Here is a 96,861-nt window from a genome sequence, read left to right as displayed (position 1 = left end):
GCGCCGGAAGTGGGGCGAATTATAGGCTTCCAGAATCTGCCGTCAAGCATTGATTTGGTTTTTCTATCGAGAACACAAAAACAGCGCTTATATATAGACGCGCCTGCACCGATTGCGCAGTATATTGCCCAATACCAAGTACAACACTCAAGTTCCATACCTCGGACGGTGCCTTCCAATGAACGATCAGCCGCGCAGCCTTGCCTCGACCCTGTTTTCGGTCGGCCTGCTAATAATAGCCATGGCATCGATTCAGTCCGGAGCCTCGCTGGCCAAAAGCATGTTCCCCATTATCGGCGCCCAGGGCACCACCACCTTGCGATTGACCTTTGCCAGCGTGATCATGGTGTTGCTGCTGCGCCCATGGCGAGCGAAGCTCACCGCAAAATCACTGCGCACCGTTATTGTCTACGGCATGGCCCTGGGCGGCATGAACTTCCTCTTCTACATGTCCCTGCGCTCTGTACCCCTGGGTATCGCGGTCGCGCTGGAGTTCACCGGGCCATTGGCCGTTGCCATCTATGCTTCGCGGCGCGCCATCGACTTTTTGTGGATTGCCCTGGCCGCTGTCGGCCTGCTGCTATTGATACCGACGGGGGCCACGGCACAAGGGATTGATCTACTGGGGGCCGGTTACGCGTTGGGTGCAGGTGTCTGCTGGGCGCTGTACATTCTTTTCGGGCAGAAGGCTGGTGCCGACAACGGTGTACAGACCGCCGCCCTGGGCGTAGTGATTGCCGCCCTGTTCGTCGCCCCCATCGGCATCGTTCATGCGGGTGCAGCGCTGTTGACCCCGTCATTGATTCCGATCGCCATCGGTGTTGCCATCCTGTCCACGGCCCTTCCCTATACGCTGGAGATGGTTGCTCTCACACGCATGCCGGCCAAGACTTTCGGCACGTTAATGAGCATCGAACCGGCGGTGGGTGCCTTGTCCGGTTTGCTGTTCCTGCATGAATTCCTGTCTTTGTCACAGTGGATGGCCATCCTGTGCATCATCCTGGCTTCCGTCGGTGCCACCATGACCATGGGCAGTGCCGCAAAGCCCGCCGTCGCAGCCGATTGACGACCGGTTTTACACAGACTCTGGTATTTACCGCTCAATTAGGCCATGTTTAGGCCCGCAACCCAGTGCCAGAAATGGACTTTTTCAGGACAGGGACCTCAAAACGCTTCATGCGCAAGCGAATACTGCCAGACCGGGCGATAGATCCGGGAACGCTACAAGGATAGCAATGAAACGAATTTTGATACTGATCGCCGTTCTTGCAGTTGCGGGCTGCGCGGCGACCGCCAAACCCCAGATCAAACACGGAAAGAAAGGGATTCATATCAACTGTTCGGGACTGTCGTCCTCGTGGGAACAGTGCTACACCAGCGCCGCCAACTCGTGCGCCCCCAAGAACTACAAGGTGATCGCCAAATCCGGCGATGCCGTGGAAGAGCCGGGTGATTATCCGTTCGGACTCAACCCCGCGGGCTATACCAGCCGCAGCATGATCGTCATCTGTAAATGATCTGAGCCGTTGTCAGGTCCTCGAGCCTGCCAACTGGCGACCGATCTCCTCATGGCTAGACTTCAGCACCCTGCGCTGCAGATCTGGCGTGATAAGCATTCGCGCCACCACCAGCGCACCGATGCATTGCGACAGAATCGCCCAAGCCAGGCTGTCGCTCTCCAGCACCCGCGCCCAACTTTCCTGAAGCTGGCAGATCCAGTGCTCAGCCTGCTGTCGAATCAGCGGATCGGAGCGGGCAATCTCGGCCCCCAACGCCGGTAATGCACAACCGGTTTCAGGGTGTTCGACGTGGGACATGCTCAGGTAAAGCTTGAGGCAACGCTCGAATTTGTCGCGCCCCTGATCAGCCCCCAGCCGCTCCAGGCTTTGACGCAACTCACGCTCGACTATGGAAGCGAACAACGCGTCCTTCGACGCGAAGTGGCTGTAGAACGCGCCACCACTCAAGCCGATGGCTTTCATCAAACCGTCGACCCCCACCGTGGAAAACCCGGATTGCTTAGCCGACAGCGCGCTGCTTTGCAGCAGTTTCTCTCGGGTTTCCAGCTTGTGACTGGCTGAATAACGCATGGCCCTTCCCTCAGGTTCCGTAATCTTGACGCCTGTCGAATCGTAGCATAACGTTCGTTTAGTTAACGATCGTTTACTAAAGGGGTCCAGGCAATGAATAATAAGAAGGTCGTGCTGGTTGTCGGTGCGGGAGATGCCACGGGTGGCGCCATTGCCAAGCGGTTTGCACAGGAGGGATTCGTTGCCTGCGTGACCCGTCGCAGCGCGGACAAACTCCAGCCACTGGTCGATGCCATCAGGGCTGGCGGCGGCGAAGCCCACGGTTTCGCCTGCGATGCCCGCAAAGAAGACGATGTGATTGCGTTGGTCGAGCAAATCGAAAGCGACATCGGCCCGATCGAAGCGTTCGTGTTTAACATCGGCGCCAACGTGCCTTGCAGCATTCTTGAAGAAACCGCCCGCAAGTATTTCAAGATCTGGGAAATGGCCTGTTTCTCAGGTTTTCTCAATGGCCGGGAAGTGGCCAAGCGCATGGCCAAGCGGCAACGGGGCACCATCCTGTTCACAGGAGCCACCGCCGGCTTGCGCGGCGCAGCAGGCTTTGCCGCGTTTGCCGGAGCCAAGCACGGGATTCGTGCGCTGGCACAAAGCATGGCTCGCGAACTGGGCCCGATGAATATTCATGTCGCCCACGTCGTGGTCGACGGCGCGATCGATACTGATTTTATCCGTGAGAGCTTCCCCGAGAAGTACGCCACCAAGGACCAGGATGGCATTCTCGACCCAGAGCACATCGCCGAGAACTATTGGTACCTGCACAGCCAGCCCCGCGACGCCTGGACCTTCGAGCTGGACCTGCGCCCCTGGAGCGAACGCTGGTGATCCGCCCCACCCTACGACAACAAGAAGAGTGCATCGACCATGAGCAAAACCGTGGAGTTTTATTTCGACCTGGGCAGCCCCGCCACCTACCTGGCCTATACCCAGCTACCGAAAATCTGTGAACAGACCGACAGCCAGCTGGTCTATGTGCCAATCCTGCTCGGCGGAGTGTTCAAAGCCACCGGCAACGCCTCCCCAGCCACCGTCCCTGCCAAGGGCCGCTACATGTTCATAGACCTGGATCGGTACGCTAAACGCTACGATGTGCCGTTGAAAATCAACCCGCACTTCCCGATCAACACACTGGTGCTCATGCGTGCCGTGACAGGTATGCAGTTGCGTCACCCTGGGCGCTTTGCCGCGTTCGTCGATTGCCTGTTCAAGGCACTGTGGATCGAAGGTCGCAACCTCAATGATCCGGCCACCGTCGGGGCAGTACTGAGCGAAAACGGTTTCGACCCGCAAGAGGTCCTGGCCCTGAGCGCCGACGAGGATGTCAAACGCGCCCTCAAGGACACCACCGAAAAAGCCGTGCAACGCGGCGTATTCGGTGCACCGAGCATGTTCGTCGGCGAGCAACTGTTCTTCGGCCAGGATCGACTGGACTTTGTCATCGAAGCCCTCCGTTAAGAACCCAGGGCCCAGTCGCCTATATGAGCCCGGGCGCTGGCGACAGCGCCCGGGCCAAAGTCGGTCAAACGGCCGCAGTACGCGTGTTCAACCACTCCAGCGCAGCACCGTCGAGCAATGGGCTCAAGCGTTCGCGCACTTCGGCGTGGTAGGCGTTGAACCACTGCTTTTCCTCTTCGCTCAGCAGCGAGGTTTCCAGGCAGCGCGTATCGATCGGGCACAGGGTCAGGGTTTCGAACTTGAGGAATTCACCGAATTCACTGCTGCCTGCCTCGCGGTTCATGGCCAGGTTCTCGATTCGCACACCCCAGCGTCCTGGACGGTAGGTGCCCGGTTCGATCGACGTGATCATGCCTGGCAGCATGGCCGTTTGCGGCGCTGGGGCGGCCTGGTAGGCAATCACCTGCGGACCTTCGTGGACGTTGAGGAAATAACCGACGCCGTGACCGGTGCCGTGACCATAGTCGACGCTTTCGGCCCAGATCGGCGCCCGGGCAATGGCGTCCAGCAGTGGCGACAGGATGCCCTTGGGGAATTGCGCCCGGGACAAGGCAATCACGCCCTTCAGCACGCGGGTGCAATCGCGTTTCTGTTCTGCCGTTGGTGTGCCGACCGCGACCATCCGCGTGATGTCGGTAGTACCGCCCAGGTACTGGCCGCCGGAATCGATCAGCAACAAGCCGTCACCTTCGATCACCGCGTGCTCTTCTTCGGTAGCGTGGTAGTGGGGCATGGCGCCGTTGGCGTTGAATGCGGCAATGGTGTTGAAGCTCAGCGAAACATAGCCCGGACGGCGTTCACGCGCCGCGGTCAGTTTTTCGTCGATGGTCAATTCGGTAATGCGCTCACGGCCCCAGGCCGATTCGAGCCAGGTGAAGAATTCGCACAGTGCTGCGCCGTCCTGCTCCATGGCCTGGCGGATGTGTTCGGCGTCTGCCAGGCTCTTCTGGGACTTGGCCAGGGTGGTCGGGTTCAGGCCTTCGATCAGCTTGACAGCGCTATCGAGGTTACCCAGCAGGCCCGCCGTTACCCGCGCCGGATCGACCAGCAGGCTTGCACCCGCCGGTATGGCGCGCAGGGCGTCGGCCACTTCGCTGTAATCGCGCAAGGTCACGCCGTCCTGTTCCAGGACCGCACCCAGCTGCGCATCGACTTTGCCCAGCGCGACGAACAGCGTTGCCTGCTGCTGGCTGATCAAGGCGAAAGAGACGAACACCGGATTGAACGACACATCGCCGCCACGCAGGTTGAACAGCCAGGCGATGTCATCCAGGGTGGCAATGAAATGCCAGTCGGCACCACGTGCCTGCAAAGTCTCGCGCAGCTTGGCGAGTTTTTCGCCGCGGCTGACGGTCGCTTGCGGCGGCAAGTGCTGATAGATCGGTTCGTTCGGCAGGCTCGGGCGGTCACTCCAGACTTGGCTCAACAGGTCGATGTCGGTGCGCAGGCGTGCGCCCCGCTCCTCGAGCTTGCTGCCCAACGTGCGTGCGGAAGCCACCGCCATCACCGCGCCATCGACTGCGACCACTCCGCCCGGTGGGGTTTGCTCGGCCAGCCAGTCCAACGGCCCGGGCTGCCCAGGTTGCAGTTTGACCAGCTCAATGCCACTGCCCTTGAGTTCCTTGCTCGCTTGTTCCCAATAGCGGCTGTCGGCCCAGACGCCGGCGAAATCCGCGGTAACGATCAGGGTGCCAACGGAACCGTGGAAACCCGACAGCCATTGGCGTCCTTGCCAGTAACCCGGCAGGTATTCGGACAGATGGGGATCGGCCGACGGCACCAGCAAGGCATGGATACCCTCCCGGCTCATCAGCTCGCGGGTTTGCGCCAGGCGCTGGGGCACTGACCCGGTGATCGTAAACTGCGTATTCATCGTGACTCCTGCTAACCACTTGTCATTATTGTTCAGTGCCGATCAGGGTCGGCGCCTGGTTGCGCTATTGCCAGAATGCCGGAGCACTGGCGCAGGCGCTTTTAATCAGCTGTACCGCTTGATCGATATCCTGCTCGGTGGTGAACCGCCCCAGGCTCAAGCGAATGGTGCGACTCGCCGTGCGAGCATCATGCCCCAAGGCCAGCAGCACATGGGATGGCGCATTACTGGCGGAATTACAGGCCGAGGTCGCGGAAAACGCCATCGAGGCGAGCAATGCCACCGAGTTGAACTCGCCTTCACTGAAGGTCAGGCTCAACGTATGCGGGATGCGCTGGGTGAGGCTGCCATTGAGCCGCACGCCCGGAATGTTCAGCAACTGCTCGAGCAGGCGTTCGCGCAGGCGCTCGATCAAGGCATTTTCTTCATCGAACGAGGCCGCTGCCAGGGCGAAGGCCGCGCCCATCGCGGCAATCTGGTGGGTCGCCAGGGTACCGGAACGCAAGCCGCCTTCGTGACCGCCGCCGTGGATCTGCGCCAGCAAGCGCTGGTGCGCACGCGGGCCGACATACAGCGCACCGATGCCTTTGGGACCATAGAGCTTGTGCGCCGAGAAGGACATGAGGTCCACCGGCCATTGCGCCAGGTCGATCGCAACCTTGCCCGCGCCTTGCGCCGCGTCGACATGAAACAATGCATTGCGCTCGCGCACCACCTGGCCGATGGCCGGGATATCGTTGACGGTGCCCAGTTCATTGTTGACCAGCATCAGCGACACCAGGAAGGTGTCCTCGCGCATGGCGTCGCTGACCGCTTGCGCGGTGATAAGGCCATCGGCATCCGGCACCAGGTACGTCACCGCCACGCCGCTGTCCTGCAACTGCCTGGCGGTATCGAGGATGGCCTTGTGCTCGATCTGGCTGGTAATGAGGTGGCCGCAGGCCGGGCCGCGCGCCTGGGCCACACCCTTGAGGGCAAGGTTGTTGGATTCGGTGGCCCCTGAGGTCCAGACGATCTGTTCTGGCGTGGCGCCAACCAGTTCGGCGACCTGGCGCCGCGCCTGCTCTACCGATTGCCGAGCCTGTTGGCCAAAGGCGTGGGAGCTGGAGGCCGGATTGCCAAAATTACCGTCAAAGCCCAGACACTCGACCATGATCTTGATGACTCGCTCATCCACCGGCGTGGTGGCGGCATAGTCGAAATACAGCGGACGTTTATTCATAAAAGACTCGAAGAGCGTGTTCCGGGATCAGGAAGCTCATGACTGCAAACGGCGAAACGCAGCCTTATGAGCTGCGTGCGGTTTTCAGAAGGTTACCAATACCTGATCGGATGCCGTTAAAGAAGAACAACTTCATTTAAAAGTGCGTCGGAACGCTCCTGATGATCCAGCTTAACAGGCATCGGGCGAGCGGTTGAAGCAATGCGTCAGCTGAAGCTATCGAGCAATATCGGATACAGCGACGCCACCAGCAGCGCGGCCATGCCCCAATTGAACAGGCGCAACCAGCGCCGGTCCTTGAGGACATTGCGCAGCAGCGTGCCGCAAGCGGCCCAGACACCGACGCTCGGCAGGTTGATCAGGGCGAACACCGCGGCAATCACAACCACGTTGGTGAAATAGCCCTGCATTGGTGTGTAAGTGCTGATGGCACCGATGGCCATGATCCAGGCCTTGGGATTGACCCACTGGAACGCGGCGGCGCCCAGGTAGCTGATCGGCTTGGCCTCGCCTCTGCAGCTGTCCGAGACAGGCCCGGAGTGCGCGATTTTCCACGCCAGGTAAAGCAAATACGCCGCACCGACGTAACGCAGCACGGTGTAGAGCAGCGGATACGCCTGGAATACCGCGCCCAACCCGAACCCCACTGCCACGACCAGCACGAAGAAGCCGCAGGTGATGCCCAACATATGGGGAATGGTTCGCTGAAACCCGAAGTTCACCCCGGACGCCAGCAATATGGTGTTGTTCGGACCCGGTGTGATCGAGGTGACGAGGGCAAACAGGGCAAAGCCCAGCAGCAGATCGAGCGAGAGTGTCATGGGTGGCAGTCCATCGGGGTCAGTCAGGTATTGACCCTATCGCGAACGCTCGGGGAAACCCATGGACAGTTAAGCGAAAGTTCCAGCAGTACAGTTTTGGCTCAGCTCTGGCGACCGTGCAGCTGTACAGCTCGTTCGGCGTTCATCTCACCCCGTTTGTCGAAACCAAAGGTTTTCCGTGGCTCGCCCAGCAGTTCGGCTTTTTTCGCGTGGTATTCGTCGAACGATAAGCCGCGACGATTCAGGGCTTCCAGCGCCAGCTCTCGGGTTTCTTCAGCAGTGTAAGGGCGCAATTCCGGGGAAACATGGCTGGCACATCCGGCAAGTACGGAGACCGCGAGCAGCAAGAAAGTGGCGATTAAAGGTTTCATTTTCGGCGTCCTGGCGTTGTGTTCGGGGCAATGAACACAGGCTACTCGCGCCTTTAGCCGAGCAAAAATCAACGCTCTCGATAGTCGCTATCGGATTTTTCTAATGCAACCCGTTTGCAGCCTTTTTATCTCTTAATGATCTATAAATATCGTTTTATTGTATTTTGAGGAATAACAGGCAAGCTTTATAACCATTGCATCCACTGTTGCCCGAACAACTGTTTACGAGGCAACAGTCATTCAACAAACAGCCCGTGAAAATCAACAGCGCGACCTGCCCGGAGCGCTGAAAGCCTGGTAATCCGGGGCTTCAAGGGATTGGTACAGCTCTTGCTCAACCCGGTGACTACCCACTGCTCGCAGAGCTTCTGTTTAAAAAGGAACTGATCATGTCGCGCCCCTTGAAAGTCGTTGCCCTCTCCGGTGGTACCTGGCGTCCTTCGCGCACCCTGGTGCTGACCCAAGCGCTGCTGGCGCAGCTGGCCGAGCAACTGCCGATCGACAGCAAGCTGATCGAGCTGGGTGACATTGCCCGGCCATTGGGCGCGGCGCTGTCGCGCCAGGAATTGGCAGCGGATATCGAAGCCGAACTGCAAGCGATCGAAAACGCTGACTTGCTGATCGTCGCCGCGCCGGTTTATCGCGGCTCCTATCCGGGTCTGCTCAAACACCTGTTCGACCTGATCGACCTCAATTCCCTGGTCAACACACCGGTCCTGCTGGCCGCCACCGGAGGCAGCGAACGTCACGCGCTGGTGCTTGATCATCAACTGCGGCCGCTGTTGAGCTTCTTCCAGGCCTTGACCTTGCCGATTGGCGTGTACGCCACCGAAGCCGATTTCTCCAATTACCAGATAACCAGTGAGCCCTTGAAGGCTCGCATTCGCCTTGCTGCAGAACGCGCGGCGCCGTTGTTCGGCGTGCACCCCCACAATCTGCTGAAAATCGCTTAAGGATTTGTTCATGGATGTTTTCTGGTTTCTGCCGACCCATGGCGACGGTCATTACCTGGGCACCACTCAAGGGGCACGCCCGGTAACGCTTAATTATCTAAAACAAGTGGCCCAGGCGGCGGACAGCCTCGGTTACCACGGTGTGTTGATCCCGACCGGGCGCTCCTGCGAAGACTCGTGGGTGATCGCTTCGGCGCTGGTGCCGCTGACCGAACGCTTGCGCTACCTGGTGGCGATCCGCCCGGGGATCATTTCGCCAACCGTTTCTGCGCGCATGGCCGCCACCCTGGATCGACTGTCCAATGGCCGGCTCCTGATCAATGTGGTGACGGGGGGCGACCCGGATGAGAACCGTGGCGACGGCAGTTTCCTCGATCACAGCGAACGCTACGAAGTTACCGATGAGTTCCTGAAGATCTGGCGCCGGGTGCTGCAAGGCGAATCTGTGGATTTCGAAGGTAAACACCTGCGGGTACAGAACGCCAAGGCGCTCTATCCGCCGGTACAGAAACCCTATCCGCCACTGTACTTCGGCGGTTCCTCCGATGCCGCCCATGACTTGGCAGCCGAACAGGTCGATGTCTACCTGACCTGGGGCGAGCCACCGGCGGCCGTGGCGCAGAAACTCGCCGATGTGCGTGAGCGGGCCGCGCGCAACGGGCGCACCGTGAAGTTCGGGATTCGATTGCATGTGATCGTGCGGGAAACCGCCGAAGACGCATGGAAAGCCGCTGACAAATTGATCGAACACATCAGCGACGAGACGATCGCCGCCGCACAGAAGTCGTTCTCGCGCTTCGACTCCGAAGGCCAACGGCGCATGGCTGCGCTGCATGACGGACGTCGCGACAACCTGGAGATTTCGCCCAACCTGTGGGCCGGTGTCGGGCTGGTGCGCGGCGGTGCCGGGACGGCACTGGTGGGCGATCCACGGCAGGTGGCCGCGCGGATCAAGGAGTATGCGGACCTGGGTATCGAGAGTTTCATCTTCTCCGGCTACCCGCACCTCGAGGAGGCCTATCGTTTTGCCGAACTGGTGTTCCCGCTGTTGCCCGAGCCGTACGCCAGCCTGGCCGGTCGCGGTATCACCAACCTTACCGGGCCGTTTGGCGAAATGATCGCCAATGATGTGTTGCCGGCCAAAGCCTGACGTCACCCGTCCTGTAAGAGCTGGCGCAGGCTGCGATCTTTTGATTTCAAAGATCAAGATCAAAAGATCGCAGCCTGCGGCAGCTCCTACAGGACCCACAAGAAAAGGATCCCCGCGTGACTGCCAAACCGCAAAGCGCCCTGATATCCCCGTTGCAGACCGCCCGCCAATTGGCCGCCGAGTTTGCCTTGACCGCCGTCGAGCGCGACGAGCGTGGTGGTACGCCCAAGACTGAACGCGATGCGCTGCGCCACAGCGGCCTGCTGGCGCTGAGCATTCCCAGACAGTTCGGCGGCCTGGGTGCGAGCTGGAGTGAAACCCTGGCCATCGTGCGCGAGTTCGCCAAGGTCGACAGCTCGATTGCCCATGTGTTCGGCTTCCATCACCTGATGCTCGCCACCGTGCGCCTGTTCGCCCGGCCCGAACAATGGCAGCCGTGGTTTGAACAAACCGCGCGCAAGAACTGGTTCTGGGGCAATGCCCTCAACCCCCTGGACACCCGCACCGTGGTGAAAAACCTCGGCGGCTGGCGTGAGTTTTCCGGCAAGAAAAGTTTTTGCTCCGGCGCCAGCGACTCAGAAATGCTGATCGCCTCGGCGGTGGATGAAAACGCCGGTGGCAAGCTGTTGATCGCCGCCATTCCCAGCGGTCGCAGCGGCATCAGCCTGCACAATGACTGGAACAACATCGGTCAGCGCCAGACTGACAGTGGCAGCGCGACCTTCGAACGGGTACGGGTCGAAGAGTCGGAACTGCTGCTCGATCCGGGCCCCTTGAGTACGCCGTTCGCCTGCCTGCGCCCGCTGATCGCCCAGCTGACCTTCACTCACCTGTTCCTCGGCATCGCCGAAGGCGCCTTCGAAGAAGCGCGGCAATACACGCTGACCGAAACCCGGCCGTGGCATAAATCCACCGCTCAGCAGGTGACCCAGGACCCTTATGTACTTGGTCACTACGGCGAATTCTGGGTGGCCCTCGAAGGTGTGCGGTTACTGGTGGAGCGTGCCGCCGACTTGCTCGACAAAGCCTGGGCCAAAGGCCCGAACCTCAGCGCCGAGGAACGCGGGCACCTTGCCACCGCCATCGCCACGGCCAAGGTCGCGGCAACGCGCAATGGCCTGGAGTTGTGCAGCCGCTTGTTCGAAGTGACCGGCGCGCGTTCGACCCATGCCTCGCTGCGCCTGGACCGTCATTGGCGCAACCTGCGCACGCAAACCCTGCACGACCCGGTGGATTACAAACTCCAGGAACTGGGTGACTGGGCGCTGAACCAGGCCCTGCCGATTCCGACTTTCTATTCATAGCTTGCCCATCAAGGAGCGTGCCCCATGCAACTGCTGACCTTACCGCCCTCGCCCGCTCTGGCCACGTCGATCCGCGCCACGGCGCAGGTCTTCGAAGACCCGAAATCCCAGGCCCTGCTGGCGCATTTGCAACAAGTCGCACCCAGTGATGCCAGCGTGCTGATCATTGGTGAAACCGGCACCGGCAAAGAGTTGGTGGCGCGTCATATCCACAATCTCAGCGCCCGGCGTAACCGGCCGTTCGTAGCGGTGAACTGCGGTGCGTTCTCTGAATCCCTGGTCGAAGCCGAATTGTTCGGTCATGAAAAAGGCGCCTTTACCGGTGCCCTGAGCGCCAAGGCCGGCTGGTTCGAGGAAGCCGACGGGGGCACCTTGTTTCTCGATGAAATTGGCGACTTGCCAATGGCTATCCAGGTCAAGTTGTTGCGCGTGTTGCAGGAGCGCGAAGTGGTGCGCCTGGGTTCGCGCAAGAGCATTCCCATCAATGTGCGCGTGCTCGCGGCCACCAACGTGCAACTGGAAAAAGCCATCAACGCCGGGCACTTTCGCGAAGACTTGTATTACCGGCTCGACGTCGTCAGCCTGGACCTGAGCCCGCTGCGCGATCGCCCGGGCGACATCCTGCCGCTGACGCGTCACTTCATCAATGCCTATAGTCAGCGCCTGGGTTACGGTGACATCACCATCAGCAAAGAGGCCGAACTGAAACTGCGCAGCTACAGTTGGCCGGGCAATATCCGCGAACTGGAAAACGTGATTCACCACACCCTGCTGATTTGCCGTAACGGCGTGATCGAACGCGATGACCTGCGCCTGTCGAACATGCGCATCGAGCGTCAGGACGACTATCACACACAGGTCGACGACTGCGCCGAAGCCCTGCTTGACCGGGCCTTCCAGAAACTCTTCGAACAACAGGCCGGCGCGCTGCATGAGAAAGTCGAAGATGCCTTGATGCGCGCCGCCTATCGTTTCAGCCACTACAACCAGGTGCACACCGCCGCACTGCTGGGGCTGAGCCGCAATGTGACCCGCACGCGCCTGATCAAGATGGGTGAACTGGCGGTGAACAAACGCCGGCCCGCAGAAAACGTTCAGGGCGAGCGCTTGGTGCAACTGTCGATCTAACCCACGAGCGTGCAGTGCAATCCGTGGTCGGGGCTGCGTTCCAGGCTGTGCACCACCTGGAACGAGCCGAAGGTCACGGTCTTCGCCTGATGAGCGCGAATCAGTTGCCAGAAATCCTGTTCCCCGCTTTCAAACGCCTGAAACGCCGCCTCCCCCGCCTCGCGGGTTTGCCATTGCAGGTAATTGAGCACCCGTCGCCCGTCTTCGCTGGCCTGGATGCTGGCACTCAGAAAGCCGCTGTGGTGCTGGACCAGACGCTCGGTCTGCCGTGACAGCGCTGACACCAGAGCCGATTGCTGCTGCGGGTCGATTTCGAATTCGATCAATTGGGTGAAGCTGCGATGTTTCGCTGGCGCGTGCATGAATAATCCCCCACTCAGGTGCAAGGCGAATCTTGCGATCCGAAGATGTGCAGGGTAAAACCTCCAGTTAAGTAAAGGTCAAGAGGCATTTTTCAAATGATCACCCTGGAAAACCTGCATAAGGAACTCAGCGTCGGCCAGCTGGCCGCCCGTAGCGGCGTCGCGGTCACGGCGCTGCACTTTTATGAATCCAAGGGATTGATCAGGAGCAATCGCAACCAGGGCAATCAACGGCGCTATCCAAGGGAAGTGTTGCGGCGGGTGGCGTTGATCAAGGTGGCCCAGCGACTGGGCATTCCGTTGGCGGAAATTGGCGAGGCACTCAAGGCCCTGCCGGATAACCGCGCACCGACGGCGGCGGATTGGAAGGATCTGTCGGCGCAGTGGGGTCGGGATCTGGATGAGCGGATCAATCAGTTGACGTTGTTGCGCGACAAACTCAATGGCTGCATTGGTTGTGGGTGTTTGTCGATGGAGGCCTGCCCGTTGCGTAATTATGGGGATGTGCTGGGGGAACAGGGACCAGGGGCGCAGCTGCTGGAATCGGGAATCGATCCAAGAATGAGTTGAGCCCTTCGCGAGCAAGCCCGCTCCCACATTTGACCGCGTTCCTCCGGACAACTCGGTCTAATGTGGGAGCGGGCTTGCTCGCGAAGGCGTCCTTCCAATCGATGAAAATTTAGAACCCCGGTGCGATCTGGCCTTTGTAACGGGTCAGGATGAACTGGCGCACCTCATCGGAGTTCAACGCCTTGGCCAGTTTCTGCAGGCCCGGGTCATTGATGTTGTCCGGCCGTGCCACCAGGAACTCGATGTAAAGGCTCTTGCCCTTCTCCACGATCAAGGCACTGTTGGTATCGATCCCGGCCTCCAGGGCGTAGTTGGCGAAGACGAACGCCAGGTCGACCTGACTCACCGAACGCGCCAGCAGTGCGCCTTCCAGTTCACGGATTTTCAAGTGCCTGGGGTTTTCAACGATGTCCCGCTGGGTCGCCAGGGTGTTGCCGGGGTCCTTGAGTTTGATCAGACCCGCTTCGTGCAAGAGCACCAAGGCGCGACCGGTATTGACCGGGTCGTTGGGGATCGAAACGGTGGCGCCGTCCTTGAGCTCGGCGATTTTTTTGATTTTGGTCGAGTAAGCACCGAACGGCTCGATGTGCACGCCCACCACCGGCACCAGGTCCGTGTGACGGGTCTTGTTGTAGTCATCGAGGAACGGCCGATACTGGTAATAGTTGGCGTCGAGATTCTTCAGCGCCAGTTGCTGGTTGGGCTGGATGAAATCGGTGAACACCTTGATGTCCAGGTCTACGCCTTCCTTGGCCAGCGTCGGCTTGACGAATTCGAGGATTTCCGCGTGCGGCACCGGGGTGGCGCCGACGGTCAGTTTTTCGTTGGCGTGAGCGCTCAACGATATCAAGGCAGCCAGTATGGCCAGGGTCTTTTTCATGCTGTGCTCCATGGCAGATTTCAATGGCCGTCGTGGGGCGGACGTGGGGCCGGTTTTTTGATTTGAATCGTCAGCGGTGGCTGTAACGCGCCACCAGTCGGTCGCCGCTCATTTGCAGGGCCTGGACCAGAATCAACAACAGCACCACGGTGACTACCATCACATCGGTCTGGAACCGCTGGTAACCGTAGCGAATGGCCAGGTCGCCGAGGCCGCCACCGCCGATTACCCCGGCCATTGCCGTGTAATCGACCAGCACGATCGCGGTGACCGTGACCGCCGCCAGCAGCCCTCCCCGAGCCTCCGGCAACAAGGTGTAGCGAATGATTTGCCACGTGTTGGCGCCCATGGCCTGGGTGGCCTCCACCACCCCGCGATCGACTTCGCGCAGCGCGGTTTCCACCAGCCGCGCGAAGAACGGCGTGCAACCAACCACCAGCGGTGGAATGGTCCCCGGCACCCCCAGCGAAGTACCCACCAGCAGGGTCGTCAGGGGGATCAGCACAATCAACAGAATGATGAACGGCAGCGAACGCAGCATGTTCACGATCACCGACAGCACCCGGTAGACACCGACGGCTTCATGCAATTGGCGCTTGCCGGTGAGGAACAGCAGCACCCCCAGCGGCAATCCCAGCAGCACGGTAAAACCCAGGGCCGCGCCGAGCATGCTCAAGGTGTCGAGGCAGGCCTGGCCGATGTCAGCCCAATAAATGTTCTTGAACCATTCGGCCATGGTCACGACCAGTCGTGACGTGGTGGTTTCACGCCATTGAGCAGCCAGTTACCAACCACGTGGTACTTCCAGCGCACCGGGTCATGCAGGGTGTGGACCCGGGCATTGCGCCAGTGGCGATCGAAGTTATGTTTTTTCAGGGTCGAGCGGGTGCCACCGAGTTCGAACAGTTTGTTGGTCGCTTCAATGGCGATTTCCGTGGTCAGCACCTTGGCCTTGGCAACGGCCAGGGAGGCACGGGCAACGTTATCTTCATCGGGGGCCGGACGCGCGGCATCCAGCGCACGACCGGCTCGTTCCAGCAAGGCTTCGGCGGCTTCCAGGCGAATTTCGAGCCCCCCGACCTGAATGATGGTCAGCGGATCTTCGCTGGCCTTTTCCACACCGGCATCGATCCATGGCCGGGCGGACTGGCGGACAAACGCAATGGTATCGCGCAGCGCCGCACGGGCGATGCCGGCATCGATGGCGGCGGTGGTCAACTGGGCGAACGGGCCGGCCAGGGTCGGGTTTTCGTAGGAGCGATAGGTCGGGAACAGGTTGAACGCCGCGACGCGCAGATCCTCGGCCAATACGGTACCGCTGGAGGTGGTGCGCTGCCCGATGCTGTCCCAGTCGTCGACAATCACCAGGCCTGGCGTGCCGCGCTCGACGAAGGCCAACTGGCCCTTTTGCTCTTCATCCAGCGCCAGTACCGCCAGCCAGTGGGCATACAGCGACCCTGTGCAGTAACCCTTGCGTCCGTTGATCACATGGCCGTCACCGTAACGGCGAATGGTCGCCTTGATGTCCTGCACGTTTTTGCCGCCGGTTTCCGACAAGGCATTGGCAAACCGGTGGCCTTGCAGGGCCAGGTCGAAAAAGTGCGCCTGCTGTTGCGGGGTGCCTTGCAGGCGAATGTCTTCGAGCAGGCAATAGTGGTTTTGCGGGATCTGTCCCAAGGACGGATCGGCCGCCGAAATGATCGCAATGACTTGCGCCAGTACCGCACTGGACACCTGCGCGCCACCAAATGCCTCAGGCACGGTGATGCCCCACAGGCCACTGTTGGAATACAGGTCGACGATCTCGGCGGGCACCTGGCGTGTGCGATCGCGTTCCGCATCTTGCTCCAGCAGGATGGCGGCGACCTGTTCAGCTACCCGCAGTGCTTCGGCTTCGTCGGCGATCCGGTGGGCGGCCGGCGGGTTGATCGGATAAACGGCAGATTGGGGCATGCAAGACTCTCGATACCAGTGTTTATCGAAGGTCATTGCAGCTTCCGTGCCTGATGGCGCAGGTCAGTGTTCAAAGGGGGTTCAGGCTATTTCGAAGATTTCTTCGTGACGAAGTCAGGCAATCTGCTGCTTCACTGTTGGTGGCTGAACAGTGTCGATGAACCCTCAGGTTCGGAGCGCGTCGGGACAATCTTTTTGGAAACTTGAAACATGCTGAAGATCAAAACAAAAGATCGCAGCCTGCGGCAGCTCCTACAATTATTCGGCTGGAGAGCGATCTTCAATCCACAAGAAAAGGGAGAACCATCATGAGCGTTAAACCGATTCCAGAGGGTTATCACAGCATCACCCCGTACCTGGGCATTCAAAAAGCCGCCGAAGCCATCGAGTTCTACAAAAAAGCCTTCGGCGCCATCGAGGTCATGCGCCTGGCCATGCCCGATGGCGGCATCGGCCACGCCGAACTGCGCATCGGCGACTGCCCGATCATGCTCGGCACACCCTGCGATCAAGGGCCGCTGAGCAATCCAGACAACTCGCCGTCGGTAGGCTTGCATTTGTACGTGACCGATGTGGACAAGTCCTACAAACAGGCGATCGAGGCGGGCGGCATCGTGGTGTCAGAGGTCAAGGATCAATTCTACGGCGACCGTTCCGGGACCTTGAGGGATCCCTACGGGCACCTGTGGTTCCTGGCCACACGTAAAGAGGATCTGACCCAGGAGCAGATCGAGCAGCGGGCGAAAGAGATGTTTCAACAAGGGTGACACCCTGTTGGCTTGTAGGAGCCAGGCTTGCCGGCGAACTGTTCGCCGCGGTGCACCTGACAGACCGCATTATCGTTCTTCGCGGGCAAGCCTCGCTCCTACGACGAAACACGAAACACGAAACATTTTCTTTCATATCACCCTTCGGGATTTCGGGTGCTCATCCGTCCTATAGAGATGCAGTTCTGTCGCGTGGGCAAAAGCCACGACCGGACCGTCCATGGACCTCATCGCTGCGAAGCCCGTAGCAGAGGTCCTTCATCGATATAAGACGCCTCAATCATGTCGAAGAAATCCCGCTCAAAAATCTGGTTCCTGGTCCACAGCTGGCTAGCACTGCCGATCTGGTTTTTCGTGCTGATCGTCTGTGTGACCGGCACGCTGGCGGTGGTCAGCCAGGAGATCGTGTGGCTGGCTAATCCACAAATGCGTGCCAGCCCACCTGCGGACAACGCGCCACGGCTCAATTACGACCAGATCGTCGCCGCGATCAAGCAAGCCGAACCCGACATCATCGTCGACAGCATCAGCCGCCCCGACGAAGCACATTTCGCGCTGGACGTTCGCGTCAACTACCCCGATGGGCGTGAGTTGACGGTATACGTCAACCCATACACCGGTGCCATCCAGGGCCCCGCGCCGCCATTCAACTTCCAGGCGTTCACCCGTGCCCTGCATGGCTGGTGGTTGGTGCCGTTCACCAACGGCTACAGCTGGGGCTGGTACCTGGTGTCGTTCCTCAGCCTGCCGATGCTGGCCTCCCTGGTGACGGGCCTGGTGGTGTACAAGCGCTTCTGGAAAGGCTTTTTCCGGCCAACTTTGCGCATTCGCCAGGGCGCACGGATTTTCTGGGGAGATTTCCATCGCCTCAGCGGCATCTGGTCGATCTGGTTCATCGCGGTTATTTCCGTCACCAGCACCTGGTTCCTGATCGAAGCGTTCATGTTCGACAACCAGATTTCCATCTCCACCGCGCCGGTAGCGGCGGTGGTCCCGCGTGAAAGCGTGCCGCTCACCACCGATGGATCGCCCACACCGATGATCAGTCTGGAGGCGGCGATCCGCGAGGCCAAGGCGCGCATCCCGGGGCTCGACGAGAGCTTTGTGAGTATGCCGGCCAATGCCTACAGCTACCTGTCGGTGGGTGGGCGCAGTTGGTATCCGCTGATGTTCCAGACAGCCGACATCAATCCCTACACCGGCGAAGTCGCCGCCACGCGCCTGCTGTCGGACCGCTCGAGCCTGGAGTTCGTGACCGAATCCATGCGTCCGCTGCACACCGGTGATTTCGGCGGAATCTGGATCAAGCTGATCTGGTGCTTCTTCGGCCTGCTGTTGAGCATGATGGTGCTCAGCGGCCTGTTGATCTGGACCAAGCGCACCGCCCTGGCCACGGCCAACGCCCTCAAGCGCCGCAACAAACGCCCACGCGACGAGGCTGCTACGGCGAACAGCGCTGGAACCACGGAGATCAGCCAATGAGCCAGGTCCCCACGCAAGCATCCCGTTCGACGCTGAGCCGCTTCTGGCACAAATGGCGCTTCCACATCAACGTTCTGCTGTTGCTGGTGCCGCTGGGTTTCATGCCCAAGTACTTCGCCGATGCCGCGCTGTTTCGCGGTGATACGGGCCTGGGCGAGCGGGAGATCGGCGAAGTCCAGGTCGGACCCTGGAGCCTGCGCCTGGCCGAGCTTCGTAATGAAGCACCACGGCCCGATGGCCCGGCCGGCTACATGAAGAACTTCAACGCCGCGCTGTGCGACAGCTGCCGCGAGCAGGTCAAGGCGACTTACCTGCGCATCGGCAAGCCCCGCAGCCTGCGCGCCGCCGGGGTGATTTTCTTCGGCACGCCCTACCGTATGGGCGCCATGCTGCCGGTCCCGGCAAAAACCAAGGCCGACGCCGAACTGTGGATCACCATGGAAGGCTGGGACGGCTCCATGCATCAGGCATCCATTCCTCTGAGCCAGGCCTCCCCCGCCACCCTCGCCTGGCTGTCCACCCAAGGAGGCAAACCATGATCAACCTCATCCGTCCTGTGAGCGTCGCGTTGCTGGTGTTTTGCGCCGGCTTCAGCGCCAGCGCCCTGGCGCATAATCCGATGTGCGAGTGCAAGGCCATCGACGCCGAGCAGATCAAGTGCACCGGCGGTTTTTCCGACGGCAGCGGTGCACCGGGCGTGACCCTGGACGTGATCGGCTATGACGAAACCATCCTGGTGCCGGGCAAACTCGGGGCCGACTCGACCTTGACCTTCAAGAAGCCCGGTGCCGAGTTCTATGTGCTGTTCGACGCAGGCCCCGGCCACGTAGTCGAGATCGACCAGGCGGACATCGAAAGCCCATGAGTACGCCAACCAGGCACATCGTCCGCCCGGCCGGCGCCGGCCATGAAACCCTCTATGTATTGCTGTTGTGCCTGATGATCCTGGCGGTGGCAGGTTCAGTAGTAGCCTGGCGCGGCGAGTCGCAGCAAGTGAGCAGCGTCAACAGTCATCAACTGGATGCCCGCCGCGATCTGAGCGCTTGCGAACAAGGCATCTACGCCGATTTACGCGTGACGCTGGATGAGATTCACCTGCTGCGCCAGGAACAACACAGCCTGCCGACACCTGAAAGCCTCGCCAATGAAGGATTTGCCCCCTTTGCCCAGGACGCCAGCTCGGTCAGTCGTGGTGGCCATGCCTGGCAGTTGCTCGAGGCCGGGGGGTACTTCGGGCAGAGCCAGAGCGTCGAGGTGGCGGGCTCGTTCCTGATGCGCCTGAGTGCGGACGACGACGCCCCGGACATCTGGCTCAACCGCGCCGCCGACCTCAAGGCTCCTGTCGACCTCAGCGATGCCACGCTTGAAGGCACCGGCTGGCAGCAGGTCGTCGCGCAATTCGATGCCGGCGTGACCCGCCAGCACCGGCACTGAACCCTCGCCTTCATCCGAGAGAAGACCGCTTTCCCATGCCTATTTCATCGCTACGTTCTTTCCTGCGCCTGTCACTGATCGGCCTGCTGGCCTGCCTGTTGCCCTCCCTGGCCAGCGCCGATGAGGCCAAGCGCCTGCGCATCGGCATCACCCTGCACCCGTATTACAGCTATGTGGCCAACATTGTCGGCGACAAGGCCGAGGTGGTGCCGCTGATTCCCGCAGGCTTCAACCCGCACGCCTACGAACCGCGTGCCGAGGACATCAAGCGCATCAGCGGGCTCGACGTGATCGTGCTCAACGGCGTCGGCCATGACGACTTCGCCGACCGCATGATCGCCGCCAGTGAAACGCCGAACGTGCCGGTGATCGAGGCCAACGAAAACGTGCCGCTGCTGGCCGCCACTGGCGTCGCCGCGCGTGGCGCGGGCAAAGTGGTCAACCCGCACACCTTCCTGTCGATCAGCGCCTCGATTGCCCAAGTCAACAATATCGCCCGTGAACTGGGAAAACTCGACCCGGCCAACGCCAGGACCTACACCGAGAACGCCCGCGCCTACGGCAAGCGCCTGCGCAAGATGCGCGCCGACGCCCTGGCCAAATTGACCGCGGCGCCGAACGCCGAGTTGCGCGTAGCCACGGTTCACGCCGCCTACGATTACCTGCTGCGCGAATTCGGCCTGGAAGTGACGGCGGTGGTCGAGCCGGCCCACGGCATCGAACCCAGCCCCAGCCAGCTGAAAAAGACCATCGACCAACTGCGTGAGCTGGATGTGAAAGTGATCTTTTCGGAGATGGATTTCCCCTCCACCTATGTCGACACCATCCAGCGCGAATCCGGGGTGAAGCTGTATCCGCTGTCGCATATCTCCTACGGCGAATACACCGCCGACAAGTACGAAAAGGAAATGACTGGCAACCTCAACACCGTGGTGCGGGCGATCCAGGAGTCCGGGGCATGACATCGAAAGAAACCATCCCGGGCGATGCACAATCCGCTGTGGGAGCGAGCCTGCTCGCGAAGGCGTCCAGTCAGGCGACATCATCATTGAATGACACAGCGCAGTCGCGAGCAGGCTCATTCCCACAGGTTTCGGGCCCGACCCTGGATTTCGCCGATATCAGCCTGACCCTCGGTCGCACGACCATCCTCGACAACGTCACATTTCAAGTGAGGCCCGGTAGTGTGCATGCGCTGGTCGGCCCCAACGGTGGCGGTAAAAGTTCGTTGATCAAGACCCTGCTCGGGCAGATGCCGCACCAGGGCCGCTTGAGCCTGCAATGGCCAGGCGAGCCGGGGACGATCGGCTACGTGCCCCAGGCGCTGGAATTCGATCGCGGCCTGCCAATGACTGTCGACGATTTCATGGCCGCGATGTGCCAGCGACGCCCGGCGTTCCTTGGCTTGAGCAAGCACTACGCGAAGGCGATTGGCGACGCGCTGGAACGGGTCGGCATGCAGGACAAGCGCAAGCGGCGCATGGGCGCGCTGTCGGGAGGCGAGCGTCAGCGCGTGTTGTTGGCGCAAGGACTGATTCCGGCGCCGCAACTGCTGGTGCTCGACGAACCGATGTCGGCCCTTGATGAAGCCGGCATCCGCGTGTTCGAACGCTTGCTGGGCGATTGGCGCGCGGCGGGCATCACCGTGCTGTGGATCGAGCACGACCTGGAAGCGGTCGCACGCCTGGCCGATCACGTCACCGGCCTGAACCGCCGAGTGCTGTTCGACGCCACACCGCAACAGGCCCTGACCCCTGATCGCCTGCTGAGCTTGTTTTCGACCCATCCACGGAGCGCTGCCTGATGAGTTACGAAGCCTTTCGATTGATGGTCCAGGGCTGGGCCTCGTCGGGTTATCTGCCTGAGGCACTGGCCTATGGATTTGTCGTCAACGCCTTGCTCGCCGGCCTGTTGATCGGCCCGGTGCTGGGCGGTCTGGGTACCCTGGTGGTGGTCAAGCGCTTCGCGTTTTTCTCCGAAGCGGTGGGCCACGCGGCGCTGACCGGCGTGGCCATCGGCATCCTCCTGGGGGAACCCTACACCGGGCCATACGGCAGCCTGTTCGGCTACTGCCTGCTGTTCGGCATCTTGCTCAACTACCTGCGCAACCGCACGGGCCTGGCGCCGGATACGTTGATCGGTGTGTTTCTGTCGGTGTCGTTGGCGCTGGGTGCCAGTCTGCTGCTGATCCTGGCGGGCAAAATCAACGTGCACATCCTCGAGAACGTACTGTTCGGATCGGTGCTGACGGTCAACGGCAATGACCTGCTGGTGCTGGCCATCGTCGGTTCGCTGGTCATGGCCCTGGCCTTGCCGCTCTACAACCGCATCATGCTCGCCAGCTTCAACCCGCAATTGGCGGCAGTGCGCGGGGTGGCAGTGAAGTCCCTGGATTATCTGTTCGTGATTCTGGTGACGCTGATCACCGTCGCCGCCGTGAAAGTCATCGGCGCCATCCTCGTTGGTGCGTTGTTGGTGATACCGGCCGCGGCGGCGCGCCTGCTCAGCCAGTCCCTGAAGGGCTTCTTCTGGTGCTCGGTGCTGATCGCCACAGTGAGCACGCTGTGCGGGATTCTCGCACCGATTGTCTTTGACCTGCCGATCCCCTCCGGAGCCGCGATCATCCTGGTGGCCGGTATCGCTTTTGCCCTGGCCGCCATCGCGCGCGGCGTCGTCCCCAGCCTCAAAGGGAACCTTGGATAAATGTCATTTTCTCTGCGACAACTGACCCTGGCGCTCGCCCTGTGCGGGCTGGCCACAACCGCCATCGGCGCTGACAGCAACAAACCGTTGCGGGTGCTGGCTTCATTGCCGATCACCTACGGCCTGGGCGAAGTGCTGCTCAAAGGCACCGATGTCAGCTTGGAGCGCGCGGCGCCAGCCAACCTGCCTGGCAGCCGCCAGACCGCCTACTTCACCGGACGTGGCGCTGCGGCGCTGGCCAAGATGGCGAGCGGCGCCGATGCGGTGATCGGCTTGCGCTCGCTGTGGCCGGACGATCCGCTGTATCCGATCTCCCGGCGCAGCAACATTCGCATCATCGAAGTCGACGCCGCGCGTCCAGTGGATGGCGCCCTGCCCGGCATTGCCGTGCAGCCGGGCAGCAAGGTCGATGGCTTGAACAGTCAGCCGTGGCTGGCCAGTAACAACATGGGACGCATGGCCGACGTGATGGCGGCGGACCTGGTGCGCCTGGCCCCCGCGGCCAAACCTGCGATCGAGGCGAACCTGGCGACGCTGAAACAGCGATTGCTCAAACTCAGCGCCGACAGCGAAGCGCGCCTGGCTGCCGCGGACAACCTCAGCGTGATGAGCCTCAGCGATCACCTTGGCTACCTGATCGGCGGGCTCAATCTGGAGTTGGTTGGGCTCGATGCACGGCCGGATGCCGAATGGACGCCAGAGGCGCTGAAGGTATTGGGGGCAACGCTCAAGGACAACGATGTGGCGGTGGTGTTGCATCACCGGCAGCCCTCAGACGCGGTGAAAGCGGCGATTACGGAGGCCGGGAGTCGGTTGGTGGTGTTGAGTGTCGACGCCGCTGATCCGGTGGCGGAACTGGAAGGAAATGTGGATCTGCTGATCAAGGGGTTGAGCGACGCGTACCTGTAGGAGCCAGGCTTGCCGGCGAAGAACGATAACGCGGTATGACAGATAATCCGCAGCGCCTGGTTCGCGGGCAAGCCTCGCTCCTACAGGCGCAGAACGACAACGCGGTGTGACAGCTGCACCGCAGTGTCTCGTTCGCGGGGCCTCACCGCTCGCACTTACAAAATGAAAAAGCCCGCTGACCTTACCGGTTCAGCGGGCTTTTTGTTTGCGGGCGCTGACTCAGTGCGCCACGGCCACCTGCTCATCCATCTTCTGGCGCAGACTCAGCGGACGCATATCGGTCCAGGTCTCTTCAATATAGGCCAGGCATTCTTTTTTCAGCCCGCTTTTGCCCACGGTACGCCAGCCCTCGGGCACGGCTTTGTAGTCGGGCCAGATTGAGTATTGCTCTTCATGGTTGACCACGACCTGAAAGAGGATGTCCTCACGGTCGAATACTGACGTCATGCTGTCTCTCCATCGCTGCAGGGTCGGCTGTACGCTGTGTGCAGCCGCTATATGGAAGGAACGTTCCAGGGCTCTGGAAATTTAGAGTCTGGCGGTGGCAGCGGCCAAGGCCCTGCCGAAAATCTCGGCCACTTGATCAATCTCCGAGGCGGTGATCACCAGCGGTGGCAGAAAGCGAACCACGGCACCCAGGCGGCCGCCCAGTTCAAGGATCAAGCCACGCTTGAGGCATTCACGCTGTACCAACGGCGCCAGTCGCGCACACGCCGGAGGATGACCCAGGGCATCCGTCACTCCGGTCGGATCGACCAGCTCCACGCCGAGCATCAGGCCTCGACCTCGAATATCACCCAGCTGCGGGAAGTCACGCTGAAGGATGCGCAGGTGCTCGTTCAGGCGTTTGCCCATGGCGGCGGCATGTTCGCAAACCTTGTGTTCGACCAGGTAACGCATCACGGCGGAACCGGCGGCCATCGCCATCTGATTGCCGCGGAAAGTCCCGGCATGGGCGCCCGGCAGCCAAGTGTCGAGCCAGTCGCAATAGACCACCACGGCTAATGGCAAGCTGCCGCCGATTGCCTTGGACAGGACCACCACGTCCGGAATGATCCCGGCGTGCTCGAAAGCGAACATTTTGCCGGTACGGGCAAAGCCGCTCTGAATCTCGTCGACGATCAACGCCACGCCGGCTTTTTCGGTAATCCGGCGCAAGCCGCGCAACCAGTCGAGATCGGCCGGGATGACCCCACCCTCCCCCTGCACCACCTCGACGATCACTGCCGCCGGCAGCTGCACGCCTGCCTCAGGATCGTTCAACAGGTTTTCCAGATAGTGGAGGTTAGCCTTCACCCCCTTAGCGCCACCCAGCCCAAACGGGCAACGGTAATCGTAAGGGTACGGCATGAATTGCACGCCGCTACTGAGCAACGCACCCAGGGGCTTTTTCGGCCCGAGGCTGCCCATCAGGCTCAACGCGCCCTGGCTCATGCCGTGGTAACCGCCCTGGAATGACAGCACGGTGCTGCGGCCGGTGGCCGTACGCACCAATTTCAGCGCGGCTTCCACCGCATCGGTGCCGGTGGGACCGCAAAACTGGATCTTCGCTTGTGCAGCCAAGGCTTTCGGTAACAAGCCGAACAGGTCCTGGACGAATTGATCCTTAACCGGCGTGGTCAAGTCCAGGGTGTGCAGCGGCAGTTCGTCGGCCAGCACGCGCTGGATCGCTTCGATCACCACCGGGTGGTTGTGCCCCAGGGCCAGCGTCCCGGCGCCGGCCAGGCAATCGATGAACGTACGACCTTCAACATCTTCGACATACAGGCCCTTGGCGCGCTTGAGTGCCAGCGGAATACGGCGCGGGTAACTGCGGGCGTTGGACTCCTGCTGGCTTTGACGCGCCAGCAACGGCGATTCGTTGAATTGATAAAGCGTGTCGGCCGGCACCGGAGTGAACCGGGCCGATTGGTCTTGCACAAGCCTGGTAGCGACTGACATCTCTCGACCCCTCAATAAGGTTTTCCTGTTCTGGAAACGCACCGGGAGCCAGAGGATTTAGACCACAGCCAACGCTTTTTGCATGGGAATGGCATAGAGGCCCGCTACCGCGAACGCCTGGGCGTAGGCCCGATAACCCAGGCGCCGGTAAAAGGCCTCGCCGGTGCGGGTGCTGTTGAGTCGTGAATGCCGCAGCCCCTGATTGATCAACCAACCTTCGAGATCGCGCACCAGCGCTTTCCCGATCCCACGACGAAACCATTCCGGCAGTACGTAACAGAACGCTACCTTGCCGTTGCTGGAGGCCATGGCGACACCCACGGGTTTGCCCTGCAAGAGCGCGATGTTCAGGTACAACCGCCGGTCGGTGAACCAGGGAAGAATGTGTTCGATGGTCTTGTTGTGGGTCCAGTTGGCAACGGTTCGCGGGTTGTTGCGGTGGTCGGGCACGCAACCGACCCGGATGGAGCGCTTGATGATGCGACAAATGATGCCGGCGTCCGCCGGGGTTGCCTTGCAGGTGTGTACGGATGCTTCCATGATGCGATCACCTCAATCCATTGAGTTTGAGCAACGATAGTCTTGCGAGGTCCGGGCGGCCAATCTAGAGACGTTACATCTGATGTGTAACACCGGTCCCTGTAGGAGCTGCCGAAGGCTGCGATCTTTTGCTCTTGTTTCTATAAAGATCAAAAGATCGCAGCCTTCGGCAGCTCCTACAGGGGTTTGTGGTGTGCTAGACGGGCTGCAACGGCATCGTCAGTTCCACCCGCAAGCCATCCGGCCGGCTGTCGAAATGCAGGGTACAGCCACAGCGCTGGACGATCGCCTGGACAATCGCCAGGCCGAGGCCGCACCCGTTGCTCTGGCCGTTGCGCCAGAAGCGTTGGGTCAGGTGTTGCAGGTCGTCATCGGCAATGCCCGGGCCATGGTCGCGCACCACGAACTGCACGCGGTTACCACTGGTTTGCAGGCTCAGCTCCACCGGCCCCTCGCCGGGTGTATGGCGCAAGGCGTTGTCCAGGAGGTTGCGCAGTGCGGCAATCGATAGCACCGCGGGCATTTTCACCGGGGCATGGGAGACCCTGGTCGGCAGCTGGAGCCTGATGCGCTGACGATCACCACCGGCCGCATCCTGTATAGCGAGTTTCGCCACCTGCTCGGCACTGCACTGCACTCCATCGTCAAACGACAGGCTGCCCTCGACCCGCGCCAGCAACAGCAGTTGTTCGAGGGTGCGATGCAGACGGTCGGCGCCCTCTTCGGCCCGGGCCAGGGATTGATCCCGTGCCGCGCCTTCGGTCATGCGCGCCACTTGCAGGTGAGTCTTGATGGCGGTCAGCGGACTGCGCAATTCATGGGCTGCGTCACCGGTCAGCCGACGCTCGCGTTCGATGGTCTTGCCGATGCGCTGGAACAACTGGTTCTGCGTGTCGAGCAAGGGCTGCAGTTCACTGGGCAACGGCTGGACCTGCAAAGGCTCAAGCGAGTCAGGGCTGCGGCGCATCAAGGCGTCGCGCATGCGATTAAGCGGCGCCAGTCCCTGGCCGATGCCGAGCCAGAGCAGGCACAGGCAACCGAGCAGTGCCACGCCCACCGGCACAGAAGCGGCCAGCAGGATCGACATGTTCAGCGCCTCGCGTTCGATTTGCCGGTCGGCCGTGGTGATCCGCAGGTCGCCACGGGCCAGGGTGAAGCTGCGCCACGGCGCGCCGTCGATGATCTGGTCGTGGAACCCCATTTTCTCGGCTTCCAGGGTTTGCCCCGGATCACTGTGGCTGCGGGCGAGGATTTCACCCCGCAGCGAACTGACCTGACACGCCATGCCGCCGGGAATATTCAGTTGCTCGGCACTGAAATGGGTGCCCTCGCCCTTGCTCGGCAACGCCGGCAATTGCTCCATGAGCCCGGCGACCATACGTGCCGAGGCCACCAGGCGCTGGTCGAGGGAAAACATCATCTGGTTGCGCAAATCGCTGAGCATCCAGGCCGCTGCCAAGGCCCAGATCAGGGCAAAAGCGCCGCCGAGCGTCAGGCTCAGGCGCAAACGCAGGCTCATCACTTTTTCAGTTCCTCTGCCCCATCAGCCGGGCCCAGGCGATAACCCAGGCCGCGCACGGTCTCGACGATGCCGTTACCGAGCTTGCGCCGCAGGTGATGGATATGGACGTTGAGGGCGTTGCTTTCCAGTTCGTCGTTGAATCCGTAGACGCTGTCTTTCAGCTGCTCAGTGGACAGCACCCGGCCACGGTTGTGCAACAAGGCTTGCAACAGTGACTGTTCGCGCCGGGAAAGGTCTACTGGCTGCCCCCCAAGCATGGTTTCGCGGCTGCTCGGATCGTACGTCAACCGGCCGTGTTCGATCAGGTTGACGCTGCGTCCCGCCACCCGACGCAACAGTGTGTGCAGGCGTGCGGCGAGCTCGCGCAGGTCGAACGGCTTGAGAAGATAATCGTCGGCCCCCGCTTGCAGGCCGTCGACGCGGTCGGTGACCGAATCCCGGGCAGTGAGGATCAGCACCGGGATCTCCAGGCCATGATGGCGCAACTGCTGCAACAGCTTCAGCCCGTCCTCGTCTGGCAAACCGAGGTCGAGGACCATGACGTCGAATTCGGCTACCTTGAGCATCGCCCGCGCCGCAGACGCGGTGGCGACGTGTTCCACGGTCAGGCCCTGGGCTGTCAGGCCAGCGACGATGCCGCTGGCAATCAACTCATCGTCTTCGCAAACCAGTACGTGCATGGAAAGCCTCGTGTAAATAACGCTATTAGGCCGGTGACCGATTAAGCGGACATTATGCCGCAAGTGCCCAAGCCACAAGGCGGCCAGGGTTAATCATCGGTTAATCGCCACCACCCATTGTGCAGCTCACTTGCTAAAGGATAAGGCTTTTCCATGCGTCAGCTGCTATTGCTCATCGCCCTGCTGTTTTCCGGCCTGACCCAGGCTGGCAGCAATCCGTTCGATACCAAACCCGACTTTCTCCCGGTCGGCAAAGCGTTCGTTTTCACCTCTGAACGCCTTGAGTCCGGCGAAACCCAGCTGTTCTGGCAGATTGCCGATGGCTATTACCTGTATCAGAAACGCTTGAAGTTCGACGGTTTGCCTGTCGACCAGCATCCCGCGCTGCCGGAGGGGGAATTCCACAGTGATGAATTCTTCGGCGAACAGCAGGTTTATCGCCAAGGCCTTGAGCTGAAGATCCCGGCGGGCGCGACTGGTCAGATCAAGGTCGGCTTCCAGGGCTGTGCCGATGCCGGCCTGTGTTATCCGCCACAAACCCAGGTCGTGGATCTGGGCGGGCAATCCCTGACGGGGACGGCAGACGAAGCACCGGACCAGGCCTTGGCCAGCAATCTGCAGCAACGAGCACTGGGCTGGAGCCTGTTGGTGTTCTTCGGTCTGGGCTTGCTGCTGGCGTTCACTCCGTGCTCGCTGCCGATGCTGCCCATTCTGGCGGGGTTGATCGTCGGCAGCGGCGCTACGCCGAGGCGCGGCGTGGCCCTGGCTGGCAGTTATGTGGTGAGCATGGCGCTGGTGTATGCGGCGATGGGCGTGTTGGCTGCATCCCTCGGCGCGAACCTGCAAGCCTGGTTGCAGAACCCTTGGCTGCTGGGCAGCTTCGCGGCGATTTTCGTGCTGCTGGCGTTACCGATGTTCGGCTTCTTCGAGCTGCAACTGCCGGTTGCCGTGCGGGATCGCCTGGAAAACGTCTCGCGCAATCAGCGCGGTGGCAGCCTGGTCGGCGCCGGAGCGCTAGGCGCGTTGTCCGGCCTGCTGGTCGGCCCGTGCATGACCGCGCCGCTGGCCGGCGCGCTGCTCTACATTGCACAGAGCGGCAACGCACTGCACGGCGGGTTGATCCTGTTTGCCATGGGCATCGGCATCGGTGTGCCGTTGTTGCTGCTGGTGACGGTGGGCAATCGCTTCCTGCCCAAGCCTGGCGCCTGGATGAACCTGCTCAAGGGCATCTTCGGCTTTCTGTTCCTCGCCACGGCGTTGCTGATGCTGCGCCCGGTGCTGGATGAATCCTTGTGGGTCGGCCTGTGTGGTGCCTTGCTATTGGTCGCGGCTTATAGCGCGTGGAAGCAGTCTGACGGCTTTGGTCGCATCGCTCATCTGTTCGGCGCCACTTCGCTCCTGCTGGGTTTGTGGGGGAGCCTGGCCCTGATCGGCGCGGCGGGGGGCAGTGATGATCTGTTCAAGCCGTTGCAGGTCTTCCGCGCTTCCGGCTCGGCCGTCGCCGCCGTGCCGAACGGCCACGACGCCTTTACCACGATCAAGGACCCTGCGGTCCTGCAACGGGAACTCGATGCAGCGCAAGCACAGGGCCAGTGGGTACTGCTGGACTACTATGCCGACTGGTGCGTGTCGTGCAAGGTCATGGAAAAACAGGTGTTCGGCAAGGCAAAAGTGCTGGAAGCCCTCAGCGATGTGCGCTTGCTCCGACTGGATGTCACCGCCGACAATGCCGCCAGCCGCGAACTGCTCGGCCGTTACAAAGTGCCGGGGCCACCCAGCTTGCTGTGGATCGGCACCGACGGCATCGAACGACGCAGCCAGCGCATCACCGGCGAGGTCGATGCCGACACTTTCCTGCAACGCTGGACCACCACCCGAGACGCCCGTTAATGCTGACTTTTACCCTCGGCACCTTTGCCATCGCGCTTAACCACCTGCTGCTGATCAGTGCCTTGGTGTTGGCGACGTTCGTCGGCTGGCGGGTGGCCAAGCGCGGTGGCGAGAACCCCGAGTCAGTGCTGTTCGGCCTGTTCCTGATCGGCATGCTCGCGGCGCGAATCGGTTTTGTCGCCGTTTACTGGACGCACTATCGCAGCGACCCCTGGCAGGTCATCGACCTTCGCGACGGTGGTTTCCTCGCCTGGCCTGGGGTCATCGCACTGGTGCTCGCCTCGCTCTACCGTGGCTGGCGTCGCCCGGGATTGCGTCGTCCTTTGGGATTCGGCGTGGCCAGTGGCCTGGCGTTCTGGTTGCTGGCGACCTTTTCGCTGAGCATTTTTGAACAGGGCACGCGCCTGCCGGACATCACCCTGCGCAATTCCGCCGGTGAAACCGTGCAATTGGCGGACTATAAGGGCGGCCCGCTGGTCATCAATCTCTGGGCTACCTGGTGCCCGCCCTGCCGCCGGGAAATGCCGGTGCTGGAGCACGCACAGCAACAGCGCCCCGACCTGACCTTCCTGTTCGTAAACCAGGCCGAAAGCATGCAAAGCGTCAGCACGTTCCTGGAAACCCAAGGCCTGAGCCTGTCCAATGTGCTGTTCGACGGCGGCGGTCGCCTGGGCCAGGCCGTCGGCTCCATGGCATTGCCAACTACGCTGTTCTATAGCCCCGAAGGCCGCCTGTTGGGCAGTCATCTGGGCGAACTGTCACAAGCCAGCCTGGCTCGCGCGCTGGAAAACTTCGATTCCGTACCTGCCACTTCTTCAAGGAAATTGCCATGTCCCGCCTCCGCCACCTGCTGACCCTGAGCCTGGGTGCCGCCCTGCTGCACCTGCCATCGGTGCAGGCCGAAGAGCTGCCCGAGGCGATCAAGAAGATCGAAGCCAAGGGCGCGAAAATCGTCGGTCAGTTCGACGCCCCGGATGGCTTGCGCGGTTACGCGGCGCAATACCAGAACCGCGGCATGGCGCTGTACCTGACGCCCGATGGCAAGCACGTTTTGCTGGGCAACCTGTATGACGCCGAAGGCAATGACCTGAGCAGCGCGCCATTGCAGAAACTGGTGTACGCGCCAATGGCCAAGGAAGTCTGGGGCAAGATGGAAGCGAGCAACTGGATTGCCGACGGCAAGAAGGATGCACCACGGATCGTCTACATGTTCAGCGACCCGAACTGCCCTTACTGCAGCATGTTCTGGGAACAGGCGCGGCCATGGGTCAAGGCTGGCAAGGTGCAGCTGCGACACATCATGGTCGGGATCATTCGTGAGGACAGCCCGGGCAAATCCGCCGCTCTACTCGCGGCCAAAGACCCGCAAAAAGCCTTGTACGACCATGAAGCCGCTGGCAAGGGCAGCTCGCTCAAGGCCTTGAAGGAGGTGCCGCCGGCGATCCAGGAGAAGCTCGCCGCCAACATGCAATTGATGGAAGAGCTGGAACTGCAGGCCACTCCGGCAATTTTCTATATGGATGACAAGGGTGAGTTGCAGCAACAGCAAGGCGCGCCTTCGCCGGACAAACTGGCGAAGATTCTTGGGCCGAAGTAAGCAGCCCCAGCCCTTGATCGTTCCCACGCTCCTCAGGGGAGGTGCACCAACAGCAAGGGCGTCTTCGCCGGACAAGCTGGCGAAGATTCCTGGGCCGAAGTAAGCAGCCCTGCCCTTGATCGTTCCCACGCTCTGCGTGGGAATGCAGCCCGGGACGCTCCGCGTCCCATCCAAGGCCGAACGCATAGCGCCCAAAGAGGCATTCTCACGCAGAGCGTGGGAACGATCCTTACTTGATCCCCGCCAGGAATTGCAGGAGCGCGTCAGTGACGAACTGCGAATTCTCCAGATTGGAAATATGCCCCGCCTGCGGCACCAGCACGTACGGGCAACCGATCAACCCGGCCATTTCCCGGGTTTCACTCGGCGGGCGTGGCTTGTCCTGATCGCCACACATCAGCAACGTGGTTGCCGCATTCAACTCGCCCAGGCGCGGCAACAAGTCATCCCGGCCAAAGGTGATCCGCCCCATCGGTACGATGCTTTCACGCAACCGCTCAGCCGGCAGCGCGGCGAGCTTGGCGCGAAATTCCTGATACAGCGCCGACTGAGGATCGATGCCCGGTCGGAAAAAAATCGGCACCACGATATCCAGCAACTGCTCTGAAATGACGCCGGTTTCTTCAATCATCTTGAACAGTGAAAAATAGTACTGCCGGGTCGGTTCCGGCTCGACACCGACATAGGTGTCCATCAACACCAGCCCATTGAGCCGTTGCGGTGCCGACAACGCCAGTCGCACACCCCACATGCCGCCCACCGAGAGGCCGACCAGGGTCACGCGGTCGATGTCCAGATGATCGAGCAGCGCCAGGGCCTGGCGTGCAATGTCATCCAGCGACGTGGTACCGGCAGGCAACGGCCCGGATTCACCGTGGCCCCAAAGGTCCAGGGCGATCACCCGATACTGTTGCGACAACGCGGCGATTTGCGGTGCCCACATGGCCTGGTCCCACAGGTAACTGCCGGCCAGCAGGACGGCCGGGCCGGTGCCTTGATCGAGGTAGTGGAGGGATTGGCCGTCGATGGTTACGAAGGGCATCACAGTGGCTCCGTTTGAAAATGGAGTAGGAAGATTGAGCGGCTGACGGTTTGCAGTCAATCACACGCTTGTATGTCGCTGTACCGGCCTCATCGCTGGCAAGCCAGCGATTGAGACCTTCACAGACGCCAGAGAATCAAAGCCCCTCCAGCTCCGCCATCAGATCATTCAGCCGATCCACCTTCTCCTCGCTGATGTCTTTGGCCGCCAGGCCGTCGATGTACCCGGCCAGTTCCTCCACCGTGCTGCACTCGAACATCGCCCGCAGCGGGACATCGCGCTGCAGGGTTTTCTGCACCCGCGAGGCGATCTGCGTGGCCAGCAACGAATGCCCGCCCAGTTCGAAGAAGTTGTCGCGGACGCCGACTTTCCCGACCTTCAGCACCTCGGCCCAGATCTCCGCCAACGTCTGCTCCAGGTCGTTGCGTGGCGCCTGGTAGTCCTGGCTTTGCAACAACTGGCCAATCTCCAGTGCCGGCAGGGCCTTGCGATCCAGTTTGCCGTTGGCGTTGAGCGGCAGCTTGTCGAGCCACAGCCAGTGCAGGGGCACCATGTATTCCGGCAGTTCGGCGCGCAGGCGTTGCTTGATCCGCTCCAGGCATCGAGCAGGATCGAACGTTGAATCCGCCGCCACCAGGTAGCCCACCAGGTGCTTGCCATTGAGCCCTTCCTGCACACCGACCGCCGCGTCGCGCACTTGCGGTTGTTCATGCAGGCGCGCTTCGATTTCACCCAGTTCGATGCGGTAGCCGCGAATCTTCACCTGCTGGTCGATGCGCCCGACGTACTCCAGCACACCGTCACTGCGACGGCGGGCCAGGTCGCCGGTGCGATACAGGCGCTCGCCCGGTGCACCGAACGGGTTGGGCACAAACACCTGGGCCGTGCGCAACGGATCGCTGACGTAGCCGCGCCCGACCCCGGTGCCCGCCACGCACAACTCGCCCACAGCACCCAGCGGCACCAGCTCCAGCGCGCCGTCGAGCAGGTACAAGCGGTTGTTGTCGGTCGGCGTACCGATCGGCAGATAGCTGCCGCGGGTGGAGGCCATGTCGACGCGAAAGAACGCCACGTCATCCGAGCATTCCGCCGGGCCATAGGCATTCACCAACCCGATCTCCGGGTAACGCAGCAGCCATCGATGCGCCAGTTCCGGCGGCATCGCCTCCCCTGTCGGCAGCATCCAGCGCAAGCCATCGAGACGCATGCGTTCCTGGGCGAGCATGCCCTGGATCAGCGACGGCACGCTCTCCAGCACCGTGATGCCTTGCACCGAAACATGCGCCAGCAAGCCCTGCGGGTCGTGGGCGATGCTGTTCGGCACGATGTCCACCCGCGCGCCGAACAACGGCGCGGCGAGGAACTGCCACACGGAAATATCGAAGCTTTGCGAAGCGGTCTGGGCAATCACGTCAGCCTCGCCGAGGCTCAGGTACGGCACCTTGCTCAACTGGTTGTTGAGCATGCCGCGCTGCTCGACCATCACGCCCTTGGGCAAACCGGTGGAGCCGGAGGTGTAGATCACGTAGGCCAGATTATCCGGCCCGCTGTAGATGCCCGGATTGGCCACCGATACATGGCTCGCCTGCACCTCTTCCCAGACCAGCAACCGAGGCCGACTGGCGCAACCGAACTCATCCAGCAACGCCAGTGCTTGCGCGTGACAGGCTCGAGTACACACTAGCAACGGCGTGCGACTCAGGTCGATGATGCGACTCAGACGCTGGCCCGGTAGCCCCGGATCCAGCGGCAGATAACCCGCTCCCGCCTTGAAGCTACCGATGATCATGCCGAGCAAATCGAGGCTGCGTTCGGCCAGGAGCGCCACCGGTTGATCCAGCCCGACGCCGGCGGCAATCAGTGCATGGCCGAGGCGGTTGCTGCGCTGGTTCAGTTCCAGATAGCTGTAGTGCTGATCCAGACAACTGGCGGCAATACGTAGCGGACGGGCAGCCACTTGCGCTTCAAACAAGGCAACGTAGCTCTGCTCCAAGGGGTATGCGTGTTCGCTCTGGTTGCAGCCGTTGATCAGGAATTCCTGTTCCTCAGTGCCCAGCAGCGGCAAGTCCGCCATGTCGCCATGGAAGCCTTCGACCAACGCCAGCAACAGGCGCTTGAATTCACCCAGCATGCGCTCGACCGTGGATTCATCGAAATAACGCTGGTCATAGGACAGGTGCAAGCCCAGGTCATCACCCGGATAGCACACTGCCGTCAGCGGGAAATTGGTGTGGGTGCGGCCCGAATCCGACGTCGCATTCAGGCTTTGCGCACGGTCCAGAACGGAGACTTCCACCGGGGCGTTTTCGAACACGAACAGGCTGTCGAACAGTGGCTGGCCCTTGGGCAGTTCACTGTTTTCCTGGATGCTCACCAGCGGCAGGTACTCGTACTCACGCAGTTGCATGTTGCTGTCGAGTAAAGCGCTCAGCCATTGGCGCACACTGCAACGCTGATGGTCGTCAGGGATTTTCACCCGCAGTGCGATGCTGTTGATGAACAGGCCGACGGTGCGCTGCATCTCTGGCATCTCGACCGGACGCCCAGCCACCGTGACCCCGAACAGCACGTCGCGTTCACCACTCAGCCTGCGCAATACCAGGGCCCATGCCGCCTGGGCAAAGGTGTTGATGGTGAGCTGATGCGCCTGGGCCAGTTCACGCAGCCGTGCACCGTCACGGGCATCAAGGCGAGTGTAACGGTCGCCGACGATCATGCCGCCGCTGTCGCCGGCATGTTCGCGCAGGAACGGCCGGTCGCTCGGGATCGGCGTGGTCCGCTCGAACCCTTGCAGGTTGGTTTTCCACCATTGCCGCGCTTGGGCCAGGCTCCGGTGTTGCAGCCAGGCGATGTAGTCGCGGTAACGTGGCGCTACGGCCAACTGCGCTTCCCGGCCTTCGCCGAGGGCGGTGTAGATCTCGAAGAAGTCGTTCATCAGTAGGGAGCGGCACCAGGCATCGATCAGGATGTGGTGGTTGCTCATCATGAACCAATAACGCGCCGCACCCACCCGGATCAGGCGCAGGTGGAACGGTGCCTGGTTGAGCAGATCGAACCCGGCCTCGCGTTCGGACTTGAGCAAGGCTTGCAGCTTCGGCTCCTGCTCGGCGCCATAGATCTCGCTCCAGTCCAGGTACTCGATCGGCGTGTTGCCCGGCTTGTGGATGACCTGCAGCATGTCTTCGCCGACGTTCCAGCAGAACGAGGCGCGCAAGGCTTCGTGGCGGGCGATCACCGCTTGCCAGGCCTGGGCGAAACGCTGCGCATCGAGCTCGCTGTCGATGCGGTAGCGATCCTGCATGTAGTACAGGCCCGTGCCCGGTTCCAACAGGGTGTGCAGCAGCATGCCTTCCTGCATGGGCGTCAGCGGGTAGACGTCTTCGATCAGCGTTGCGGCAATCGGCAGTGCATCCAGTTGCGCCTGGTTCAGTTTCGCCAGCGGGAAGTCCGACGGCGTCAGGCCGCCCGCGTCATCGCGCAGACAGTGCTCGATCAGGCTGCTCAACTCGCCCAGGTAAGCATCGGCCAATTCGCTGATGGTCTTGGGCGCATAGCGTTCGGCGCTGAAGGTCCAGCGCAGCACCAGCTCGTTGCCGTAGACCTGACTGTCGACGCTCAATTCATTCGGCAGCGGCGCCTGCGCATCAAAGGCCGCGCCAACCGCTTCATCCAGCGGATGGAACAGCGCATCGGCCGCAAAGCTCTGGTCGAACTGACCCAGGTAGTTGAAGGTAATCGGCGCCGCCGGCAGCTCGGCCATGCGCTGGCGGGTAGGCTCATCGGCCAGATAACGCAGCACGCCATAGCCCAGCCCTTTGTGCGGTACGGCGCGCAATTGCTCCTTGATCGCCTTGATCGAGGCGCCCTGCCCGGCCGCCTCCTCGATGTTCGCGGGTGTCAGGCGCAGCGGGTAAGCGCTGGTGAGCCAGCCGACGGTGCGGGTCAGGTCGATGTCGTCGAACAGCGCCTCGCGGCCATGGCCTTCGAGTTGAATCAGCGCCGACGCGTGTCCGCTCCAACGGCATAGCACACGGGCCAACGCGGTCAGCAGCAGGTCGTTGACCTGGGTGCGATAAGCACTCGGCGCCTGTTGCAGCAATTGCCGGGTGCGCTCGCTGTCGAGGCGCACGCTGACGGTTTGCGCATGGCGATGCAGCCGACCACCCTGCGGTCGATCACAGGGCAACTCGGCGCTCGGCCCGGCCAATTGCGCCTGCCACCAGCCCAGTTGCTCACGCAGGGATTCGCTGCCGGCATAGGCCTGCAAGCGGGCGGCCCAGTCCTTGAAGGCACTGGTCTTGGCCGGCAGCTGCAGCGGCTGTTGTGCCTCGAGTTGGCGATACAGGTTCTGCAGATCTTCCAGCAGCACGCGCCATGAAACGCCGTCGGTTACCAGGTGGTGAATCGCGATGAACAAGCGCTGCTGACCGTCGGGACCGTCGACCAGCAACACCCGCAGCAACGGCCCCGCTTCGAGATCGAGGCTGCGCTGGGCGTCGCCGAACAGGGCGGCGCATTGGTCCATGGACGCCACGCGTACTTGCCATAGCACCGGCGCATCGGACACCGCCTGGTGCCGGGCTTGCCACTGACCGCCCACCTGGCGAAAGCGCAAGCGCAACGCATCGTGCTGTTCAATCACGGCCAGCAAAGCTTGCTCCAGGCGCTGGGGCTCCAGGGTCACGTTCGGTTGCAGCAGCAACGCCTGGTTCCAGTGCTGGCGCTGGGCAATAGCGGTGTCGAAGAACCAGCGCTGGATCGGCGTCAGGCGCGACTCGCCGCTGAGCAAGCCTTGCTCGGCGGTGACCTGGCCGGTGCGGGTCGCCACGGCGGCAAGGGTCTGTACGGTCTGGTGCTGGAACAGGTCGCGGGGGCTGAAGTGAATGCCCTGTTGCCGCGCGCGGCTGACCACTTGGATCGACAGGATCGAGTCGCCACCGAGTTCGAAGAAGTTGTCGTTTAGCCCGACCTGTTCGACATTCAGCACTTCACACCAGATCTGCGCCAACGTCAGCTCCAGTTCGTTGCCGGGTGCCACATACTGCTGGCGGTTCAGCTCCGGGTCCGGCGCCGGCAGAGCGCGACGGTCGAGTTTGCCGTTGGCGGTCAGCGGCATGCTCGCCATCAGGATGAGGTGCGTGGGCACCATGTAATCCGGCAGCTGGGACTTGAGATGCGCCTTGAGTGATTCACGCAGAGTCGCTTGTTGCGACTCGTCCTGTTCGGCGACGTCGGCGACCAGATAGCCGACCAATTGCTTGCCGCTCGGTGCATCGAGCGCCAACACCACCGCTTCGCGTACCGATTCATGCTCCAGCAAACGGCTTTCGATCTCGCCCAGCTCGATGCGGAAACCGCGGATCTTCACTTGATGGTCGATACGCCCGAGGTATTCCACCAGGCCATCGACGCGCTGGCGCACCAGGTCGCCGGTACGGTAGATACGCCCGCCGTCGCCGGCAAACGGATCGGCGACAAAGCGCTCCGCCGTCATGCCCGCTCGCTGGTGATAACCCTGGGCCAGGCCGGCACCACCGACGTACAACTCGCCGGTCGCACCCTGCGGCACCAACGCCAGGTCGGCATCGAGAATGTATGCCACGCGGTCGCCGATCACGCTGCCGATCGGCACGCTGCCAGCGCCTTCTTCCAACACTTCGGGCGCCAGGCTGGCCAGTGGCATGACCACGGTTTCCGTCGGGCCGTAGGCATTGAAGAACAGGCTCGGTTTGAACGCCGCACGAATCCGCGCCAGGTGTTCGCCGGTCAGCGCTTCGCCGCCGGTGATGATCATGCGCACCGGCAGAGTCGTATTTTGCGTCGCCAGCCATTGCGCCAACTGGCTGCCGTAGCTCGGGGTGAAACCGAGGATGTTGATGTGGTGGCGACCGATCAGCCCGCAGATCTCTTGCGCGTCCCATTGGCCCTGGGCGCGCAGCACCACCTGGGCACCGCTCAGCAGCGGCACTAACAGGCGCTCGGTGGCGGCGTCGAAGTTGATCGAATAGAAGTGCAACTCGCAGTCGTCCGGGCGCATGCCGAAACGCTCGATCACCGCGCGGCAATGCATGGCGATTTCGCCGTGGGACACCACCACGCCTTTGGGTTTACCGGTGGAACCCGAGGTGTAGATCAAGTAAGCCTGATGTTGCGGCAGGCTGATGTCAGGCAGTTCGCAGACGGGATAATTGGCAAGCGCCGCAGAGTCTTCCTCCAGGCACCAGCGGCCGACGCCCGCGGGCAAATCGCTAAGGGCCTGGAACATCGCCGCGTCACTGAGCAGCAAACCGACGCCGCTGTCTTCGATCATGTAGAGCAAGCGATCCAGCGGGTATTCCGGGTCCAGCGGCACGTAGGCGCCACCGGCCTTGAGGATCGCCAGCAGGCCGATGACCATCTCCAGCGAACGCTCCAGCGCCAGGCCCACCCGCACCTGCGGGCCGACGCCGCGCTCGCGCAGCATCCAGGCCAGGCGATTGGCGCGGCTGTCGAGTTCGGCGTAGGTCAGGGTGTGCCCGGCGAAGGTCAGGGCCGGCGCATCGGGACGCGCCCGGGCCTGTTCGCTGAACAACTGATGGATGCACTGGTCGAGTCGATGCTCGCCCGGCTCGACGCCCAGGCTGTCGAGCAACTGTTGTTGTTCATCGGCGTCGAGCAATGGCAACTCGCTGAGGCGCTGCTGCGGATCGGCAATCAGCGCCTCCAGCAGGTTGCGCCAATGCGCGGCCATGCGCGCAATGCGCGGCTCGTCGAACAGATCGGTGCTGTAGGTCAGACAGCAACCGAGGCGATGGTCGAGGTCGGTGACTTCCAGATTGAGGTCGAACTTGGTCGCGCGGGCATCGTTGGCCAGGTATTGCACGGTCATGCCGGCCAGGGTGCGGCTCTGCTGGAACTCCCAGCGCTGCACGTTGCACATCACCTGGAACAGCGGGTTGTAGGCGGCGCTGCGCGGTGGCTGCAAGGCTTCGACCAGATGATCGAATGGCAGGTCCTGATGGGACTGGCCCTCGATCACGGTGTGGCGAACCTGCTCGAACAACTCGCCCACGGACATCTGCCCATCGAGCTGGCAACGCAGCACCTGGGTGTTGAGGAACGCGCCGATCAGCCCTTCGCTTTCCGGGCGAATCCGGTTGGCCACCGGTGCGCCGATGCGCAGGTCGGTCTGGCCGCTATAGCGATACAGCAGCGTGGCCAGGGCGGCGGTCATGGTCATGAACAAAGTCAGGCCGTTTTGCGCATTAAAGGTGCGCACCCGTGCCGCTTGGTCATCGCTCAGTTCGAAACGGTACAACTCGCCCTGGTGGCTTTGCACCGGTGGGCGTGGACGGTCGGCCGGTAATTCCAGCAGCGGATGCTCACGGCCCAGTTGCGCGGTCCAGTAGTCGAGCTGGCGCTGGCGTTCACCGGACTGAAGCCATTGCCGCTGCCAGACGCTGTAATCCAGGTACTGCACCGGCAACGGCGCCAGCGGTGATTCGCGTTCCTCGACGAAGGCTTCGTAGAGCGCACTGAGCTCCCGGGCAAAGATGTCCATCGCCCAGCCTTCGGTGACGATGTGGTGCAGGGTCAGCACCAGGTAATGCTCCTGCTCGGCGGTCTTGACCAGGCAGGCGCGCAGCAGCGGGCCAGTTTCCAGATCGAAGGGTTTGTGCGCCTCATCGTCGGCCAGTTGCTGGACTTGCCACTCACGGCCATCGGCATCCAGCGCGGTGAAGTCCTTGCAGTCTATGCGCACTGAGGTTGAAGCATGCACCTGCTGGCGCGCGACGCCATCGACGCTGGGGAAGGTGGTGCGCAGGGTTTCGTGACGCATGATCAGCGCCTGCAACGCGGCCTCGAAACGCTCGACATCGAGCACCCCGCGCAGGCGCGCCATGCCACCGACGTTGTAGGCCGGGCTGTCCGGTTCCATTTGCCAGAGGAACCACATGCGCTGCTGGGAATAGGACAACGGCACCGCTTGGCTGCGGTCGACCTGGGCGATCGGCGGCTGTTCGTTGGTACGGCCGCTGGCCTGGATCAGGCGCACCTGTTCGGCAAAGGCGCCCAGCCCGCTGTGTTCGAACAGCGCGCGCAAAGGCAACTCGACGTCGCAGGCCTGGCGCGTGCGGGAAATGATTTGCGTGGCCAGCAGCGAATGGCCGCCGAGGGCGAAGAAGTCATCGCCCAGGCCGACTTGCCCCAGGCCCAGTACTGCACACCAGATGTCGGCGATTTGCCGTTGCAGTTCGGTCACCGGTTCGATGTGTTCGCGCACCTGCCACTGGGGTTCCGGCAAGGCAGGACGGTCGAGTTTGCCGCTCGGGCTGAGGGGCATCTGGTCCAGGCGCATCAGCTGTGCCGGGACCATGTATTCCGGCAGTTCCGCCGCCAGTGCGTTTTTCAGGCGAGTGGTTTGGGACTCTTCGGATTCGGTGGAATCGGCAGTGTAGTAACCGATCAACTGACCGCCGGCCGACGTTTCGCGCACCAGCACCACCGCTTGGGCGACACCTTCTTGCGCCAACAACCGCGCTTCGATTTCTTCTGGCTCGACACGAAAGCCGCGCAGCTTGACCTGCTGATCGAGACGTCCGAGGTATTCGATCACACCATCGGTGGTCCAGCGCGCACGGTCACCGGTGCGATACAGGCGCGCGCCCTGCTCGCCCAGAGGATCAACGACAAAACGCTCGGCTGTCAGACCCGGGCGGCCCAGATAACCGCGGGCCAGGCCGATGCCGCTGATGCACAATTCACCCGGCACGCCGGCCGGCAGGGGATTCAGATCAGGGTCGAGTACCCGGCAGATCACGTTGCCCAGCGGCCGGCCAATCGGCGAACGCTCGCCATCGGCGCTGGAGCAATGCCAATGGGTCACGTTGATCGCGGTTTCGGTCGGGCCGTAGCGGTTGTGCAATTGCACGGCCGGCAGTTGCTTCAGTACGCGATTACGCAGTTCGGCGGGCAGCGCTTCGCCACCGGAGAACAGCCGACGCAGGCTGGTGCATTCGGCGCTGAGCGGTTCGTCGATGAACAACGCCAGCAGCGGCGGCACGAAGTGCAGCGTGGTCACGCCGTAGGCTTGAACCAACTGCGCGATGCGCTGCGGATCGCGGTGTTCACCCGGCCCGGCCAGCAGCAGCCGGGCACCCGTGATCAACGGCCAGAAGCACTCCCACACCGACACGTCGAAACTGATAGGCGCTTTCTGCATCAGCACATCGGTTTCATTCAGGCGATAGGTGTCCTGCATCCATTGCAAACGTTCGGCGAGGGCCGCGTGGGTGTTGCCGACGCCTTTCGGTTGCCCGGTCGAGCCGGAGGTGTAGATCACATACGCCAGGTTGTCGCTGTGCAGGTGCAGGCCCGGCGTGTGGCTTGGCCAGTTTTCCAGATGCAGGGCGTCCATCGCGATCACGCTGACGCCGTCGGTCGCTGGCAAGCGCTCGAGCAATTGAGTTTGCGTCAGCAGCAACTCGACGCCGCTGTCGCTGAGCATGTAGGCCAGGCGTTCGGCGGGGTAATCCGGATCGAGTGGCACGTAGGCGCCACCGGCCTTGATGATCGCCAGCAGGCCGATCAGCAGTTGCGGCGAACGCTCGGCGGCAATGGCCACGCACACATCCGGACCGACGCCTTTGTCGCGCAGGTAGTGGGCCAGGCGATTGGCCTGGGTGTGCAGCTCGGCGAAATCGAGGCTGCCGCCGTCCCACAGCAGCGCGGTGCGCTCCGGGGTCAGTCGTGCCTGTTCGTTGAGCAGCTCTGGCAGCCAGCGGCGGGCAGGCGGGCACGGTGCAACGGCCCACTGCGCTTGCTGATCGGACTCAGGCCCGGTCAGCAGCGGCAGGTCGCCGATGGCGGTTTCAGGTTGTTCACTGATGACGCGCAACAGGTGGCGGTAATGCTCGGCCAGGCGCTCGATGGTCGCGGCATCGAACAGCTCGCTGGCGTAATCGAAGGACAGGCTCAAGCGCCCGTTGCGATCTTCTTCACTGTGCAACTGCAGGTCGAACTTGGCCTCGCGACTGTGCCACGGCAGCTCTTCGGCGAGCAGCCCGGGCAGGCGTTTCAAGGCGCTGAGATCCCGTTGCTGGTGGTTGAACATGACCTGGAACAGGCCCTGTTCGCGCGCCTGCGGGAACGCCTCGAGCAGTTGCTCGAACGGCAGGTCCTGATGCGCTTGCGCGCCCAACGCAGCCTGTCGGGTTTGTGCCAGCAGCTCGACGAATGGCAGTCGCGAATCCACCTCGGCGCGCAGCACCTGGGTGTTGATGAAGAAGCCGATCAGGCCTTGGGTTTCCAGGCGCGGACGGTTGGCATTGGGCACGCCGATGCGGATGTCGCGCTGCCCGCTGTAGCGATGCAACAGGGTCTGGAACGCGGCGAGCAACAGCATGTACGGCGTGGCTTGATAAGCCTGGGCAGTCTGGCGAATGGCATGGCTCAAATCCGCCCCCAGGCGCACGGTAAGGCGGGCGGCGCTGTGCAGCTGTTGCGCCGAGCGCGGGTGGTCGGTGGCCAGGTTCAGGGTTGGATGCTCATCGCCCAACTGCGCCTTCCAATAAGCCAGTTGGCGCTCGCCCTCCCCTTGCGCCAGCCATTGGCGCTGCCAACTGCCGTAGTCGGCGTACTGGGTCGGCAGTGGCGCGAGCGTGGCTTGTTGTCCTTGGGCAGCCGCCGCGTACAGCCGGGAAAATTCGTCGATCAACACATTCATCGACCAGCCGTCAGCGATGATGTGTTGCAGCGTCACCAGCAGTTGGTGATCTTCGTCGTCGAGGCGCACCAGCGTTACCCAGAGCAACGGCCCCTTCTCCAGGTCGAACTGAGTGCGCGCTTCGTCCTCGCGGATTTGCCGAGCCTTGGCTTCACGCTCGGCCAGCGGCAGATCGCTGATATCGATGCGTTGAAGATTGAATTCAGCGGCTGCAACAACCTGCTGCAACGCCACCCCGTCACGCTCGAAGAAACGTGTGCGTAGGGATTCGTGGCGCTCGATCAACTGCTGGAAACTGCCGCGCAGGGCGTCTTCGTCCAGTTCGCCGCGCAGGCGCAAGGCACCGGGAATGGTGTAGGCGCTGCTCTTTGGGTCGAGTTGCCAGGTGATCCACAGGCGATTCTGCGCCAGGGATTGCGGCATCGGTTCACTGCGCGAGAGCTGGGTGATCGCGCCCTGGGCGAGGCCACCGTCCTGTTGTTGACGCGCGACCACGTCGGTAAAGGCGCCAAGGGTCGGCGCTTCGAACAGCAGGCGCAGGTTCAGCGCCAGGCCAAGTTGTTCGCGCAGACGCGCCACCACTTGCGTGGCCGCGATGGAGTTGCCGCCCAGCAGGAAGAAGTGATCGTCGGTAGCGACCTGCTGGACCTGCAATTGCTCGCACCAGATTTGGCCGATCAGCCTTTGCAACTCACAGGCGGACTGAACGTTGCCTGCGCTTTCTGTGACCGCCGAAGGGAACAACGCATAACTGTCGAGGCTGCCATCGGCCAGGCGATTGCGGCACGCCGAGCGTTGCTGTTTGCCGCTGGAGGTCTTGGGCAAGGCGCCCGGATTGAGCAGCACCACCACGCTCGGCGCTTCCTGATACGCCTCGGCCACGGCCTGGCGGATGGCCTTGATCAAGGCCTCGGGCGGGAGGATTTTTTGCACGCTGCGGCTGATTTCCGCGGCGATGCCGATGCCTTCCTGGCCGTCGATATTGACCGCAAAGGCGGCGACGCGTCCCTTGCGCACCACCTCCACTTCACGCTCGACCGTCTGCTCGATGTCCTGTGGATAAAGGTTGTGCCCGCGCACGATCAGCAGGTCTTTCAGGCGCCCGGTGATGAACAGCTCGCCGTCGCGCATAAAGCCCAGGTCGCCGGTGCGCAGCCATTTTTTATCGGCGTGCCGGACGAAGGTCTTGGCCGAGGCTTCGGGGTTGCGCCAGTAGCCGTGGGCGATGCTCGGCCCGGCGGCCCAGACTTCGCCGACCGCGTTGTCAGCCAGTTCGTTGAGCGACACAGGGTCGATGATCAACATCGCGTGATCCGGCTGGCTGATACCGCAGCTCATGATCGCGCTGCCCTCGCCGGCTTCTGCACGGTTTTGCGCCAGGGCCTGATCGTCCACTCGCAGGTTGCCGATGCCCTGGCCACGCGGAGTACCGGCAACGAACAGCGTGGCTTCCGCGAGACCGTAGGAAGCCATGAAACTGTCTTCGCTGAAACCGCAGGAGGCGAACTTCTCGGCGAAGCGTTCCAGGGTGTCGAGGCGAATCGGTTCCGACCCGGAATACGCCACGCGCCAGCCGCTCAGGTCGAGGCGTTCCAGGGCCGACTCACTGACCCGTTCGCTGCACAGACGATAGGCAAAGTCCGGCCCGCCACTAATAGTGCCGCCGTATTCACTGATTGCTTCGAGCCAGCGCAGAGGTCGGCCGAGGAAGTACGCCGGCGACATCAACACGCACGGCACGCCACTGAAAATCGGCTGCAACAGGCCGCCGATCAGGCCCATGTCGTGGTACAGCGGCAGCCAGCTGACGATCACGTCGTCGGGGTTCAGGTCGATGCCGAAACCGTGGCGGATCAGCAACTCATTGGCCACCAGGTTACCGTGGCTGACCTGTACGCCCTTGGGCAATGCGGTGGAACCGGAGGTGTATTGCAGGAAGGCGATGTCATCGTCTGCCAGGGCCGGCGCGACCCAGCGTTCGGCGTGGGCACTGTCGAGGGTATCGACACACAACAGCGGCGGCGCCCCTTCAATTTGTAGCAACGAATCGCGCAGGCCGGCACTGGTCAGCAACAGGCGCGGCTCGGCATCGCCGATGATCGACAGCAGCCGCTCCTGATGATGCCGGCGCGCCGACTCCGGCGGATAGGCCGGCACCGCGATCACCCCGGCATACAGGCAACCGAAGAATGCCGCGACGTAATCCGGCCCGCTGGGAAACAACAACACCGCGCGCTCGCCAAAGCCGGCCTCGGCCTGCAACGCGCCGGCAATCGTCCGCGCCCGCTGATCCAGCTCGCGATAACTGAGCACCACAGCCTGGTCCCGGGTTTCGGCGAGAAAACGCAAGGCCACCCGATCCGGCGTCAGGGCCGCGCGGCGCTGGAGGGCTTGGACCAGTGTGCTGGGGAGTTCGAACGCGTCGGTCATGAGGTTTCCTGCCTGAATTCGGCTTGCAAATGGAATCGGTGTCGTAACGTCACACCCCACCGGGGGGCATGCAGGACGCGGTCTTCGCCGACCGCGCAAGGCATTGGCAATGCTGTGGTGTCCGGGGCTGCAGCCCGGAGCCATTCACCAATGAGAACGGATGACCCTGGCAAATAATTAGTCGACAGCCTTGCGCACCAACCAGGCCGTGGCGCGACAGCGTGTCGCAGTTCTCACTCTGCACCTTCAATGCGCATTACTTCTCCTTCTCATTTGACAATCATTATCATTCAACATAATTTGTCGCTCGATGTGTAGGGCGGCCCCGGCCTTCTTGTCGTCCCACTAACCTACTGGCAGCAAGGTGATTTCCAATGACGGAACAAGCGTCCACAAGCAGGTGCGATTCGCCGCTACTTCAAGCCTTCGTCGACAATCGACTGATACTGGTCAAGATTGCAGCCCGCATCACCGGCTGCCGCTCGCGCGCTGAAGATGTGGTGCAAGACGCGTTCTTCCGCCTGCAATCGGCGCCGAACATCACCTCCTCCTTCAAGGCGCAGCTCAGCTACCTGTTCCAGATCGTGCGCAACCTGGCCATCGACCACTACCGCAAGCAGGCCCTGGAACAGAAGTATTCCGGCCCTGAGGAAGAAGGCCTCAACGTGGTCATCCAGGGTGCCTCCCCGGAAACCTCGCACATCAACTTCTCCACCCTGGAAAACATCGCCGACGCGCTGACCGAACTGCCGAGCCGCACGCGTTATGCCTTCGAGATGTACCGCTTGCATGGCGTGCCGCAGAAGGACATTGCCAAGGAGTTGGGGGTGTCACCGACGTTGGTGAACTTTATGATTCGCGATGCTTTGGTGCATTGCAGGAAGGTTTCGGGGAGTCGGGCGGATACGTTTGCCCAGCGTTGAGGCTTGATCGTTGGATCAAGCAGGACGTACTGAAATTCGCGACGAATCAATCGCCCTGCAGCAAACCTGAGCTGTATTCGCTGAAACTGCTGCCAAGGCACTGCCCTGGAAATTCAGTTTGACGGGGTGTTGCTGTGGCTTGGGGACAAGCCAGCATACGGCTGGCAGTCTTCGGAATAACAGCTGTGGGTACTCGATTCCGAACAGGCGCTCTTGTTTCTGTGTTTCCCGGGATTCCGTGAAGAACCATAAAAAAGGGCGCCTCTCGGGGGACGTCCTACTGTTTTATGGTGCTTGTTTAAACTACCTACAGCTTGCTCCCTGAAAGCTACAAAACCTTGCGCCGTTGCCTACCGCTACGCCAGAATCCGCCGGCTTGTGCGCCTAGGGCCTGGGCTCTATCGTTTTCCGGTCGCTGAAAAACAGCGATCGGGTTTGGTAGCCCGGATTAACTAGTCGTATAGCTCACCGCTCACAGACCCTTTTCGGGCTCTGCTTTATGGTGGCCATGCGTAGGGCTCCCTCGGGAGCGCCGGGTCCTAGTTACCGGTCTACCAACCCGCGTATGGCCGCCACCCCTCGTTTGGTAGCGAGGTGAAGGCTCCTTTTTTCCGACTAGGAGTTTCACTATGTTCAAGGTCACGCCAAACCCACCGGACTCCGAGCCGGCATCCCCGTGCGAAACCGATTCAACAAAACTCAACAAGGCGGCCGAAAGCGCCTGCGATTTCCACTTCCAGTCGATTGCCGACATCAAAGCCACCCCGCGTACACCCTGCACACTGTTTTCGTCGACCCCGAGGTGAAAACTGAAACCTTGATGGTTTTTCTGGTCGAGACGCTGGCCTCGGTGGATGTGATGGTTCATCAATTGGTAGACCATCTGGACGGTGGATCGAGAAATGCCCTACTGGGGATATCAAACAGCATCATGTTGGCGGAGATCACGGCAAACCGGGTGCTTGATCAGATTGATCCGCCTGAGTAGGTGAAAGCTGCTGTAGTTGGTGGGGGCTCACGATGAGTCCCGCGGCGGTCTCTTTTTAGCGGACTGCTAGATCCAGTAGAGCGAAAAGGGAGCAAGAAGGAGCAGAAACCTGTGAAAGATTATTATTTCGTGCATTAAAAAATAAATCAGCCGATTTTCCCTGACCCCTTCTCCCCTTTCCGGAATGGAAAAAACCCGCACTTGGCGGGTTTCTTACTTTCACTAAGAACGGGCTTAGTTGAAGTCGTACTTCTGGTTTACTTTGCGTTTTTCAAGAGCATATTGCGCTACGTCGATTTGACCTGACTGCAGGCGTTCGTCAATCGCATCAACTTCTTTGCGCTGCAGTTGATTCACATGTGCCTTTGTTGCTGTGTAATTGATCGACTCAGCCGCATCATGACCACTGACCGGATCCCACAGGATCGACAACGGCCAAAAAAGCAGGTTCACAACGCCCAAACCGTATTCGCGGCCGTAGAAGGATCCGCCACCAGGGAGCAGGCCAAGAGCGGCACCAGTGCCAGGGCTCTTTTCCTCAACGGCAAGTCCATTCGCCTCATAGTGGCGAAGCTCTGCTTTCTGCTGAGAGTTCAGGCCGCTAGCACAGCCCGCGCAAGCAGCGGCCAACCCAAGTGCCAAAACCAAACGATGCGCCTTCATGCGTCCTATCCCTCAAAATTCCATTCATGCTCAAATGAGTGGCACAATGATATCACTATGACATCATTTCGACTAGATTATGAAATCGTGGGGGAATGAAATCGGACTAAAATCGGGGAAATCGGGGAAATCGGGGAAATCGGGGAAATCGGGGAAATCGGGAACAGATTTATTTTTTTATGCTCGCCTGCATATAAACAAATCCGAAAATAAACCTGAGAATCATCTGGCCCTCCCCCCACACCTACGTATTAAAGACAGCTGTTTTCCGGGAGCTTACATTCGCTTACCGGCAAGGACGCATTTCAATCAGACACTCACGCCGAAGGCACTGAGCATAATGCGTTACATAGCCATCCTCCTCATAGCCATCATCTTCGCGATCCTTGGCTTGGCGTTGTATGGTTGGTATCGCCATCTGCGGGACGATGAAGATGACCTTGTCTAGCCTGCGTTCCTTTCGGCATTAATCATCTCCCGCAACGGCTAAATCTGTGCAGAAAAAGAAAGAAATGGGAACGGATTTATTTTTTGTTCCACTCCTATGCCCTGCCCCCTCCCTGCCAGACTCACCAAACCCCCACCCCCCTAATCCTGATAAACTCCCCCCACCTCCCAGCCTCACCGATTCCAGATCCCCAATGTCCGTATCCAACGCCACACCCGCCCCGCTCTCCCGCCGTTTCTCCGTCGCCCCGATGATGGACTGGACCGACCGTCACTGCCGTTTCTTCCTGCGCCTGCTCTCCAAGCACGCCCTGCTCTACACCGAAATGGTCACCACCGGTGCCCTGCTCAACGGCGATCATGAGCGCTTCCTGCGGCACAACGAAGCCGAGCACCCGTTGGCGTTGCAGTTGGGCGGCAGTGTGCCGCTGGACTTGGCGGCCTGTGCGCGGATGGCGCAGGAGCATGGGTACGATGAGGTGAATCTGAATGTGGGCTGCCCCAGTGACCGGGTGCAGAACAATATGATCGGGGCGTGCCTGATGGGGCATCCGCAGTTGGTGGCCGATTGTGTGAAGGCGATGCGCGATGCGGTGTCGATTCCGGTGACGGTGAAGCATCGGATCGGGATCAATGGGCGTGACAGTTATGAAGCGCTGTGCGATTTCGTTGGTACGGTGCGTGATGCCGGTTGCACCAGCTTTACGGTGCATGCGCGGATTGCGATTCTGGAGGGGTTGTCGCCGAAGGAGAACCGCGATATTCCGCCGTTGCGTTATGACGTGGCTGCGCGGTTGAAGGCGGATTTTCCGGAGCTGGAGATTATTCTCAACGGTGGGATCAAGAGCCTGGAAGCCTGTCACGAGCATTTGCAGACGTTCGATGGGGTGATGCTCGGGCGTGAGGCTTATCACAACCCTTACGTGATGGCCGAGGTGGATCAGCAATTGTTTGGCAGCACGGCGCCGGTGATCACGCGCGCCGAGGCGTTGGCGCAGTTGCGGCCTTATATCGCTGCGCACCTGGAAGCCGGTGGGGCGATGCACCATATCACCCGGCATGTGCTGGGGCTGGGCACCGGGTTTCCGGGGGCGCGCAAGTTTCGTCAGTTGCTGTCGGTGGATATCCACAAGGCGAAGGAGCCGTTGGCCTTGCTGGATCAGGCGGCCGGGTTGCTCGAGGGGCGTTGAGCGCCCCGCTGTTTCAGCGCTTGGGCAGCTCGATGGTCACTTTCAAGCCGCCCCACTCGCTTTCGTGCAGCAGCAATTCCCCGCTCCAGGTGTCGACGATGTCGCGCACGATGCCCAGGCCCAGGCCATGTCCGTCGGTCTGTTCATCCAGGCGGGTGCCGCGGCTGAACACCTGATCGCGCTGGTCCTGGGGAATTCCCGGGCCGTCGTCTTCCACGTTTAATTCGTAGGCTTGCGCGGTTTCAACCACGCTCAGGCGCACTTCGGCGTCCGCCCATTTGCAGGCGTTGTCCAGCAGGTTGCCGAGCAGTTCCAGCAGGTCCTCGCGGTCCCAGGGCAATAGCAGGCCGGTGGGCGCGACATAGCTGAGGTGCAGGTGTTCACCGTGGATCATGTTCAAGGTGGCGAGTAATCCCGGCAGTTCGGCATCGCAATCGAACAAGGCCCCCGGCAAGGCGTCGCCGCTCAAGCGGGCGCGGTTGAGTTCGCGATTGAGTCGCAGGCGGACCTGTTCCAGTTGGTCCTTGAGCACCTGGCGCAGTTGCGGGTGCGCGTCGAGTTGCTCGCTGGAGGCCAGGCTCAACAACACCGCCAACGGGGTTTTCAGGGCGTGGCCGAGGTTGCCCAGGGCATTGCGCGAGCGCTTGAGGCTGTCTTCGGTGTGGGCCAGCAAATGGTTGATCTGGGTCACCAGCGGTTCCAGTTCGATCGGTACTTGATCGTCGAGTTGCGAGCGCTGGCCCTGTTGCAGTTGCGCGATCTGTTCCCGGGCTTTTTCCAACGGGCGCAAGGCGCGACGCACGGTAATCCGCTGCAGCAGCAGGATCAGCAGCAGGCCCGCCAGCCCCAGGCCCAGGCCAATCTGCTGCATGCGCTGGAAGCTTTCGCGCACCGGGGTGTAGTCCTGGGCCACGCTGATGGAAATCGACTGGCCCAGGCGCCGATAGTCGGAACGTAGTACCAGCAACTGCTGGCCTTCCGGGCCCAATTGAAGGTTGCTCTCCAGGCCCGGGTGCTCGAGGCGTGGCAGTTCCTGGTCCCACAGGGAACGGGAACGCCAGTGGCTGTCGGCAAAATCGATGTGGAAGTAGTGCCCGGAAAACGGCCGCTGATAAGCCGGCGACAACAGTCGTTCATCCAGTTGCAACCCCTGGGGGCCACGCACCAGCGCTATCAGCAGGTTTTCGCTGTCGTTGCGCAACCCGGCTTCGAGGTAGCGCTGCAATCCCACTTCGAACAGCCACAGGCTGGTTTGCGCCAACACCAGGCCGACGATCACCATCACGCTGATCAGGCCCAGGCTCAAACGGCGCTGGATCGACCTCACCGGGCTTGTCCACCCAACAGGTAACCCTGGCCGCGACGGGTTTCGATCACGCTGCGCCCGAGTTTGCGGCGCAGATGATTGACATGCACTTCCAGCACGTTCGAGTCGCGCTCGGTTTCACCGTCGTAGAGGTGTTCAGCCAGGTGGCTTTTGGAGAGGATCTGTTCCGGGTGCAGCATGAAGTAGCGCAACAGGCGAAACTCGGCGGCCGTGAGCTGGATGTCGGCGCCATCGCGGGTCACGCACTGGCGCCCCTCGTCCAGGTGCAGCCCGCCGGCCTTCAGGGTCGGTTGATTGACCTGGCCATGGGAACGACGCAACAGCGCCTGGATGCGCAAGTGCAGTTCTTCGGGGTGGAAAGGCTTGGTCAGGTAGTCGTCGGCGCCGGCCTTGAGGCCTTCGATGCGCTCGGCCCAGGAACCGCGGGCGGTGAGGATCAGCACCGGCGTCGTCAGGCCACCGGCACGCCACTGCGTCAACACCTCAAGCCCGGGCAGCCCCGGCAGGCCGAGGTCAAGGATGATCAGGTCGTAGGGTTCGGTGCTGCCCTGGTGCACCGCGTCGCGACCATCGGCCAGCCAGTCCACGGCATACCCTTGGCGATTGAGGCCGGCCAGCAGTTCGTCGGCCAGCGGCACGTGGTCTTCCACCAGGAGCAAACGCATCGGTCAATCTTCCTTGTCTTTGAGTAATCGGCCGGTGGTGGCGTCGATGTCCAGTTCGCGGACCACGCCTTCGGTGGTCAGCAGTTCGACTTCATAAATGTAGACGTCGTGCTTTTCTTCGAGCTCCGCTTCCAGCAGCTTGGCGCCCGGATAACGATCCAGTGCCTGCTGCAACAGTTGCTCGAGCGGCAGGATCACACCCTGTTGGCGCAGGCGCAGGGCCTCGTCCTGATCGAGGTCGCGGGCCACGGCCACCGAGCAGAAAACCAGCAGCGCCAGCGCCAGGCAGGCACCGGCCCGTCGATGGGATAAGAATTGCAGCGTCATTACGTGTCCTGATGATCCTTGAGAATCTGCCCGCTGACCGCGTCCAGCTCCAGGTCCCACTCGAGGCCCTGCGGATCGCGCAGTTCAATCTGGTAGATGTACTTGCCGTACTCTTCTTCCAGTTCGGTTTCTGTGACCGTGGAGCCTGGGTGCTTGGCTAACGCTGCGGCATTGAGCTTCTCGAAAGACACAATGGTACCAGCGTCGCGCAGTCTCAGGGCTTCGTCGGGGCCCAGGTCACGGGCGTGAGCGAGGCTCGCGGTAAGGCCGATGAGGGATGTGACGATCAGGGCAGTCAAGGATTTCATGGGGTGTCTCCGTATTTTTTATGTGTCGCCTACGGAGGGCACTTTAGCGAATCGATCTTAACTGAAACTGAATTGCCATCATGCACAACTATTGTGCCAGTACCTCGTCGGCCCTGCCGCCAGCGCGCTGTATCACCAGGTGGATGAAGTGCAGCTTGGCGATCACCGCGGGCGGCAGCACGAAGGGGTAGAAATCCGGCTGGCCCATGCTGCGCGACAGTTCATTGAGCATGCCGGCCAGTTCGATCCAGGCGTTGACGAATGACAGGAACGCGGTGCCGCCGGGGTGTTGCGGATCGTACAGGGTGCTGGGAGGAAACGGCTGATAGTCCAGGTCCATTTCCCGCGCGCTCATGCCAAACCCGAGCGCGGTGTCGACGGCGTCCATCATGTGCAGGTAGTGAGCCCAGGTTTCGGCCCAGTCTTCCCAAGGGTGCATGGTGGCGTAGGCGCTGACGTACCGCTGCTGCCAGTCGAGCGGCGCGCCTTGCTGATAATGCCGGTCCAGGGCCTCGGCGTAGCTGGCGCGTTCGTCGCCGAACAGGCCGCGAAAGGGTTCCAGCCAATCGCTGTTGGCAATCAAGCGGTCCCAGTAGTAATGCCCGACCTCGTGGCGCAAATGCCCGAGCAATGTGCGATAGGGTTCGTGCATTTGCACCCGCACCTGTTCGCGGTGGGCGTCGTCGGCTTCCTTTATGTCGAGGGTGATCAGGCCGTTGGCATGGCCGGTGGTGGGCGACTTGCCTTCAAGATCGACGCCGATGAAATCGAAGGCCAGGCCGACTTCCTCATTTAGGGTTTTCGGGACCACCTGCAACCCGAGGCTGACCAATTGCGCGATCAGCCGGCGCTTGGCGGTTTCCATCTTGCGCCAGCGTTCGTGATTTTCAGGTATGGATAAATCGGGGATGGTACGGTTCAGGCTACAGGCGATGCACAGCGAGTCGTGGTCATTGGCCGGCAGCAGCCAATTGCACGCGGCGGGCGAATCGAGGTTGGCGCAGCGACGAAACAGGCCGGCAGAGGGATCGGCATCGAGCAGCCAGGTGTCGTGCTGTTCGCCTGGTTGCAGCGAAGACAGGCGGCTTTGCTCTGGCTGATAACCCAAGGCTGCGGAACAGGCCAGGCACTGGCTGTTGCGAAAGAACAGCGACTGCCCGCAACGACAGGGCCAGATCTTGCTGCTGCGCGAGCTTTCGCCGATGAAGGGGGCAGCGATGCGCGAAGTGAGCTGTTCGAAGAAGCGGTGCATGAGCGATCTCTCCCTGGGGCTTGCCAAGACTAGATCATTGCGGTGCTCAGATCGTTCCCACGCTCTGCGTGGGAATGCCTCTTCGGACGCTCCGCGTTCAGCTGTGGAGGGGACGCGGAGCGTCCCGGGCTGCATTCCCACGCAGAGCGTGGGAACGATCATTTAGACCGCAATACCGTGTTTTTTCAGGAACTCGACGAACGCCTCTTCATCCAGCACCTTCAACCCCAGCTCATTGGCCTTGGTCAACTTCGACCCCGCTCCCGGCCCCGCGACCACGCAGTGGGTCTTGGCCGATACGGAGCCTGCGACTTTGGCACCGAGGCTTTCGAGTTTGTCCTTGGCCACGTCGCGACTCATCAACTCCAGCGAACCGGTGAGCACCCAGGTCTGGCCGGCAAGCGGCAGGCCTTCGACGACTTTCTTCTCGCTGTGCCAGTGCATGCCGAAATCCGCCAGTTGCTTCTCGGCGGCCTCGGCCAGTTGGCGATTGGCCTCGACGGCGAAAAATTCGCGCACAGATGTGGCCTGTTTCTCCGGCAGCGCCTGGCGCATGTCCAGCCAGTCAGCACTGATCACCGCTTGCAGCGAACCGAACTTGTCGGCCAGTTTCTGCGCCCCGCCCGGCCCCACCGAAGGGATGTGCAGTTTGTCGAGCAAACCACCCAAAGTGGTGCTGGCGGCAAACTCGGCGCCCAGCTCGCCCTGGTCCTGAATCTGCAAGCCGTGGTTGAGCAGTTCGGTAATGACCTGCTGGTTGTGCGCGTCTTCGAAGAAACTGTGAATTTCGTGGGCCACTTCCAGGCCGACGTCCGGCAGGTAGGTCAGCACTTGCGGCAAGGCTTGTTGCACCCGCTCCAGCGAACCCAGGGAACGTGCCAGCACCTTGGCCGTCTCCTCGCCGACATCGGGAATGCCCAGGGCGTAGATGAAGCGTGCCAGCCCCGGTTTCTTGCTGTCGGCGATAGCACTGAGCAGCTTGTTGCTCGACAGCTCGGCAAAGCCTTCTAGGTCGACGATGTCCTCGAACTTCAGGGCGTACAAGTCAGCCGGCGAACTCACCAACCCTTCATCGACCAGCTGTTCGACGCTCTTGTCGCCCAGGCCTTCGATGTCCATGGCGCGACGGGAGACGAAGTGAATGATCGCCTGCTTGAGTTGGGCACCGCAGGCCAGGCGCCCGACGCAGCGGTACACCGCGCCTTCGCTGACCGTCTCGCGACCCTTGCTGCGCTTGACCAGTTGCGTGCGCTCGACGTGGGAGCCGCACACCGGGCACTGCTGCGGGATCTGCACCGGCCGGGCGTCTTCCGGGCGACGCTCGGTGACCACTTGCACCACTTGCGGAATCACGTCGCCGGCGCGGCGAATGATCACCGTGTCACCGATCATCAGGCCCAGGCGCGCCACTTCGTCCATGTTGTGCAGCGTCGCGTTGGCCACGGTGACACCGGCAACCTTGACCGGTCTGAGGCGCGCCACCGGCGTCACCGCGCCGGTGCGGCCAACCTGGAATTCCACGTCGAGCAGTTCAGTGAGTTCTTCCATGGCCGGGAATTTATGGGCGATGGCCCAGCGCGGCTCGCGGGCACGGAAACCCAGTTCGCGCTGGGACGCGATGCTGTTGACCTTGAACACCACGCCGTCGATTTCATAAGGCAACGCATTGCGGCGCTCGCCGATGTCGCGGTAGTAATCCAGGCACTCGTCGATGCCGTTCGCCAGCTTCAGCTCATGGCTGATCGGCATGCCCCAGGCCTTGAGTTGCTGCAGGTTGCCGATGTGCGTGTCGGCGATGTCCGCAGACACCTGGCCGATGCCGTAGCAGCAGAACTCCAGCGGACGGTTGGCGGTGATCTTCGAATCCAGCTGGCGCAAGCTGCCGGCCGCGGCGTTGCGTGGGTTGGCGAAGGTCTTGCCGCCAACTTCCAGTTGCGTGGCATTGAGCCGCTCGAAACCGGCCTTGGACATGAACACTTCGCCGCGCACTTCCAGGGTCGCCGGCCAGCCAGTGCCGTGCAGCTTGAGCGGGATGTTGCGCACGGTGCGCACGTTGACGCTGATGTCTTCGCCGGTGGTACCGTCGCCGCGGGTGGCTCCGCGCACCAGCATGCCGTCCTGATAGAGCAGGCTGACCGCCAGGCCATCGAGCTTGGGTTCGCAGCTGTATTCAACCGCCGCGCCAGCGCCGAACAGATCACCGGCCGGCAGGTCCAGGCCCTCGGTCACCCGACGGTCGAACTCGCGCATGTCGGTTTCTTCGAAGGCGTTGCCCAGGCTGAGCATCGGCACTTCGTGGCGTACCTGGGTGAACGCCGACAGTGCCGCGCTGCCGACCCGCTGGGTTGGCGAGTCGCTGGTGACCAGTTCGGGATGGGCCGCTTCGAGGGCCTTGAGCTCGTTGAACAACCGATCGTACTCGGCGTCCGGGATGCTCGGCTCGTCCAGCACGTGATAACGATAGTTGTGCTGATCCAGCTCGGCACGTAGCTCTAGAATGCGGTCTTGGGCGGCAGTCATGGGGTGGTCTCTCATAAAGCAAAAGAGCAGCCGAGGCTGCTCAATTTCGATGCGGCGTTGATTCATTGTAGGAGCCTGCGGTGCGGCGATCCGACTTGCCGGCGAAGGCGTATTTGAAATCGCCATCGCCAGCAAGCCGGCTCCTACCGGGGTGCGGAGGTTTCCACACGTTACAAATATCAGCGCTTCTGGGTCAGTGCGCGACGCTCGAATTCAACGATGCGCTGACGGTAGTGCTCAATCGTCTGGGCGGTCAATACGCTGCGTTGGTCGTCCTTCAGCTCGCCGTTCAACTCTTGTGACAGTTTACGTGCTGCAGCCACCATCACGTCGAAGGCCTGCTTCGGATGACGCGGGCCTGGCAAGCCGAGGAAGAAGCTCACCGCCGGGGTGCTGAAGTGGTCGATGTCGTCCAGGTCGAAGACGCCAGGCTTGACCGCGTTGGCCATGGAGAACAGCACTTCGCCATTGCCCGCCATGCTTTCGTGACGGTGGAAGATGTCCATTTCGCCGAAACGCAGGCCGCTTTCGAGAATGTTCTGCAGCAGCGCCGGGCCCTTGAAGCCGGCCGGATCGCGGCAGATTACGCTGATGACCAGCACTTCTTCTGCTTGCGGCTGCTCTTTTTCGCTGACCGCAGGCGATGCCTTGGTGTCATCCGGGAAATCGTCGTCACGGCTGCTGAAGCTAGGGCCGCCGTCCAGGTCCAGGCTTAAGTTCATGTCGCCCTGGGAAGGCTCGCCATGGCCACGCTTGCCGCGCTTGGAGCCCGAATCGCGGGCAGGCATGCTCACCGACGGCAGGTCGTGCTCGTCCAGTTGCGGTTCCTTGTGCGTATCCAGGACGCGAGACGGACCCAACAGCTCGGGACTGGTGTCCTCGTCGGGCAAGTTGGACAGGCTCCGGTCAAGACGGAATTTCAGCTTTCCCTTGCCGCCGCGCATACGGCGCCAGCCATCGAAAAGAATACCGGCAATGACAATAATGCCGATGACGATCAGCCACTCGCGCAGACCGATTTCCATGTAATCCCGTGCCTCTATAAAAAATGCTGAAAAATAAGGGGCTTACATTCTGTAAACCGCTTTAAAACGTGGCGCCAACTCTATGTTCTGACAGGCGTTTTGCCCACGCATACGAAAAATTGACATTAAACTAGCACGACCAAAGGCAACTTTACACCGTCTGGCACGTTGGTCCCCGCGATTATGTCGATTGGCCAGCAAGTCGGCATGGCTAATTAGGTCCCACCGCTAAAAAATCTGACCTGAAAGCCACGTTTCAGGCGTCCACCATCGCCATGGCCTCCTCGACATCCACCGCCACCAGACGCGAGCAACCCGGTTCGTGCATCGTCACCCCCATCAGTTGTTCGGCCATTTCCATGGCGATCTTGTTGTGGGTGATATAGATGAACTGCACCGTTTTCGACATCTCCTTAACCAGTCGTGCGTAGCGTCCAACGTTAGCGTCATCCAAAGGCGCGTCCACTTCATCGAGCATGCAGAACGGCGCCGGGTTCAGCTTGAAGATCGCAAAAACCAGGGCCAATGCCGTCAGGGCCTTTTCGCCACCTGAAAGCAAATGGATGGTGCTGTTCTTCTTTCCGGGCGGCTGCGCCATGATCGTCACCCCTGTATCGAGTAGATCTTCGCCCGTCAGTTCCAAATACGCGCGCCCTCCACCGAAAACTTTTGGGAAAAGTGCCTGTAAACCGCCATTGATCTGATCAAAGGTATCTTTGAAACGGTTTCGGGTTTCCTTGTCGATCTTGCGAATCACGTTCTCGAGCGTATCGAGCGCTTCGACCAGATCGTCGTTCTGGGCGTCCAGATAACGTTTACGCTCCGATTGTTGCTGATACTCATCGATGGCCGCGAGGTTGATCGCGCCCAAACGCTGAATTCGCGCGGCAATGCGCTCGAGTTCTTCCTCGGCGGCTTTCTCGCTGGCCTCGGCGGTCAGCGTGGCCAGCACGCCGTGCAGGTCGTAGCCGTCTTCGAGCAACTGGTCCTGCAATGCCTTGCGCCGCACGGTCAGGGCTTGCCATTCCATGCGCTGGTTTTCAAGCTGGCCGCGAATCAGCTGGGACTGTTGTTCGGCCTGGTTGCGACGCTTTTCAGCATCACGCAGTTCGCGGTCGGCATCTTCCAGGGCGATCTGCGCGGTCTTGAGCTCTTCGTCGACGGTCATGCGCTTGTCGAGCAGTTCTTCAAGTTTCAGGCGCAGCTCTTCCAGCGGCGCCTCGCCCTCTTCGAGGTTGAGGCTCAGTTGCTCGCGTTTTTCCGTCAGGCGCTCGGCCTGCATTTCCAGGCGCTCCAGGGCCTGGCGCGTCGAGTCATGCTGGGCCCGCAGCGAGCCCAGGCGCACCGCCAGTTGATGGGCGTGATCCTTGTGCTGACGGGCTTCCTGGCGCACCCGGTCAAGCCGTTCGCGCAAGCTGTCGCGCTGGGCCAGCAGCAGCTCGCGCTGCTCGGTGTCCAGGGCCATGGCGTCGAGGGCCTCCTGCAACTGCAGGCGTGCTTCGCCGATCTGTTCATGTTCCAGGGCCCGTTGTTCGGCCAACTCCTGGAGCTCTTCATCGAGGCGCGTGCGCCGCAGGTTCAACTGCTCGGCCTTGGCCTTGCCGGCCGACAGCTGAGCCTTGAGTTCACCTTGCTGGCGCGCTTCGTCCTGCAGCAAGCGGCGCAAATGTTCGCGGCCGTTTTCCTGCTGGCGCTGTTGCGCCCGCAGGTTTTGCAATTCGGTTTCCAAGGCTTCGACGGCCGCTTCACGCTCTTCGCGTTCAAGGCCCAGTTTCTGGATTTCCTGACCCCGGGCGAGCATCCCGCTTTGCGCTTCACTGGCGCGGCGCACGCGCAAAAAGTGCCGACCGACCCAATAGCCGTCGCGGCTGATGAGGCTCTGGCCCGCTGCCAGCTGGCCACGCAACGCCAACGCCTGCTCCAGGTTTTCGACGGGTTTGACCTGCCCCAGCCATGGCGACAGATCGATCTGCGCCTCGACTTTATCGAGCAGGCTGCCGGGCACCCGCGCGCCGTCGGTCGCGGGGCTGAGCAAGCGCAGATCGCCTTGGGTAAACCCGGACAAATCGAAATCGCCGACGTCATCCACCAGCACCGCTTGCAGGTCGGCCCCCAGTACGGTTTCCACCGCCAGCTCCCAACCGTCTTCAACCTTCAGGCCTTCGGCCAGGCGCGGGCGGTCGGCCAAATTCTGCTCACTCAGCCATTGCGCGGTGCCGGTGCCCGGGTCGAGTGCGGCTTGCTGCAAGGCTTCGAGCGACGCCAGGCGCCCGTTGAGGCGCTGCAGATCGCCCTGGGCCTGTTGCTGCGCCGACAGTGCCTGCTGCAATTGCTGGCGCAGTTGCTCGAGCTTTTCAACCTGAGCTTCTTCACTGGTCTGCAAATCTTCGAGGGTCGCCTCGGATTCAGCGAGCTGCTCGTTGAGCGCCATGATCGCCGCGTCTTCCGGGTCCGCCGACAACAACGCGCGCTCTTCACCCAGGCGCCGGTGCCGTTCGGCCAGGCGCTCCAGGCTGGTTTCCAGCTGCTGAATGCGTGATTGCTGGACTTCCGACTGGCGCCGTGGCTCGGCGGCACTGAGGTTGAACGTGTCCCACTGCTCCTGCCAGCCGTGCATGGTGGTTTCGGATTCCTCCAGCGCAGCGGCAGCCCCTTCGGCTGCGGCGCTGGTGACTTCCTGCTCCGGCGTGAGCATCTCCAGTTCTTCGCCGAGGGTCAGCAGCAGCGTGCGGTCGTGGCCCAGGTGCGACTCGGTCTCCAGGCGCGCGCGCTCGGCTTCCTTCAAATCGTCCTGCAATTGACGCAAGCGCTGCTGGCCGTGCTGGATGCTCTGCTCGACCCGGGCGATGTCGCCGCCGACCGAATAGAAGCGCCCCTGCACCAGATTGAAGCGCTCGGAGAGGTCGTGATGGCCGTCGCGCAAGCGTTCGATGCTGGCGTCGGCGTTGCGTTGTTCGGCCACCAGGGCTTCGAAACTGACTTCCTGGGTGCCGATGATCGCTTCGCGCTGGCCGACCTGATCGTTCAGGTCCTGCCAGCGCAGGGCCGACAGTTGCGCCTTGAGCTGGCGCTCCTCGCCTTTGAATTCCTGATACTTCTTGGCCGCTTCGGCCTGGCGGTGCAAGCGTTCGAGCTGACGTTCGAGCTCTTCGCGCAGGTCGGTCAGGCGCTCCAGGTTTTCGTGGGTGCGGCGGATGCGGTTTTCGGTTTCGCGCCGACGCTCCTTGTACTTGGAGATCCCCGCCGCTTCTTCGATGAAATTGCGCAAATCCTCAGGCTTGGACTCGATCAGCTTGGAGATCATCCCCTGTTCGATGATCGAGTAGCTGCGCGGGCCCAGGCCGGTGCCGAGGAAGATATCGGTGATGTCGCGGCGCCGGCATTTGGTGCCATTGAGGTAATAGGTGGTCTGGCTGTCGCGGGTGACTTTGCGGCGAATGGAAATTTCCGCATAGGCGGCGTATTCACCGAGCAATGTGCCATCGGCGTTATCGAATACCAGTTCGATGCTCGCCTGGCTCACCGGCTTGCGGCTGGTGGAGCCGTTGAAGATGACGTCGGTCATCGACTCGCCGCGCAGGTTCTTCGCCGAACTTTCGCCCATCACCCAGCGCACGGCGTCGATGATGTTCGACTTGCCGCAACCATTGGGCCCAACCACCGCCGCCATGTTGCTGGGGAAGTTCACTGTGGTCGGGTCGACGAAGGACTTGAAGCCCGCCAGCTTGATGCACTTTAGCCGCACGCTTATGCGTCCGTCAGGGCAGAGATCACCAGATCGCAACTGCGCTGGCCATAAGCGGTCAGCACTTCGCGGATCAGTGGAAAATCACGGGCGATCACTGCGGCAAGCAGACGTTCGAACAGCTCCAGATACTCACTCATCGAGGCCTTGCGTTGCTCCAGGGCGAGAAAATATGCACGGCTCATGGCCGGCTGCAGATTCTCGACGGTTTCCTGCAGGTAAGGATTGTTGGCAAACGGATACGTGGCGCGCATCACGTTGAAACTGTCGTCGACGAAGGCATGGATGTCCTGGCGCTCGTAGCTGGCCGTCAAGCGCTGCTGGATCTGCACGAACGGCGCCAGGTCGGCCTGGACTTTCCAGCCAGTGGCCACGGCGTTGGCAAGCAGGATGTACATCTCGCTCATCAGCGTGCACAGGCTCTTGACCTTGTGCGCGGTGAGTTCGGTGACGTGGGCGCCACGTCGCGGCAGGATGGCGATCAGGTGCCGGCGCTCGAGAATCAGCAACGCCTCGCGGACCGAGCCACGACTGACGTCGAGTGCCTGCGTGACCTTCTGTTCCTGGATGCGCTCCCCGGGCTTCATTTCGCCGCGAATGATGCGTTCGGCGAGATGATGCGCGATTTGCTCGGCGAGGCTGTCCGGCGCCTTGAACGTCATGGTTGTCCTTCAAACTCTTCGATTTGCACAAGCGGCGCAGTGTAGCGCAATTGATACGTCATGGCGCAGGGCCCACCCAGTGGTTTTTGGCACGATTCAAGCAAAAAGCAGGCTGTTGATCGAGGGTCAATAATGAAGAAAAGCGACGTAAATCGACAAAATGCATTTTCCTGACCTTTAAGTCAGAAAATCATTGACCGAAAAGTCAGACCTGCTAAATTCGGTTCATGGCGGTTAACAACAATAATGAGTCTGCGAGGCCTTCCGTGATCCAGTTTTTACTCAACCAGGAACTCCGTAGCGAGCACGCCCTGGACCCGAACCTGACCGTGCTCAATTATCTGCGCGACCATGTGGGCAAACCCGGCACCAAAGAAGGCTGCGCCAGCGGTGACTGTGGCGCGTGCACCGTGGTGGTCGGCGAATTGCAGACCGATGATGCGGGCCGCGAACACATTCGCTACCGCAGCCTCAACTCGTGCCTGACGTTCGTTTCGTCATTGCATGGCAAGCAACTGATCAGCGTCGAAGACCTCAAGCACAAGGGCGAACTGCACAGCGTGCAGAAGGCCATGGTCGAGTGCCACGGCTCGCAATGCGGGTTCTGCACCCCGGGTTTCGTGATGTCGTTGTTTGCCCTGCAAAAGAACAGCGATGCACCGGATCAGCACAAGGCCCACGAAGCCCTGGCCGGCAACCTCTGCCGCTGCACCGGCTATCGGCCGATCCTGGAAGCCGCCGAGCAGTCCTGCTGCGCTAAACAGCCGGATCAGTTCGATGCCAACGAAGCCCAGACCATTGCCCGGCTCAAGGCCATCGCGCCGAGCGATATCGGCGAACTCAACAGTGGTGACAAGCGTTGCCTGGTGCCGTTGACCGTGGCCGACCTGGCCGACCTCTACGATGCTTATCCACAGGCCCGGCTGCTGGCCGGCGGCACTGACCTGGCGCTGGAAGTGACTCAGTTCCACCGCACGTTGCCGGTGATGATCTACGTCGGCAACGTCGCCGAAATGAAGCGCATCGAACGCTTCGACGACCGCCTGGAAATCGGCGCCGCCACCGCCCTCTCCGACTGCTACGAGGCCCTGAAGGCCGAGTACCCGGACTTCGGCGAACTGCTGCAACGCTTCGCCTCCTTGCAGATCCGCAACCAGGGCACCCTGGGCGGCAACATCGGCAACGCCTCGCCCATCGGCGACTCGCCGCCCCTGCTGATTGCCCTGGGCGCGCAAATTGTCCTGTGCAAGGGCGAGACCCGCCGCACCCTGGCCCTGGAAGATTACTTCATCGATTACCGCGTCACGGCGCGCCAGGAAAGCGAGTTCATCGAGAAGATCATCGTGCCTCGCGCCAGCGTCGAACAGCTGTTCCGCGCCTACAAGGTGTCCAAGCGCCTGGACGATGACATTTCGGCCGTGTGCGCGGCGTTCAACCTGCGGCTGGAAAACGGTGTGGTCGCCGATGCCCGCGTGGCCTTCGGTGGCATGGCGGCCATCCCGAAACGCGCCAACAGTTGCGAAACCGCGCTGATCGGTTCGCCCTTCAACAGCGCCACCGTTGAGCGTGCCTGCGCTGCCCTGGCCGAAGACTTCACACCGCTGTCGGACTTCCGCGCCAGCAAGGAATACCGCCTGCTCAGCGCACAAAACCTGCTGCGCAAATACTTCATCGAACTGCAAACGCCGCACATCGAGACTCGGGTGACCGCTTATGTCTAACCATCACGCCGTAGAGAAGACCCAGGCCGAACTGGCTGAATTGTTCGCCAAGGACCTGACCACCGGTGTCGGCCGCAGCGTCAAGCACGACAGCGCCGCCAAGCATGTGTCCGGTGAAGCGCAGTACATCGATGATCGCCTGGGGTTTGCGAACCAGCTGCACGTGTACGCCCGCTTGTCCGACCGCGCCCATGCCCGGATCATCAGCATCGACACCTTGCCGTGCTATGCCTTCGAAGGTGTGCGCATCGCCATCACCCACGAAGACGTGCCGGGCCTGAAGGACATCGGCCCATTGCTGCCGGGCGATCCGTTGCTGGCGATCGATACCGTGCAGTTCGTCGGTCAACCCGTGGTGGCCGTTGCCGCCAAAGACCTGGAAACCGCACGCAAGGCGGCGATGGCCGCGATCATCGAATACGAAGACCTGGAACCGGTGCTGGACGTGGTCGAGGCCCTGCGCAAGCGCCACTTCGTGCTCGACAGCCACACGCACCAGCGCGGCGATTCGGCGACGGCGCTGGCCACCGCCGAACATCGCATCCAGGGCACGCTGCACATCGGCGGGCAGGAACACTTCTACCTGGAAACCCAGATTTCCTCGGTGATGCCCACCGAAGACGGCGGCATGATCGTCTACTGCTCGACCCAGAACCCCACCGAAGTGCAGAAACTGGTGGCCGAAGTGCTGGACGTGTCGATGAACAAGATCGTTGTCGACATGCGCCGCATGGGTGGCGGTTTTGGCGGCAAGGAAACCCAGGCGGCGAGCCCGGCGTGCCTGTGTGCGGTGATTGCGCACCTCACCGGCCAGCCAACCAAGATGCGCCTGCCGCGGGTCGAAGACATGCTGATGACCGGCAAGCGCCACCCGTTCTATGTCGAATACGACGTGGGCTTCGACAGCACCGGACGCCTGCACGGCATCAACCTGGAACTGGCTGGCAACTGCGGCTGTTCGCCAGACCTGTCGGCGTCGATCGTCGACCGCGCGATGTTCCACTCGGACAACTCGTATTACCTGGGCGACGCGACCGTCAACGGTCATCGCTGCAAGACCAACACCGCGTCGAACACCGCCTACCGTGGTTTTGGTGGCCCGCAAGGCATGGTCGCCATCGAAGAAGTGATGGACGCCATCGCCCGTCACCTGGCGCTGGATCCACTGGCGGTGCGCAAGGCCAACTACTACGGCAAGACCGAGCGCAACATCACCCATTACTACCAGACCGTCGAGCACAACATGCTCGAGGAAATGACCGCCGAACTGGAAGCGAGCAGCCAGTACGCCGAGCGCCGCGAAGCGATCCGTCGCTATAACGCCAACAGCCCGATCCTGAAAAAGGGCCTGGCGCTGACCCCGGTGAAATTCGGCATTTCCTTCACCGCCAGCTTCCTCAACCAGGCCGGCGCCCTGGTACACGTCTACACCGACGGCAGCATCCACCTGAACCATGGCGGCACCGAGATGGGCCAGGGCCTGAACACCAAAGTCGCGCAAGTCGTGGCCGAGGTGTTCCAGGTAGAAATGGACCGCGTGCAGATCACCGCGACCAACACTGACAAAGTGCCGAACACTTCGCCGACCGCGGCCTCCAGCGGCGCCGACCTGAACGGCAAGGCCGCGCAGAATGCCGCTGAAACCATCAAGAAACGCCTGGTGGAATTTGCCGCGCGGCAATACAAGGTCAGCGAAGAAGACGTGGAGTTCCACAACGGCCACGTGCGGGTTCGCGATCACATCCTGACTTTCGAAGCGCTGATCCAGCAGGCGTACTTCGCCCAGGTATCGCTGTCGAGTACCGGGTTCTACAAGACCCCGAAAATCTATTACGACCGCAGCCAGGCCCGGGGGCGTCCGTTCTATTACTACGCCTTCGGTGCAGCCTGCTGCGAGGTGATCATCGACACCCTGACGGGCGAGTACAAAATGCTGCGCACCGACATCCTCCACGACGTCGGCGCTTCGCTGAACCCGGCCATCGACATCGGCCAGGTCGAGGGTGGTTTCATCCAGGGCATGGGCTGGCTGACCATGGAAGAGCTGGTGTGGAACAACAAGGGCAAGCTGATGACCAACGGCCCGGCCAGCTACAAGATCCCGGCCGTGGCGGACATGCCGCTGGACCTGCGGGTCAAGCTGGTGGAAAACCGCAAGAACCCGGAAGACACGGTGTTCCATTCCAAGGCCGTGGGCGAACCGCCGTTCATGCTCGGCATCGCCGCCTGGTGCGCGATCAAGGACGCCGTGGCGAGCCTGGGCGACTACCGGCATCAACCGAAGATCGACGCGCCAGCGACGCCGGAGCGGGTGTTGTGGGGCTGTGAGCAGATGCGCCAGTTGAAGGCGGCAAAGGCTGTCGAGGCGGAGACCGAGCTGGCTTCGCTCTAGGACCGAGGTGCCTGGATCGCCAGCAAGCCGGCTCCTACGGATCGGTGGTGTATCGCGATTCTGCGACTGACACAGAACCTGTAGGAGCCGGCTTGCTGGCGAATACGGCCGAACAGACAACGAAGATGTCGAGGTGAACATGTACAACTGGATCGACGCCCTCGCCGACCTGCAAAACCAGGGTGAACCCTGCGTGTTGGTGACCATCATCGAAGAGCTCGGCTCGACGCCGCGCAATGCTGGCTCGAAGATGGTTGTCAGCGCCCACCAGGCCTTCGACACCATCGGTGGCGGACACCTGGAATACAAGGCCATGCAGATCGCCCGCGAAATGCTCGCCAGCGGCAAGCAGGACACCCATCTCGAGCGCTTCAGCCTCGGCGCCAGCCTGGGCCAGTGCTGCGGCGGCGCGACCGTGTTGCTGTTCGAACCGATGGGCCAGGTCCAGGCGCAGATCGCCGTGTTCGGCGCCGGCCACGTCGGCCGCGCGCTGGTACCGCTGCTGGCCAGCCTGCCCTGCCGGGTGCGCTGGATCGACTCGCGGGAAGACGAATTCCCGGAACAGATTCCCCACGGCGTACGCAAGATTGTCAGCGAAGAACCGGTGGATGAAATCGACGACCTGCCCGCCGGCAGCTACTGCATCGTCATGACCCACAATCATCAGCTGGACCTCGAACTCACCGCCGCGATCCTCAAGCGCAATGACTTCGCTTATTTCGGCCTGATTGGCTCTAAAACCAAACGGGTGAAGTTCGAACACCGCCTGCGCGACCGCGGCTTCGACAGCAGTGTCGTGCAACGCATGCGCTGCCCGATGGGCATCGGCGAAGTCAAAGGCAAACTGCCTGTGGAAATCGCCATCTCCATCGCAGGCGAGATCATCGCCACTTATAACGCCAGTTTCGGCCAGCAAACGTCCCGCGCCGAACCGATTGCCAAGTTGCTGCCCGTTTCTCGCCGCAGCCAGGCCACCAACTTGAAAGCCTCAAATTGAGAACTGACATGCCCCTGACTCGCAAAGCCTACCGCGCCGCCATCCTGCACAGCATCGCCGACCCCGCCGAAGTCGGGATCGAAGCTTCCTATGAGTATTTCGAGGACGGCTTGCTGGTGATCGAAAACGGCAAGATCAGCGCCCTTGGTCACGCCAGTGAACTGCTGCCAACGCTGCCGGCCGATATCGAGATCACCCATTACCAGGATGCGCTGATCACCCCGGGCTTCATCGACACCCACATCCACCTGCCACAAACCGGCATGGTCGGCGCCTACGGCGAGCAACTGCTGGACTGGCTCAACACCTACACTTTCCCCTGTGAAAGCCAGTTCGCCGACAAGGCCCATGCTGACCAGGTGGCGGACATTTTCATCAAGGAACTGCTGCGCAACGGCACCACCACCGCGCTGGTGTTCGGCAGCGTGCATCCGCAATCGGTGAACTCGTTCTTCGAAGCTGCCGAGCAACTGGACCTGCGCATGATCGCCGGCAAGGTGATGATGGACCGCAACGCCCCGGACTACCTGACCGACACCGCCGAATCCAGCTACGTTGAAAGCAAGGCGCTGATCGAGCGCTGGCACGGCAAGGGTCGCCTGCACTATGCGGTCACCCCGCGTTTTGCACCGACCAGCACCCCGGAACAACTAACCCTGGCCGGCCAGTTGCTGACTGAATACCCGGATCTGTACATGCAGACCCACATCAGCGAAAACCTCAAGGAAATCGAGTGGGTCAAGGAACTGTTCCCGGAGCGCAAGGGCTACCTGGACGTCTACGACCACTACCAGTTGCTCGGCGAGCGCTCGGTCTTCGCCCATGGTGTGCACCTGTGCGATGACGAGTGCGCGCGACTGGCAGAAACCGGATCGGCCATCTCGTTCTGCCCGACTTCCAACTTCTTCCTTGGCAGCGGCCTGTTCAACCTGCCGATGGCCGAGAAGCACAAGCTCAATGTCGGCATCGGCACCGATGTAGGCGGCGGCACCAGTTTCTCGCTGCTGCAAACGCTAAATGAAGCCTACAAGGTCATGCAGCTGCAAGGCGCGCGCCTGAGCCCGTTCAAGTCGCTGTACCTGGCTACCCTCGGCGGCGCCCGCGCGCTGCGTCTTGAAGACAAGATCGGCAATCTGCAGCCGGGCACCGACGCCGACTTCCTGGTGCTGGACTATAACGCCACGCCGTTGCTGAGCTATCGCCTGCAGCAGGCCAATAACATTGCCGAGACGTTGTTTGTGTTGATGACCCTGGGGGATGACCGGACGGTGTTGCAGACCTATGCGGCGGGGAATCTGGTGCATCAGCGCTAGGTTTTTCGGGCATGAAAAATCCCCCGCACTCTACAGTCCGGGGGATTTTTATTGGCTGCCAGAAAGATCAAAGGATCGCAGCCTTCGGCAGCTCCTACATGGAATGCATTCCTCTGTAGGAGCTGTCGAGTGAAACGAGGCTGCGATCTTTCAAAGCTTGGCTGGCGAACGCCCCGGCTTCTTGGTCTGCAGCAAATGCGAGAACACCGCATGCAAATCATCCGACGCACTTTCTTCATCGAGATTGAGCTTGCTGTCGATGTGATCCATGTGATGCATCATCAGGTTCACCGCCAGTTCAGCGTCGCGTTTTTCAATGGCGTCGATCAGTTGGGTGTGTTCGTCGTAGGAGCAGTGGGAACGGTTTCCACTTTCGTACTGGGCGATGATCAGCGAAGTCTGGGACACCAGGCTGCGCTGGAAGCTGATCAGCGGGGCGTTTTTCGCCGCTTCGGCCAACTTCAGGTGGAATTCACCCGACAGGCGAATGCCGGCACCACGATCGCCACGGGAGAAACTGTCGCGCTCGTCGTTGACCATCTGGCGCAATTCGGCAATTTGCTCGGCGGTGGCGTGCTGAACCGCCAGCTCAGTGATCGCACGTTCCACCAGGCGCCGGGCCATGAACACCTGGCGCGCCTCTTCGACACTCGGGCTGGCAACGACAGCGCCGCGATTGGGACGCAGCAATACCACGCCTTCATGGGCCAGGCGCGACAGCGCACGGCGAATGATGGTGCGGCTGACCCCGAAAATTTCCCCCAGCGCTTCTTCGCTCAACTTGGTGCCGGGCGCCAGGCGCTGTTCGAGGATGGCCTCGAAGATATGCGCGTAGACAATATCGTCCTGGGTTCCGCTGCGGCCGGCTTTGCCTGCTCGCGGCTGTTTCTTTAGGGGTTGCAACTGTTCGTTCATGGGCACTCGAGTCGGGAGAACTGCGGCGAATTGACGGTGACTGTAATACGGCACAGTGGGTCGCTGGCAAGTATCGCGTAAAAAACACTGCGATTGTACACAATGGTTGGTGCCAACACGACTGTACGGCTGTTTGTCACTTCCGCTGTATCGCAACGATCCATTACGTTTGAGTTTAGGCTTTAAAGCAGAATCCGCAGCCTTAACAAGGAACAACGCTGTCATGACAGACGCCACGCACACGCAACTGCGCCCCCTGGCCGACACATCGCCGTCGGCCATCGTCGCCGGGTTCATCGCCATGATGACTGGCTACACCAGTTCCCTGGTGCTGATGTTCCAGGCCGGGCAAGCGGCCGGGTTGACCAGCGGGCAGATTTCCTCGTGGATCTGGGCGATATCCATCGGTATGGCGGTGTGCTCGATCGGCCTGTCGTTGCGCTATCGCACCCCCATCACCATTGCCTGGTCCACCCCGGGCGCGGCCTTGTTGATTACCAGTCTGGGTGGCGTGACCTACGGTGAAGCGATCGGCGCCTATATCACTTGCGCCGTGCTGGTGACCATTTGCGGGCTGACCGGCAGCTTCGAGCGCCTGGTGAAAAAGATTCCGGCGTCCCTGGCGGCGGCGTTGCTGGCCGGGATCCTGTTCAAGATCGGCAGCGAGATTTTCGTCGCGGCCCAGCATCGCACCGCGCTGGTGCTGGGCATGTTCTTTACCTACCTGGTGGTCAAGCGCCTGTCGCCGCGTTATGCGGTATTGGGCGCACTGCTGATCGGCACGGCGTTGTCCGGCTTCATGGGGTTGCTGGACTTCAGCGCGTTTCACCTGGAAGTGGCCACGCCTGTGTGGACCACACCGCATTTCTCCCTGGCTGCAACCATCAGTATCGGCATCCCGTTGTTCGTGGTCGCGATGACTTCACAAAACATGCCGGGCATCGCCGTGCTGCGCGCCGACGGTTACAACGTACCGGCCTCGCCGCTGATCACCACCACCGGCATCGCCTCGTTGTTGCTGGCGCCATTCGGTTCCCACGGGATCAACCTGGCCGCCATCAGCGCGGCGATCTGCACCGGGCCACATGCCCATGAAGATCGCAACAAACGCTACACGGCGGCGGTCTGGTGCGGGATTTTCTATGGCATCGCCGGTGTGTTCGGCGCGACGCTGGCAGCGTTGTTTGCCGCCTTGCCCAAGGAGCTGGTGCTGTCGATTGCCGCACTGGCGTTGTTCGGTTCGATCATCAATGGCTTGGGCATCGCCATGAGCGAGGCGAAGGAGCGTGAAGCGGCGCTGATTACCTTCATGGTCACGGCATCGGGTTTGACGCTGTTTTCCATCGGTTCGGCGTTCTGGGGAATTGTGGCGGGGGTGGTGACGCTGGTGATTCTGAATTGGAGTAAAAGCTGAAAGATCGCAGCCTTCGGCAGCTCCTGCATTGAACGCGTGGCCCTTTAGGAGCTGACGAGTGAAACGAGGCTGCGATCTTTTGATCCAAAAAAAACGGCGACTCGAGGGTCGCCGTTTTTTACAACATCAAGCGACCGGATTGATCGGCTTTTCCGGGTACCAGACGTCCAGCAGCGGGCTGACTTCAACGCTGGTCAACTCGGTGCGGCCTTTGAGCCAGGCTTCAACGGCAGCGCGCTGTTCAGCGCTGACCGAGCCACGCTTGATCAGGCAAACCAGACCGTAGTCATCACCGCCGACATAGCCCAGACCGTTGGCTTCCATGGCTTCTTTAAGGAAGGCCTCGAGGAAGGCATCAATGGCTTCTTCGGACAGATCTTCCTTGAAATCCAGGTTCAGTTCGAAACCCAGCTCTTGAAATTCATCGACGCACAGTTTTTTGCGCAGACGCTGGGAACGGTTAGTCGCCATTGGAACAATCCTCTTAAGTAATAACGGGCCGCACTTTAGCAGTTTAAGCCGCCAATTGCCCGATTCTCTGGGCCGCCACGCCTACCGTCGGTAAAAAATAGCCGATTGGAGGCCCCGCGCACGGCACACGCTGCAGCACCTTGGGGCATAATGCCGACACTTTCATGACTACTGAGGGACTTTATCTTCATGCCCTCGTCTTTTTCCCCCTCGGCTGTAGGGTTTTATTTACATGATCAAATCGTTGCGTCCATTGCTCCTGGCCGGCCTGCTTCTCCCCCTGGCCCTCCCCGTTTCTGCTGATCCGATCAACACCAGCCTGTCGCCCAATGTCGAAAAAGCCCTCAAGGCCAGCAAATTGCAGGACAACGCCCTGTCGCTGGTGATGATTCCACTCAACGGCCCCGGCACCCCGACCATTTTCAACGCCGACGTCTCGGTCAACCCGGCGTCGACCATGAAGCTGGTCACCACTTACGCGGCCTTGGAAATGCTCGGCCCCAATCACCAATGGAAAACCGAGTTCTATACCGATGGCACCCTGAGCGGCGGCATCCTCAACGGCAACCTCTACCTCAAGGGTGGCGGTGATCCGAAGCTGAACATGGAAAAACTCTGGCTGCTGATGCGCGACCTGCGCGCCAACGGCGTGACCCAGGTGACCGGCGACCTGGTCCTGGACAAGAATTTCTTCGTGCAACCGCAACTGCCCGAGTTCAACGACGACGGCAACGACGAGAACAAGCCGTTCCTGGTCAAGCCCGATGCGTTGTTGGTCAACCTCAAGGCCCTGCGTTTCGTGGCGCGCAACGATGGCGGCCGGGTGCTGGTCTCCGTGGAACCGCCGATTGCCAGCATCCGCATCGAAAACCAGGTCAAGGCGATCAATTCCAAGCAATGCACCGGCGGCGTACGCTACAACCCGGTGCCCCAGGCCGATGGCAGCGTGACCGTGACCGTCGGCGGTCAGTTGGGTGATGGCTGCAGCTCGCAAACCTACCTGTCATTGCTGGACCACGCGACCTACACGGCCGGCGCCGTGCGCGCGATCTGGAAAGAACTGGGCGGCAGCATCCAGGGCAAGGATGTGCTGGCGGCAACGCCCAAGGACGCCAAGGTCCTGGCCCGGGCCTTCTCGCCGGATCTGGCGGAAATCATCCGCGACATCAACAAATACAGTAACAACACCATGGCCCAGCAACTGTTCCTGAGCCTGGGCCAGAAGTACCGCACCGATGCCGACGCCGACGACGCCAAGGCCGCCCAGCGCGTGGTGCGCCAGTGGTTGGCGAAGAAAGGCATCACCGCGCCGCACCTGGTGATGGAGAACGGCTCCGGGCTGTCTCGTGCTGAACGTGTCAGTGCCCGGGAAATGGCGTCGATGCTGCAGGCCGCCTGGCGCAGCCCTTATGCCGCCGAGTACATCAGCTCGATGCCGATTGCCGGTACCGACGGCACCATGCGCAAACGCCTGAAGACCACCGCGATGCGCGGTGAGGCCCACGTCAAGACCGGCACCTTGAACACCGTGCGGGCGATCGCCGGCTTCAGCCGCGACATCAACGGCAACACCTGGGCGGTGGTGGCAATTCTCAACGACAAGGCACCGTTTGGCGCGTCGTCTGTGCTCGACCAGGTGCTGCTGGACCTGTATCGCCAGCCGAAACTGGCGCAGACCGCTTCGGTTCTGTAAACACACCACAGCCCCCTGTAGGAGCCGGCTTGCTGGCGATAGCGGCACATCATTCAACATTGATGGTGCCTGATACACCGCTATCGCCAGCAAGCCGGCTCCTACAGGTGTCGTGTTCAGGTCGGCTCAGTTCATCTCCCCCTGCACCCGATCCCTGCCTTCCTGCTTCGCCACATACACCCCCGAGTCCGCCCGTAACAACAGCGCATCCGCACCTTCTCCGGGCCGCCAGCTGGCAATGCCGAAACTGGCGGTGACGACGCCTACTTCATCGATCGGCGCACTGCGCAGGCTTTGCCACAACTCCAGTGACAGCAGATGGGCCTGCTTGCCGCCGAGGTCCGGGCAAAGGACCATGAACTCCTCGCCGCCCAGGCGGCAGAACACATCCGAGCGCCGCAGCCGACGACCAATGCGCTCGCACACCGCTTGCAACACCCGATCGCCCACGGCGTGGCCGTACTGGTCATTGATACGCTTGAAGTGGTCGATGTCGAGCATGATCACCGACAGTTCGCCACCACCGCGCTCCACCCGCGCCATCTCGGTGGTCAGGCGTTCCTGGAAATAACGACGGTTGTGGATACCGGTCAGGGAATCGGTGACCGACAGCGCCCGCAGTTCTTCTTCCACTCGCTTGGTGTCGGTAATGTCGGAAATGTAGCCATGCCAGAGCACGCCGCCGCCGGGCAGTTCCTCCGGGGTCGCCTCGCCACGGACCCAGCGCAGGCCGCGCTGGGGCAATTGCACGCGGTACTCCTCGCGCCAGTGGCTGAGGGTGTTGGCCGAGGCGCGGATCGAGGCGCGCACGCGGGTGGTGTCCTGAGGATGAATCCGCGTGAAAATCGCTTCGGCGTTGAGCAATAGCACGTCCGGCTCCAGCTCATAGATCTCGCGAATACCGTCGCTGGCGTAGATCACGCTGAAGCGCCCGTCGAACTCCATCTTGAACTGGTAGATCCCGCCGGGCACATGGGCACTGAGTTTCTTCAACAACAGGTCCCGCGCGGCCAGGGCCTCGTGCACGCGCTTGCGTTCAGTGATGTCGATACAGATCGCCAGGTGCCCGACCCACAACCCCTGCTCGTCGAGGACCGGGGTCGCCAGCATGTTGACGATCAGATGGCTGCCATCGCCGCGTACCAGCGTCCACTCCCGCGCCTCATGGCCACCCTCCTCGCCGCCCTCGACCAGCATCGCGTGACAGGCCGGAACCGGCTTGCCGTAACGCGCACTCAATTCTGCCGAGCGTGCCGCGAGCTCCCGGGGCAAGTGCAGGTTTTCCAGGGTCATGTGCCCGACCACGTCGGCGGCGGTATAACCGAGCATCTGCTCGGCGCCGGCATTGAAGGTGCTGATCACCCCGCGCAGGTCCGTGGCGATGATGGCTACCTGGGTCGCGGCATCCAGCACCCCGCGCAACTGGCCATGGGTGCCGCGCAGTTCCTGTTCGCGGGCGCGCAGCTCCCCGGTCCTTTGCTCGACCATTTTCAGCGCCCGCTGCCGCTGACTGACCAGTACATAGAGCAAGGCGCTGAGCAACACACTGAGCAAGCCACCGAGCACGACCAGCGCGGTCACTGAAGAGTGGTTGGCCTGGAGGAAAGCCTCGCTGGGCCGGATATCAACCTGATAATCATGATCGGCGAGACGTAACAAGCGCGTTGTGGACAAGTCACTGTGCGCTGGCACATTGGGCGATTCAAACAGCACCTCGTGTTGCTCATCGGTGGACAGGTCGAGGATACGCACCGAGAGATAATCGCGACCCGCCTCCGGCAACCCGTCCGCCAGCAACTGGCGCATGCTGATCACCGCCATGACATACCCGAACGGTTTGCCGGTTGCGCCGCCCTTGTTGCTGTGCGGCATGACCGGCGCAACCAACAGTACGCCTCGCGCATAGGCCGGCTCGATATTGACCAGGTGCATCGGTTGCGACACGGCCATGCCCTGATGCTGGTCGGCCCGCTCCAGGGTAGCCCGACGCAGGGGCTGAGCCAGCAAGTCATAGCCCAGTGGCGCACCGAGCTTGCTTTGCGTCTGGCTATACAGCACCGCAACGTACTCATCCCGCTCGCCGGCCAATTGCAGTTGGCCGGCCGCATTGAGTTCGCGCAGGGTGAACCCGCTCAGGCCCTCCTCGCGCGCCCGGTGCTCAAAGGCCGCCCGCTGGTCGTGGCTGACCCGCTCAGCGAACGAATACGCCTGGGTCCGGTGCAACAGGGGTTGGGTGTAGCCGTTGAATTCCGCGTGCGAGACCGTATCGGAGTTGGCAAAGAAGCGGCGCAGGCCATCGAGGCGCTGCTCCTGATCCTGGAAACGTTCTTCGATACGGCTGTAGCGTTCGCTGGCCAGTAACTGGAAGCGTTGACGCAATTGATAGTGAAACAGGTTCAGAGTGGACCAGGCGAGCAATGCCGTGAGAATCGCGCCGACGAGCAAGACCATGAGCGCGACCAGCCCGGCCGAGACATCTTCGCTGATAAAACCCAGGATCTTGGGGCGCACGGCGTACAACGACATAGACGCAACTCAAAACGCCATGTGCGGGAAAGCCCATTGGCCGTGAGTTGAGTTATAGCTATTAGCCACTAATTTGACCAGTGGTGCGGGACCAACAACATCTGGTGCGCATCCCCTCCTGTAGGAGCGAGGCTTGCCCGCGAAGAACGATGATGCGGTGGAGCAGGTACACCGCGGTGTGTGGTTCGCCGACAAGTCGGATCGCCGCACCGCTGTCTCCTACAGGAAGAACGAGGACGCGGTGTGGCAGATGCCCCCCGCGTCCGGCTCGCCTGTCAGCGGGCAGTGATCTTCCACGCGCGATGGATCTTGGCGTTACGGGCAAAATCCGGATCGATGGTCTGGGCGGTAATCTCTTCGATCGCGTAGCGCTCGCTGAGGTTAGGCTCGAGCTCGAACTTGCGGAAGTTGTTGGAGAAGTACAACACCCCGCCCGGTGCCAGCCGCGCCATGGCCAGGTCGATCAGTTGCACCTGGTCACGTTGCACGTCGAAGATGCCTTCCATGCGTTTGGAGTTGGAGAATGTCGGCGGATCGATGAAGATCAGGTCGTACTCTTCACGGCAGGCATCCAGCCAGACCATCACATCACTTTGCTCCAGGCGGTTCTTGTCGGAGAAACCGTTCAGCGACAGGTTGCGACGCGCCCAGTCCAGGTAGGTTTTCGACAGGTCGACGCTGGTGGTGCTGCGCGCGCCGCCCTTGGCCGCGTGCACACTGGCAGTGGCGGTGTAGCAATACAGATTGAGGAAGCGCTTGCCGGCAGCCTCTTTCTGAATGCGCATGCGCATCGGCCGGTGGTCGAGGAACAACCCGGTGTCGAGGTAATCGGTGAGGTTGACCAGCAGTTTCACGCCGCCTTCATTCACCTCGACGAACTTGCCCTGGGCCGCCTGGCGCTCGTATTGCTTGGTACCGCTCTGACGCTCGCGGCGCTTGACCACCACCTGGTTCTTGTCGATGTTCAGGGCCTGCGGGATCGCCGCCAGGGCGTCGAACATGCGCGCCGAGGCCTTTTGCGGATCAATGGATTTCGGTGCGGCGTATTCCTGGACGTGGACCCAATCGTGGTAGAGGTCGATGGCCATGGAGTATTCCGGCATGTCGGCATCGTAGACGCGATAGCAGTCGATACCCTCACGCTTGACCCACTTGCCCAGCGCCTTGAGGTTTTTCTGCAGGCGATTGGCAAACATCTGCCCACCTTCACTCAGGCGCGGTTGCTCGATCACCGGCACCGGGGCTGGCGCAGGTTTGATCGGGTTGCCGTTCTTGTTGTACTGGCGCTCTTGCGGCTCGCTCGGCGCCTGATCGTAGGCCGCCTGCTCACGCTCGGCCTGACGCTGCTCCGGGGTACGACGCTCGCCGGTGACGAATTGATCCGGCAATACCTTGATCAGCAACAGCTTGCACGGCAGAGCGCCGTTCCAGAACGAATACTGCTTGTGGCTACGGATGCCCATGCGCTTGCCCAGGTCCGGAGCACCGGTGAACACCGCGGCTTCCCAGTTGAGGCAAGCCTGGCGCAGACGTTCGCCAAGGTTCTGGTAGAGGTAGAGCAGGCTCGCCTCGTCGCCCAGACGTTCGCCGTACGGGGGGTTACAGATCACCAGGCCTTTCTGGTTCTGGTCCGGACGCGGCTCGAAGGTCGCGACTTCGCCCTGGTAGATCTTGATCCACTCGCTCAGGCCGGCACGCTCGACGTTGTTGCGCCCCGGTTGAATCAGGCGCGGATCGGCTTCGTAACCGCGAATCCACAACGGTGGCTTGGCCAGGCCGGCAGCTGCACGCTCGGAAGCTTCTTCATGGAGTTTTTTCCACAGCGCCGGTACGTGACCGAGCCAGGCAGTGAAACCCCATTGTTCGCGGCGCAGGTTCGGCGCGATGTCGGCAGCGATCATCGCCGCTTCGACCAGGAAGGTGCCGACACCGCACATCGGGTCAGCCAGGGCGCCGCCTTCAGCGGCGATGCGTGGCCAGCCGGAACGGATCAGGATCGCCGCCGCCAGGTTTTCCTTCAGCGGCGCCGCGCCTTGCTGCAGGCGATAGCCACGCTGGTGCAGGCTATGGCCGGACAGGTCGAGGGAGAGGATCGCTTCACCGCGGTCCAGACGCAGATGGATGCGCAGGTCCGGGTTGAGCTTGTCGATGGACGGACGGTCGCCCTGCGGAGTGCGCAGTTTGTCGACGATGGCGTCCTTGACCTTCAAGGCGCCAAAGTGGGTGTTGTCGATACCCGAGCCGTGGCCGCTGAATTCGACGGCCAGCGTGCCGTCATTGAGCATGTGGTCTTGCCACTCGATGTCCAGCACACCGTGGTAGAGGTCTTCGGCGTCTTTCATCGCAAAACGCTTGAGCACCAGCAGGACCCGGTTGGCCAGGCGCGACCACAGGCACAGGCGATAAGCGGTTTCCATGGTGGCCATGCCACGCACGGCGGAAGTGTGCTCACGTGCTTCCTCAAGGCCAAGCCCGACGGCTTCCTCGATGAGCAGGCCTTCAAGGCCTTTAGGGCAAGTGAGGAAGAGTTCGAAACGATCGGACATGAGAATTCGGAGCCTTTGCTGAGTGGAGCGGCAACGCATTGCCGGCCCGGTTTTCAATCAGGCGCTTTTCTCGAAGAGCGCCCGCGTGGCACGAAGGTGTGCCGTTCCACCCTTGCTGCCCGGGTTAAATGAGCTTAGATGCAAGGACAGATAAAAAAGTTGATGCAACAAAATGACATAAGTCGACCCTTCGTCGAATAGTCCGTCCCGGCAACGGGAGGCATTCTCAGCAAAGGATTAACCTGATCATCCAACGCAGGGCCGATCATACCGGGGTTTGGTCAAGAAATACGCCACAAACATCATGTTACTTAGTGCCATAGCACATTAACGGTTACGTCCTTATGACAAAACGATCATTCCCTCGATGTGACGCATTGGTTAGAACTCAATTCAGGTTGGCGTCGCAATGACGCCAACACCTTGGCTCGTCACGCCGGCAACGAGCCCCAACGGCAGAGTTTTTCTGCCAGACCTCGATTGAGGTCTACGCGATAAATACAGTCAACAAGTGAGGGCAACACCCTATGAGAAGACTTAAGCGTGATCCGTTGGAAAGAGCATTTTTGCGCGGATATCAATATGGCGTTGGTGGCAAATCCCGTGAGCTTTGCCCATTTACTCTACCGTCGGTACGCCAAGCCTGGATTAACGGCTGGCGCGAAGGACGCGGCGACAACTGGGACGGTATGACCGGCACTGCGGGAATCCACAGACTCAACGAACTTCACGCCGTCGGCTAACACAGGGCACACACTCCGACATACAATCTGATATGCAGTGAATTAACCACGCACGTCCCATCCGGACGGCGGGCTACGGCCCAGGGGCTCCTTTGAAGGGGCCCTTTTTTATGCCTGTTTCATGGCCAACCCAATACCTGTAGGAGCGAGCATGCTCGCGATAAACCTGAGAGCGCCGCGGGGTGTCAGGTTTCCAGCGTTATCGTTAACGACCATCGCGAGCATGCTCGCTCCTACAGGGGGCGCGTTACCTGAGGGCTGCGATCGCGTCTACCGACTCGCGGATGAGCGCCGGGCCTTTGTAGATAAAACCCGAGTAGATCTGCACCAGGCTCGCACCCGCGCTGATTTTTTCCGCTGCGTGCCGGCCTTCGGTGATGCCACCCGCCGCGATGATCGGCAAGCGACCACCCAGCTCCGAGGCCAGCACCTTCACGGTGTGCGTGCTCTTGTCACGCACCGGCGCGCCGGACAGCCCGCCCGCCTCGTCCCCATGTTCCATGCCTTCGACACCCACGCGGCTCAAGGTGGTGTTGGTGGCGATGACCGCGTCCATCCCGGTTTCGATCAACGCCTGTGCGACCTGCGCGGTTTCTTCGTCGGTCATGTCCGGTGCGATCTTGATCGCCAGAGGAACGTGCCGGCCATGACGCTGCGCCAGTTCCGCTCGGCGCGTGGCGAGGTCTGCCAGCAGCTGCTTGAGCGAGTCACCAAATTGCAGGCTGCGCAGGCCCGGGGTATTGGGCGAGCTGACGTTGACTGTCACGTAGCTGGCGTGGGCGTAGACCTTGTCCAGGCAGATCAGGTAGTCGTCGACCGCGCGCTCGACCGGGGTGTCGAAGTTCTTGCCGATGTTGATGCCCAGCACGCCCTTGTACTTGGCCGCTGCCACGCGGGCCAGCAGGTGATCGACGCCAAGGTTGTTGAAGCCCATGCGGTTGATGATCGCCTCGGCCTCCGGCAAACGGAACAACCGGGGTTTGGGGTTGCCCGGTTGTGGGCGCGGGGTAATGGTGCCGATCTCGACAAAGCCAAAACCCAATTGTGCAAAGCCGTCGATGGCCGCGCCATTCTTGTCCAGGCCGGCGGCCAGGCCCACCGGGTTCGGGAAGTCCAGGCCCATGACATTCACCGGCAGCTTTGCCGGGGCCTTGCACAGCAAACCGTTGAGCCCCAGGCGCCCACCCGCACCGATCAGGTCCAGGGACAGATCGTGGGAGGTTTCCGGGGAAAGTTTGAACAACAGCTGACGGGCCAGGGTGTACATGGGCGGGCTTGACTCGATTGGCGGCGAAATGAGGCGGCGATTATACCCGCGCATCGGGGTTGCAAGCGAGGGCGCGACAAAAACAGCGGGCGATGGCATATGCCTTGCACCGGCACAGGCATCAGCACGCAGGCCAACGGCGGAATGCGTGCCAGGACAACGGCGTCGTCAGCCACCCCTGCTCAAACGGGGTCCGGGACGACGTTTTTTTTGGAAGGTGCGAAATCGATGAACGAACCCTCAACCAATCCCCTGGCCTGGGTCAATGGCAGCGATGCCCCGGAAAAGACCGAAATCAACCTCGGCTTCATGGCCCTGAGCGACTGCGCTTCGGTGGTGGTCGCCGCCACCCAGGGCTTCGCCCAGCCCTACGGATTGACCTTGAACCTCAAGCGCCAGTCATCCTGGGCCAACCTGCGGGACAAACTGGTGAGCGGCGAACTCGACGCCGCCCACAGCCTGTACGGCCTGATCTACGCCGTGCACCTGGGCATCGGCGGCGTGGCCCCCACTGACATGGCGGTGCTCATGGGCCTGAACCAGAACGGCCAGAGCATCAACCTCTCCCACGGCTTGCAGGCCGCCGGCGTGACCAGTCCTGAAGCACTGGACCGTCACGTGCACCAAACTCGCCCAAAACTGACCTTCGCCCAGACCTTTCCCACCGGCACCCATGCCCTGTGGTTGTACTACTGGCTGGCGAGCCAGGGCATTCATCCGCTGCACGACGTCGACAGCGTAGTGGTGCCGCCGCCGCAAATGGTGGCGCACCTGCAAGCCGGGCGTATCGACGGCTTCTGCGTCGGCGAGCCGTGGGCTGACAGCGCGGTGAAGCAGGACCTCGGTTTTACCCTGGCAACCTCCCAGGCCATCTGGCCCGACCACCCGGAGAAAGTCCTCGGCTGTACGCGCGCCTTCGTCGAGCAATACCCCAATACCGCCCGCGCACTGGTGATGGCGATCCTCGAAGCCAGCCGCTTCATCGACGACAGTGTCGAGAATCGCCGCAGTACCGCGCAATTGCTCAGCGCTGCGCAGTACCTCGATGCGCCGCTGTCGCGTATCGAACCGCGCCTGCTGGGCGACTATGCCGACGGCCTGGGCAATGAATGGCAAGACCCGCACGCCCTGCGTTTCCATGGGCAGGGGGCGGTCAACCTGCCCTACCTGTCCGATGGCATGTGGTTCATGACCCAGTTTCGTCGTTGGGGGCTGTTGCGCGACGACCCCGATTACCTCGCCGTGGCCCGTCAGGTTCAACAATTGGACTTATACCGAGAGGCCGCCAGCGCCGTCGGTGTCGCCGCCCCGGGCAATGAAATGCGCAGCAGCCAACTGATCGACGGCAGGGTCTGGGACGGTTCGGACCCGGCCAGTTATGCCCGCAGCTTCAAGCTGCACGCCATGAGCGACAGCTCGCCTCTTCTCGCCAGCCGCTGACAGGAGACTGCAGACATGTTGCGTATCCTGCTGATCAACGACACCGCAAAAAAAGTCGGCCGCTTGAAAGCTGCCCTGACCGAGGCCGGTTTCGAGGTCGTCGACGAATCCGGGCTGACCATCGACTTGCCCGAACGCGTCGAAACGGTGCGCCCGGACGTGATCCTGATCGATACCGAGTCACCGAGCCGAGATGTCATGGAGCAAGTGGTGCTGGTCAGCCGCGACCAGCCACGGCCGATTGTGATGTTCACCGACGAACACGACCCCGATGTGATGCGCCAGGCGATCAAGTCCGGGGTCAGTGCCTACATCGTCGAGGGCATCCATGCACAGCGCCTGCAACCGATTCTCGACGTGGCCATGGCGCGTTTCGAAAGCGACCAGGCCCTTCGCGCCCAACTGCACGCCCGTGACCAGCAACTGGCCGAGCGCAAGCGCATCGAGCTGGCCAAGGGGTTGCTGATGAAGATGAAGGACTGCAACGAAGAAGAGGCCTACACCCTGATGCGCCGCCAGGCGATGAGCCGCCAGCAGAAGCTGATCCAGGTCGCGGAGCAGATCATTGCCATGAGTGAGTTGCTGGGCTGAGTTTTTCTGGTGCCGTTGAAGGCCTCTTCGCGAGCAGGCTCGCTCCCACAATTGAAATGCATTCCCCCTGTGGGAGCGAGCCTGCTCGCGAATGGCCGAGCCACGGTCTCACCTGTTGGCACAGATCTGGCTAAGTAATCCCTACAGGTAACCAACGGCGGTTGCCCCACCTACGACAAAGACGTCGCTCACCTCATTTGCCCCATGGCGAATCAGGTGGCGGCGTTTTTTTTGTTTTGGCTCCCGTTCGAGACTCCTATCATCTGAGGTGCGCGATGAATTCAAGCTTCTGGAAATCCGGCCATACCCCGACACTGTTCGCAGCCTTCCTCTATTTCGACCTGAGTTTCATGGTGTGGTACCTGCTCGGCCCGCTGGCCGTACAGATCGCTGGCGACCTGCACCTGACCACCCAGCAACGCGGACTGGTGGTGGCCACGCCGATTCTGGCCGGGGCAGTACTGCGCTTCGTGATGGGGATGCTGGCTGATCGCCTGTCACCCAAGACCGCCGGCCTGATCGGCCAGGTGATCGTCATCTGTGCATTGTTCGGCGCCTGGAAACTCGGCATCCATACCTACGAGCAAGCCTTGCTGCTGGGGTTGTTCCTCGGCATGGCCGGCGCCTCCTTCGCTGTCGCCCTGCCCTTGGCATCACAATGGTATCCGCCACAGCACCAGGGCAAAGCCATGGGCATCGCCGGGGCCGGAAACTCCGGCACTGTGCTCGCGGCGCTGATTGCACCGGTTCTGGCGGCTGCCTTTGGCTGGAGCAATGTGTTCGGTTTCGCACTGATCCCGTTGATCCTGACACTGATCGTCTTCGCCTGGCTGGCCAAGAACGCGCCTGAGCGGCCGAAAGCCAAGTCGATGGCCGACTATTTCAAGGCCCTGGGCGACCGCGATAGCTGGTGGTTCATGTTTTTCTACAGCGTGACCTTCGGTGGCTTCATCGGCCTGGCCAGCGCCCTGCCCGGTTATTTCAACGATCAGTATGGCCTGAGCCCCGTGACCGCGGGTTACTACACGGCAGCCTGTGTGTTCGGCGGTAGCCTGATGCGTCCACTGGGAGGCGCCCTGGCTGATCGTTTCGGCGGTATCCGCACCCTGCTCGCGATGTACACCGTGGCGGCCATCTGTATCGCTGCAGTCGGCTTCAACTTACCCAGCTCCTATGCCGCGCTGGCCCTGTTCGTGTGCACCATGCTCGGTTTGGGTGCAGGCAACGGTGCGGTGTTCCAGTTAGTGCCACAGCGTTTCCGTCGCGAAATCGGCGTCATGACCGGCCTGATCGGCATGGCCGGCGGCATCGGTGGATTTGCCCTGGCGGCGGGCATGGGTGCAATCAAGCAGAGCACCGGCAGCTACCAGATGGCATTGTGGTTGTTTGCCAGCCTGGGGGTGCTCGCCTGGTTCGGCCTGCACGGCGTAAAACGCCGCTGGAGGACCACTTGGGGTTCGGCCGCCGTGACAGCTGCACGGGTCTGACGCTGCCATGAGCCTGCACTTGAGTTTCGCGCAAGCCAGCGCCATCGGCCCGCGCGATGAGAACCAGGATGCCTTGCGCCTGGTCACGCCGGCCCCGGCGCTGGCCGCCAGCAAGGGCTACCTGTTCGCCATCGCCGATGGCGTCAGCCAGTGCGCCGACGGCGGCCTGGCGGCTCGCTCGACGTTGCAGGCCCTGGCTTTGGACTACTACGCCACGCCGGAAACCTGGGGTGTTGCCCAGGCACTGGATCGCTTGCTGCTGGCGCAAAACCGCTGGCTGCAAGCCAACGGCGCAGGCCAGCCACTGCTGACCACCGTCAGCGCCCTGGTCCTGCGCGGTCGGCGTTTTACCTTGGCCCATGTCGGCGATTGCCGGGTGTATCGCTGGCACGCCGAGCAGTTGCAGCGGGTCAGCGAAGATCACGTCTGGGACCAACCGGGCATGCAGCATGTACTCAAGCGTGCTCTGGGCCTGGATCAACACCTGGTGCTGGACTTTCTCGATGGCGAACTGCGTATCGACGAAAGCTTTGTGCTGCTCAGCGACGGTGTCTGGGCGGCCCTGGGCGACACCGCCATTGCGGCGATCCTGCGTGACCAACCGGACCTGGACAGCGCCGCGCAAACCCTGGTCAACGCCGCACACCTGGCGGGCAGCCAGGATAACGCCAGCGCACTGCTGGTGCGGGTCGATGCCCTGGGTGAAGCCAATATCGGCGATGCATTGATCCATCTGCAGCAATGGCCACTGCCCCCGGCACTGAAACCGGGGCAGATTTTCGAGGGCTGGCAGATTGAAGGGATTCTCAGCCAGAGCCAGCAGTCGCTGCTCTATCGGGTACGCGACAGCCAGCAGCAGCCCTGGCTGCTGAAAACCCTGCCCCCTCGCCTGCATGACGATCATCAGGCCGGGCAAGCGTTGCTGTCCGAAGAATGGTTCCTCAAGCGCGTAGCCGGGCGACACTTTCCTGAAGTGCATGCGGCCAGCCAGCGTCAGCATCTGTACTACGTGATGCGCGAATATTCGGGCTCGACCCTTGCTCAAGTGCATGAACAGATCGGACCCATGCCCCTGGCCCAGTGGCAGGACGTGGCTGAACGCCTGCTGCGAGCGGTCGGCATGCTCCATCGACGGCAGATCCTGCATCGCGATATCAAGCCGCAGAACCTGCTGTCAGGGGACGACGGCGAGTTGCGCCTGCTGGACTTCGGCCTCGCCTACTGCCCCGGCCTGTCTGAAGATCAGCCCAGTACCCTGCCCGGAACCCCCAGCTATATAGCCCCGGAAGCCTTCCGCGGGGAGTCACCGACGCCGCAGCAGGACCTGTATGCGGTGGGGGTGACCTTGTACTTTCTGCTCACCGGGCATTTTCCCTACGGTGAAATCGAAGCCTTCCAGCGCCCACGGTTCGGCGTACCGGTCAGTGCCAGCCGCTACCGCCCTGACCTGCCCGAATGGCTGGCGCAAAGCCTGGAACGTGCGGTTGCCGCAGACCCGGCTGAGCGCTTTGAAACCGCCGAAGAATGGTTGCGCCTGCTGGAACAGGGGGAGCGACGCAGTTTAAGCGTACGCCCCAGGCCTTTACTGGAGCGCGAACCGCTGAAGGTGTGGCGGACATTGGCCCTGATGTCGCTGCTGGCGAACCTGGCGTTGCTGTTCCTGGTGTTCCATGGCTGAACTTGCATTGCCCTTAAAACCCATCATCGTCATTTCGTGAGGAAGAACCTATGAACGCAAAAGTCTGGCTGGTGGGTGCGGGTCCCGGTGATCCTGAATTGTTGACCCTCAAGGCGGTGCGCGCATTGAAAGAAGCGGACGTGGTGCTGATCGATGACCTGGTCAACGGCGCAATACTCGAACACTGCCCCGGGGCGCGGGTCATTGCGGTGGGCAAACGCGGTGGTTGCCGCTCCACGCCACAAGCGTTCATCCATCGCCTGATGTTGCGTTACGCCCGGCAGGGCAAATGCGTGGTGCGGCTCAAAGGCGGTGACCCGTGCATTTTCGGGCGCGGAGGCGAAGAGGCCCAGTGGTTGCGCGAGCGCGGGGTTGAGGTCGAATTGGTCAACGGCATCACTGCCGGGCTCGCGGGCGCCACGCAATGCGATATTCCGCTGACCCTGCGCGGTGTGGCGCGCGGCGTGACACTGGTCACCGCCCATACCCAGGACGGCAGCAGCCTGAATTGGCAGGCACTGGCCAAAGGCGGTACGACCCTGGTGATCTACATGGGCGTGGCCAAGCTCAGCGAGATCCGTGAGCAGCTGTTGGCAGGAGGAATGGCGGCGGACACGCCGGTGGCGATGATCGAGAATGCCTCACTGCCCCATCAGCGTGAATGCAGGAGTGATCTGACAGCCATGGAGGAAGATGCCTACGCCTTTGAGCTGAAAAGCCCGGCGATATTGGTCATCGGTGCAGTGGCGGATGGCGAGAAGATCAAAAGATCGCAGCCTGCGGCAGCTCCTACAGGGATTTGCGCAGTACCAATGTAGGAGCTGCCGTAGGCTGCGATCGTTTCAAGTCACCACACAAATCTCAAATCGCAGACAAAGAAAAGCCCGGCAAGAGCCGGGCTTTTCTCAGAGCTGTGGGCTAATTACTTAGCTTGAGCTTCAACCTGCGCTTCTACGCGACGGTTTACAGCACGGCCAGCTTCAGTAGCGTTGTCAGCAACTGGGCGGGATTCGCCGTAGCCAACAGACTGAACGCGGGACGATTCAACACCGTACTGGTTGGTCAGAACTTGCTTAACGGCGTTTGCACGACGCTCAGACAGTTTCTGGTTGTAAGCGTCAGGACCGACGGAGTCAGTGTGACCTTCAACAGTGGTGCTGGTGGATGGGTACTGCTTCATGAAGTCAGCCAGGTTCTTGATGTCGCCGTAGCTGTTAGGCTTGACTACCGACTTGTCGAAGTCGAATTTCACGTCCAGCTCTACACGAACAACTTCAGCAACTGCTGGGCAGCCATCAGCGTCAACAGTTACGTTGGCTGGGGTGTCCGGGCACTTGTCAACGTTGTCGCAAACGCCATCGTTGTCGCTGTCGGAGCAGACTTCTGGTGCTGGAACTGGAGCAGGAGCTGGCTTGGAGCCGCCACCGAAGTTCACACCGATACCGACGCTAGGAGCCCACTCGGTGTTGCCCTGGTCGATGTTGTATTGAGCTTCAACGCCAGCACGGGCGTAGAAGTTGTCGGTGAAGTACAGCTTGGCGCCGCCACCAACGTTGGCGAAGGTGGAACGGTTACGACCGTTCGAACCGTTCTGGTCGATGCTCTGGTCGGAGAAACCGGCCGAAACATACGGACGCAGCATGTCGCCTGGGTTGTTGAAGTGGTACAGAGCATCCAGGGCGGTGTCCGCGCCTTTGATGTTCTGGCCAGAGTCGGAACGTACGTTGTGAACTTCGTCGTAAGCCAGACGCAGCTCAACGTCGTCGGTCAGGAAGTAACCAACAGAACCACCGAACAGATTGCCGTCGTTTTTGAAGTTACGGTCGCTGTCATAGTACTCTTTCTTGGCGAAGCCTTCGATTTCAACTGCGCCTTGGCCCTGTGCCAGAGCGCCGATCGAAGTGGCGGCAATAAGAGAACCAATGGCCAAGCCCAAGGTGTTTTTCAGTTTCATCCGTTAAATCCCCATCTGGTGATTGTGAAGCAGTCCCGCAAACCGGGGGACAACTCGGCGGCAAGTCTATCAGAACTTGCCTACACGTAAGAGATATTTGCGCCGAACTAAGTTTCAGCAATGCCCGCAAATTTCTCACGCAATTTATCTAGAGCGCGTTTGTACCGCATTTTTGTAGCGCTCAAGCCCATGTGCATGATGTCTGCGATCTCCTGGAACTCCAGCTCTGCGACAAATCGTAGCACCAGAATTTCTCGGTCAATCGGGTTCACATACACTAACCAGCGATCAAGTCCACCCTTTTCCTCGGGTTTCGGCGCCTTTTCTTCAGACGCTTCCTCGAGGGGGTCAAGACTCAAGGCGTCCATCAAGCGACGCTTTCGCCTTTCTTTCCGATACTGCGTAATGCACTCGTTGTACGTGATGCTATATAGCCATGTCTTGAACTTCGATTTGCCCTCGAAGTTCTTCAGGCCGTACAGCACCTTCAACATGACCTCCTGACAGACATCGTCAGCGTCGCGATCGTTCCCGAGATACCTTGCACAGACGTTAAATAATGTTCGTTGGTAACGCCGCATCAGTTCTTCATATGCGCGCGTCACGTGAAACAGCTCGGTATGCGAGCGCGCGACCAACTCCTCATCAGAGAGCTCGCGGGGGTCGTAGCGCATGGATAACGATTGGGCTTTATTCAAAACAAGTCGTGCCGACAGTCAGGTCAATGTCCGCCGCAGCCAGCATCAGGCGGCATTTCGCGGCGGCATACATTAGCAGGGTTTGCCGGGTTAGCGGCTACTCACATGCTGCTCGAGGAGGATCCGATTGGAAAGAGAGACTAGCTCACCCTCATCCGTCAGCAATGTAGTTTTAACCGTGCCGATCTCTTCGATCTGCCCTTCGACCTCTCCAACACGCACTTGTTGCCCAACCTGGTACAACTCACGCACATAGATTCCCGCAAGAATCTGACCGGCAATTTCCCGGCTTCCCAACCCCATGGCCAGCGCAACCGCCAGACCAACGGTAATCAAAACGATCACGATCACGTGGTTAAGCAGGTCAGTCTTGACCTCCAACTGACTGATCGCGACCGAGATACTGATGATGATCACCAGGCCCTGGGCAATTCTCCCAAGTCCCGAAGCGTAGTCCAGGCCTACGCCTTCTGCCGCTCCGCGCACCAGCCCATTGGCCAATTGCGCCAGCAAGACACCCACCAACAGCACCAGCGCCGCACCGAATACCTTCGGCAAATATAGCGCAAGCATATCCAGCGTAGCTGAAACTCGTTCAAGTCCAAGTGATTCTGCGGCGGAAACCAAAAAAATCAGCAGAACGAACCAATAGACGATTTTACCGATCAGCGTTGAGATAGGTACTTGAAGGCCGGCACGGGACAACAGTTTCGTCAGGCCGGTACCGCCCATCAGGCGATCCAGGCCCAGTTTGGCGAGCAGTTTGGACAGCAAGGTGTCCAACAGCTTGGCCACGACAAAACCGAGCAGGAGCACGACCAGTGCGCCGAACAGGTTCGGAATGAAGTTCGCAACCTTGGTCCATAACGCAGTCATTGCAGTGACGAGGCTCTGTGTCCAGAGATCAAGTTCCATATTCAATCAGCCTTATCAGCAGTGCGAGCGGTAGGTTTACGAAGACGGGAGACCGGCGCGACATGGGCCGAGCCATTATTGAGGGCGATCATCAGGGCGGGCAACCAGCGGCCCAGCAGGCTGAACAAATCACCTGCGCCAACCTGGCGATTGGCGGTTTTCAGGACACGCCCCAGGCATGCATCGTCGTCCCGGGTGGACGGTGATGCCTTGAGCATGTCGCGCAAAGACTGTTCAAACGGATCGTGCATACGCACCTCTCGTGATGTCTGTGAAAGACGCGGTCAAATTTGCCCGGGTCACATGGCGCACGTTCAAACCCAGCGCAAACGTCGGAATAACCACCACTGCCCGAGCGCCACCGAGATCATCAGCAGGCAGGCGACGAGGAAGCCATAGGGGCTTTGTGAAAATGGAATGCCCCCGACGTTGATTCCCAAAAGACCGGTCAGAAAACTCATCGGCAAAAAAATCCCGGTGATGATGCCAAAGCGATACATGGTGCGGTTCATGCGCACGCTCAATCGCCGGTCTTCAGTCTCCAGGACCAGCCCCACGCGCTCTCGGGTTAATTCCAGCTCCTCCAGATAGCGGGTCAGGCTGTTGTTCAATTCGTTCCAGTAATCGCCATCGTCCTCGACGAACCAGGGCAATTTGATGCGCGTCAGTTGACCAAAAATGTCCCGCTGCGGAGCGAGGAATCGCTTCAACGCAGCAGCCCGGCGCCGGATCTGCAAAACAGCACCGTGCTCAGGAGTATACCGCTCGTCGGAATCCAGCTTTTCTTCTTCCTCATCGACCACTTCCGAGAGGCAACTGACCAGATCCTGCACCTTGTTGGTGAGGTACTGAGCCATGTAGAGAATGAGCTCGGAGGCAGTTTTCGGCCCCTTGCCTGCTTCCAGTTGCACCAGCAATTCTTCAGTGGCACGCAGCGGACGCAGACGCAGGGAGATGACTCGCTGGGCTGAACCGAAAATGCGTACCGACACCATGTCTTCAGGCTCGGCGCCCGGATTAAGGTTTACGCCACGCAAAAATAGCAGCAGTTCGCTGTCCGAAAGCTGCAGGAGACGCGGACGGGTGTTTTCTTCCAGCAAGAGATCGCAGCTGAATTCACTCAGGCCGCTGGACTTGCGCAGCCAGGTCTGGGTTTGCGGGTGACTGCGATCCCAGTGCAGCCACAGGCTTTCATGAGCCTGCAGCTGCAATTCGTCGAGTTCTGTCCGGGCTATCGAACGCGCACCACCTTTACCATCCAGCACCAGGGCATGTACCAGCCCCCACTGCGCGTTTTCTTCCTCGAACATCCGCATTCCATTCTTCAAAAAAATCGGCCCGGATTTACTCAGGCATCGCAAGCGGGCTCGGCGAGATGATCACGCCGTTGTTGTCCGCATAGAGGTAATGGCCGGGATGAAAGGTCACGCCGGCGAAGGTGACGGCAACATTCAGGTCGCCGATACCACGCTTGTCGGTTTTCATCGGGTGGCTGGCCAACGCCTGGACCCCCAGGTCGGTTTGCGCGATGACGTCGACGTCACGGATGCAACCGTAGATCACCATCCCTTCCCAGCCGTTCTTCGCGGCTTTCTCGGCGATCATATCGCCCAGCAACGCACGACGCAGGGAGCCGCCACCATCGACCACCAACACTTTGCCATTACCCTTGAGCTCGGCTTGCTCCTTTACCAGCGAGTTGTCTTCGAAGCACTTGATGGTCACGATCTCGCCGCCGAAGGAATCCCGGCCACCGAAATTGCTGAACATCGGTTCCAGCACCTGCACCAGTTCCGGGTAGGCGTCGCACAGGTCAGGGGTGAGGTAATGGTTCATCGAGAAACTCCTGTAATTAGGAAGAAAGCACGAACATCACTACTGATTCAGTCACAGAAAATGACCAGAACAGCTCAATGCGTCATATCTTAGCTGCAACCCGACCAGAGCGAAATGCCCTTGATAGAGCGTCCAGCTTAGATCGCCGCGGCCAGATCCGCTTGATCACCGAGCAACGGCGTCTGCTGATCTGACAGCCAGCGAGCGACTAACGGCCAGACTTCAGCCTGGGCGGCCTTGCTGACCAACATTTCGACATGACCGAAATTATCGGCAAAACCCTGCTCGCGCCCCAGGTTGATGAATTGCTTGTGCTCGCCACCCAACTGATCGAACAGCTTGCGACAAGCCCAGGCCGGGTCCTGATGATCGCCCGCCGCGCTCACCGCCAATACCGGCATCCTGACCTCGGCCAGGCCCGCCCACCAGTCCTTGTCGGCATCGCCAAAGCGCCCGAACAGACCGTACCAGCGCATGCTTTCCAGGGCCAGGCCAATCGGCTCGTCCTCTGGGCCACGCTTGAGCCGTGAACCGGACAGCTGGGCAAAGCGCTTGAGGATGAAACGACCGCTCCATTCCACCGGTGGGATCTTCAGCGGCCAGTAAGTGCGACTGACTTGCGTGCCAAAAAGCGCCGCGGACGCCACCACGGGTTCGCCAATGTATTGGCCACCCAGCGCGGCCGCCAGGGTGATGCCGCCCAGCGAATGGCCGATCCAGTGCGGAACCTGGCCGCTTTGCTCGCGTACGAAGGCACCAATGGCTGGCAGGTCGTATCGTGCATAGTCGGCAACTCGGTTCTTGCGATAGCTCTGGTTGCGCCGGGAGAGGCCGTGACCGCGCATTTCCGCAATCCAGACATCGAACCCCAGGCGCGCCAGATAGGCACCCAGGCCCAACCCCTTGGGGGAGAACCAGAAACGCCGATTGGAAAAACTGCCGTGCAACAGGATCACCGGCACGCCACGGGATGCCGGTTCATCGGCCATGCCGAGACGCGTCACCGCCAGTTCTACGGTGCCGTCCGGGCTGTTACCGGGTTTCAAGCGGTAGACATCTTCGCTCAGATCACCGCGCCGCTCGGCGCTGATCAGGGCGACAGGAAACAGGTTGCTGCTGCTTTGCATAATCTCTTGCACAAAAAAGGGCGGCTTCCAGAGGAGCCCGCCCTACTTGAATCTCAAAGGCTCCGCGCCCCGTGTAGGAGCGAGCATGCTCGCGAGAAACGTCAAGACACCACATTCATCCATGACAAACGCGTTATCGTTAACGTCCATCGCGAGCATGCTCGCTCCTACCAAGGCACGTGAGCGAGCCGTTCACACACTATCAAGCCTGCGCTTGACCTTCCGCCAGGAAGAACCAGGTTTCCAGCACGGAATCCGGGTTCAGCGAAACGCTTTCGATGCCCTGCTCCATCAGCCACTTGGCCAGGTCAGGGTGGTCCGAAGGGCCCTGGCCGCAAATGCCGATGTACTTGCCAGCCTTGTTACAGGCGGCAATGGCGTTGGCCAGCAACTTCTTGACCGCAGGATTTCGCTCGTCGAACAGGTGCGCGATGATCCCGGAGTCACGGTCCAGGCCCAGGGTGAGCTGGGTCAGGTCGTTGGAGCCGATGGAGAAACCGTCGAAGAATTCGAGGAACTCTTCTGCCAGGATCGCGTTGGACGGCAGCTCGCACATCATGATGACGCGCAGACCGTTGTCGCCACGGGCCAGGCCGTTTTCGGCCAGCAGATCCACCACCTGGCTCGCTTCGCCCAGGGTACGGACGAACGGCACCATGATTTCGACGTTGGTCAGGCCCATCTCGTTGCGCACGCGCTTGAGGGCGCGGCATTCGAGTTCGAAGCAGTCACGGAACGATTCGCTGATGTAACGCGAGGCGCCGCGGAAGCCCAGCATCGGGTTCTCTTCTTCCGGCTCGTAGAGCTTGCCGCCGATCAGGTTGGCGTATTCGTTGGACTTGAAGTCCGACAGACGCACGATGACCTTTTTCGGCCAGAACGCGGCCGCCAGGGTGCTGATGCCTTCGACCAGTTTCTCGACGTAGAAGCCGACCGGGTCGTCGTAGCCGGCAATGCGCTTGTCGACGCTTTCCTTGATGTCCTGCGGCAGACCGTCGTAGTTCAGCAGCGCTTTAGGGTGCACGCCGATCATGCGGTTGATGATGAACTCCAGGCGGGCCAGGCCCACGCCGGCGTTCGGCAGCTGCGCGAAGTCGAAGGCGCGGTCCGGGTTGCCGACGTTCATCATGATCTTGAACGGCAGATCCGGCATGGCGTCCACGGAGTTCTTCTTGATGTCGAAGCCCAGTTCGCCTTCGAAGATGAAGCCGGTGTCGCCTTCAGCGCAGGAAACGGTCACGCCCTGGCCGTCTTTCAACAGCTGGGTGGCGTTGCCGCAACCGACCACGGCCGGGATACCCAGCTCGCGGGCAATGATGGCCGCGTGGCAGGTACGACCGCCACGGTTGGTGACGATGGCGCTGGCGCGCTTCATGACCGGTTCCCAGTCCGGGTCGGTCATGTCCGATACCAGTACGTCGCCTGGCTGGACCTTGTCCATCTCGGACACGTCCTTGATGATGCGCACCTTGCCGGCGCCAATTCGCTGGCCAATGGCACGACCTTCGACCAGCACGGTGCCGGTTTCCTTCAACAGGTAACGTTCCATGACGTTGGCCTGGGTACGGCTCTTCACGGTTTCCGGACGGGCCTGCACGATGTACAGCTTGCCGTCGTCACCGTCCTTGGCCCATTCGATGTCCATCGGGCACTGGTAGTGCTTCTCGATGATCATCGCCTGCTTGGCCAGCTCGCTGACTTCAGCATCGGTCAGGCAGAAACGTGCACGTTCAGCCTTGTCGACATCGACGGTCTTGACCGAACGACCGGCCTTGGCCTCGTCGCCGTAGATCATCTTGATGGCCTTGCTGCCCAGGTTGCGACGCAGGATCGCCGGGCGACCGGCGGCCAGGGTGCCTTTGTGGACGTAGAACTCATCCGGGTTCACCGCGCCTTGTACGACGGTTTCACCCAGGCCGTAGGCGCCGGTGATGAACACCACGTCACGGAAGCCCGATTCGGTATCGAGGGTGAACATCACGCCGGCGGTGCCGGTTTCGGAGCGGACCATGCGCTGTACGCCGGCCGACAGGGCTACCAACTTGTGGTCGAAGCCCTGGTGCACGCGATAGGAAATCGCGCGATCGTTGAAAAGGGAGGCGAAAACTTCCTTGGCGGCACGAATGACGTTTTCGACACCGCGGATGTTCAGGAAGGTTTCCTGCTGACCGGCGAAGGACGCATCGGGCAAGTCTTCGGCGGTTGCGGAAGAACGCACGGCCACGGCCACGTCAGGGTTGCCGGCGGACAGCGCGGCAAACGCGGTGCGGATTTCGGTATTCAGTTTTTCCGGGAACTCGGCTTCCATGATCCATTGGCGGATCTGGGCGCCGGTCTTGGCCAGGGCGTTCACGTCGTCGACGTCCAGGGCATCCAGGGCGTCATGAATCTGCTGGTTCAGGCCGCTCAGTTCCAGGAAATCACGATATGCCTGAGCGGTCGTGGCGAAGCCACCGGGTACCGATACACCGGCACCCGCAAGATTGCTGATCATCTCGCCCAGGGATGCGTTCTTGCCCCCCACATGCTCAACATCGTGTTTGCCGAGCTTATCGAGGGAAACTACGTACTCTACCAAGGTGATCTCTCCACTAACTGTGTTGGAAAAGCTCAGAAGCCGGCTGCTCGGGGGAGCATTTGCCAGCTGTATGGCCTGGACCTGGAAAATAAGTGAGAATGCGGGCCATTGGCGGCCGGCAAATCGCGCCTATCATATCCAAGAATGCTCATTAGCTTAAGGCCCAAGGTGCAAATGAAACGATCTGCTTTCTTTATCTCCGATGGCACCGGCATTACCGCCGAAACCCTGGGTCAAAGCCTCCTGGCGCAGTTCGAAAACATTACCTTCAGCAAATTCACGCGGCCGTACATCGACAGCGTGGAAAAAGCGCGGGCCATGGTACAACAAATCAACAAAGCCGCCGAAACCGACGGCTTCCGTCCGATTATCTTCGACACCATCGTCAATCAGGACATTCGTGAGATCCTCGCGACTTCCAATGGTTTCATGATCGATATTTTCTCGACTTTCCTGGCGCCGCTTGAACAGGAACTGACCGAGCATTCTTCCTATACCGTGGGCAAATCCCACTCCATCGGCGCCAACACCAATTACATGGAGCGCATCGAGGCGGTGAACTTCGCCCTCGACAACGACGACGGTGCCCGCACGCACTATTACGACAAGGCCGACCTGATACTAGTGGGCGTGTCGCGTTGTGGTAAGACGCCGACGTGTCTGTACATGGCCATGCAATTCGGCATCCGCGCGGCCAACTACCCGCTGACCGAAGACGACATGGAGCGCCTGCAACTGCCTAGCGCCCTGCGTGCCCACCAACACAAGTTGTTCGGCCTGACCATCGACCCAGACCGCCTCACCGCCATTCGCAACGAACGCAAGCCCAACAGCCGCTATTCGAGTTACGCCCAGTGCGAATTCGAAGTGCGCGAGGTCGAAAACCTGTTTCGCCGCGAGAACATTCCGAATATCAATTCCACGCATTTTTCGGTGGAAGAAATTTCCGCAAAAATCCTGGTGGAGAAAGGTGTCGAGCGGCGGTTCAAGTAATTTTGTAGTGCCTGCCAGGCCGCCTTCGCGAGCAAGCCCGCTCCCACATTTGATCGCATTCATCCCGGCGAAACTCGATCGAATGTGGGAGCGGGCTTGCTCGCGAAGGAACGATGACGCGGTCTCCTAGATAACAAACATGTCTACAAACCGGTTCACCGGTGTTGCCTCAAGCTTTTGCTGATCCTTGCACAGCTCGAAAATCTCCTCGCTACGCTGCGCGGTGAAACGTGTCAGCAGGTTCGCCCTGAACTTGTCCTCCAACAACGGAATGCCCTCGGCACGGCGCCGACGATGGCCTATCGGGTACTCCACCACCACATTTTCGGTGCTGGACCCATCCTTGAAAAACACCTGCACGGCATTGGCAATCGACCGCTTGTCAGGTTCCAGGTATTCGCGGGTGTAATCAGGGTTTTCGACAATGACCATTTTGTCGCGCAGTGCATCAATGATCGGATGCGCCTTGTGAAAATCATCTTCGTAGTGCTCGGCCACCAGATTGCCGAAGGCCAGTGGGACCGCCGTCATGTACTGGATGCAGTGGTCGCGGTCCGCGGCATTGGCCAGCGGACCGACCTTGGAAATGATGCGGATCGCCGATTGATGGGTGGTGATGACAATGCGGTCGATGTCATGCAGGCGATTACGCACTTGCGGATGCAGGGTCACCGCTGCTTCACAGGCCGTCTGCGCGTGAAATTCGGCGGGAAAACTGATCTTGAACAGCACGTTCTCCATCACATAACTGCCGTAAGGCCGCGAGAAGCTGAACTGGCGCTTGTCGTCAGGCTTGAGTGCCAGGTCGTTGTTGGTGTGGCTGAACAGTACGTCGTAAAAGCCCCACTGTTTGGCACTCAACACACCGGGGATGCCCATCTCGCCACGCATGGCAATGTCCGCCAGGCGCACTCCACGACTGGTTGCATCACCCGCCGCCCAGGATTTGCGCGAGCCGGCATTCGGTGCATGGCGGTAGGTGCGTAATGCCTGGCCATCGGCGAAAGCGTGGGACAACGCCGAGAGCAACTGCGCGCGATTGGCGCCCATGAGTTTGGCGGTGACCGCGGTCGAAGCGACTTTCACCAGGATGACGTGATCGAGGCCCACGCGGTTGAACGAGTTTTCCAGCGCGATCACGCCCTGAATCTCATGGGCCATGATCATGGCGTCGAGTACCGTACGAACGGTCAGCGGCGTCTCGCCATTGGCCAGGCGTTTTTGCGACAGGTGGTCGGCCACCGCGAGAATTGCGCCGAGGTTATCCGACGGATGGCCCCATTCGGCCGCGAGCCAGGTGTCGTTGAAGTCGAGCCAGCGCACGATGCAGCCGATGTCCCACGCGGCCTTGACCGGATCGAGGCGAAAATGGGTGCCGGGTACCCGGGCGCCGAACGGCACGACGGTGCCTTCGACCAGGGGCCCAAGGTGCTTGGTGCATTCGGGAAAACGCAGTGCCAGCAGGCCGCAACCCAAGGTATCGATCAGGCAGTTGCGCGCGGTATCCAGCGCCTCTGCCGAGTCGATCCTGTAATTGAGGACGTAGTCGGCAATGTCCTGCAGGACCTGGTCGTAGTCGGGACGATTGTTGAGGTCGACGTTGGCGCTCATGTTCGATTCACTCGGCAAGTGTTCGTTGATGGGACCTCGGTTCAGGGCAATCTCAGTCTTATTATGAAAATGCGATCTCCTGTAGGAGCTGCCGCAGGCTGCGATCTTTTGATTTGTTTTTTAAGATCAAAAGATCGCAGCC

Annotated in this window: 77 protein-coding genes and 1 pseudogene; 38 read left to right on the top strand and 40 right to left on the bottom strand. The window is 61.2% G+C overall.

What is annotated here, in order from left to right:
• Positions 1-178: 178 nt before the first annotated feature.
• Together rhtA and QLG10_RS16895 are read left to right on the top strand one after the other, a co-directional pair.
• On the top strand, positions 179-1,066 hold the full coding sequence (gene rhtA / locus QLG10_RS16900) for a threonine/homoserine exporter RhtA (RefSeq protein WP_110749407.1): 888 nt from the start codon (positions 179-181) through the stop codon (positions 1,064-1,066).
• Positions 1,067-1,235: 169 nt separating this feature from the next.
• Entirely contained in the window at positions 1,236-1,517 is a 282-nt protein-coding gene (locus QLG10_RS16895) for a hypothetical protein (RefSeq protein WP_110749409.1), read from the top strand.
• 12 nt (positions 1,518-1,529) lie between these two features.
• Here the strand turns inward: QLG10_RS16895 and QLG10_RS16890 are convergent, their stop codons facing one another.
• Positions 1,530-2,090 carry a TetR/AcrR family transcriptional regulator gene (locus QLG10_RS16890; protein WP_110749410.1) on the bottom strand — a complete coding sequence of 187 codons (561 nt, stop codon included), beginning with the start codon at positions 2,088-2,090 and terminating at the stop codon, positions 1,530-1,532.
• 93 nt (positions 2,091-2,183) lie between these two features.
• On the opposite strand from QLG10_RS16890, the gene QLG10_RS16885 reads away from it, so the two are divergent.
• Both QLG10_RS16885 and QLG10_RS16880 read left to right on the top strand, forming a co-directional pair.
• On the top strand, positions 2,184-2,912 hold the full coding sequence (locus QLG10_RS16885) for an SDR family oxidoreductase (protein WP_020795977.1): 729 nt from the start codon (positions 2,184-2,186) through the stop codon (positions 2,910-2,912).
• Positions 2,913-2,951: 39 nt separating this feature from the next.
• Entirely contained in the window at positions 2,952-3,542 is a 591-nt protein-coding gene (locus tag QLG10_RS16880) for a 2-hydroxychromene-2-carboxylate isomerase (RefSeq protein ID WP_282487723.1), read from the top strand.
• 64 nt (positions 3,543-3,606) lie between these two features.
• On the opposite strand, the gene QLG10_RS16875 is transcribed toward QLG10_RS16880, so the two are convergent.
• The 4 genes from QLG10_RS16875 to QLG10_RS16860 form a co-directional block, all read right to left on the bottom strand.
• On the bottom strand, positions 3,607-5,415 hold the full coding sequence (locus tag QLG10_RS16875) for an aminopeptidase P family protein (RefSeq protein ID WP_282487722.1): 1,809 nt from the start codon (positions 5,413-5,415) through the stop codon (positions 3,607-3,609).
• Between the two features lie 64 nt (positions 5,416-5,479).
• Positions 5,480-6,637, bottom strand: a complete 1,158-nt coding sequence (locus QLG10_RS16870; protein WP_282487721.1) for an aminotransferase class V-fold PLP-dependent enzyme — start codon at positions 6,635-6,637, stop codon at positions 5,480-5,482.
• 206 nt (positions 6,638-6,843) lie between these two features.
• Positions 6,844-7,458: a LysE family translocator gene (locus QLG10_RS16865; protein WP_282487720.1), complete on the bottom strand. Its 615-nt coding sequence runs from the start codon at positions 7,456-7,458 to the stop codon at positions 6,844-6,846.
• Between the two features lie 101 nt (positions 7,459-7,559).
• Positions 7,560-7,829, bottom strand: a complete 270-nt coding sequence (locus tag QLG10_RS16860) for a hypothetical protein (protein WP_282487719.1) — start codon at positions 7,827-7,829, stop codon at positions 7,560-7,562.
• Positions 7,830-8,218: 389 nt separating this feature from the next.
• Here QLG10_RS16860 and msuE point away from each other — a divergent pair, with 389 nt between their 5' ends.
• From msuE to QLG10_RS16840, 4 genes are all read left to right on the top strand, one after another.
• Complete coding sequence (msuE, locus tag QLG10_RS16855) at positions 8,219-8,782, top strand: FMN reductase (protein ID WP_282487718.1); 564 nt, start codon at positions 8,219-8,221, stop codon at positions 8,780-8,782.
• 10 nt (positions 8,783-8,792) lie between these two features.
• Positions 8,793-9,932, top strand: coding sequence for an FMNH2-dependent alkanesulfonate monooxygenase (gene ssuD, locus QLG10_RS16850; RefSeq protein ID WP_282487717.1), 1,140 nt, complete (start codon positions 8,793-8,795; stop codon positions 9,930-9,932).
• Positions 9,933-10,048: 116 nt separating this feature from the next.
• Positions 10,049-11,236, top strand: coding sequence for an acyl-CoA dehydrogenase family protein (locus QLG10_RS16845; protein WP_110749423.1), 1,188 nt, complete (start codon positions 10,049-10,051; stop codon positions 11,234-11,236).
• Between the two features lie 24 nt (positions 11,237-11,260).
• Positions 11,261-12,364 carry a sigma-54 dependent transcriptional regulator gene (locus tag QLG10_RS16840; RefSeq protein WP_282487716.1) on the top strand — a complete coding sequence of 368 codons (1,104 nt, stop codon included), beginning with the start codon at positions 11,261-11,263 and terminating at the stop codon, positions 12,362-12,364.
• Here the strand turns inward: QLG10_RS16840 and QLG10_RS16835 are convergent.
• Positions 12,361-12,726: an antibiotic biosynthesis monooxygenase gene (locus QLG10_RS16835; protein ID WP_282487715.1), complete on the bottom strand. Its 366-nt coding sequence runs from the start codon at positions 12,724-12,726 to the stop codon at positions 12,361-12,363. The two genes, QLG10_RS16840 and QLG10_RS16835, sit on opposite strands and share 4 nt — an antisense overlap.
• A 96-nt stretch (positions 12,727-12,822) precedes the next feature.
• Between QLG10_RS16835 and soxR the strand changes: the two genes are divergently transcribed.
• Positions 12,823-13,296 (top strand): redox-sensitive transcriptional activator SoxR, encoded by a 474-nt coding sequence (soxR, locus tag QLG10_RS16830; protein WP_188265576.1) that lies wholly within the window; start codon positions 12,823-12,825, stop codon positions 13,294-13,296.
• Between the two features lie 109 nt (positions 13,297-13,405).
• On the opposite strand, the gene QLG10_RS16825 is transcribed toward soxR, so the two are convergent.
• From QLG10_RS16825 to QLG10_RS16815, 3 genes are all read right to left on the bottom strand, one after another.
• The gene (locus QLG10_RS16825; RefSeq protein ID WP_282487714.1) at positions 13,406-14,176 is read right to left on the bottom strand and encodes a MetQ/NlpA family ABC transporter substrate-binding protein; all 771 of its coding nucleotides are present in this window, start codon (positions 14,174-14,176) and stop codon (positions 13,406-13,408) included.
• A gap of 70 nt (positions 14,177-14,246) precedes the next feature.
• Positions 14,247-14,912: a methionine ABC transporter permease gene (locus QLG10_RS16820; RefSeq protein WP_179055821.1), complete on the bottom strand. Its 666-nt coding sequence runs from the start codon at positions 14,910-14,912 to the stop codon at positions 14,247-14,249.
• A 2-nt stretch (positions 14,913-14,914) separates the two neighbouring features.
• Positions 14,915-16,129: an SfnB family sulfur acquisition oxidoreductase gene (locus QLG10_RS16815; protein WP_282487713.1), complete on the bottom strand. Its 1,215-nt coding sequence runs from the start codon at positions 16,127-16,129 to the stop codon at positions 14,915-14,917.
• A gap of 308 nt (positions 16,130-16,437) precedes the next feature.
• Between QLG10_RS16815 and QLG10_RS16810 the strand changes: the two genes are divergently transcribed.
• The 9 genes from QLG10_RS16810 to QLG10_RS16770 all read left to right on the top strand — a co-directional run bounded on the left by QLG10_RS16810 (position 16,438) and on the right by QLG10_RS16770 (position 23,424).
• Entirely contained in the window at positions 16,438-16,896 is a 459-nt protein-coding gene (locus QLG10_RS16810; protein ID WP_020795964.1) for a VOC family protein, read from the top strand.
• Positions 16,897-17,178: 282 nt separating this feature from the next.
• Positions 17,179-18,378, top strand: coding sequence for a PepSY domain-containing protein (locus QLG10_RS16805; protein WP_282487712.1), 1,200 nt, complete (start codon positions 17,179-17,181; stop codon positions 18,376-18,378).
• The gene (locus QLG10_RS16800; RefSeq protein ID WP_110749439.1) at positions 18,375-18,917 is read left to right on the top strand and encodes a thiamine pyrophosphate-binding protein; all 543 of its coding nucleotides are present in this window, start codon (positions 18,375-18,377) and stop codon (positions 18,915-18,917) included. The genes QLG10_RS16805 and QLG10_RS16800 overlap by 4 nt, the downstream gene beginning before the upstream one ends.
• Positions 18,914-19,243 (top strand): hypothetical protein, encoded by a 330-nt coding sequence (locus tag QLG10_RS16795; RefSeq protein WP_110749441.1) that lies wholly within the window; start codon positions 18,914-18,916, stop codon positions 19,241-19,243. Before QLG10_RS16800 ends, QLG10_RS16795 begins: the two co-directional genes overlap by 4 nt.
• Positions 19,240-19,812 (top strand): DUF6162 family protein, encoded by a 573-nt coding sequence (locus QLG10_RS16790; protein WP_110749443.1) that lies wholly within the window; start codon positions 19,240-19,242, stop codon positions 19,810-19,812. The genes QLG10_RS16795 and QLG10_RS16790 overlap by 4 nt, the downstream gene beginning before the upstream one ends.
• 35 nt (positions 19,813-19,847) lie before the next feature.
• A complete protein-coding gene (locus QLG10_RS16785; RefSeq protein ID WP_188265581.1) occupies positions 19,848-20,774 on the top strand; it encodes a metal ABC transporter substrate-binding protein in 927 nt (308 codons plus the stop codon).
• Entirely contained in the window at positions 20,771-21,616 is an 846-nt protein-coding gene (locus QLG10_RS16780; RefSeq protein WP_110749447.1) for a metal ABC transporter ATP-binding protein, read from the top strand. The genes QLG10_RS16785 and QLG10_RS16780 overlap by 4 nt, the downstream gene beginning before the upstream one ends.
• On the top strand, positions 21,616-22,515 hold the full coding sequence (locus QLG10_RS16775; RefSeq protein ID WP_033041974.1) for a metal ABC transporter permease: 900 nt from the start codon (positions 21,616-21,618) through the stop codon (positions 22,513-22,515). The genes QLG10_RS16780 and QLG10_RS16775 overlap by 1 nt, the downstream gene beginning before the upstream one ends.
• Positions 22,516-23,424 (top strand): zinc ABC transporter substrate-binding protein, encoded by a 909-nt coding sequence (locus QLG10_RS16770; RefSeq protein WP_282487711.1) that lies wholly within the window; start codon positions 22,516-22,518, stop codon positions 23,422-23,424.
• A 219-nt stretch (positions 23,425-23,643) separates the two neighbouring features.
• On the opposite strand, the gene QLG10_RS16765 is transcribed toward QLG10_RS16770, so the two are convergent.
• From QLG10_RS16765 to QLG10_RS16745, 5 genes are all read right to left on the bottom strand, one after another.
• A complete protein-coding gene (locus tag QLG10_RS16765) occupies positions 23,644-23,871 on the bottom strand; it encodes an MbtH family protein (RefSeq protein WP_033041979.1) in 228 nt (75 codons plus the stop codon).
• 81 nt (positions 23,872-23,952) lie between these two features.
• Complete coding sequence (locus QLG10_RS16760) at positions 23,953-25,365, bottom strand: aspartate aminotransferase family protein (protein ID WP_282487710.1); 1,413 nt, start codon at positions 25,363-25,365, stop codon at positions 23,953-23,955.
• A 57-nt stretch (positions 25,366-25,422) separates the two neighbouring features.
• Positions 25,423-25,905 (bottom strand): GNAT family N-acetyltransferase, encoded by a 483-nt coding sequence (locus tag QLG10_RS16755; RefSeq protein ID WP_282487709.1) that lies wholly within the window; start codon positions 25,903-25,905, stop codon positions 25,423-25,425.
• Positions 25,906-26,101: 196 nt separating this feature from the next.
• Entirely contained in the window at positions 26,102-27,427 is a 1,326-nt protein-coding gene (locus QLG10_RS16750; RefSeq protein ID WP_110749455.1) for an ATP-binding protein, read from the bottom strand.
• A complete protein-coding gene (locus QLG10_RS16745; protein WP_110749457.1) occupies positions 27,424-28,107 on the bottom strand; it encodes a response regulator in 684 nt (227 codons plus the stop codon). Before QLG10_RS16745 ends, QLG10_RS16750 begins: the two co-directional genes overlap by 4 nt.
• 153 nt (positions 28,108-28,260) lie before the next feature.
• Here QLG10_RS16745 and dsbD point away from each other — a divergent pair, with 153 nt between their 5' ends.
• Genes dsbD through dsbG form a run of 3 tightly spaced genes read left to right on the top strand, consistent with a single transcriptional unit; the run spans position 28,261 to position 31,594 of the window.
• Complete coding sequence (gene dsbD, locus QLG10_RS16740; protein ID WP_188265584.1) at positions 28,261-29,997, top strand: protein-disulfide reductase DsbD; 1,737 nt, start codon at positions 28,261-28,263, stop codon at positions 29,995-29,997.
• Positions 29,997-30,851 carry a TlpA disulfide reductase family protein gene (locus QLG10_RS16735; protein WP_110749460.1) on the top strand — a complete coding sequence of 285 codons (855 nt, stop codon included), beginning with the start codon at positions 29,997-29,999 and terminating at the stop codon, positions 30,849-30,851. The genes dsbD and QLG10_RS16735 overlap by 1 nt, the downstream gene beginning before the upstream one ends.
• The gene (dsbG, locus tag QLG10_RS16730) at positions 30,827-31,594 is read left to right on the top strand and encodes a thiol:disulfide interchange protein DsbG (RefSeq protein WP_282487708.1); all 768 of its coding nucleotides are present in this window, start codon (positions 30,827-30,829) and stop codon (positions 31,592-31,594) included. The genes QLG10_RS16735 and dsbG overlap by 25 nt, the downstream gene beginning before the upstream one ends.
• Before the next feature lie 229 nt (positions 31,595-31,823).
• On the opposite strand, the gene QLG10_RS16725 is transcribed toward dsbG, so the two are convergent.
• Both QLG10_RS16725 and QLG10_RS16720 read right to left on the bottom strand, forming a co-directional pair.
• A complete protein-coding gene (locus QLG10_RS16725) occupies positions 31,824-32,636 on the bottom strand; it encodes an alpha/beta fold hydrolase (protein ID WP_110749464.1) in 813 nt (270 codons plus the stop codon).
• Between the two features lie 136 nt (positions 32,637-32,772).
• Positions 32,773-45,771, bottom strand: coding sequence for a non-ribosomal peptide synthetase (locus tag QLG10_RS16720; protein WP_282487707.1), 12,999 nt, complete (start codon positions 45,769-45,771; stop codon positions 32,773-32,775).
• A gap of 374 nt (positions 45,772-46,145) precedes the next feature.
• Between QLG10_RS16720 and QLG10_RS16715 the strand changes: the two genes are divergently transcribed.
• The gene (locus tag QLG10_RS16715) at positions 46,146-46,694 is read left to right on the top strand and encodes an RNA polymerase factor sigma-70 (protein WP_188265168.1); all 549 of its coding nucleotides are present in this window, start codon (positions 46,146-46,148) and stop codon (positions 46,692-46,694) included.
• A gap of 629 nt (positions 46,695-47,323) precedes the next feature.
• Positions 47,324-47,682: pseudogene (locus QLG10_RS16710) on the top strand (hypothetical protein).
• Between the two features lie 234 nt (positions 47,683-47,916).
• On the opposite strand, the gene QLG10_RS16705 reads toward QLG10_RS16710, so the two are convergent.
• On the bottom strand, positions 47,917-48,345 hold the full coding sequence (locus QLG10_RS16705; RefSeq protein WP_188265167.1) for a hypothetical protein: 429 nt from the start codon (positions 48,343-48,345) through the stop codon (positions 47,917-47,919).
• A gap of 641 nt (positions 48,346-48,986) precedes the next feature.
• Here QLG10_RS16705 and dusA point away from each other — a divergent pair.
• Complete coding sequence (gene dusA, locus QLG10_RS16700; RefSeq protein WP_282487706.1) at positions 48,987-49,982, top strand: tRNA dihydrouridine(20/20a) synthase DusA; 996 nt, start codon at positions 48,987-48,989, stop codon at positions 49,980-49,982.
• Positions 49,983-49,995: 13 nt separating this feature from the next.
• Here dusA and QLG10_RS16695 read toward each other — a convergent pair whose 3' ends face one another.
• The 9 genes from QLG10_RS16695 to QLG10_RS16655 all read right to left on the bottom strand — a co-directional run bounded on the left by QLG10_RS16695 (position 49,996) and on the right by QLG10_RS16655 (position 61,813).
• Positions 49,996-51,309: an ATP-binding protein gene (locus QLG10_RS16695; protein WP_282487705.1), complete on the bottom strand. Its 1,314-nt coding sequence runs from the start codon at positions 51,307-51,309 to the stop codon at positions 49,996-49,998.
• Entirely contained in the window at positions 51,306-51,974 is a 669-nt protein-coding gene (locus QLG10_RS16690; RefSeq protein ID WP_110749484.1) for a response regulator transcription factor, read from the bottom strand. The genes QLG10_RS16695 and QLG10_RS16690 overlap by 4 nt, the downstream gene beginning before the upstream one ends.
• A gap of 3 nt (positions 51,975-51,977) precedes the next feature.
• Positions 51,978-52,301 carry a PepSY domain-containing protein gene (locus QLG10_RS16685; RefSeq protein WP_110749487.1) on the bottom strand — a complete coding sequence of 108 codons (324 nt, stop codon included), beginning with the start codon at positions 52,299-52,301 and terminating at the stop codon, positions 51,978-51,980.
• Positions 52,301-52,609 carry a PepSY domain-containing protein gene (locus tag QLG10_RS16680; RefSeq protein WP_110749489.1) on the bottom strand — a complete coding sequence of 103 codons (309 nt, stop codon included), beginning with the start codon at positions 52,607-52,609 and terminating at the stop codon, positions 52,301-52,303. Before QLG10_RS16680 ends, QLG10_RS16685 begins: the two co-directional genes overlap by 1 nt.
• An 88-nt stretch (positions 52,610-52,697) precedes the next feature.
• On the bottom strand, positions 52,698-53,861 hold the full coding sequence (locus tag QLG10_RS16675) for a putative zinc-binding metallopeptidase (protein ID WP_282487704.1): 1,164 nt from the start codon (positions 53,859-53,861) through the stop codon (positions 52,698-52,700).
• 162 nt (positions 53,862-54,023) lie between these two features.
• Positions 54,024-56,381, bottom strand: coding sequence for an NAD-dependent DNA ligase LigA (gene ligA / locus QLG10_RS16670; protein WP_188265161.1), 2,358 nt, complete (start codon positions 56,379-56,381; stop codon positions 54,024-54,026).
• A 179-nt stretch (positions 56,382-56,560) separates the two neighbouring features.
• Entirely contained in the window at positions 56,561-57,406 is an 846-nt protein-coding gene (gene zipA, locus QLG10_RS16665) for a cell division protein ZipA (protein ID WP_110749495.1), read from the bottom strand.
• A gap of 256 nt (positions 57,407-57,662) precedes the next feature.
• On the bottom strand, positions 57,663-61,151 hold the full coding sequence (gene smc, locus QLG10_RS16660; protein WP_282487703.1) for a chromosome segregation protein SMC: 3,489 nt from the start codon (positions 61,149-61,151) through the stop codon (positions 57,663-57,665).
• Positions 61,152-61,153: 2 nt separating this feature from the next.
• Positions 61,154-61,813: a GntR family transcriptional regulator gene (locus tag QLG10_RS16655; protein WP_008056419.1), complete on the bottom strand. Its 660-nt coding sequence runs from the start codon at positions 61,811-61,813 to the stop codon at positions 61,154-61,156.
• 266 nt (positions 61,814-62,079) lie between these two features.
• On the opposite strand from QLG10_RS16655, the gene xdhA reads away from it, so the two are divergent.
• From xdhA to guaD, 4 genes are all read left to right on the top strand, one after another.
• Positions 62,080-63,534: a xanthine dehydrogenase small subunit gene (gene xdhA / locus QLG10_RS16650; RefSeq protein WP_282487702.1), complete on the top strand. Its 1,455-nt coding sequence runs from the start codon at positions 62,080-62,082 to the stop codon at positions 63,532-63,534.
• A complete protein-coding gene (gene xdhB, locus QLG10_RS16645) occupies positions 63,527-65,926 on the top strand; it encodes a xanthine dehydrogenase molybdopterin binding subunit (RefSeq protein ID WP_282487701.1) in 2,400 nt (799 codons plus the stop codon). The genes xdhA and xdhB overlap by 8 nt, the downstream gene beginning before the upstream one ends.
• Before the next feature lie 139 nt (positions 65,927-66,065).
• Positions 66,066-66,923, top strand: a complete 858-nt coding sequence (xdhC, locus tag QLG10_RS16640; RefSeq protein WP_033045249.1) for a xanthine dehydrogenase accessory protein XdhC — start codon at positions 66,066-66,068, stop codon at positions 66,921-66,923.
• Positions 66,924-66,931: 8 nt separating this feature from the next.
• On the top strand, positions 66,932-68,236 hold the full coding sequence (gene guaD / locus QLG10_RS16635; protein WP_110749501.1) for a guanine deaminase: 1,305 nt from the start codon (positions 66,932-66,934) through the stop codon (positions 68,234-68,236).
• 150 nt (positions 68,237-68,386) lie between these two features.
• On the opposite strand, the gene QLG10_RS16630 is transcribed toward guaD, so the two are convergent.
• Positions 68,387-69,151, bottom strand: a complete 765-nt coding sequence (locus tag QLG10_RS16630) for a GntR family transcriptional regulator (RefSeq protein WP_020795916.1) — start codon at positions 69,149-69,151, stop codon at positions 68,387-68,389.
• 223 nt (positions 69,152-69,374) lie between these two features.
• Here QLG10_RS16630 and QLG10_RS16625 point away from each other — a divergent pair, with 223 nt between their 5' ends.
• Entirely contained in the window at positions 69,375-70,565 is a 1,191-nt protein-coding gene (locus QLG10_RS16625) for a benzoate/H(+) symporter BenE family transporter (RefSeq protein WP_282487700.1), read from the top strand.
• A 126-nt stretch (positions 70,566-70,691) separates the two neighbouring features.
• Here QLG10_RS16625 and QLG10_RS16620 read toward each other — a convergent pair whose 3' ends face one another.
• Positions 70,692-71,036: a YggL family protein gene (locus tag QLG10_RS16620; RefSeq protein ID WP_008056407.1), complete on the bottom strand. Its 345-nt coding sequence runs from the start codon at positions 71,034-71,036 to the stop codon at positions 70,692-70,694.
• 232 nt (positions 71,037-71,268) lie between these two features.
• On the opposite strand from QLG10_RS16620, the gene dacB reads away from it, so the two are divergent.
• Positions 71,269-72,729, top strand: coding sequence for a D-alanyl-D-alanine carboxypeptidase/D-alanyl-D-alanine-endopeptidase (gene dacB / locus QLG10_RS16615; RefSeq protein WP_188265158.1), 1,461 nt, complete (start codon positions 71,269-71,271; stop codon positions 72,727-72,729).
• Between the two features lie 126 nt (positions 72,730-72,855).
• Here dacB and QLG10_RS16610 read toward each other — a convergent pair whose 3' ends face one another.
• Positions 72,856-75,255, bottom strand: a complete 2,400-nt coding sequence (locus QLG10_RS16610; RefSeq protein WP_110749507.1) for a GGDEF domain-containing protein — start codon at positions 75,253-75,255, stop codon at positions 72,856-72,858.
• 133 nt (positions 75,256-75,388) lie between these two features.
• On the opposite strand from QLG10_RS16610, the gene QLG10_RS16605 reads away from it, so the two are divergent.
• A complete protein-coding gene (locus QLG10_RS16605) occupies positions 75,389-75,544 on the top strand; it encodes a hypothetical protein (protein ID WP_158539239.1) in 156 nt (51 codons plus the stop codon).
• Here the strand turns inward: QLG10_RS16605 and rlmKL are convergent.
• Positions 75,531-77,801, bottom strand: a complete 2,271-nt coding sequence (rlmKL, locus tag QLG10_RS16600) for a bifunctional 23S rRNA (guanine(2069)-N(7))-methyltransferase RlmK/23S rRNA (guanine(2445)-N(2))-methyltransferase RlmL (protein ID WP_110749508.1) — start codon at positions 77,799-77,801, stop codon at positions 75,531-75,533. The genes QLG10_RS16605 and rlmKL overlap by 14 nt on opposite strands.
• Before the next feature lie 527 nt (positions 77,802-78,328).
• Here rlmKL and QLG10_RS16595 point away from each other — a divergent pair.
• On the top strand, positions 78,329-78,544 hold the full coding sequence (locus QLG10_RS16595) for a ribosome modulation factor (RefSeq protein ID WP_003223300.1): 216 nt from the start codon (positions 78,329-78,331) through the stop codon (positions 78,542-78,544).
• Positions 78,545-78,791: 247 nt separating this feature from the next.
• Here the strand turns inward: QLG10_RS16595 and QLG10_RS16590 are convergent, their stop codons facing one another.
• A complete protein-coding gene (locus QLG10_RS16590) occupies positions 78,792-79,811 on the bottom strand; it encodes a quinone-dependent dihydroorotate dehydrogenase (RefSeq protein ID WP_282487699.1) in 1,020 nt (339 codons plus the stop codon).
• Positions 79,812-80,039: 228 nt separating this feature from the next.
• Here QLG10_RS16590 and QLG10_RS16585 point away from each other — a divergent pair, with 228 nt between their 5' ends.
• The 5 genes from QLG10_RS16585 to cobA all read left to right on the top strand — a co-directional run bounded on the left by QLG10_RS16585 (position 80,040) and on the right by cobA (position 85,825).
• Positions 80,040-81,251: a CmpA/NrtA family ABC transporter substrate-binding protein gene (locus tag QLG10_RS16585; RefSeq protein ID WP_282487698.1), complete on the top strand. Its 1,212-nt coding sequence runs from the start codon at positions 80,040-80,042 to the stop codon at positions 81,249-81,251.
• A gap of 15 nt (positions 81,252-81,266) precedes the next feature.
• On the top strand, positions 81,267-81,842 hold the full coding sequence (locus QLG10_RS16580) for an ANTAR domain-containing protein (protein ID WP_110749514.1): 576 nt from the start codon (positions 81,267-81,269) through the stop codon (positions 81,840-81,842).
• Positions 81,843-82,117: 275 nt separating this feature from the next.
• On the top strand, positions 82,118-83,329 hold the full coding sequence (locus QLG10_RS16575; protein ID WP_110749516.1) for a nitrate/nitrite transporter: 1,212 nt from the start codon (positions 82,118-82,120) through the stop codon (positions 83,327-83,329).
• A 7-nt stretch (positions 83,330-83,336) separates the two neighbouring features.
• A complete protein-coding gene (locus tag QLG10_RS16570; RefSeq protein WP_282487697.1) occupies positions 83,337-85,007 on the top strand; it encodes a bifunctional protein-serine/threonine kinase/phosphatase in 1,671 nt (556 codons plus the stop codon).
• Positions 85,008-85,057: 50 nt separating this feature from the next.
• Positions 85,058-85,825: a uroporphyrinogen-III C-methyltransferase gene (gene cobA, locus QLG10_RS16565; RefSeq protein ID WP_282487696.1), complete on the top strand. Its 768-nt coding sequence runs from the start codon at positions 85,058-85,060 to the stop codon at positions 85,823-85,825.
• A gap of 104 nt (positions 85,826-85,929) precedes the next feature.
• Here the strand turns inward: cobA and QLG10_RS16560 are convergent, their stop codons facing one another.
• From QLG10_RS16560 to ppsA, 8 genes are all read right to left on the bottom strand, one after another.
• The gene (locus tag QLG10_RS16560) at positions 85,930-86,961 is read right to left on the bottom strand and encodes an OmpA family protein (RefSeq protein WP_110749522.1); all 1,032 of its coding nucleotides are present in this window, start codon (positions 86,959-86,961) and stop codon (positions 85,930-85,932) included.
• A 107-nt stretch (positions 86,962-87,068) separates the two neighbouring features.
• Complete coding sequence (sigX, locus tag QLG10_RS16555) at positions 87,069-87,659, bottom strand: RNA polymerase sigma factor SigX (RefSeq protein ID WP_075949123.1); 591 nt, start codon at positions 87,657-87,659, stop codon at positions 87,069-87,071.
• A 90-nt stretch (positions 87,660-87,749) separates the two neighbouring features.
• On the bottom strand, positions 87,750-88,574 hold the full coding sequence (locus QLG10_RS16550) for a mechanosensitive ion channel domain-containing protein (RefSeq protein ID WP_008048604.1): 825 nt from the start codon (positions 88,572-88,574) through the stop codon (positions 87,750-87,752).
• Positions 88,575-88,576: 2 nt separating this feature from the next.
• A complete protein-coding gene (locus QLG10_RS16545) occupies positions 88,577-88,825 on the bottom strand; it encodes a hypothetical protein (RefSeq protein ID WP_020801096.1) in 249 nt (82 codons plus the stop codon).
• A 63-nt stretch (positions 88,826-88,888) separates the two neighbouring features.
• Positions 88,889-89,884 carry a zinc transporter ZntB gene (locus QLG10_RS16540; protein WP_110749524.1) on the bottom strand — a complete coding sequence of 332 codons (996 nt, stop codon included), beginning with the start codon at positions 89,882-89,884 and terminating at the stop codon, positions 88,889-88,891.
• A 34-nt stretch (positions 89,885-89,918) separates the two neighbouring features.
• Positions 89,919-90,410 carry a ribonuclease E activity regulator RraA gene (rraA, locus tag QLG10_RS16535; protein WP_110749526.1) on the bottom strand — a complete coding sequence of 164 codons (492 nt, stop codon included), beginning with the start codon at positions 90,408-90,410 and terminating at the stop codon, positions 89,919-89,921.
• A gap of 137 nt (positions 90,411-90,547) precedes the next feature.
• Positions 90,548-91,537: an alpha/beta fold hydrolase gene (locus QLG10_RS16530; RefSeq protein WP_110749528.1), complete on the bottom strand. Its 990-nt coding sequence runs from the start codon at positions 91,535-91,537 to the stop codon at positions 90,548-90,550.
• Positions 91,538-91,739: 202 nt separating this feature from the next.
• Entirely contained in the window at positions 91,740-94,115 is a 2,376-nt protein-coding gene (ppsA, locus tag QLG10_RS16525; protein ID WP_033039437.1) for a phosphoenolpyruvate synthase, read from the bottom strand.
• A gap of 174 nt (positions 94,116-94,289) precedes the next feature.
• Here ppsA and QLG10_RS16520 point away from each other — a divergent pair, with 174 nt between their 5' ends.
• Positions 94,290-95,108: a pyruvate, water dikinase regulatory protein gene (locus tag QLG10_RS16520; RefSeq protein ID WP_020801102.1), complete on the top strand. Its 819-nt coding sequence runs from the start codon at positions 94,290-94,292 to the stop codon at positions 95,106-95,108.
• 126 nt (positions 95,109-95,234) lie between these two features.
• Here QLG10_RS16520 and prpD read toward each other — a convergent pair whose 3' ends face one another.
• Positions 95,235-96,719 carry a 2-methylcitrate dehydratase gene (prpD, locus tag QLG10_RS16515; RefSeq protein WP_282487695.1) on the bottom strand — a complete coding sequence of 495 codons (1,485 nt, stop codon included), beginning with the start codon at positions 96,717-96,719 and terminating at the stop codon, positions 95,235-95,237.
• Positions 96,720-96,861 lie beyond the last annotated feature (142 nt).

Origin of the sequence: Pseudomonas sp. V98_8, from assembly GCF_029967975.1 — a bacterium.
GTDB lineage: Bacteria > Pseudomonadota > Gammaproteobacteria > Pseudomonadales > Pseudomonadaceae > Aquipseudomonas > Aquipseudomonas umsongensis.
This window is presented reverse-complemented; position numbering and strand designations above follow the sequence as displayed.

Excerpts from the sequence above, each read along its gene's own strand:
- QLG10_RS16835 (WP_282487715.1), bottom strand. The coding sequence starts at position 12,726 with ATGCACGCGCCAGCGAAACATCGCAGCTTCACCCAATTGATCGAATTC.
- zipA (WP_110749495.1), bottom strand. The coding sequence starts at position 57,406 with ATGGAAATCGGTCTGCGCGAGTGGCTGATCGTCATCGGCATTATTGTC.
- QLG10_RS16680 (WP_110749489.1), bottom strand. The coding sequence starts at position 52,609 with ATGAAATCCTTGACTGCCCTGATCGTCACATCCCTCATCGGCCTTACC.
- QLG10_RS16585 (WP_282487698.1), top strand. The coding sequence starts at position 80,040 with ATGAACGAACCCTCAACCAATCCCCTGGCCTGGGTCAATGGCAGCGAT.
- QLG10_RS16875 (WP_282487722.1), bottom strand. The coding sequence starts at position 5,415 with ATGAATACGCAGTTTACGATCACCGGGTCAGTGCCCCAGCGCCTGGCG.
- QLG10_RS16790 (WP_110749443.1), top strand. The coding sequence starts at position 19,240 with ATGAGTACGCCAACCAGGCACATCGTCCGCCCGGCCGGCGCCGGCCAT.
- QLG10_RS16885 (WP_020795977.1), top strand. The coding sequence starts at position 2,184 with ATGAATAATAAGAAGGTCGTGCTGGTTGTCGGTGCGGGAGATGCCACG.
- dsbG (WP_282487708.1), top strand. The coding sequence starts at position 30,827 with ATGTCCCGCCTCCGCCACCTGCTGACCCTGAGCCTGGGTGCCGCCCTG.
- QLG10_RS16570 (WP_282487697.1), top strand. The coding sequence starts at position 83,337 with ATGAGCCTGCACTTGAGTTTCGCGCAAGCCAGCGCCATCGGCCCGCGC.
- QLG10_RS16630 (WP_020795916.1), bottom strand. The coding sequence starts at position 69,151 with ATGAACGAACAGTTGCAACCCCTAAAGAAACAGCCGCGAGCAGGCAAA.
- QLG10_RS16575 (WP_110749516.1), top strand. The coding sequence starts at position 82,118 with ATGAATTCAAGCTTCTGGAAATCCGGCCATACCCCGACACTGTTCGCA.
- QLG10_RS16725 (WP_110749464.1), bottom strand. The coding sequence starts at position 32,636 with ATGCCCTTCGTAACCATCGACGGCCAATCCCTCCACTACCTCGATCAA.
- QLG10_RS16550 (WP_008048604.1), bottom strand. The coding sequence starts at position 88,574 with ATGGAACTTGATCTCTGGACACAGAGCCTCGTCACTGCAATGACTGCG.
- QLG10_RS16530 (WP_110749528.1), bottom strand. The coding sequence starts at position 91,537 with ATGCAAAGCAGCAGCAACCTGTTTCCTGTCGCCCTGATCAGCGCCGAG.
- QLG10_RS16840 (WP_282487716.1), top strand. The coding sequence starts at position 11,261 with ATGCAACTGCTGACCTTACCGCCCTCGCCCGCTCTGGCCACGTCGATC.
- xdhC (WP_033045249.1), top strand. The coding sequence starts at position 66,066 with ATGTACAACTGGATCGACGCCCTCGCCGACCTGCAAAACCAGGGTGAA.
- QLG10_RS16690 (WP_110749484.1), bottom strand. The coding sequence starts at position 51,974 with ATGCGTTTGCTCCTGGTGGAAGACCACGTGCCGCTGGCCGACGAACTG.
- QLG10_RS16880 (WP_282487723.1), top strand. The coding sequence starts at position 2,952 with ATGAGCAAAACCGTGGAGTTTTATTTCGACCTGGGCAGCCCCGCCACC.
- QLG10_RS16685 (WP_110749487.1), bottom strand. The coding sequence starts at position 52,301 with ATGACGCTGCAATTCTTATCCCATCGACGGGCCGGTGCCTGCCTGGCG.
- QLG10_RS16815 (WP_282487713.1), bottom strand. The coding sequence starts at position 16,129 with ATGCCCCAATCTGCCGTTTATCCGATCAACCCGCCGGCCGCCCACCGG.
- QLG10_RS16860 (WP_282487719.1), bottom strand. The coding sequence starts at position 7,829 with ATGAAACCTTTAATCGCCACTTTCTTGCTGCTCGCGGTCTCCGTACTT.
- QLG10_RS16795 (WP_110749441.1), top strand. The coding sequence starts at position 18,914 with ATGATCAACCTCATCCGTCCTGTGAGCGTCGCGTTGCTGGTGTTTTGC.
- QLG10_RS16870 (WP_282487721.1), bottom strand. The coding sequence starts at position 6,637 with ATGAATAAACGTCCGCTGTATTTCGACTATGCCGCCACCACGCCGGTG.
- QLG10_RS16745 (WP_110749457.1), bottom strand. The coding sequence starts at position 28,107 with ATGCACGTACTGGTTTGCGAAGACGATGAGTTGATTGCCAGCGGCATC.
- QLG10_RS16540 (WP_110749524.1), bottom strand. The coding sequence starts at position 89,884 with ATGTTCGAGGAAGAAAACGCGCAGTGGGGGCTGGTACATGCCCTGGTG.
- msuE (WP_282487718.1), top strand. The coding sequence starts at position 8,219 with ATGTCGCGCCCCTTGAAAGTCGTTGCCCTCTCCGGTGGTACCTGGCGT.
- QLG10_RS16755 (WP_282487709.1), bottom strand. The coding sequence starts at position 25,905 with ATGGAAGCATCCGTACACACCTGCAAGGCAACCCCGGCGGACGCCGGC.
- QLG10_RS16720 (WP_282487707.1), bottom strand. The coding sequence starts at position 45,771 with ATGACCGACGCGTTCGAACTCCCCAGCACACTGGTCCAAGCCCTCCAG.
- QLG10_RS16765 (WP_033041979.1), bottom strand. The coding sequence starts at position 23,871 with ATGACGTCAGTATTCGACCGTGAGGACATCCTCTTTCAGGTCGTGGTC.
- rhtA (WP_110749407.1), top strand. The coding sequence starts at position 179 with ATGAACGATCAGCCGCGCAGCCTTGCCTCGACCCTGTTTTCGGTCGGC.
- QLG10_RS16625 (WP_282487700.1), top strand. The coding sequence starts at position 69,375 with ATGACAGACGCCACGCACACGCAACTGCGCCCCCTGGCCGACACATCG.
- QLG10_RS16780 (WP_110749447.1), top strand. The coding sequence starts at position 20,771 with ATGACATCGAAAGAAACCATCCCGGGCGATGCACAATCCGCTGTGGGA.
- guaD (WP_110749501.1), top strand. The coding sequence starts at position 66,932 with ATGCCCCTGACTCGCAAAGCCTACCGCGCCGCCATCCTGCACAGCATC.
- QLG10_RS16735 (WP_110749460.1), top strand. The coding sequence starts at position 29,997 with ATGCTGACTTTTACCCTCGGCACCTTTGCCATCGCGCTTAACCACCTG.
- rraA (WP_110749526.1), bottom strand. The coding sequence starts at position 90,410 with ATGAACCATTACCTCACCCCTGACCTGTGCGACGCCTACCCGGAACTG.
- ligA (WP_188265161.1), bottom strand. The coding sequence starts at position 56,381 with ATGACTGCCGCCCAAGACCGCATTCTAGAGCTACGTGCCGAGCTGGAT.
- QLG10_RS16595 (WP_003223300.1), top strand. The coding sequence starts at position 78,329 with ATGAGAAGACTTAAGCGTGATCCGTTGGAAAGAGCATTTTTGCGCGGA.
- dsbD (WP_188265584.1), top strand. The coding sequence starts at position 28,261 with ATGCGTCAGCTGCTATTGCTCATCGCCCTGCTGTTTTCCGGCCTGACC.
- QLG10_RS16560 (WP_110749522.1), bottom strand. The coding sequence starts at position 86,961 with ATGAAACTGAAAAACACCTTGGGCTTGGCCATTGGTTCTCTTATTGCC.
- dacB (WP_188265158.1), top strand. The coding sequence starts at position 71,269 with ATGATCAAATCGTTGCGTCCATTGCTCCTGGCCGGCCTGCTTCTCCCC.
- QLG10_RS16655 (WP_008056419.1), bottom strand. The coding sequence starts at position 61,813 with ATGACGTTCAAGGCGCCGGACAGCCTCGCCGAGCAAATCGCGCATCAT.
- QLG10_RS16705 (WP_188265167.1), bottom strand. The coding sequence starts at position 48,345 with ATGAAGGCGCATCGTTTGGTTTTGGCACTTGGGTTGGCCGCTGCTTGC.
- prpD (WP_282487695.1), bottom strand. The coding sequence starts at position 96,719 with ATGAGCGCCAACGTCGACCTCAACAATCGTCCCGACTACGACCAGGTC.
- QLG10_RS16715 (WP_188265168.1), top strand. The coding sequence starts at position 46,146 with ATGACGGAACAAGCGTCCACAAGCAGGTGCGATTCGCCGCTACTTCAA.
- ssuD (WP_282487717.1), top strand. The coding sequence starts at position 8,793 with ATGGATGTTTTCTGGTTTCTGCCGACCCATGGCGACGGTCATTACCTG.
- QLG10_RS16820 (WP_179055821.1), bottom strand. The coding sequence starts at position 14,912 with ATGGCCGAATGGTTCAAGAACATTTATTGGGCTGACATCGGCCAGGCC.
- QLG10_RS16890 (WP_110749410.1), bottom strand. The coding sequence starts at position 2,090 with ATGCGTTATTCAGCCAGTCACAAGCTGGAAACCCGAGAGAAACTGCTG.
- QLG10_RS16610 (WP_110749507.1), bottom strand. The coding sequence starts at position 75,255 with ATGTCGTTGTACGCCGTGCGCCCCAAGATCCTGGGTTTTATCAGCGAA.
- xdhB (WP_282487701.1), top strand. The coding sequence starts at position 63,527 with ATGTCTAACCATCACGCCGTAGAGAAGACCCAGGCCGAACTGGCTGAA.
- QLG10_RS16770 (WP_282487711.1), top strand. The coding sequence starts at position 22,516 with ATGTCATTTTCTCTGCGACAACTGACCCTGGCGCTCGCCCTGTGCGGG.
- cobA (WP_282487696.1), top strand. The coding sequence starts at position 85,058 with ATGAACGCAAAAGTCTGGCTGGTGGGTGCGGGTCCCGGTGATCCTGAA.
- QLG10_RS16580 (WP_110749514.1), top strand. The coding sequence starts at position 81,267 with ATGTTGCGTATCCTGCTGATCAACGACACCGCAAAAAAAGTCGGCCGC.
- QLG10_RS16675 (WP_282487704.1), bottom strand. The coding sequence starts at position 53,861 with ATGCACCGCTTCTTCGAACAGCTCACTTCGCGCATCGCTGCCCCCTTC.
- QLG10_RS16825 (WP_282487714.1), bottom strand. The coding sequence starts at position 14,176 with ATGAAAAAGACCCTGGCCATACTGGCTGCCTTGATATCGTTGAGCGCT.
- QLG10_RS16810 (WP_020795964.1), top strand. The coding sequence starts at position 16,438 with ATGAGCGTTAAACCGATTCCAGAGGGTTATCACAGCATCACCCCGTAC.
- QLG10_RS16895 (WP_110749409.1), top strand. The coding sequence starts at position 1,236 with ATGAAACGAATTTTGATACTGATCGCCGTTCTTGCAGTTGCGGGCTGC.
- QLG10_RS16760 (WP_282487710.1), bottom strand. The coding sequence starts at position 25,365 with ATGTCAGTCGCTACCAGGCTTGTGCAAGACCAATCGGCCCGGTTCACT.
- QLG10_RS16865 (WP_282487720.1), bottom strand. The coding sequence starts at position 7,458 with ATGACACTCTCGCTCGATCTGCTGCTGGGCTTTGCCCTGTTTGCCCTC.
- QLG10_RS16620 (WP_008056407.1), bottom strand. The coding sequence starts at position 71,036 with ATGGCGACTAACCGTTCCCAGCGTCTGCGCAAAAAACTGTGCGTCGAT.
- QLG10_RS16800 (WP_110749439.1), top strand. The coding sequence starts at position 18,375 with ATGAGCCAGGTCCCCACGCAAGCATCCCGTTCGACGCTGAGCCGCTTC.
- soxR (WP_188265576.1), top strand. The coding sequence starts at position 12,823 with ATGATCACCCTGGAAAACCTGCATAAGGAACTCAGCGTCGGCCAGCTG.
- QLG10_RS16785 (WP_188265581.1), top strand. The coding sequence starts at position 19,848 with ATGCCTATTTCATCGCTACGTTCTTTCCTGCGCCTGTCACTGATCGGC.
- dusA (WP_282487706.1), top strand. The coding sequence starts at position 48,987 with ATGTCCGTATCCAACGCCACACCCGCCCCGCTCTCCCGCCGTTTCTCC.
- QLG10_RS16805 (WP_282487712.1), top strand. The coding sequence starts at position 17,179 with ATGTCGAAGAAATCCCGCTCAAAAATCTGGTTCCTGGTCCACAGCTGG.
- rlmKL (WP_110749508.1), bottom strand. The coding sequence starts at position 77,801 with ATGTCCGATCGTTTCGAACTCTTCCTCACTTGCCCTAAAGGCCTTGAA.
- QLG10_RS16775 (WP_033041974.1), top strand. The coding sequence starts at position 21,616 with ATGAGTTACGAAGCCTTTCGATTGATGGTCCAGGGCTGGGCCTCGTCG.
- QLG10_RS16590 (WP_282487699.1), bottom strand. The coding sequence starts at position 79,811 with ATGTACACCCTGGCCCGTCAGCTGTTGTTCAAACTTTCCCCGGAAACC.
- QLG10_RS16520 (WP_020801102.1), top strand. The coding sequence starts at position 94,290 with ATGAAACGATCTGCTTTCTTTATCTCCGATGGCACCGGCATTACCGCC.
- QLG10_RS16545 (WP_020801096.1), bottom strand. The coding sequence starts at position 88,825 with ATGCACGATCCGTTTGAACAGTCTTTGCGCGACATGCTCAAGGCATCA.